We start from the raw sequence: 108617 nt of genomic DNA on the forward strand, positions 1-108617 counted from the left end.
TCCGGAACGGTGCGATGACGTCGAAGCCGACCTCGCCGCCGCGCCAGCGGCCCCGCAGCAGCACCTGCTCGTCGAGCAGGTACTCGCCCTCGAGCACGACGGGCGTCCACTGCTTCGCGGGGTCGAAGGTCGCGGGGTCGGGCATGACCTCAGCGATCGCGGCCGGCGAGCGGTCGTAGTTCGACTCGAGCCGCTCGATCGCGGCGAGCGCCTCCTCCCGGCGGTTCCACTGCCAGACGCCGAACAGGCAGCACGCGATCGCGAAGATCGTCGCCAGCGCGACGTAGCCGAGCCAGCGCGGCTGGCGGAGGAGGGTGAGCATCAGGCGACTCGCTCCACCGTCTCGCCGAAGGCGGTCTCGACCACGGGGAAGCCGCGCGAGCGCAGCCACGCGGCGAGGCTCTCGCGGTGCTCGGGGCAAGCCGCCCACGTCTTCACGCGATCGGCGTCGTGGATGCGCGGGTTGCGCCAGTGCAGCGCGTGCGCGGCCGCTGCCGAGCACCCGGCCGACGAGCACACCGCCGACGGGCTCGGCGCGCCGGCGCCGCCGTCGAGCATGCCGAGCAGGCTCATCGAGCCGTTCCAGGTCCGTCGCGCTCGGTGGACGCGGTGCCGTCGAGCGGGTCGGGCGTGGCGCTGCCCCGCCACACGCGGTCGTCATCGGCGTCGCCGCTCGCGGCCGACGCACCGGCGGGCAGCGCGTTGGGTGCCTCGCGCACCTCGACGGGCGCGTGCGTCGAGACGTTCGCGACCACGACCGCGAAGTAGGGGATGAGCACGGCGACGAGGGCGGGCGCGAGCTTCCACCAGCCCGGCACGACGAAGAAGATGCCGAGGCAGCCGACGCGCACCAGCATCATGTACAGGTACATGCGGAAGCGCCTCTCACGATCCTCGTCTGGGGAGATCGGGAGGTCGGTGATCGACGCGGACCGTGCTCGCATGGCCTCACCACTCTACGCGCGCGCCCTTTGCGCCAGCCCTGTCTTTCGGGCCCGCCCCGCCTCCTCGGATCGCCCGGTCTTCTAGGCTGGCTCGCATGACCCCTCGCACCGTGCTCGTCACCGGCGGCAACCGCGGCATCGGCCGCGCGATCGCCCAGTCCTTCCTCGACGCCGGTCACCGCGTCGCGATCACCTCGCGCGACGGCTCGGGCCCCGAGGGCGCGCTCGCGGTCGCGGCGGACGTGACGGATGCGGCCTCGATCGACGCAGCCTTCACGCGCATCGAGCAGGAGCTCGGCCCGGTCGAGGTCGTCGTCGCGAACGCGGGCATCACGCGCGACACGCTGCTCATGCGCATGAGCGAGGAGGACTTCGCGGCGGTCGTCGACACGAACCTCGGCGGCGCGTTCCGCGTCGCGCAGCGCGCCTCGAAGGGCATGCTGCGCGCCAAGTGGGGCCGCGTCATCCTCATCTCGAGCGTCGTCGGCCTCTACGGCGGGCCCGGTCAGGTCAACTACGCCGCCTCGAAGGCGGGCCTGGTCGGCATCGCCCGCTCGATCACGCGCGAGCTCGGCGCCCGCGGCATCACGGCGAACGTCGTGGCGCCCGGCTTCATCGCGACCGACATGACGGCGGAGCTCGACGAGAAGACGCAGGCCGAGTACAAGGCGGCGATCCCCGCGGCGCGCTACGGCAGCGCCGAGGAGGTCGCCGGGGTCGTGCGCTGGCTCGCGGGCGACGAGGCCGCCTACATCTCCGGTGCCGTCATCCCCGTCGATGGCGGCCTCGGCATGGGCCACTAGCCGACGTCCGGCAGCCGCGGCGCTCAGGCGTGGCGCTGGTAGACGCCCGTGCGCAGCTCGGCGATCCAGTGCTCGAGGAACGGGATGCCGGCGGCGCGCGCGACGGCGATCTCGGCCTCGACGTCGTAGGGCACGCGCTCGAACTGCACCGAGAGAGCGCCGGCGTCGCCCGCCTCGAGCAGCGCGTACGCCGCGGTCGGGTCGCCGTCGAGCTCGTTGCCGGCGCTGCCGACGTTCAGCAGCCACCGGCCGCGGCGGATGTCGAGCCACTGGTCGTGCAGGTCGCCGTACGCGACGACGTCCGCGCGCGGCACGGCACCCGTCGCATCCGTCGCCTCGAACATGGCGTCGTACGTCGCGTCGTCGGCGTCCGAGCGCACGCGGTGGTGGACGGAGTCGGCGGATGCGTGGAAGAGGCGCACGAGGCGGGAGCCCAGCAGCGCGTCGTGATGGAACGGCAGCGCGGCGAGCCACGGGAGGGCGTCGGCGCCGAGCTCGTCGCGGTACCACGCGGGCGCCGTCCACGGCGAGCGCTCCGGGGTCGCGACCGCCTCGTCCCAGTTGCCGCGCACGACGACATCGCAGGCCTCGCGCGCGAGCTCGACGACCGCCCGGCCCCGCGGCCCCTTGCCGACGAGGTCGCCGCCGCACCACACCGCATCCGCCCCGCGCCGCCGCGCGTCGGCGAGCACGGCCTCGAACGCCGTCAGGTTGCCATGCATGTCGGAGACGATCGCGACGCGCTCGGCGGGAGGGGCCACGGGCGCCTCAGCCCGGCAGGATCGGGATGAGCTCGCGGAAGTCGGGCACGTCGACGACGTTGGTCGCGACCTCGCGCACGAGCGGCTTCGCGCAGAAGGCGACAGAGATGCCGGCCGATTCCATCATGAGCACGTCGTTCGCGCCGTCGCCGACCGCCATGACGCGCTCTCGCGGCACGCCGAGGTTCAGCCGCAGCGACTCGAGCGTGTCGCGCTTGGCCGCGCCGTCGATGACGGGACCGATCGAGCGGCCGGTGAGCCGCCCATCCGCGACCTCGAGCCGGTTCGCGCGCGCGTGGTCGATGCCGAGCTCGGCCGCGAGCGGGTCGAGCACCTCGTGGAAGCCGCCCGAGACGGCCGCGATCCGGCCGCCGCGCGCGTGCACCTCGGCGATGAGCTCGGGCACGCCGTCGGTGACCGTCACCTGCTCTCGAGCCTCGTCGAGCACCGAGACGGGCAGCCCCTCGAGCATGCGCAGGCGCTCGGCGAGCGAGGCGGCGAAGTCGAGCTCGCCCCGCATGGCGCGCTCGGTGACCGCCGCGACGTGCCGCTCGGCGTCGGGACCGACGGCGCGCGCGAGCAGCTCGATGACCTCGTCGCGGATGAGGGTCGAGTCGACGTCGGTGACGACGAGGAGCGAAGCCCCCGTCACAGGATCGTCGAGCCCTTCGGCACCGTGACGATGCCGGAGGCGGAGATCGAGAAGCCGCGCGCGCGATCCGCGTCGTGGTCGACGCCGATCTGCACGCCCGGGCCGATCTCGACCGCCTTGTCGATGATCGCGCGGCGCACGACGGCGCCCGCGCCGACGTGCACCTGGTCGAAGAGGATCGCGTCCGAGACCGTCGCTCCCGCGTCGATGGTGCACCACGGCGAGACGACGCTGCGCACGATGCTCGCACCCTGGACGACGGAGCCCGCGCCCACGATCGCCTCGTTGACGTCGGCCGCGCGACCCCACGCATCCCTCGTGAACTTCGCGGGCGGCGCGTTGACGGTCTGGGTGTAGATCGGCCACTCGCGGTTGTAGAGGTTGAAGATCGGCAGCGCCGAGATGAGGTCCATGTGCGCGTCGAAGAACGACTCGATCGTGCCGACGTCGCGCCAGTAGTACTTGTCGCGCTCGGTCGCGCCGGGCACGGTGTTGTTCTTGAGGTCGTACATCGCGGCCTCGCCGCGCTCGACGAACCACGGGATGATGTCGCCGCCCATGTCGTGGTTCGAGTCCTCGAGCCGGTTGTCGGCGATCACGGCCTCGACGAGCGCGTCGGCGTCGAAGACGTAGTTGCCCATCGAGGCGAGCACCTCGCCGGGCGCGACGGCGAAGGCGGATGCGTCGGCGGGCTTCTCGTGGAAGGCGCGGATGTAGCCGGGCTTCTCGTCGTCCTCCTCGATGACGCCGAACTGGCTCGCGAGCTCGAGCGGCTGACGGATGCCGGCGACCGTCGCGCGCGCCCCCGAGGCGATGTGCGCGTCGATCATGTCGCGGAAGTCCATGCGGTAGACGTGGTCGGCGCCCACGACGACGACGATGTCGGGCTTCTCGTCGGCGATGAGGTTGAGCGACTGGAAGATCGCATCGGCGCTGCCAGCGAACCAGTGCTTGCCCGTGCGCTGCTGGGCCGGCACCGACGTGACGTAGGAGTTGAGCATCGACGACATGCGCCAGACCTGCGAGATGTGGCGGTCGAGCGAGTGCGACTTGTACTGCGTCAGCACGACGATCTGCCGCAGGCTCGAGTTGATGAGGTTCGAGATCGCGAAGTCGATGAGGCGATAGGCGCCGCCGAACGGCACCGCCGGCTTCGCCCGATCGGCGGTGAGGGGCATGAGTCGCTTGCCCTCGCCGCCTGCGAGCACGATCCCGAAGACCTTCTTGTCCATGCGCTCACCCTACGGTTCTTGTCTGCACGCTGACCAGGAGCCGGATGATCGTCGAGAGCCGCTGGCGTACTGTGAGGGCATGCGCGTCGACCTGCTCACGAAGGAGTATCCGCCGGAGATCTACGGGGGAGCGGGGGTGCACGTCACCGAGCTCGTGAAGGCGCTCCGCGAGTCGATCGACGTGCGGGTGCGGTGCTTCGGCGCCCCGCGCGACGAGGAGGGCGTGACCGCCTACGACGTGCCCGCCGAGCTCGCCGACGCGAACGGCGCGCTGCAGACGCTCGCGGTCGACCTGCAGATCGCCGACGCGGTCGCCGACGCCGATCTCGTGCACTCGCACACCTGGTACGCGAACGAGGCGGGCCGGCTCGCCCAGGAGCTGCACGGCATCCCGCACATCGTCACCGCGCACTCGCTCGAGCCGCTGCGCCCGTGGAAGGCCGAGCAGCTCGGCGGCGGCTACCGCATCTCGAGCGACATCGAGCGGCGCGCCTACGAGGCGGCCGACCGCGTGATCGCCGTGTCCGACGGGATGCGCGCCGACATCCTGCGCTCGTACCCATCGCTCGACCCCGAGCGCGTCGTGACCATCCACAACGGCATCGACCTCGAGGCGTGGGCGCCGCTGCCGGACGCGGACCGCGCGCGCGAGCTCGGCATGGACCCCGATCGGCCGGCCGTCGTCTTCGTCGGCCGCATCACCCGGCAGAAGGGCCTGCCGCACCTGCTGCGCGCGGCCCGGGAGCTCCCGGAGGACGTGCAGCTCGTGCTCGTCGCGGGCGCTCCCGACACCCCGGAGATCCTCGCCGAGGTCAAGGGCCTCGTCGACGAGCTGCGCTCTGCGCGCGGCGGCGTCGTCTGGATCGACGACGTGCTGCCGCGCGACGACGTGCGCGTGCTGCTGAGCCACGCGACGGCGTTCGTCTGCCCGAGCGTCTACGAGCCGCTCGGCATCGTCAACCTCGAGGCGATGGCGTGCGGCGCGCCCGTCGTCGGGAGCGCGACCGGCGGCATCCCCGAGGTCATCGTCGACGGCGAGACGGGCTTCCTCGTGCCGATCGACCAGGTGCAGGACGGCACCGGCACGCCCACCGACCCCGATCGCTTCGTCGCCGACCTCGCCGACGCGCTCACCCGCATCGTCGCCGACCCCGAGTCGGCCAAGCGGATGGGCGAGGCGGGCCGTGCGCGCGCCGCCGAGCACTTCGACTGGCACCGCATCGCGGCAGCGACGCGCGAGGTCTACGAGCGCGTCATCGCCGAGCGCGCCGGTCGATAGGCTCGAAGCCATGGCGAACGTGCTCGAGCTCCGCGATGTCTCCTTCGTCCGGAACGGCAACCGGATCCTCGACCGCATCTCCTGGAGCGTCGACGAGGCCGACCGCTGGGTCATCCTCGGCCCGAACGGCGCCGGCAAGTCGACGATCCTGCAGCTGGCCGCCGCCGCGACGCACCCCACCGCCGGCGAGGTGCACGTGCTCGGCGAGCGCATCGGCAAGGTCGACGTCTTCGAGCTCCGCACCCGCATCGGCCTCGCCGCGACGGGCCTCGCGCGCCGCATCCCCGCCGCCGAGCGCGTCGGCGACGTCGTGCTCACCGCCGCCTATGCCGTGACCGGCCGGTGGCGCGAGCAGTACGAGTCGCTCGACCTCGAGCGCGCCGCCGAGGTCATGGACGCGTGGGATCTCGGCCCCCTCGCCACCCGCCCGTTCGGCACGCTCTCCGACGGGGAGCGCAAGCGCGTGCAGATCGCCCGCGCCGTCATGACCGACCCTGAGCTCATGCTGCTCGACGAGCCGGCCGGCAGCCTCGACCTCGGCGCGCGCGAGTCGCTGCTCGCGTCGCTCGAGGAGTACGCGTCGAGCCCGCTCGCGCCGGCGATCGTCATGGTGACGCACCACGTGGAGGAGATCCCGCCGGGCTTCACGCACGCGATGCTGCTGCGCGAGGGCGGCATCGTCGCGGCGGGACCGCTCGACGACGTGCTGACGGATGCGCGCCTCACCGAGACCTTCGGGATCCCGCTCGCGGTCGCGCACGAGGGCGGCCGCTGGTCGGCGCGGGCGAAGCGCTGACCCGCCCGGCAGCCGTTCCCACCTGATACACTCGTCTGTCGGCCCGCACGCCGACCGAAGACTTCCGCGCCCGAGCGACCAAGGAAACCCATGAAGACCGAGATCCACCCCGACTACCGCCCGATCGTGTTCCGCGACCTCGCCTCGGGCGAGACGTTCCTCACGCGCTCGACGATCACGAGCGACAAGACGATCGAGCTCGACGGCGAGACCTACCCCGTCATCGACGTCGAGATCTCGTCGGCCTCGCACCCGTTCTACACGGGCAAGCAGCGCATCATGGACTCGGCCGGCCGCGTCGAGAAGTTCAAGAACCGCTACAAGGGCTTCGGCGGCTGATCGCAGCAGCACGCACAGAGGGCGACGGGCTTCGGCTCGTCGCCCTCTGTCGTGTCGCCGCAGCCTGCACCGCTCCGTGCTCGTCAGAGCGCAACGACGTCGGCTCAGGCGCAGACATCACGTCATCAGAGCCCGACCTTGTCCTCGTCGCAACGACCTCCATGACCACCTTCGCCCGATCGGCATGAGCTCGGCATCCGGAGGGGCGCCTTCGTGCAGGAGTTCTCCGGCGGATGCCGGTAGCCCGAGTATGCCGATCAGTCGGTGCGGGAGGGCCTCAGACCAGGGCTCCCTCGCGAGAGCACGAAGCGCCGCGGCGTCCTCCTGGCTCCTGCCCAGCTCCGCGAGCACACGGTCGATCGTGGCGTCGCTCGAGCCATGCAGACCATGCCAGGAGCGAGGTTCGGCACGCAGCGCGGCCAGCTCGGGGCCAAAGAGCGTGGGATCGCCGAACGGGATGACATGCAACCAGTGGAGATCGAGATCGGCGATCACGGAGCGCCAGCGGTGCTTCCCACCCTCGTGATAGCCGCTCGGCGTGAAGACTTCCAGAATCGACCCATGCGCGTGAGCGGTGACGGCGACGACGGGTCGCACGTACGGCGCCCAGTTCCAAGCCGCTGGATCGTCAGTGAGCAAGACGCTCCGGCCTTCGAGCACGACGTGCGTCGCGGCGCTCGGCACGATGGCGTGGATGGGATCGGTGGGTAGCCACCGATCGACGCCCAGTGCGTTCAGCGTCGTGGGGAGCACGTAGATCGCCGTCGTCAGGGGTGGGGGCGTCCTGACGCGGTCCCTGGCGGCGGCGACGGAGCCACTGTCCGGGGCTCCGGCGAACCGACCCCACTGCACCTCGGCACCGGTTCGCTCTGCGACCGACGCTGCGAGCTCCGGGACGGCGGCGCCGGAACCGATCGCGCGCCCGTTCAACGTGGCGATGACGACCTCGACACCGGTGATCGGCGCCCAGGACGCCAACCCGGTCGTGCCGAGCTGCGCGAAGAGCTCCGCGGCCAGGTCAGGGGTGATCGGGGACCGGTCCCAGCCCTCGTCGATCCGGAACCACTCGACCGCACTCGCTGCAGACGTCACGAGCTGGACGCTAGCAGCCGGTACCGCGCCGATGAGCGATCAGCATCCTCGCGGCTCCGTGCCAGCAGCGTGGCTGTCAGGCGCGCAGCGGCCAGCCTCGGCCCGCGCTGAACGTGGGGTCGCTGCGGCGCTTGAACTCCTCGAAGCCCGCCGCCTGCTCGTCGGCCCACCGCTCGGTGAGCTCGTGGAGCGAGATCGGGTCGATGCGCAGCTCGGGGTAGCGGGCGGTCATCACCTGCGCGAGCCGGCCCGCGGCGATCGCGTCGGCGCTCGCGTCGTGCGCATCGACGAGCTCGATGCCGTACACCTCCGCCGCGACCGAGAGCGTGCGCTTGCCGCGGCGGTAGCGGTCGACCTGCCGGTCGATGACCATCGGGTCGATGACCGGGCGGGCGTCGAGCGGCTCGATGCCGTAGCGGCGGCACTCGGCGGCGAGGAGCGAGAAGTCGTAGGCGGCGTTGAACGCGCACACCGCGAGCCCCGCGGCGAAGTGGCGCGCGAGCTCCTCGCGGATCTCCTGCACCGCGACCGGTGCCTGCGCGCCCTCGGCGCGCGCCCGCTCGGTCGTGACGCCGTGCACGGCGGTCGACGCGGCCGGGATCTCGACGCCCGGGTCGACGATCCAGTAGCGACCCTCGATGACGGCGCCGCTCGCGTCGAGCACGCCGACGAACGCGGTGACGATGCGCGACTGCGCGGGGTCGATGCCCGTCGTCTCGAGGTCGAAGACGGCGAGCCGGTCGATCCAGCGATCGGGCGCCTCGGGACTCACCTCGAGGATCGGCCGTCGCAGCTGCACGCTCGTCTCCGTCATGCGCCCACGGTAGCCCGCACCTCCCACACCCGCGGGTAGGCTCGACCGGTGCCAGTGGAAAGCGGATCGCGCCCGTCGCCCTACCGAGCGCTGCTCGACGCACTGCCGCAGCGCGAGCGCGTCGTCGACGTCGACGGCACGGCTACGGCGGTGTTCGATTACGGCGACCCGGATGCGACGCCGATCGTCTTCGTGCACGGCTTCCGCGGCGACCACCACGGGCTCGAGCCGATCGCTGCGCACCTGCCCAGCATGCGGGTCATCGCCCCCGACCTCCCCGGCTTCGGCGACTCCGACGCCCTGCCCACCGCATCCATCGACGCCTACGCCGCGTGGCTGCGCGCGCTCGTCGCGAGCGAGGCTCCCGGCGCCGCCGTGCTCGGCCACTCGTTCGGCTCGATCGTCGTCGCGCACGCCGCCGCGAGCGGCCTCGACGCGAGCCGCATCGTGCTCGTCAACCCCATCGCGACGCCCGCGCTCTCGGGCCCCAACCGGCTCGGCTCGGCGCTCGCGCTCGGCTACTACCGCGCCGCCGCGGCCCTGCCCGAGCGCGCGGGCCTCGCGCTGCTCGGCGCGCCGCCCATCGTGCGCGGCATGAGCGCGTTCATGGCGAAGACGCGCGACCGGGACCTGCGCGCCTGGATCCACGGCCAGCACGACGCCTACTTCTCGAGCTACGCCTCGCGCCAGTCGGTGCTCGAGGCCTTCGACGCATCCATCCGCCACACGGTCGGCGAGGTCGCGGCCCGCATCCCGCAGCCCGTGCAGCTCATCGCCGCCGACCGCGACGACATCACGCCGCTGCGCGAGCAGCACCGGCTGCGCGCGCGCTTCCCCGACGCGCGCCTCGCGGTGCTCCGCGGCACCGGCCACCTCGTGCACTACGAGCAGCCGCGCGAGGCCGCCGCGATCATCCGGCGCTTCCTCGCCGAGGGCACCGCGCGCTGATGCGCGTCCTGTTCGACTGCCGCTACGTGCGCCTCGAGCGGCACGACGGCATCTCGCGCTTCTCGGCCGAGCTCGTCGCCGAGCTCGCACGCGACCACGACGTGACGATGCTCGTGAGCGACGAGCGGCAGCTCGCGATGCTGCCGCGCCTCCCGCACGTGCTCGGCCCCTCGCCCACCGGCCCGCTCGAGCCGCTCACGTCGTGGCGACTGCGCCGCGTGCGCGCCGACGTCGCGTTCTCGCCCATGCAGACGATCGGCTCGATCGGTCGCGCGTGGCCGCTCGTGACGACCGTGCACGACCTCATCTACTACCGCCACCCGAAGCCGCCGCCGAGCTTCCCGGCGCCCGTGCGCCTGCTGTGGCGGCTCTACCACCGCTCGTTCGCGCCGCAGCGGATGCTGCTGAACGCCGTCGACGGCGTCGCGACCGTCTCGGAGACGACCCGCGGGCTCATCGAGCGGCACCGGCTCACGCGCCGCCCGGTGGCGGTGGTGCCGAACGCGTTCGCGCCGCTCGGGGAGCCCGTCGCGCACGCGGCGCCGCCCACGCGGCGGCTCGTCTACATGGGCTCCTTCATGCCCTACAAGGACGTCGAGACGCTCGTCGCCGCCGCCCGCCTGCTGCCCGAGCACGAGCTGCACCTGTGCAGCCGCGTCGACCCCGCGACGCGCGAGCGGCTCACGCGGCTCGCGGCAGGCGCATCCGTCGTCTTCCACGACGGCCTCTCGGACGCCGAGTACGCCGAGCTGCTGCGCAGCGCGACGGCGCTCGTGCACGCGTCGCGCGACGAGGGCTTCGGCATCCCGCTGCTCGAGGCGATGAGCCTCGGCGTGCCCGCGGTCGTCGCCGACACGGCGATCTTCCGCGAGGTCGGCGGCGACGCGGCGCGCTACTTCCCGGTGGGAGACGCGGATGCGCTCGCGCGCGCCGTGCGCGCCCTCGAGGGGGAGTGGGCGGCCGTCTCGCGCGCCTCCCGCGAGCAGGCCGCCCGCTTCAGCTGGCGCGCCTCGGCCGAGCGGCTCGGCGCCTTCCTCGCGGAGGTCGCCGCCGCGTCGCCGCGCAAGGGCTCGCGCTGACGCGGGCCGCCGCCGCGCTGCTCAGGCCGGGGCGTCGAGCGCGTCGGCGATCGCGGCGAGCGACTCGCTCGTGCCGCCCTCGACGCGCGCCGCCGCAGGGCCGTCCCACTTCGTCGGCCCGCGGTTGACGATCACGATCGGCACGTCCTCGCGCCGCGCGACCTCGAGCAGTCGCGTGCCCGAGTTCACGACGAGCGACGAGCCGGCGACGAGCACGACCTCGCCCGCCGCGACGATGTCGCGCGCCGACGCGAACACGTCGACGGGCACGAGCTCGCCGAAGAACACGACGTCGGGCTTCAGGATGCCGCCGCACACGGGGCACGCGGGCACCTCGAAGCGCTGCGAGGCGTCGATCTCGACGTCGCCGTCGGGCTGCAGCCGCACCTGCTCCGGCATGCGGATCCAGGGGTTCAGCCGCTCGATCTCGTCGGCGATGCGGTGCCGGTCGAACGTCGTGCCGCAATCGAGGCACGTGACGGTGTGCAGCTGCCCGTGGACGTGCGTGACGTTCGTCGAGCCCGCCCGCTCGTGCAGGTCGTCGACGTTCTGCGTCGCGATGCCGGTCGTGAGCCCCGCGCGCTCGAGCCGCGCGAGCGCGCGGTGGCCCTCGTTCGGCTGCACCGAGGCGAAGCGCTGCCAGCCGAGGTGGCTGCCGGCCCAGTAGCGGCGTCGCGCGTCGACGCTCGCGAGGAAGGTCTCGAACAGCATGGGGTTGCGCGGCGGCGCGCCCTCGCCCCGGTAGTCGGGGATGCCCGAGTCGGTCGAGATGCCTGCACCCGTCACGACCGCGATGCGGCGTCCGCGCAGCAGGTCGATGGCTGTGTCGAGCACGGTCAAACCCTAGCCCCGGTATCCTCGAGCCCGGCGGGGGGAGGCTGGGAGCGCATGCAGATCGTGACGATCGACTCGCTCGCCGACCCTCGGCTCGAGGACTTCGTCGGTCTCACCGACGTCGCGCTGCGCCGTCGCACCGAGCCCGAGCGCGGCCTCTACATCGCCGAGTCGCAGACGGTGCTCGAGCGCGCGCTCCGCGCGGGCCACGAGCCGCGCTCGGTGCTCGTCGCGCCGCGCTGGCTGCCCGACGTCGAGCGGCTCGTCGGCGGCCTCGACGTGCCGGTCTTCGTCGGCGACGAGGGCGTGCTCGAGCAGATCACGGGCTTCCACCTCCACCGCGGGGCGCTCGCCTCGATGCACCGACCGGTGCTCCCGGATGCGTCGGCGCTGCTCGAGCGCGCTCGTCGCGTCGTCGTGCTCGACGGACTCGTCGACCACACGAACGTCGGCGCCGCCTTCCGCTCGGTCGCGGGCATCGGCGGCGACGCCGTGCTCGTCACGTCGACGTGCGCCGACCCGCTCTACCGGCGGAGCGTGCGCGTCTCGATGGGCACCGTGCTGCAGGTGCCGTGGACGCGCATCGACTCGCTCGAGGCGGCCATCCCCGTCTTCCACGGCGCGGGCTTCGAGGTCGTCGCCATGGCGCTGCGCGACGACGCCGTCGACCTCGACGAGTACGCGGCGGCGCCCGCGGACCGCGTCGCCCTCGTGTTCGGCTCGGAGGGACCGGGCCTGACGGCGCGCGCGATCGCCGCCGCCGACCGGGTCGTGCGCATCCCCATGCACCACGGCGTCGACTCGCTCAACGTCGCCGCGTCGGCCGCTGTCGCGATGTGGGCGCTGCGGTGAGCTCGCGCGCTCCCGCGACGGCCAGGCGCACGCATCCGCTCGTCGTGCTGCTGCGATCGCTCCTCGTCATCGCGCTCGTCGCTGCCGTCGCGCTCGCTGCCGCCGTGCTCGTGGCGCCGGCCCCGGCGATCGCGGGCGAGCCCGTGGAGGCCCCTGCCGCCGAGCTGCCCGCCGCGCAGGTCGAGTGGCCGGAGTCGGCGCGCGCCGCCGGCTACGGCGTCGTGGGCATCGACGGCGGCGCCGACGTCTGGCAGGCGTGGGGGAGCGAGGAGGCGCACCCGATGGCGAGCGTCGCGAAGCTCGTCACGGTGCTCATCGTGCTCGACGCGCACCCCATCGAGGGCGACTCGCGCGGCGCGCTCATCACGCTCGATCGCGACGACGTCGACGCGCAGGCGAGGGCGGTGCGCGAGAACGCGCCCATCGCGCCCGTCTTCGACGGCATGCAGGTCACGCAGCGCGACCTCATCGAGTGGTCGCTCGTCGACTCGGCCGGCAACGCCATCTGGTCGCTCGCGAGCTGGGCGTTCGGCGGCATGGACGGCTTCGCCGCTGCCGCCGCGGCGTGGACCGACCGGCACGGGCTCGACGACACGGTGCTCGCCGATCCGGCCGGGCTCGACGCCCGCTCCGTCTCGAGCGCGAGCGACCTCACGCGCATGGCGCTCATGGCCGTCGGCGACCCCGTCGTGCTCTCCACCATCCAGCTCGAGTCGGTGCGCATCCCCGGCATCGGCGTCGCCCCGAACACCAACCGCATCCTCGGCGAGCACGACATCGACGGCGGCAAGACCGGCACGCTCAAGGTGTGGGGGAGGAACCTCTTCGTCACGGCCATCCGGGAGGTCGACGGCGAGGCGCGCCGCGTCGTCGGGATCGTCATGGGCACGATCGCCGCCGACGAGACCGACGCGGCGATGATCGCGCTGCTCGAGAGCGTCTGGCCGAACTTCGCCTCCCGCACGATCGTCGAGGCCGGCACCGTCGTCGCCGAGTACCGGGCGCCCTGGGGAGCGACGACCCGGGCGGTCGCGACCGGCCCGCTCGACGCGCACGTCTTCGCCGACGACGCCCCGGACTGGAGCGCGACCGTGGAGCCGATCGAGCCGGGCGCTGTGCCGCAGGCGGTCGGCGAGGTGTCGCTCGAGCGCGGGGACGAAGCGGTGCCCGTGCGCACCGCGAGCCTGCTGACGCCCCCGGATGCGTGGTGGCGCCTCACGAACGCCCCGCTCGTGCTCGGCTGGTACTTCGACTAGTCGCGAGCGCTCTCGTCGCCGCGAGGGGGCAGCACCGGCTCCGCGGTCGGGCGCTTGGGCGAGATGGTGTCGCCCGAGGACTGGCCGCGCAGCCGCCGCAGCACCCACGGCGCGAGGTGCTCGCGCGCCCACTGCAGGTCGTCGCGCCGCATGCGCTGCCACGTGCGCACGGGCAGCGGCTCGGGTGCCATGGGCTCGAGCGCGTGCTGCACGCCGAGCGCGTCGAGCACGATGATCGCGATGGCGTGGTGGCCGAGGGCCGAGAAGTGCAGCCGGTCGGCGGCCCACATCTGCGGCTGCTGCAGCTGCCTCGCCGACCACATGTCGGCGATCGCCGCGCCGTGCTTCGCCGCGACGCCGTGCAGGTTGGCGTTGTAGATGCCGACCTTCCCCCGGATCGCGCGCAGCACCGGCGTCATCGCGATGTCGGGACCGTTGAAGAGCACGACTTCGGCGCCCGTCGCGCGGAGCCGGCCGACGACCTCGTCGAGCCTCGCGGCGAGCGCGTCGGGGTCGCCGCCGGGCCGGATGAGGTCGTTGCCGCCCGCCGAGATCGTCACGAGGTCGGGCTGCAGCGCGATCGCCGGCTCGAGCTGCTCGTCGACGATCTGCTGCAGCAGCCGGCCCCGGATCGCGAGGTTCGCGTACTCGAAGTCGGGCCGCGAGCGCGCGAGCTCCTCCGCGACCCGGTCGGCCCACCCGCGCACGCCGTTCGGCAGGTTCGGCTCCTCGTCGCCCACTCCTTCGGTGAAGCTGTCGCCGAGCGCGACGTAGCGGGTGAACGGGTGCTCGAGGCCTGGGTGCTGCATGCCTCCATCCTGCCGTGCGTTCCGCCGTCGTCGATCGAGCGGTGTCTCCCAGCCGTGTCGCCGGTGCGTGGGACGATGGATGCGTGAGCAAGCAGGATGGGTCGAACCGGCTCGTCTCGGGCCCCGACGTCGACGACTCGACCGCGACGATCCTGCACGTCGACCTCGACGCGTTCTTCGCCTCGGCGTCGCTGCTCGCGAGGCCCGACCTCGTCGGGCTCCCGGTCGTGATCGGCCACGACTCGACGCGCTCGGTCGTCACCGCCGCGACCTACGAGGCCCGCAAGTACGGCGTGCACTCCGCGATGCCGATGGGGCGGGCGCTGCGGCTGTGCCCGAACGCGATCGTGCTCGAGCCCGACTTCCACCTCTACTCGCGCCTCTCGAAGCACGTGATGGGCATCCTCGACGACGTCTCGCCCGACGTCGAGCGGCTCGGCATCGACGAGGCCTTCGTCGGCATCGCGGGCTTGCGTCGCCTCTCCGGCGGCGCGAACCGCATCGGACCGGGGCTCCGGCAGCGCATCCGGGCCGAGACGGGTCTCGTCGCCTCCGTCGGCGCGGCGAGCACGAAGCACGTCGCGAAGCTCGCCTCCGGTCGTGCGAAGCCCGACGGGCTGCTCGTCGTGCCCGACGAGCGCGTGCTCGACTTCCTCCACCCGCAGCCCGCGAGCGCCATCTGGGGCGTGGGGCCGAAGCAGCAGGAGCGCCTCGCGCGCTACGGGCTCCACACCGTCGGCGACGTCGCCCGCACGTCCCTCGAGCGGCTCGAGGCGTGGTTCGGCGAAGCGACCGGCCGCCACCTGCACGAGCTCTCGTGGGGGCGGGATCCGCGCGAGGTGCGCGAGCGAGGTCACGAGAAGACCTTCGGCCACAACCACACGTTCTCGCACGACGTCGTCGATCGCACGGAGCTCCAGGGCGAGATCCTGCGGCTCGCGACGGGCGTCGGTCGGCGCCTCCGCGACGCGGGCGTGCAGGCGCGCACCGTGACGCTCACCGTGCGGTTCCACGACTTCCGCACCATCACGCGCTCGCGCACGCTGCCGGAGGCGACCGACGTCACGCGCGTGCTCGTCGAGACGGCGTGGTCGCTCCTCGACGCGCTCGGCGAGCTCCCGCCCGTGCGGCTCCTCGGCGTGCGAGCGAGCTCGGTGCAGGACGCCGCCGATCACGGGCTGCTGTGGGACGACACCGAGACCTGGGGGAGCGCGGAACGGGCGATGGACGCCGTGCACGACCGCTTCGGCGCCGCGGCGGTCGCGCCGGCGAGCATGCTGCGGCGCGAGCGGAAGCGCGACGACACGGGCCCCTCCGGCGGTGACTGAGCCGGGTCAGCCCCGCCCGAGCCAGCGCTCGAGCGGGATCGAGCCGCGGTGGTTCGGCGTCAGCACCCACACGACCGCGTAGAGGCCCCAGCCGATGACCGGCAGCGCGAACAGCAGCAGCGTGACGAGGCGCACGATCCACACGTTGACGTGCGTCTTCGCGGCGATGCCGCCGCAGATGCCGGCGAGGATCCGCTGCGGGCCGCGGCGGAAGCCGGCCCGGCGGATGGAGTCGAAGATGGAGGCCATGGCCTCACGCTAGCCGCGCCGGCTGGACGGCGGGAGGGGGACTGCACCCAGGGAACGGGAAGAGGCCCGGAGCGAATCGCTCCGGGCCTCTCTCGTGCGCGAGGGGGGACTTGAACCCCCACGCCCTAATACGGGCACTAGCACCTCAAGCTAGCGCGTCTGCCAATTCCGCCACCCGCGCAGAGTGTCGGTTTCCTTTGCAGGACCGAGAAATGACTCTAGCACGCTCCGAGACCCTCGCTCGACCACCGGGCGGCCGAGCCCGGCTCGCACGGCTTCGCATCCGCAGGCGGCTAGCCTTGAGCAGTGACCGATGGCCTCTCCCGCACCGTGCAGCTCGCCCGAGACCTCATCCGCATCGACACGCAGAACTGGGGCGGCGGTCGGTCCTCCGGTGAAGCGGATGCCGCGGCCTACGTGAGCGCGGTACTCGCGTCGATGGGCGTCGAGAGCGAGACCTTCGAGTCGGCGCCGGGCCGCGCGAGCGTCGTCGCGCGCATCGACGGCGAGGACCCGAGCCTCCCGCGGCTCGTCGTGCACGGCCACCTCGACGTCGTGCCCGCGGACGCGAGCGAGTGGAGCGTCGACCCCTTCGCCGGCGAGATCCGCGACGGCTTGCTGTGGGGCCGCGGCGCCGTCGACATGAAGCAGATGGACGCCATGATCCTCGCCGCGCTCGAGCGCATCCTCGCGAGCGGCGGGCGCCCGCGGCGCGGCCTGGTCGTCGCCTTCTTCGCCGACGAGGAGGCGGGCGGCGCCTACGGCGCCCAGTGGCTCGTGCGCAACCACCCGGAGCTCTTCGAGGGCGCGACGGAGGCGATCAGCGAGGTCGGCGGCTACTCGATCGAGGTCGGCGGCCGCCGCGCCTACCTCCTGCAGACGGGCGAGAAGGCGCTGCAGTGGATCCTGCTGCGCGCTCGCGGCACCGCCGCGCACGGCTCGCAGCACATGCGCGACAACGCGGTGACGAAGCTCGCCGCCGCGGTCGCCGCGGTCGGCGCGCACGAGTTCCCCGTCGAGCTCACCGCCACGACGCGCGAGCTCATCGCGCGCATCGCGGCGCTCCTCGGCGTGGACGACGACGATCCCGACGCGGTCGCCGAGCGCACCGGCACGGTCTCGCGCTTCCTGCGCTCGAGCCTCCGCCACACGGCGAACCCGACGATGCTCGAGGCCGGCTACAAGCACAACGTCATCCCCTCGGTCGCTGAGGCGCGCATCGACGTGCGCCCGCTGCCGGGCCGCGAGCGGGAGGCGATCGACGCCATCCGCGCGCTCGTGGGCGAGGACATCGAGCTCGAGCTCGTGCACGGCGACATCGGCATCGAGCATCCCTTCGGCGGCGGGCTCGTCGACGCGATGGCCGCCTCGCTCGGCCGCTTCGACCCCGAGGCGCCGGTGCTGCCGTACATGCTCTCGGGCGGCACCGACAACAAGTCGCTCGCCGAGCTCGGCATCGCCGGCTACGGCTTCGCGCCGCTGCGGCTCACGCCCGATCTCGACTTCGCCGCGATGTTCCACGGCGTCGACGAGCGGGTGCCGCTCGACGCCCTCGACTTCGGCACCGACGTGCTCGAAGACCTGCTGCTGACGTACTGACATCCCGCCTACCGACCAGGGGACCATGGACTGGCTGATCGCGATCGTGCTCGGGGCGCTGCAGGGCGCCACCGAGTTCCTGCCCATCTCGTCGAGCGCCCACTTGCGCATCGCGGGCGAGCTGCTGCCCGGCGCGGAGGATCCCGGCGCGACGTTCACCGCGATCACGCAGATCGGCACCGAGCTCGCGGTCGTCATCTTCTTCTGGCGCGACATCTCCCGCATCATCGCGAAGTGGTTCGGCTCCTTCCGCGGCACAGTCGCGAAGGACGACCCCGACGTCAAGATGGGCTGGCTCGTCATCATCGGCACGGTGCCGATCGTCATCGCGGGCGTGCTCTTCCAGGACCTCATCCGCGACCAGCTGCGCAGCCTCTGGATCACCGCGACCGTGCTCATCGTGTTCGGCGTCATCCTCGGCCTCGCCGACATGCTGGGCAAGCGCGTCAAGACGCTCGAGACGACGACCTACCGCGACGGCCTGCTCATCGGCGTCGCGCAGGTGCTCGCGCTCATCCCGGGCGTCTCGCGCTCGGGGGCGACGGTCACGATGGGCCGCGCGCTCGGCTACGAGCGTCCCGCCGCGGCGAAGTACGCGTTCTTCCTCGCGGTGCCGGCCGTCTTCGGCTCGGGCTTCTACGAGGCCTACCAGGCCTTCACCGAGCCGTCGTCGATCGGCCTCGGCTGGGGCCCGACGATCCTCGCGACCGCCGTCGCCTTCGTCGTCGGTCTCGCCGTCATCCGCTGGCTCATGGCGTGGATCTCGCGCCGCAGCTTCGCGCCGTTCGTGATCTACCGCATCGCCCTCGGCGGCGTGCTGCTCGTCGCCCTCTCGGCCGGCTGGATCGAGGCCCTCTGATGCGCTCCTGGCAGCGTCCCGCGGTGCCCTCGCTCGTCGAGCTCGGCCACGGCCCGGGGGAGCGCCCGAGCGTGCACGACGTCCGCCGCGACGGCCGGGCGCTCGTGCCCGCCGCGGCCGAGGGCGACCGGCCCACCGCATCCATGTACACGTGCGGCATCACGCCCTACGACGCGACGCACCTCGGGCACGCCTTCACGTACCTCGCCTTCGACACCCTCACGCGCGTGTGGCTCGACGCCGGGATCGAGGTGCGCACGGCGATGAACTCGACCGACGTCGACGACCCGCTGCTCGAGCGCGCGGCGCGCGACGGGGTCGACTGGCGCGAGCTGGCCGAGGCGCAGCAGCAGCTCTTCCGCGAGGACATGGCGGCGCTGCGCGTGCTGCCGCCCGACTCGTGGGTCGCCGTCACCGAGCGCATCGACCCGATCGCCGAGGCGGTGCAGCGGATGCTCGACACCGGCGACGCCTACACGCTCCCGGCCGATGGCGTCCCGGGCGTCGACGTGCTGTTCGACTCGAGCCGCTCGCGGCAGTTCCCCATGGGCGCGGGCAGCCGCACCGACGAGGCCGAGATGCTCGAGCTCACGCGCGAGTTCGGCGGCGACCCCGACCGGCCGGGCAAGCGCTCGCCGCTCGACCCGCTGCTGTGGCGCGCCGAGCGACCGGGGGAGCCCGCGTGGGACTCGCCGCTCGGCCGCGGCAGGCCCGGCTGGCACGTCGAGTGCACCGTCATCGCGATGGCAGAGCTCGGCGCGCCCTTCACGGTCGCGGCGGGCGGCCGCGACCTGCGCTTCCCGCACCAGGAGATGCAGGGCCACCACGCGCTCGCGCTCGGCGCCGACCTGTTCAGCGAGGTGCGCCTGGGCGCGGGCCTCGTCGCGTTCGAGGGCGAGAAGATGTCGAAGTCGCGGGGCAACCTCGTGCTCGTGTCGCGGCTGCGCGAGCAGGGCGCGCGGCCCGCCGCGATCCGGCTCGCGCTGCTCGACCACCACTGGCGCGCCGACTGGGAGTGGATGCCTGGCGAGCTCGAGGCCGCGGAGGCCCGGCTCGACCGGTGGCTCGAGTGGGCGGCGACGCCCGCCGACGACCCCTCGCGCGACGACAGCGTCGTGCCGTGGCTGCGCGTGACGCTGCAGGACGACCTCAACACGCCCGCGGCGCTGCAGGCGGTCGACGCCTTCGCGCTGCGCGCGCCCGCCGACGACGGCAGCCTCGCCGCGATCGACGCGCTGCTCGGGATCGACCTCCGCTCGGTCGAGCGGCGCTAGGCGTCAGACCGGCGGCGCGTCGTCCGGCCGGTCGCCGTCGCCCTGCGGGTCGGGCCGCGGTCGGCGGTTCTCGTCGCGCAGGAAGCGCTCGAACTCGTGCGCGATCGCCTCACCGGAGGCCTCGGGGCTCTCGACCGCGTCGCGCTGCTCCTCGAGCTTGCCGATGTAGGCGCGCATGTCGTCGTCGCGCTCGGTGATCTCGTCGATGCCGCGCTCCCACTCGCCCGACTGCTCGATGAGGTCGCCGAGCGGGATCGTGACGTCGATCATCTCCGAGAGCCGGTCGAGCAGCGCGATGACCGCCTTGGGCGCCGGTGCGTTGTGCACGTAGTGGGGCACGGATGCCCAGAGCGAGGCGGTCTGGATGCCGGCGTCCTGCGCGGCGAGGGAGAGCACCGTCATGATGCCCGTCGGCCCTTCGTACTCGCTCTGCAGCACGCCGAGGCGCGCTTGGAGCTCGCGGCTGTCGCTCGATACGGAGGTCGCGATCGGACGCGTGTGCGGCACGTCGGCGAGCATCGCGCCGACGAAGACGATCGCCTCGACCTCGCAGCCGCGGGCGATCTCGAGGAACTCCGCCGCGTAGGCGGCCCAGTTGCGGCTCGGCTCGGCGCCGACGAGCGCGAACACCTCGCCCTCGTTGCCGCTCGAGACGTCGAGGCCGGCGTCGGCGGCGAGCGCCTTCCGCGCCGAGGGCCGCGTCGGCGCGTAGGCGACGCTCGAGGGCCACTGCAGCGCGCGCGTGCCGTCGTCGAGCGTGCGCACGACCGGTCGGTGCATCGCGAAGTCGACGTACTCGTCGGGCTCGATCTCGTCGAAGGCCTCGAGCTCGCACGCCTCGACGAGCCGCCGCACCGCGGTGCTCGCCGCATCGCCTGCGTCGGTCCAGCCCTCGAAGGCGACGACCATGATGCGTCCCTCGATGGGTCCTCGTGCCACGCGCGGCACCTCCTCACGTCGGACGCCCACTCTATGCCGCCCGGCTAGGCTGGCGCGGTGACCCCACCCCCCTCGCGACCGATCGGTGCTGTGCTGTTCGACCTCGACGGGACCCTCGTCGACACCGAGCCCGCGTGGATGGCGGCCGAGTCGAGGCTCGCCCAGGAGCACGGCGTCGAGTGGACGGCCGCCGACGCGGAGGCGCTCGTCGGCTCCGACCTCTGGGACGGGGCTCGCTACTTCATCGAGCGCGGCGTGCCGATGGGGGAGCAGGAGATCGTCGACCGGCTCGTGGGCGAGGTGCTCGCGTGGATGGACGACGTCCTGCCCGCCCGACCGGGTGCCCTCGAGCTGCTGGGCGCGCTCCGCGACGAGCAGGTGCCCGTCGCGCTCGTGACGATGTCGACGCGCTCGATCGTCGACCGCGTCGAGGCGGCGTTCGCGCGCTCGCTCGGCGGCCCGCCGTTCGACGCCACCGTCGCGGGCGACGAGTGCGAGCGCGGCAAGCCCGACCCCGAGCCCTACCGCCTCGGGCTCGAGCTGCTCGGCGTCGCCGCCGAGGACGCCGTCGCGATCGAGGACTCGCGCACCGGCGCGGCGAGCGCCCTCGCTGCCGGTCTCGTCACGATCGGCGTGCCGCACGCGGTCGACCTGCACGGCGTGCCCGGGCTCGTGCACTGGCCCTCGCTCGCCGGGCGCACGCCCGCCGACCTCGCCGCCGCGATCGCCGAGGCCCGCGCGTGATGGGCAGGACCGGCCCCTTCCAGTGGGGCGACGTCGTGCAGCTGACCGGCCCGAAGCAGCGCCTCAACACGATCGTGCTCACCGAGGGCAAGCAGTTCCACACGCAGCACGGCGCGCTCGCGCACGAGTCCTTCATCGGGCTCGACGACGGCTCGCTCGTGCACGTCGGTGAGGCGCCGTACCTCGCGATCCGCCCCCTCCTGCACGACTACGTCATGTCGATGCCCCGCGGCGCCGCGATCATCTACCCGAAGGATGCGGCCCACATCCTCGGCTTCGCCGACATCCACCCCGACCTCACGGTCGTGGAGGCGGGCGTCGGCTCCGGCGCGCTCTCGCTCTGGCTGCTGCGCGCCCTCCACGGCACCGGCAGGCTCGTCTCGTTCGAGCGGCGCGAGGAGTTCCGCGAGGTCGCCGAGGCGAACGTCGCCGGCTTCTTCGGCGAGCGACCCGCGAACTGGGAGACGGTGCTCGGCGACCTCGCCGAGGAGCTGCCCGAGCACGTCGGCGACGGCGAGGCCGACCGCGTGCTGCTCGACATGCTCGCGCCGTGGGAGTGCGTCGACGCGACCGCTCGCGCCCTCCGCCCCGGCGGCCTCGTGCTCGCCTACGTCGCGACCGTGACGCAGCTCTCGCGCACCGTCGAGGCGATCCGTGCCGACGGCCGCTTCACGGCACCCGTCTCTTCCGAGACGCTCGTGCGCGGCTGGCACGTCGAGGGCCTCGCCGTGCGGCCCGACCACCGCATGGTCGCGCACACCGGCTTCCTGATGACGGCACGACGCGTCGCGGACGGCGTCGAGCTGCCCTCGTTCCGCCGCCGGGCTGCGAAGGCCGACTTCGCCGAGGCCGACATCGAGGCGTGGACGCCGGGCGCGCTCGGCGACCGCACGCCGAGCGACAAGCGGATGCGCCGCGCGGTCCGCGACGCGAAGCGCCAGGCCGAGGCGATCCTCGGCGACGGCGAGGCGGGGTCGGACGCCGCCCCGCCGCTAGACTGACGCCGATTCACAAACCTCGAAAGGCTTCGCCGTGCGCACTCGCCCCCTCTCGATCGCCGCGCTGCTCGTGGCAGCTGCCGGCCTCACCGCGTGCCAGGCGCCCGCCGGCGGCCTCGACGGCTGCGAGCCGCTGCTGCAGCCGGGCGCCGCGACCGGCGAGGTCTCGGTCGACACGTCGGGCGAGGCCCCGGAGGCGAGCTTCCAGGTGCCGCTCGTGACCGACGGCAACCAGGCGCAAGTACTCGGCGGCGAGGGCGAGCGCGCGGCCGACGGCGACACGGTCGACACGAACTACGTCGTGTACTCGGGCAAGACGGGCGAGCTCATCTCGAGCTCCTACGCCGCCGGCGCAGCCGGCGGGGCAGCCAACCCCCTGCGCGTGAGCGTCGGCGGCGAGTCGGTGCTCGCGCAGGCCGTCGACTGCGCCGCCCCGGGCGGTCACGTCGTGCTCACGACCACGATCGCCGAGCTCTTCGGCCCGGGCGCCGCGTCGGAGTCGATGGACATCGCGCCGGCCGACACCGCTGTCGTCGTGCTCGGCGTGAGCGACGTGCGGCCCGGCCGCGCCGAGGGCAACCCGCGCCCGGGCCAGCAGGGCATGCCCGCGATCGCGCTCGCGCCCAACGGCCAGCCGGGCGTCACCTTCCCCGGCTCGCCCGCACCGGCCGAGCTCACCGTCATGCAGAGCATCGAGGGCACCGGCCCCGAGGTCGCCGAGGGCGACACCGTGCTGCTGCACTACACGGGCATCATCTGGGAGACCGAGGAGGTCTTCGACTCGTCGTGGGAGAAGGGCACCCCCACCGAGATGACGATCTCCGACGCGAACCTCATCCCGGGCTTCGTCGACGCGGTCGTCGGTCAGCCGGTCGGCAGCCAGGTCGTCGTCTCGATCCCGCAGGAGCTCGGCTACGACGACCCGGCCACGCGGCCCGCGTCGATCGGCGAGGGCGAGCACCTGCTGTTCGTCATCGACATCCTCGACCGGGTCGACCCCGCCGAGTGAGGCTCGCGCGCTGATGGCGAGGATCGAGGCTGAGGAGCGGCAGTTCTCCCTGCTGCTCGCGCTCGTCGACGCGCGCGCCGGCTTCACGAAGCACGAGCTCTTCGAGCGCGTCGCCGGCTACCAGGGCCAGGCGCCCGGCGACGCGCTCGAGCGCATGTTCGAGCGCGACAAGGACGCGCTGCGCGAGCACGGCATCGTCATCGACGTGGTGCAGCCCCCGGGCGACGACAGCAACCAGCAGGCGCGCTACCGTGTGCTCGACGGCGTGCTCGGCGACCCCGCCGAGCTGCAGTTCGACGCCGACGAGCGCGAGCTGCTCGACCTCGCGCTGCGCGTGTGGCACGAGGGCGGGCTCACCGATGAGGCCCAGCGCGCGGCCCTCAAGCTGCGCGCCGATCCGGAGTTCCGGGGCGGGCTGCCGCTCGAGCGCACGCCCGGCCGCACCGAGGAGCCGGCGGTCGCCGAGCTGCTGCTGCCACGGCAGCGCCCGCGCGAGCGCGCGTTCCAGGCGCTCAAGCGCGCCGCCGACCGCGGCCGCGAGGTCGTCTTCGACTACCTCAAGCCCGGCGAGCGCGCGCCGCGCACGCGCACGGTGCAGCCGTGGGCGACCGTGCTGTTCCGCGGGCGCTGGATGCTCGTGGGCTTCGACCTCGGCGCCGAGGACTCGCGCACGTTCCTCATGCAGCGCATCGTGTCGCCCGTGAAGGACCGCGCTGCGCGCACGCCGTTCGAGGTGCCGGCGGATGCCGCGAGCGGAGCGCTCGCGAAGCTCGAGGAGATCTGGGCGGGCGCGTCGGTCGGCGTGCTCGCCGTGCCGGGCAGCGACGCCGACATCCGGCTCCGCCACCGGCGGGGCACGGTCGAGGAGGACGGGCTGCTCGTCGTGCACCACGCCGATCGGCACCTGCTCGCCGACGAGCTCGCGGCGTTCGGCGCCGACGTGCAGGTCGTCTGGCCCGAGGAGCAGCGCGCGCTCGTGCGGGCGCGGCTCGAGCGCGTGCGGGACGCGCACGCCGACCCGGGGGAGGACGCATGAGCGCGTCGCGCGTGGAGCGGGGGATCGGGCTGCTGCTCTCCCTCATCCAGTACGTCACCGCATCCGGCTCGGTCACCGTCGCCGAGGCGGCTGCGCACTTCGGCGTCGACGAGGAGCGAATCCGGGAGGCCGTGCGGCGCGTGTTCATGTCGGGCGTGCCTGACGGCGCGGGCGACTTCATCCGCTTCGACATCGACTTCGACGCCTTCGAGCAGCAGGACGTCATCTCGGTGACGATGCGGCCAGCCTTCGAGGACGAGACCGTGCGCCTCTCGCCCCGCGAGGCGAGCGCGCTCATCGCTGGGCTCTCACTCGTCGCCGGCTACACCGACGCGGCTCCCGAGCGCGTCGAGGCGCTGCAGGCGAAGCTGCGCGGTGCCGCCTCTCGCGGGGCCGACACCGTCGCCGTCGACCGCCTCGAGGTGCCGCGCGCCGCGCAGCTCGTGCGCGACGCCATCCGCGCGCGCACCGTGCTCTCGATCGACTACCGCAAGCCCGGCGAGGGCTCGCAGCAGCGCCGCGTCGCCCCCACGCGCCTCGAGCTGCGCGAGGGCCAGGTGTTCGTGCGCGGGTTCGACCTCGACCGCCAGGACGCGCGCACCTTCCGGCTCGACCGCGTCGAGTCGATCGAGGGCACCGAGCTGCCGTGGCCCGAGTCGATGCCCGCGCTCGAGCGCCCCGTCTCGGGCACGGCCCAGATCGTCGCGACGCGCGCGGCCGCGGCGCTGCTCGCCGACTACGCCACGAGCGAGCCCGTCTCGGTCGACGGCGACCGCGTACGGCTCGACATCGAGCTGTGGAGCGAGGCGAGCGTGCTGAGCGCGGTCGCGGCGTGCGGCGGCGACGCCGAGATCGTCGCGCCCGCGAGCCTGCGGCGGTCGATGCAGCGATTCGCTGCGGCAGCCCTGGGGGACGGGTCGGCGGCGGACCGGTAGGATAGAGGAGTCGGACGAGCGCGGAGGACGATCATGCCCGGTTTCTTCAACAATGCGGCATCGCATTGGTGGATCATCCTCATCATCGTCGTGCTCATCTTCGGCGCCTCGAAGCTCCCGGCGCTCGCGCGCAGCCTCGGCCAGTCGGTCAACATCCTGAAGAAGGAGGTCAAGGGCGACGGCACCGACGCACCCGCGTCCTCCGAAACCGACGACCAGGCCTCCAGCTCCGACCGGAAGTAGCGCATGGCCCGCAAGGGGCGCCAGTCGAACCCGGAGGCCACCATGCGCCTGGCCGGGCACCTGCGCGAGTTCAAGCGGCGCTTCCTCATCTCCGGCGTCGCCTTCGTCGTCGCCGCGATCGGCGGCTTCTTCCTCGCCGCGCCGCTCCTGCAGCTGCTGAGCGCGCCCCTCGACGACTTGCAGGCAGCCGGCCTGCCGGTCGAGCTCAACGTGACGAACATCACCCAGGCGCTCGACGTGCAGATGCGGATCGCGTTCTTCCTCGGCCTCATCCTCTCGAGCCCGATCTGGATCTGGCAGCTGCTCGCCTTCGTCGTCCCGGCGCTGCGCGGCATCGAGCGGCGCTACGTGCTCGGCTTCATCGCCGCGGCGGTGCCGCTCTTCATCGGCGGCTGCGCGACCGGCTGGTTCGTGCTGCCGCGCATCATCCGCCTCTTCGTCGGCTTCACGCCCGACGGCTTCACCGCGTTCCTCGGCGCATCCGACTACTGGGACTTCTCGCTCAAGCTCGTCTTCGCCGTCGGGGTCTCGTACGTGCTGCCGGTCATCGTCGTCTTCCTCAACCTCGCGGGCGTGCTGAGCGGCGCGGCGATCATCAAGGGCTGGCGCTGGGCCGTGCTCGCCGCGACCCTCTTCGGCGCCTTCGTCACCCCCGCCGGAGAGGTGCTCAGCATGTTCATCATCGCCGTGCCGATGGTCGTGCTGTACTTCGCCGCCGCGGGCATCGCGCTCCTCGTCGACCGCCGGCGAGCGAAGCGCGAGTCCGCGCTCGCGGCGACCGGGGCGAGCGGAGCAGCCGCGTGAGCGCCGCGACCGAGGCGTTCGCGCGCGCGATGCCGTTCGGGCTCGACCCGTTCCAGCGCGAGGCGTGCGAGGCGATCGAAGCCGGCTCGAGCGTGCTCGTCGCCGCCCCGACCGGCGCGGGCAAGACCGTCGTCGCCGAGTTCGCCATCCGCATCACGATGGAGGCGCCCACGGGCCGCGTCTTCTACACGACGCCGATGAAGGCGCTGTCGAACCAGAAGCACCGCGAGCTCACCGAGGTCTACGGGCACGCATCCGTCGGTCTCCTCACCGGCGACACGTCGATCAACGGCGACGCCCGCATCGTCGTCATGACGACCGAGGTGCTGCGCAACATGCTCTACGAGGGCCGGAACCTCTCGGAGCTCGAGTACGTCGTGATGGATGAGGTGCACTACCTCGCGGACCGGTTCCGCGGGCCCGTGTGGGAAGAGGTCATCATCCACCTGCCGCGGCACGTGCGGCTCGTCTCGCTCTCGGCGACGGTCTCGAACGCCGAGGAGTTCGGCGCGTGGCTCGACGCCGTGCGGGGCGACACGCGCGTGATCGTGAGCGAGCACCGACCCGTGCCGCTCGACGCGCACGTGCACATCCGCGGCCGCCTCGTCGACCTCTTCGACTCGAAGGCGGGCGAGGAGACGCACCGGCCCGGCCGCGAGCTCGTCGAGCTCGCGCGCGGCACCGACCTCGCCGACTCCGCCGCGCACGGGCACCGGGATCGTGGCGGCCACAACCGCTACCGCTCGCGCCGCCCGCCGAAGGGCGGCCAGCGGCCACCGCGGGGCGGCGGCTTCCCCGCGCGCGTCGACCGGGTCGCGCTCATCGCGATGCTCGACGACCGCGAGATGCTGCCGGCGATCGACTTCATCTTCTCGAGGGCCGGCTGCGACGCGGCGGTGCAGCAGGTCGTCTCCGGCGGCGTGCGGCTCACGACGCCGGAGGACCGCGCCGAGATCCGCGCGATCGTCGACGAGCGCACCCGCTTGCTCGACGACGCCGACCTCGCGGTGCTCGGCTACTGGGACTGGCTCGACGGGCTCGAGCGCGGCGTCGCGGCGCACCACGCCGGCCTGCTGCCGGTCTTCAAGGAGGTCGTGGAAGAGCTCTTCCGCGCGCGCTTGCTCAAGGTCGTCTTCGCGACCGAGACGCTCGCGCTCGGCATCAACATGCCCGCGCGCACCGTCGTGCTCGAGCAGCTCGAGAAGTTCAACGGCGAGGCGCGCGTGCGCATCACGCCGGGGGAGTACACGCAGCTCACCGGCCGCGCCGGCCGCCGCGGCATCGACACCGAGGGCCACGCGGTCGTCATCTGGAACGGCAAGCTGCAGCCGGTCGAGGTCGCCTCGCTCGCCTCCCGCCGCACCTACCCGCTGCACTCGAGCTTCCGGCCGACCTACAACATGGCCGTCAACCTCGTCGACCGGCTCGGCGTCGCCGGCACGCGCGAGGTGCTCGAGACCTCGTTCGCGCAGTTCCAGGCGGATCGCTCGGTCGTGCAGCTCGCGCGCCGGGTCGTCGACCAGCGCGCGAGCCTCGCGGGCTACGAGGAGTCGATGCGGTGCCACCTCGGCGACTTCTCGGAGTACGCGGCGCTGCGGCGCGAGGTGAGCGACCTCGAGCGCGACGCCGCGCGCGCCGGGTTGAGCCACGGCGAGCACGAGCGGCTGCAGCGGCAGCTGCAGGGCGTGCGGCGGCGCTTGCGCGCGCACCCGTGCCACGCGTGCCCCGAGCGCGAGCAGCACGCGCGCTGGGGCGAGCGCTACTGGCGGCTGCGCCGCGACATCGAGAAGGCCGAGCGGCAGATCGATCGCCGCACCGGCCAGATCGCGCAGGCCTTCGATCGCATCACCGAGATCCTCCGCGAGCTCGGCTACATCGAGCACACCGACGACGGCGAGCGCGTCACGCAAGCCGGCGAGGTGCTGCGCCGCATCTACGGGGAGCGCGACCTGCTGACGGCGGAGAGCCTGCGTCGCGGGCTGTGGTCGCAGCTCGACGCGCCGGCGCTCGCGGCGATGGCGAGCGCGCTCGTCTTCGAGGGCCGCCGCGACGAGGGCATGCTGCCCGAGCGGATGCTGCCGAAGGGCCCGTTCGTCGAGGCGCTCGACGCGACGCAGCGGCTCTGGGCGCAGCTCGACGACCTCGAGCAGTCGCACCGGCTGCCCGGTTCGGACCCGCTGCAGACGGGCCTGACGCTCGCGATGCACCGCTGGGCGCGCGGCTACCCGCTCGAGGGCGTGCTGCGCGACACCGAGCTCGCCGCGGGCGACTTCGTGCGCTGGACGAAGCAGACGATCGACGTGCTCGAGCAGCTCGCGCACGTCGCGCCGAAGCGCTTGCGCCGCACGGCCGACGAGGCGGTCGAGCGGATCCGCCGCGGTGTCGTCGAGGCGTCGGGGTCGGCGCTGTGACCGCGACGAGGGCGGCGACCGCGGCCGCGCGCCGCTCACGCTCGCGCGCTCCGCTCCCGCTCGCCTACGCGTGGGCGGCCGCGATCGGAGCCGGCGCGATCATGCCCTTCGCCTTCCAGCCGTTCGGCTGGTGGCCGCTCGTCGTGCCGGCCGTCGGCCTCGCGATCGTCGCCCTGCGCGGTCGGTCGCTCGGCGCCGCCTTCGGTCTCGGCTTCACGACCGGCGCGATCTTCTTCCTGCTCCACATCCAGTGGATCACCGTCTATCTGGGCCTCGTGCCGCTCGTGGCGCTCACGGCGTGGATGGCGGCGTGGTGGGGGCTCGGCGGCATCGCGCTCGCGCTCGCGTGGCGATGGGGCGAGCCGCGCATGCAGGGGCCGCTCGGCGCGTTCGCCGCCATGCCGCTGGTGCTCGGCGCCGTCTGGACGGCGCGCGAGTCGCTCTCGTCGAGCGTGCCGTGGGGCGGCTTCGCCTGGGGCAGGCTCGCGCACTCGCAGGCCGCGAGCCCGCTCGCCGACACGACGAGCTGGGTGGGCTTCTCAGGCCTCACGTTCCTCATCGCCGCGGCGTCGGCGCTGCTCGTGCAGCTCGTGCTGCACCACCGCACGATCCTCCGCCGACGGCTCACGATCGCCGCCGCCGCGCTCATCCTGCTCGTCGCGATCCCGGGCTTCCCCGTCGAGGCGACCGGGAGCATCCGCGTCGGTGCCGTGCAGGGCGACAGCGAGGCGGGGCTGCTCGCCCCGCGCGTGCCCGGTCAGATCCTCGAGCAGCACCTCGACGCGACGCGCGGGCTCGAGGGCGAGCAGCTCGACCTGCTCGTCTGGCCCGAGAACGCCGCAGAGTGGTACGCCGATGAGACGCCCGCGACCATGGCGGCCCTCGACCGCGTGACCGAGCGCTTCGACGCGCCGCTCGTGACCGGCACGATCACGCGCGACGGCGACGACACCTACAACGCGCTCATCCAGGTCGAGCCCGGTCGGGGCGCGGTCGCCGAGTACCGCAAGCGCCACCCCGTGCCCTTCGCGGAGTACCTGCCGGCGCGGGGATTCTTCGAGCCCATCCTCGAGGCGCTCGGCTTCCTGCAGTACATCCCGCGCGACTACTCGATCGACCCGTCGAGCCCGAACGCCTTCGACGTCGCGGGCACGACCGCGGGCCTCGCGATCTGCTTCGACATCATCGACGACCACCTCGCGCGCGAGATGGTGCTCGAGCACGGTGCAGAGATCATCCTCGCGCCGACGAACAACGCCGACTTCGGCGAGGGCTCGGCCGAGAACGTGCAGCAGCTCGCGATCGCGCAGCTGCGCGCGGTCGAGGCGGGTCGCGCGCTCGTCAACATCTCGACGGTGGGCACGAGCGCGATGATCGGCCCCGACGGCGCCGAGATCGACCGGCTGCGGCAGTACGAGCCCGGCACGATGCTCGAGGAGCTGCCGCTGTCGACGACCGTCACCCCGGGCATCCGTCTGGGAGCATGGATCGACCTCGCGCTCATCATCGGCGCCGGGCTCGCGCTCGTGGGCCTCGGGGTCGCGAACCGGACAGCAGCGAGGAGGCCGCATGCCTGACGTCATGATCGTCGTGCCGACCTACAACGAGATCGACGGCCTCGAGCGCACCGTCGGCCGCTTGCGGCAATCGGTGCCGCACGCCGAGCTCGTCATCGTCGACGACGGCAGCCCCGACGGCACCGGCGAGCTCGCCGACAGCCTCTCGAAGCGCGACGCCGGCACGATGGTCGTGCACCGCACCGAGCGCGGCTACCGCTCCGCGGTGATCGAGGGGATGCGCTTCGCGATGTCGCGCGGAGCCACGCGAGTCGTCATCACCGACGCCGACGGCTCCTACGACGCCGACGACCTGCCCGCGCTCCTCGGGGTGTCGGCCGATGGGGTCGACCTCGTGATCGGCTCCCGGTTCGTCGAGGGCAGCGACGTGCGCAACATGGGGATGCGCCGCCGGCTCGCCGCGCGCATCGGCAACGTCTACGCGCGCAGCATGCTGCAGACCGGCGTGCAGGACCTCACGAGCTCGCTGCGCGTGTACCGCACCCGGATCCTCGAGAAGATCGACCTCGACGCGATCCAGGTCGACGCCTACGCGTTCCAGGTCGCGATGGCGGTGCGCGTCGCGCAAGCGGGGGGCACGATCGCCGAGGTGCCGATCCACTTCATCGAGCGCGCGACCGGCAGCTCGAAGATGCGGCTCGGCGACGAGCTCGGCACCGTCGGCGCGGTCACGAAGTGGTCGCTCTCGGGCGTCCGGGCGCTGCCGAAGCCGCCGCGCTGACGCCCGAGCGCCCGATCAGCGGGGGAGGAGCGGCAGCGCGAGGTCGCAGCGGTCGGTGACGATGCCGTCGACGCCGAGCTCGAGCAGCTCCCGCATCTCGGCCTCGTCGTTGATCGTCCACACGTGCACCTCGACGCCCGCGGCCTGGAAGGCGCGCACGCTGCGCGCGGTGACGATCTCGACGCCGCGATGCCGCCGCGGCACCTGCAGGGCGACGACGGGGGCGAGGATCCGGCGCAGCCGCCCCGCGAGCCCGAGCCGCTGCGCGACGATCGCCTTCGCGACCATCGACTGCGCCGCGCTCGTCGCGACGCCCGGCACGAGCTCCGCCGCCTGGCGGCGCCGGCGCTCCGAGAACGAGGTGAGCAGCACGCGGTCGGTCGCCTTGGCCTCGACGACCGCGCGCACCGCGGGGACGACCGACGCATCCGTCTTCAAGTCGATGTTCCAGCGCGCATCCGGCAGCGCGAGCAGGGCCTCGCGCAGCCCCGGCACGTGCTCGCCCTGGCCGAGGTCGATGCGCTGCAGGTCCCGGAACAGCGTCTGCTCGATCTCGACGTCGCGCCCGGCGACGCGGTCGAGCGAGGGGTCGTGCGCGATCACGGCGACGCCGTCGGCCGTCGCATGCACATCCGTCTCGAGGAACCGCGCCCCCGCGTCGACCGCGGCGATGAACGCCGACATCGTGTTCTCGGGCGCCTCGAGCGCGAGGCCGCGGTGCGCGAGCACGCGCGGCGGTCGCGGGTCGAGGTAGCCGCTCACGGGTGTCGGCGCGTCACGCCTGCGGTGCCCTGCCGTCGTTCGCGTCGTCGACGCCGCTCTGGGCACCGGGCTCCGCATCCGGCACCTCGTTGGCCGCCTGGCGGGCGGCCTCGACCGCCTCGCTGTAGTCGGTGCTCGGCGTCTCGTCGGCGAGCGACGTCGACGAGGAGACGGTGTCGGTCGAGCCGGCGCCCTGCGGGTCGATGCCGCTCGCCTGCAGCGTCTCGGCGATCGAGGGGACCTCGACGTCGCTCACGGAGTCGGCCTGGAAGGTCTCGTCGAGGATCGACGGCTCGGCGGTCTCGCCGTCGTGCTTCGACGGGCCCTTCTGGAACGGCACCTGCGCGCGCCCCTCGAAGAATCCGCGCCCGACGCCCTGCAGCGCATCCGTCAGCTCCGACGGGATGATCCAGAGCTTGTTCGCGTCGCCCTCGGCGAGCTTCGGGAGCGTCTGGAGGTACTGGTAGGCGAGCAGCTTGTCGTCGGCGTCGCCCTCGTGGATGGCGGCGAAGACGCGCTCGATCGCCTCGGACTCACCCTTCGCGAGCAGCACCTGTGCCTCGGCGTCACCCTTGGCGCGCAGCACCTGGGCCTTCGCCTGGCCCTCGGCGCGCAGGATCTCGGACTGGCGGAGGCCCTCGGCCTCGAGGATCTGCGACTGCTTCGAGCCCTCGGCGGTGAGGATCGCGGCGCGGCGGTCGCGCTCGGCGCGCATCTGCTTCTCCATCGAGTCCTGGATCGAGTGGGGCGGGTCGATCGCCTTGAGCTCGACGCGGCCGACGCGCAGGCCCCACTTGCCGGTCGCCTGGTCGAGCACGTTGCGCAGCTGGCCGTTGATCGTGTCGCGGCTCGTGAGCGCCTCCTCGAGGTTCATGCCGCCGACGACGTTGCGGAGCGTCGTGGTCGTGAGCTGCTCGACCGCCGAGAGGTAATCGGCGATCTCGTAGGTCGCGGCGCGCGCGTCGGTCACCTGGAAGTAGACGACGGTGTCGATCGAGACGACCAGGTTGTCCTCGGTGATCACGGGCTGCGGCGGGAAGGAGCGGACCTGCTCGCGCATGTCGACCGAGTACGACACCCGGTCGATGAACGGCACGAGGAAGTTGAGGCCCGGCTGCAGCACGCGGTGGAAGCGGCCGAGCCGCTCGACCACGCCCGTGAAGCCCTGCTTGATGATGCGGATCGACCGGAAGAGCGTGACGAGCACGAACAGGACGATGAGCGCGACGAGCACGAGCAGGAAGGCGTTGAGGATGAATCCACCGTCGATCGGCATGGGGGCTCCTTGGTTGTCGGGCGGTTATCGCTGGGCGGGGACGATGATGGCGGTCGCCCCCTCGATGGCGGTGACGACGATGCGCTCGCCGACGTCGGGATCCCGCGGCTGCACCGCGGGGGAGAGGCGCGCGGTCCACACGTCGCCGTTCGAGAGCGTGACCTCGCCGGCGCCGCGCACGAACGTGCGCGTGACCTCGCCGGCCATGCCCAGGAGGGCGTCGACGCCCTGCAGGTTGAGCTCGCCCGACTCGTGCAGGCGCTGCAGCAGCTTGGGCCGCACGAGCAGCAGCAGCAGCAGCGCCGCGGCGGCGGCGATGAGCACCTGCGCCCAGACGGGCAGCCCGGTGATGCTCGAGACGAGGCCCCCGATCGAGGCCATGCCGATCATGAGGAACGTGAACTCGAGCGTGACCATCTCGATGATGAAGCAGATGAGCGCGACGACGAGCCACACGATCCACGCGTACTGGGCAAGGTCCACGCGCCCAGCATATTGAGCGGGCGCTGGAACCGCTCGAGGCGCGCACGAGCGGAACGGAGCGCCCAGTAGTGTCGACTCGAACGAAGGAGATCCCTGTGCCGAATGCCGACGCGACGAATCCCGATCCCGCCGGAGAGGAGACCGCGCCGCTCGCGCCGGGCTCGCTCACCGGCCGCACGGCCCTCGTCACCGGATCGAGCCGCGGCATCGGCGCCTCGACCGTCCAGCTGCTCGCCGCCGCGGGTGCCGACGTCGTCGTGAACTACCGCGCGAAGGCGCCGCGCGCCGAGAAGGTCGCCGCCGCAGCCGAGGCGCACGGCGTCCAGGCGCTCGTCGTGCAGGCAGACCTCACCGACCCCGAGGGCGTCGCATCGATGTTCGAGGCCGCGCGCGAGCGCTTCGGGGGCCTCGACATCCTCGTCATGAACGCATCCGGGGGCATGGAGAGCGGCATGGGCGAGGACTACGCCATGCGGCTCAACCGCGACGCGCAGGTCGGCCTGCTCGAGGCGGCGCTCCCGGTGCTGCGCGACGGGGCCCGAGTGGTGTTCGTCACGAGCCACCAGGCGCACTTCATCCGCACGACCCCGACGATGCCCGAGTACGAGCCCGTCGCCCGCTCGAAGCGAGCGGGGGAGGACGCGCTGCGCGAGCGGATCCCGTCGCTCGCCGAGCGCGGCATCGAGCTCGTCGTCGTCTCGGGCGACATGATCGAGGGCACGATCACCGCGACGCTCCTCGAGCGCGCGAACCCCGGCGCGATCGCGAGCCGGCGCGAGGAGGCCGGTCGCCTCTACGACGTCGACGAGTTCGCGCGGGAGGTCGCGCTCGCCGCGGTCGAGCCCGTGCCCGCCGACAGCACGAGGCTCGTCGGCGACGTCTCCGGCTTCGGCGACGCCGAGGGGGTGCGGGGCTGATGCGCGCCGAGGACATCGAGCACCTCGTCTCGCTCTCGCGCCCGGCGGTGCACCCGAGCGGCGAGTGGGCGATCGTCGCCGCGAGCCGGCCGAGCGTGCGCGCGAACCGCAACGTCGGGCAGCTCTGGCGCGTCTCGCTCGCCGACGGCGCGCGGCGCCGACTCACGGTCGGCGTCGCCGACCGCGAGCCGCAGCTGACGCCGGACGGCGCGACCGTGCTCTTCCTCCGCGATGACGCCAAGGACAAGCCGCAGGTCTGGGCGATGCGCGCGGACGGCGGCGAGCCCGTGCAGGCGACCGCGCAGCCGGGCGGCGTGCGCGAGTTCGCGGTCTCGCCGGACGGCGGCCGCATCGCCTTCACCGCGACGGTCGTCGAGCCCGGCCGCTATGGGAGCGTCGAGGGACTCGGCGCAGCGCAGGAGTCGCCGCGCCTCATCACGCGCAACCGCAACCTCGCGAACGGCGTCGGGAGCCTCGTCGGCCGCCGCTCGCACGTCTTCGTCGCCGCGCTGCCCGACCTCGATGGCGAGCCGCGCTACGACCGGGCCCCGCACCCGCACGACACGGCCGAGACGCACGACGACGTCCCGTTCGCGCCCGACGCGACCCAGCTGAGCCACGGCGACTTCGACCACTCGGCGCCGGTGTTCTCCGTCGACGGCGAGCGCGTGCTGTGCGTGACCACGCGGCACGACTCGCGCGACGACGACCTCGTGAACGCCATCGTGGAGTTCGACGCCGCGACCGCGCACGGCGAGCCCCACACGATCCTCTCCTCGCGCGCCGGGCTCTCGGTCGGCGAGGTGCGCCCGACGCCCGACGGCGGCTTCGTGCTGCTCGCGCAGCACATGGGCGAGAGCGGTCGCGACTTCGTCGCCCGCAGCACGCAGCTGTTCGTGCTCGAGCACCCGGGCGCGCACCCCGAGGAGGTGACCGACGGCGAGTCGGTCGACCTCGGCGAGCAGGGCAGCCACGCGACGGTCGTCCACGACGGCGTCCTCGTGCAGGAGCGCACGCGCGGCCGCAACCGGCTCGTGCACGTCACGGGCGGCGGCTCGCGCGAGCTCATCGGCGGCGACCTCGAGGTCGTCGGCCACGGCGTCGGCGACGGCGTCACCGTCGCGACCGTCGTGACGCCGACGTCGGCCGGCGAGGTCGCCGTGCTCGACGAGCACGGCGTGCGCGTCATCACCGACTTCGGCGCGCGGCTCGCCGAGGCGGGCGTCGTGCTGCCGACCGAGCACGACATCACCGGCCGCGACGGCCGCCCGGTGCACGGCTGGGTCTGGGTGCCGGAGGGCGAGGGACCGCATCCCGTGCTCCTCAACATCCACGGCGGGCCCTTCGCGCAGTACGGCGTCGGCGTCTTCGACGAGGCGCAGGTCGCGGTCGCCGCGGGCTACGCCGTCGTGCAGTGCAACCCGCGCGGCTCGGCCGGCTACGGCCGCGAGCACGGCGTCGCGATCAAGCAGGCGATGGGCACCGTCGACCTGACCGACGTGCTCGACTTCCTCGACGGCGCGCTCGACGCGCACCCCGAGCTCGACCGCGAGCGCCTCGGCATCATGGGCGGCTCGTACGGCGGCTACCTCACGGCGTGGACGATCGCGCACGACCACCGCTTCGCGGCGGCGATCGTCGAGCGGGGCTTCCTCGACCCCGAGTCGTTCATGGGCACGAGCGACATCGGCTGGTTCTTCGGCGGCGAGTACACCGGCACCGATCCGGATGCGATGCGTGCGCAGAGCCCGATGGCGCGCGTCGGCGACGTGCGCACCCCGACGCTCGTGGTCCACTCCGAGCAGGACTGGCGCTGCCCGCCCGAGCAGGCGCAGCGGTACTGGGCCGCGCTCAAGCGGCAGGGCGTCGAGACGGCGCTGCTGCTCTTCCCGGGCGAGAACCACGAGCTCACCCGCTCGGGCCAGCCGCGCCACCGCATCGAGCGCTTCGAGCACGTGCTGCGCTGGTGGGGCAAGCACCTGCCCACGGCCGAGAACCACGGCGGCTGACGTGATCGGCGACAGCCCGCTCGTGCAGGTGGCGCAGCGCGCCGTCGACCTCGAGCGGGCTGCCGCGTTCTACGCCGACCTGCTCGGCGTGCCCGTCGCGGCGACCTTCGAGCCGCCAGGCCTCGCGTTCCTCGTGCTCGGCGACTCGCGGCTGCTGCTCGAGCGCGGTGCGCCCTCGGCGCTGCTCTACTTCGCCGTCGACGACCTCGACGAGCGGGTGGAGCGCCTCCGCGCATCCGGGGTCGGCATCGTGAGCGAGCCGCACACGATCTTCGAGCACGACGACGACGCCCTCGGGCCGGCCGGCACGGTCGAGCGGATGGCGTTCGTGCTCGACAGCGAGGGCAACACGGTCGCGCTCGTCGAGCACGGCGCGGGCTGAGCGCTCAGATGGTCAGCGCTCAGGTCATCGGCGCGCCGTCGGCGGCGACGGCGAGCAGCACCCGGTCGCGCGAGGGCGCGTCGAGCAGCCCGAGGTCGTGCGCCATGCGCGCGGCCTCGTCGTAGCCGCGGAAGAAGCGGATCCCGGCGGCCTCGAGCTCGGCGCGCGCCTCGCCCTCGACCGGCACGACCTCGTGGATGAGCACCGCGACCCCGTGCACCCCGCCGAGCCGCAGCATCTCGGCCCCCACCTGCGGATCGGCCTGGCCGCTGTCGCCGATGAACATGAAGCGGCACTCGGGGAAGAGCGCGCGCTCGCGCACGAAGTTCTGCAGCTTGCGGGCCTGGATCGACTGCTTCGTGAACAGGTTGAGGAACGAGCCGCCGAGCACGGTGTGCGGCGGGAGGCCGAGGCCAGAGAGCCCGTTCCGCGTGTACTGCTCGATGAGCCCGCGGGGGCCCTCCGGTCGAGCCGTGACGAACGTGAGATCGCCCGGCCGCGAGGGCTGCGAGGCGTGGCCCTCGTCGAGCTCGATGAGCAGCTCGACGACGCCGGGGTAGACCGAGCCGCGCGGGAAGCGGGTCTCGTGCAGCATCGCGCGCACCGTGTCGTCGATGTCGCACAGGATGCGCAGGTCGGGCACGGGCGAGTCGGCGGCCTCGGCCGCGATGTGCGCGAGCACCGCCTCGCGATCGGCGGGCGTGAGCCGCTCGAAGACGACGTGCTCGAGGTCGTGCCGGTCGCCCGTCGAGTTGAGCAGGTACTTCATGTCCCGGAACGGCCCGCCCGTGAGCGAGAGGAGGCACGAGCGGATGCCGTGGGAGATGACCGCGCTCGGCGCGAGCTCGCGCAGCGCGTGCACGACCCGCGCGCGCATCTTCGGGCTCAGCTCGGTCACGCGCTCGACGCACAGGAGCTCGACGAGCTGCCGGCGCTCGGCGCGGCGGAACAGGCCGGTGATGCGGTTGCCGGCGATCGCCGCGACGGTGCGCTCGAGGTCGATCTGGGCGAGCATGGGCTCGAGCCGTCCTGCGGGAGCGCTGCGGAGCCGAGCGAGAGCCTGGTCGGGAGTCACGCCCTCGATCCTGGCATCCGCACGCTGAGCGCGGCGCGGTCGATGCGCGCGTCGAGCCGATCGACGGGCTTCGCCGCGTCGCCGTCGATCTGCACCGGCAGCGGAGCGTCGACCGCACCGAGCGTCACGCGCTCGACGGTGCGGTGGCGCAGCACGCCCTCGGCGCGCGCGATGCCGGCGCCGGCGGCCGCGATGCGCCCCCAGTGCGCGAGATGGCGAGGGCTCACGGTCGCGACGTGGAGCGAGCCGTCGTCGAGCCGCGTGCCCGGCAGCACCGAGAGGCCGGCGGGGATGCGCGCCGCGTTGTGCACGAGCACGCTCCACGCGCGCGTCGACTCGATCGCGCCGCCGTCGAAGCGCCCGCGCACGGCGAAGCTCGGGCGGCCGAGCCTGCCGAGGCCGGCCGCGATGTAGGAGGCCCAGCCGAGCCGCCGCTTCGCGAGCAGCGATGCCGCCTCGACGGCGAGCGCGTCGTGACCGACGCCGACGACGACGAGGAACGGCCGCTCCTCCTCGCGCACGCCGGACCGGCTCAGCACCACGCGACCGAGGTCGACGTCCGACGCCGCGCCTGAGACGGCCGCTCGCGCCGCGGCCGCGACGTCGCGCAGCGGCAGGTCGAGGTTCCGGGCGAAGAGGTTGGCGGTGCCGGCGGGCACGATGCCGAGCGGCACGCCCGTGCGGGCGAGCACGGCCGCGACCTCGCGAACGGTCCCGTCCCCGCCGACCGCGACCACCGCATCCGCCCCCGCCCGCAGCGCCTCGAGCGTCTGCGGGCCGCCGGGCGCGTCCTGCTCGGTCGGCAGCACTCGCGCATCGGCGCCCGAGCGTGCCGCTTCGCGCAGCACCGCGTCGACGCCGCGCGCGAAGCCGCGGGCGGTCGGGTTGCCGATCACGGCGATGGCGGGCACGGCGTCAGGCTAGCGAGGCTCGGCTGCGCCGTCGGCGAGCGCGAGCCGGCCGCCGAGCCACGCGGCGAAGCGCTCGAGCTCGTCGAGCACGGCGGAGCGCAGCCGGGCGTCGGGTTCGACGTCCCAGTGGATGCGCGCGACGCGCAGCACGCCCGCGTCCCGGTCGGTGCGCGCATCGACCTTGCCGACGAGCGCGTCGCCGTCGAGGATCGGCAGCGCGTGCACGCCCCAGCGGCGCTTCGCGGCCGGCGTGTACTGCTCGAGCGCATACTCGAAGCCCCACAGGTCGCGCATGCGGCGGCGGTCGGCGATGAGCCGGTCGAGCGGCGAGAGCAGCGCGAGACGGCCGGTGAAGCCGGCGGCGCTCGCGCCGTCGTCGAGCCGCCACTCGCCGCGGACGCCATCGATGCGCACGGGCTCGCCGGCGTCGCCGATGTGGGTCGGCCGCGCGATGCCGAGCGAGCGGAGCCAGCGGCGCTGCCACGTCTCGAGCGCCGCGGCGGGATCGGGCGTCTGGACGGGCGGGAGCACGCGCTCGGCGAGGTCCCAGACGCGCAGCTGCCCGAGCCGCTCAACCACGACGACCTCGCCGCGCACCTGCAGCAGCTCGAGCATCATCGCGACGTCGCGGCCGGTGTTCCACCCGCTCGAGCGGTAGGGCACATCGGCGGTGTCGGCGATCTCGCCCTGCGGGAGCGGACCGTCGACGCGGAGCTGCTCGAGCACGCGCTCGCGGAAGCCCCCGTTCGCCTCGAGCCACGCGCGGCTCGACTCGCCGATCGCCTCGGGCGCGCGACCGAGCGCGAGCAGCCACGGCAGGTCGCGCATCGCGCGCAACCCGATCGCCCACGCCTCCATCGGATGCCGGCGCGGGCCGAGGTGCTCGAAGAGCGACTGCTCGACCTCGACGGCGCGCCGCACGTCGCTCGGGTCGAGTGCCGGCACGCGCGAGAAGGCGATGTGCTCGGCCGACGGGCAGACGATGTCAGTCGGGCCCAGCGGCAGCAGCGTCAGCTGCGCGACGATGTCGGCGAGGTGGTCGGAGCCGTCGACGGGCGCGCGGTCGGCGTCGAGCAGCTGCGCCCGCACGGCGATGCGGCGCGCTTCCTCGCGCGAGACGGTGCGGATGGTCGCCACGCGACGACGGTAGCCGAGGGCGCCGACACGGTCGCGCCGCGCGGTCGAGCGCGCCGCCGGTGGCAGGATGGCGTGATGCGAGAGCAGCGCCTGCGCCCCGAGACCGTCGTCGTGAGCGCGGGCCGCCCGCCCCACGTGCCGGCCGCCCCGTTCAACGAGCCCGTCACCTTCGCGAGCGCCTTCGTCGCCGGCGGCGACCTCGAGTACGCCCGGTACGGCAACCCGACCTGGACGGCGTTCGAGGATGCGCTCGGCGCGCTCGAGGGCGGCGAGTGCGTCTCGTTCGCGAGCGGCATGGCCGCGGTGAGCGCGGTCGCGGCGCTCGTGCCCCACGGCGGCGCGGTCGTCGTGCCGCGCCACGCCTACCAGCACACGCTCGCGCTGCTCGACGTTGGCGCCGCGGACGGGCGCTTCGAGGTGCGCCGCGTCGACATCGCCGACGCCGACGCGGTCGAGGCGGCGATGCCGGGCGCGGCGATGGTGTGGCTCGAGTCGCCGACGAACCCGGCGCTCGAGGTCGCCGACGTCGAGCGGCTCGCCGCGTCCGCGCGCGCCGCGGGTGCGCTGAGCGTCGTCGACAGCACCTTCGCGACCCCACTCCTGCAGCGCCCGCTCGGCCAAGGCGCCGACGTCGTCGTGCACTCCGTCACGAAGCTCATCGCGGGGCACAGCGACATCGTGCTCGGCGCGGTCGTCGCCGACGATCCCGACCTCGCCGCGCGCATCCGCCACCACCGCGGGCTGCACGGCGCCATCCCCGGCCCGATGGAGTCGTTCCTCGCGCTCCGGGGGCTGCGCACGCTCTCGGTGCGACTCGAGCGGGCGGCGTCGAACGCGCGCGAGCTCGCCGCGCGGCTCGAGGGTGTGCCCGGCGTCGTGGAGGTGCGCGACCCGGGTTTCGGCACCGTGCTCGCGGTCGTGCTGCGCGACGCCGCGACCGCCGATCGCGCGGTCGATCGCGTGCGGCTCTGGATCCCCGCGACGAGCCTCGGCGGCGTCGAGTCGACGCTCGAGCGGCGGCGCCGCTGGGCGACGGAGGCGCCGACCATCCCCGCGGGCCTCATCCGCCTCTCGGTCGGCATCGAGCACATCGACGACCTCGCCGACGACCTGCTCGGCGCGCTCGCGGGCGACGACGTCGACTAGCCTCGGAGCATGAGCCGCACCGCATGGGCCGTCATCTGCGCCATCCTCGCCGTCATCATCGCGTGGATCGTGGTCGACGTCGTCTTCAGCCTCCTGTGGTTCATCGGCAAGCTCGCGATCGTCGCCGTCGTCGCGGTCGTCGTCTTCTTCGCGCTGCGCTCGCTCATCGGGCGCCGCGCGGAGCGCTGACCGCAGCCCTCGTCAGCGGCTCGGCCTGCTGGCCGGAGGTCACTCCGCCATGCGCTCGCCGGCGGGGGAGAGCACCCACCACACGTCGTTGACGCCCTGGCCCGCGACGTCGCCCGCCGCGGAGTCGCCCGCGAAGTCGTAGAGCGGCCAGCCGTTCAGCGTCACCTGGGTCGCGCCGTCGACGCCGACGATGGTGCCGAGCTCGCCCGTGGCGTCGTGCTCGTGCCGATCGCGGTCGCCGCCGGCGAAGCGCTCGCGGCCGTCGATCGTGCTCGCCGTGCTCGCGGTCGTGGCCGCGGCGGGCTCGACCGCCATGGTCGTCCTCATCGGCGACTCGGGCGCGCGCGCCGTCTGGGGCGGGATCCTCGTCTGAGGTGCCTCAGCCGAAGCGGAGGCTCGAGCGGGCCACGACGCGAGCGCCCGCGTCGATCCACGGGATCGGCCCCGTGGTGAGAGCAGGGGAGGGGCTGCCCGCCGCGAACGCGGCCTGCGCCGCCCGCAGCTCCCCGAAGCGACCGAGCGAGCGACCTGCGCCGTCGACGGCGACGTACTCCTCGAGCGTCTCCTCGACGAAGCCGAGGAAGGTCGTGCCCTCGACGCCGCCGCGGCTCGCGACCCACAGGCCGTCGCCCGGCGACGCCCACGTGATGCGGCCGGATGCGTCGTCACGACCACCGCCACGGCGCTCGTCGAGCGCGTGGAGACCGGGAGCAGAGACCTCGGGCCGAGTCAGCGTGTCGGTCATGTCATGCTCCTTCTTGCGGATCGTTAGTTCGATGATCGAAATGTATCACGTTCGAACGGTAGGGTGTGCGCAGGACGGACAGACCCGATGGAGGAGCGGCATGACCCAGATCGACGCGCGCGGCACGGCGAGCTCGGGCTACTGGTACCCGGGGCACGGTCGGCCGACGAGCGTCGACGTGCTCAACCTGCTGCGGCGCTACCGTGCCGCGGAGGCGCAGATGCGGGCACGCACCCGTGCGTCGATGGGCATGGGCGAGACCGATCTGCTCGCGCTGCGACTGCTGCTGCAGGCGGAGCGGCGCGGCGAGGTGCTGCGGCAGCGCGATCTCGCGTCGGCGCTCGGGCTCGCATCGCCCTCGGTGACCGCGCTCGTCGACCGGCTCGTCGAGAGCGGCCACGTGCGCCGCGAGCCGCACCCGGACGACCGGCGGGCGACGATCGTCGTGCCGACGAAGGACACCGATGACGAGGTCCGCGCGACGCTCGGCGCCATGCATCGGCGGATGATCGACGTGATCGACGCGATGGACGACGAGCAGACCGAGGCGGTGGCCGGCTTCCTCGATCGCATGGTCACCGCGGTCGAGCACGTCGACGAGCACGACGAGGCTTCTGGCGCGTAGCATCCGGGGCGCGCGGGGAGTGCCAGCGGCCAGGGCCGCGTAGGCTCGACGAGTGAAGACCAGCAGCCTCTCCGGCGGCGCGCAGCTGCGCCGCGCCCAGCCCGGCGACGAGCCGGGCATCCTCGCGATGATCCACGCGCTCGCGGTCTACGAGCGAGAGCCGGATGCGGTGGAGAACACCGAGGGGATGCTGACGGCGACGCTCTTCGGCGACGAGCCGCGAGCCTTCGCGCACGTCGTCGAGCGCGACGGCGCGATCGTCGGCATCGCGATCTGGTTCCTGACGTACTCGACATGGACGGGCACGCACGGCATCTGGCTCGAGGACCTCTACGTCGACGAGGCGCAGCGCGGCCGCGGATACGGTCGAGCGCTCATGGCGGCGCTCGCCGCGGAGTGCGTCGAGCGCGGCTACCGGCGCTTCGAGTGGACGGTGCTCGACTGGAACGAGCCGTCGATCGGGTTCTACCGCTCGATCGGCGCCGAGCCGCTGGACGAGTGGACGACGCAGCGCCTCACCGGCGAGCGGCTCGAGGCGCTCGCGCAGCGCTGACGCGGTGACTCGCTCCTCTCGGCGACTCCCGTGAAGCGCCGATAATGCGCATTATGTCCGATCGGTGAGATGCCGTATCGCTGCCGTCTCCCCTCAGCGGCCACCTCGCTCGCCGCCTCGACTCACTCGCCTGCGCAGGGATCGAGCGTCGCGAGGCCCATCTGTGAAGCGACCTCGAGCATGCGGGCGTCATGCGAGACGATCACGAGGTCTTCGATGCCGGATCGCAGAGCGGTGCCGAGGTGGATCGCGTCGAGGGCGCGCACGTGCGGCACGATCGCCTCGGCCTCGATCAGCACGGCGTGATCGATCGGGATCACGCCGACGAAGTCGAGCACCTCGTCGCGCTCGGCGAACGGGATGCCTTCGCGTCGCGCGAGGCGCGTGAGCTCCGTCTTGAGCAACCGGGACGAGACGAGCTCGTCCGACTCGGCCGCGTCTACGAACCACGCGACCGCCGTCGGCGAGTGCCGCAGCATCGCACGGCCGGCGACGGATGTGTCGAGGTAGAACGTCGTCATCACTCCCCCCGCAGGTCGTCCAGCAGCTCGTCGATCGATGCGGCCGTCCGCAGCTCATGCCGAGGGAGCGACGCGAGGTTCGGTCGGCCCGTGCGCTTCGGCGGGATGATCTGGGTCGACGCCGCAACCGGCTCGACGCGGGCGATCGGCCGGTTGTACGACGTGATCGTGTAGCTCTCCCCCGACTCCACGTCCCGCAGCATCTGCGCGGGATTCTGGCGGAGCGCGCGGACGGACACGTTCTTCATGCCCTGATTGTAGGTCATTGATCTACAATCCGCGATGGCGCGGTGACGCGTCCACACGGGCCGCTGCGGTCCACGTCGGCACCCGCTCGCCGAAGAGCAGCATCAGGCTCGGCACCATCGCGTGGCCGCGATCGATCCCTGCGGCCCTCACGAGATGCGCCATGGCGTCCGCTCGCTTGCCGAGCGCCCAGAGCAACCAAGCGACGGCGCAGAGCAGCGCCGGCTGCATCTCCTCGGGGGCGTGCGCCGCAGACCACCGAAGGAGAGCGATGCCTCGGATGGTGCGGTCGCGATCGGGCACCCTCTGCGTCTCACCGCGCAAGCACCGCCCGACATGCACGTCCGGAAGCGCCCCCTTGGCGACGAGCTGCCGGACGTGATCGTCGACGGCGATGCCGAGCTCGACGGCGTGGTCGACGATCCGCGTCACGTGTCGGAGGTGCTCCGTCGCCAGCCCGCGACCGAAGGCGACCTGCAGCGCGAGCTGCTCGGGCACGCTCGGCCACTGCGCGAGAGCGACCAGCATCGCGATCTGCGGCAAGCGTGCACTGCGCTCGTCCCTGAGCGAGTCCTCGAGGATCCCGATCGACATCGCCAGCGCGACGCCATGCGGCGTGACCTGGAACCACGGGCGCTGGTCCTCGTCGTCTTCGACATCCGTCTCCACGGGCTCTACGAGCGCACGGACGACCGCCGACGCCCTGATGCTCACCTCTTCCGCCACCCGCGGATCCGCTTGCGGCAGTGCCGCCCCGAGCGTCTGACGATCGTGCTGCAGCATGCCGGTCACTGTGGCCGAGTCCTGCCGATGCGCGCGGCAGCGAGCGGTCGTCCTGTGGAGGGACGTTGACTGCGCTCCTTCCGGCAAGCGCTCGCGCGCCGGCGCTACGATGGCGCCATGCAGCTCCTCGTCGCCGCCTCCGCCGCCGCCCACGACGCGGGCATCCCGCTCGACGACCCGATGAACCTCTTCATCATCGCCTCGAGCCTCGTGACGGCGCTCGCGTTCGTCGGCATCGCCGGCGCGTTCGTCATGACGGCGCTCGGCCGCGCCGACTGACCCCAGAACGCGCGGCTCGCACAGCGTCGGCTGGCATGCTGACGGCATGGCGATGAGGCTGCGCGCGCGACTGCTCGAGGCGCTCGCCGGCGACCCCGAGGGCTCCCCAGCGTGGATCCGCGAGCTCGCCGAGGGCGACGACGCGGGCCACTTCGCCGAGGACGGCGCCGCCTGGACGGTGCACGGCAGCATGGCGACGCTCGTCGCCGGCATCCGCGCCCTGCTGCTGCAGGCGCTCCACCCCGGCGCGATGGCCGGCGTGCACGACCACTCGACCTACCGGCAGGATCCGCTCGGCCGCCTCTCCGGCACCGTCCGCTGGGTCGTGTGCCTCACCTACGGCTCCACCGCGCAGGCGGAGCGCGAGACGGCGCGCGTCGGCCGCTTTCACAGGCGCGTGCAGGGCGCCTACGTCGACGGCCGCGGCGCCGAGCGCGCCTACAGCGCCGCCGACCCGGGCCTGGCCGACTGGGTGCACCTCGCCTTCGCCGACGCGTTCCTCACGTGCCAGGAGACCTGGGGCGAGCGGATGCCCGGCGGCGGCCGGATCCCGGGCGGCTCCGACGCGTACGTGGCCGAGTGGGCGACCGCAGGTCGGCTCATGCACGTCGACGACCCGCCGACGACCGCGGTCGAGCTGCGGAGCCGCATCGACGGCTACCTCGAGCGCGGCGAGCTGCGCAGCGACGAGCGCGTGCGCGAGGTCGTCTCGTTCCTGCGCCGCCCGCCCGTCGGCGGCGTCGCGGGCATCGGCTACCGGCTGCTGTTCGCCGGTGCCGTCGCGACGCTCCCCCGCCGCTACCGGCAGCTGCTCGGCGTGCGCCGCTCCCCCTTGCCCGTCGTCACGCTCACGCGCGTCGTGCTCGCGATCGCGGGTCGCGCGCTCGCGAGCGGCGAGGGCAGGCGCGCGCAGGACTGGGCGCGCCTGCGCCTCCGCCGGCTCGAGCGGGAGCGCGCCGCGTGAGCACCGCCCGCTCGCTCGCGACCGCCGCGGGCGCCGTCTACGGCTCGACCGCGATGCTCGGCGTCGGCCTCGCGACCGGCCTGTGGCGCAACGAGCAGAACCGCTGGGTCCACCACGTCGGCTACGTCGCCGCGGTCGCGCTCACGTCGGCGACCGTCGCGGTGAGCGCCCTGCGCGAGCGCGACGGCACGCGCGCCACGCTCGCGGCCGCGGCGCTCGTGCCGCTCACGGCGCTCCCCCGCGTCTCGACGCGCTCGCGCAGGCATCCGCTCGTCGCTCTCACCGCCGCCCCGTGGCTCATCGCCGCCATCGCCCGCCGACCCCGATAGGAGCATCGTGGAGCTCATCGACGCCATCCGCCGCCGCCGCACGACGAACGGCGCGTTCCTGCCCGACCCGGTGAAGGAGGAGCACCAGCGCCTGCTGATCGAGATGGCCGGCCGCGCGCCCTCGCAGCTCAACAGCCAGCCGTGGCGGTTCGTCATCACCGAGGATCGCAGCACGATCGAGCGCGTGGCCGCGATCAGCGGCGAGAGCATGACCGAGGCGATGTCGAACGGCACGTTCTTCGAGCGCTACAAGCGCTACTTCCGCTTCTCGCAGCGCGAGATGGACGAGCGCCGCGACGGCATGCTCTTCGACAAGCTGCCAGCGCCGCTGCGCCCCTTCACGAGCCAGGTGTTCACCTCCGGCGGCCAGCGGCTCATGAACGCGATGCGCGTGCCGCACACGCTCGGCGAGGAGAACCGCAAGCTCGTCGCCGGCTCCCCGCTCATGCTCGCCGTCATGCTCGACCGCGCCGAGCACCGCCCGGGCGAGCTCTCCTCCTTCTACTCGCTCTTCAGCATGGGCGCGGCGATGGAGAACCTCTGGCTCACGACGGTCGAGCTCGGCATGGGCATCCAGTTCGTCTCCTTCCCGATGGAGGTGCCCGGGCAGTGGGAGCGGCTCGTCGAGCTCTTCCGCGTGCCCGACCACCTCGAGCTCATGGCCGTCTACCGCCTCGGCTACGTGCCCGAGGAGCGCCGCCGCCCCCGCATCGACTGGACGAGCTCCGAGCGCCGGCTGCCCTCGCAGATCGTCTTCCGCGACACGTGCGACACCCCCCAGCTCGGCTGGGACGATGCGCAGGTCACCCCGCGCCACGACGACTGATCGGCCACTTGCCGCCGAGCCCAGGCAGTGCCAGGCTCCTCGCGAGAGAGCGTGCTCGAGGACGGAGATCGGATGCGTCATCCCCGCGGCGTCGTGATCGCACTCGCGAGCGCGGTCGCGCTCGCCCTCGCCGGCTGCGCGAGCGGCACGACCGAGCCGGCCGCCGAGACCCCGAGCTCGGAAGCCTCCTCCGGGTCGTCGCCGGCGCCCAGCCCAGAGCCCTCCCCTGCCGAGCCCTCGAGCGAGGCGCCCGAGGAGGCGACGCCGCTCACGGGCGTCGTCGCCACCGACGACGATCCCGAGGCCTCCGTGGTCGCGCTGCTCGACGCATCCGGCGCCGCGGTCGAGTCGCTCCCGGCCGGCACCTACGCGCTCACGTTCGCCGACCGCTCGCGCATGCACAGCTTCCGGCTGCGCGGCCCGGGCGGCATCGACGTCGCGACCGACGTCGCCGGCTCCGACGAGTCGACGGTCGAGATCACGCTCGAGCCCGGCACCTACGAGATCGTCTGCGATCCGCACTCGGGCACGATGCGCGCCGAGATCGACGTGACCTGAGCGGTGCGCTCGGCGCCGTGCGCGAGACTGGCGCGGTGACGACGCGCCTGCTGCTGCTGAGCGACACGCACCTGCCGAAGCGCGCGAAGGCGCTGCAGGAGCAGGTGTGGCGGCTCGTCGACGAGGCGGATGCCGTCATCCACGCGGGCGATTGGGTCTCGGAGGCCTTCCTCGACGAACTGGAGGCGCGCGCCCGGCGGCTCATCGGCGTCGCGGGCAACAACGACGGGCCGGCGCTGTGGGAGCGCCTCGGTGGCGAGGCGCGCGCGGAGCTCGACGGCGTCCGGATCGCGCTCGTGCACGAGACCGGCGCCACCGCCGGGCGTGAGCGCCGCTGCGACGAGCGCTTCGGACCGGCCTCACTCGATCCGTGCGACGTGCTCGTCTTCGGCCACTCGCACATCCCGTGGGACTCGGTGACGCCCGGCGGCGTGCGGCTGCTGAACCCCGGCTCCCCCACCGATCGTCGGCGCCAGCCGGTCGGCACGGTCATGACCGCGATCGCCGACGACGGGCAGCTGCGCGACGTGCGGCTCGTCGAGACGCCGCGCTGACGTGGAGGGGATGCTCGGATTGCGCGCGTAGCCTCGCCGACGGACAGGGGGACGCGATGATCGCGACAGGAGCCGATCCGCTCGCGCCGGGGCGGCTGCTCGCCGAGCGCTACCGCATCGGGCCGCTGCTCGGTTCCGGCGGCACCGCGGCGGTGCACCGCGCGACGGACGAGCTGCTCGGGCGGACGGTCGCCGTGAAGGCGCTCGTGCGCCCCGTCGGCGACGATGCGGCGGAGCGGCGGGAGCGCGCCGAGATCGAGCTGCTCGCCTCCGTGCACCACCGCTCGCTCGTGACGCTCTTCGACGCCGGCAAGACGCACGTCGACGGCCTGCCGGTCTCGTTCCTCGTCATGGAGCTCGTCGAGGGGCCGAGCCTCGCGCAGCGGCTCGACGAGGGACCGCTGCCGCTGGCCGAGGTCGAGCGGCTCGCGCACGACCTGGCGGAGGCGCTCGCGGTCGTCCACGCGCACGGCATCGTGCACCGCGACGTGAAGCCGGCCAACGTGCTCCTGTCCCCCGCACCGCTGCACCGCGGTGCGTTCGACGCGAAGCTCGCCGACTTCGGCATCGCCGCGCTCGTCGGCGGCGAGCGGCTCACCGCCACGGGCACGGTGCTCGGCACCGCGGCGTACTTGAGCCCCGAGCAGGCCACCGGCGCGCGCGTCGACGCGTCCTCCGACATCTACTCGCTCGGCCTCGTGCTGCTCGAGGCCCTCACGGGCCGACGCGAGTACCCGGGCTCGCTCGTCGAGTCGTTGAGCGCCCGCCTCGCCCGCGACCCGGAGATCCCCGGCGAGCTCGGGTATCGCTGGAAGTCGCTGCTGACCGCGATGACGACGCGCGACCCGGCGGAGCGGCCGACCGCGAGAGCCGTGCTCGAGCGCCTCTCGCGGTCGGCGGGCGGCGCCGACGCGACGGCGGCGACGCCGGCTGCGGCTGCTGCTGCCGCAGCGACGAGCGTCGGCGCGACCGCGGAGCTCGCGACCGAGCGTGCTCCGATCGCCGCGCCGCTCGACGCGACGCGGCCGCTGGCCGTGGACGACTCGGCGACGACGGCGCGAGCGGCGGCGAGCCGACCGCAGCGGTCGAAGCGCACTCGCGGGCTGGCGCTCGCTCTGGGCCTCGCCGCCGCGGGGGCGCTCGTCGCGATCCCGGTGCTCTCGCAGCAGCCGACCCCGAGCGAGAAGGCGCCGGTCGAGATCGAGCTCGCCGACCTCCCTGGGCTCGTGCCCGACCAGGGCGTCGCCGAGCCTCCGGTCACCGAGCCCGAGCAGGTCGCCGTGCCGGAGCCGGCACCGGCGCCGGTCGCGGAGCCCGAGCCGGCGGTCGTGGTGACGCCGGCGGACGGGAACAACGGGAACAACGGCGACGGCAACGGCAACGGCAATGCCGGCAATGGCAACGGCAACGCTGGCAATGGCAACGCTGGCGACGGCGGCAACGGGAACCGCGGCAACAACGGCAACAACGGCAACGGCAACGGCAACGGCAACGGCAACGGCAACGGCAACCGCCCCTAGCGCCGCCGATCGCTGCCGCGTCCGGCTTGCCGCGAAGCGCGGTGATCCGGGCCGTTGCGGCGCGGATCGACCGCTGCTCGCGGCAGATCGCGAATCCGACCGCTGCTCGCCACGCGGCGTCGCGAGCGGCGGTTCGCGCGTCAGCCGGTGTGCGCGAGGATCGCCGAGGCGACCGCTCGCGGCGCCGTGTGCTGCACGGCGTGCGGGTGGCCGGGCACGTGCACGAGCCGCGCGCGCGGCGCGCGGTCGCGCAGCTCGCGGCTCCAGCGCAGCCCCGCGATCGGGTCGCGCTCGCCGCGCAGCACGAGCAGCGGCATCTCGAGCCGCTCGACCGCGCGCTCGAGCGAATACGCGATCATGTGGCGCAGCTGCACGAGGTACCACGCGGGGCCGGCGCGGAGGTAGTCGCTCAGGATGACGACGTTGCCGCTCGGCGGCTCGCGCAGCGAGTCGACGAGCAGCGCCCTCGCCTGCGCGGTCGGCGAGCGGTGCTGATGGTCGGCCACGGGGCCGATCGCGACGACGAGCGAGACGAGCTCTGGCCGCTGCAGCGCGAGCTCGACGACCCACTGCGAGCCCATCGAGTGCCCGACGAGCACGACCGGCCCGGTGCCGAGCGAGTCGAGCGCCTCACCGAGCGCTCCCGCCATCGTCTCGATGTCGAGGTCACGCTGTGGCTTCGGCAGCCCGCCGAAGCCCGGCAGGTCGACCGAGATCACTCGCGCCCGCGTGGCGAGCACGCCGTGCAGGCGCGCGAAGTAGCGACGCGAGACGCCGATGCCGTGCACGAGCACGACCGTCGGATGCGTCGGGTCGGGTGCCGACGCATCCGCCGTCAGCCTGAAGGCGAGGTCGCCGATGTCGACGCGGTGCGCGTGGCGGCGCCTCACGCTCCGGCCGGCAGGTCGAGCGTCATGCCGAGCGGGTCGCTCGTCGCGGCCACGAAGCCGAGGTCCTGGTAGACCGAGACGGCTTCGGGGCTCGAGAAGAGGCCAACGACCGCCTCGGCGGGTGCCTCGGCGCGCACGTGCGCGAGCAGCCGCTCGACGATCCGCGTGCCGATGCCCTGCTCCGACGCATCCGGGTCGACCATGACGTCCTGCACGTACCAATAGCGCACGCCGTCGCCGACGAGCCTGCCCACGCCGACGGTGCGGCCGCCGTCGCGCACCACGACGCCGTGGAGCGAGCGCTCGAGCGAGCGGTCGATCGAGGCCCAGTCGAAGTGGTCGAGCCAGCCGACAGCCTCGGCGACCGCGCGCTGCTCGGCGGCGGTCGGGATGCGGTCCTCGAGCGTAATCATCCCGCGACCATAGCCACCCAGCCTGGATCCAGGCCGCGCTCAGGCCCCGATGCGAGCGTGGAGCCATGACCGAACGCAGCGAAGAGCTCCAGATCATCACCGGCATCATGCGCTCGACGAAGGTCGCGTCGCTCACGTACGTCTCACAGCAGGGCGACCTCGTCTCCGTGCCGATGGGCACCCAGGACTTCGAGCACCCGCACACCGTGTGGTTCCTCACCCAGCGCTCGACCGAGAAGGTCGCCGCGATCTCGGCCGACCCGCGCGTGAACGTGCACTACGCGGGCAAGGGCGGCTGGGTGTCGCTCGCCGGTACCGCTCGCTTCGTCGACGACCGCGAGAAGCTGCGGCAGCTGTGGGATGCGTCGGCGGATGCGTTCATGACGGGCGAGCCGGAGGACCCGGAGAACGGCCTGCTCGAGATCACCGCATCGAGCGCCGAGTACTGGGACTCCCCCGGCGCGGTCGCGGTGGCGGTGCAACTCGTCAAGGGCATCGTGAGCGACGCGCAGCCCGACATGGGCGACTCGGGCGTCGTGCGCCTCTGAGCCCCTCGGGGTTCTGCTCCGCACGCCACTCGACCCGTTGTCGCCGATCCGACCTGCTGCAGCGGGTCGAGTCGGCAGGAGCAGGTCCGCTCGGCGGCTCGGCGCGCGAGAGCGGGTCTGCTCGGCGGGAAGCGGTCCACTCGCCGGGCGAGGCTCAGCGAGCGTCGGCGTGCTCCGGCGGCCACACGACCGCGAACCGCTCGAAGACGATCTCGTCGTCCTCCGACCACGTCGCGCCCCGCGCGGCCGCGGTGCGCGTCCAGTAGCGACGGTGCTCGCGCCGCCACGACTCGAGCGAGCGGTCGTCCTCGCCCTCGGCGGCCGCGAAGGCGGCATCCGCGCTGCCGAACGGCCCGATGCGCAGCTCGACGCTCCGCAGGATCGCGCGCGGGCGGCCCGCACCGTCGCACGCGATCCAGTGCGAGCCGACCCGGGGCAGCTGCTCCCCCGCCGCGACGAACTCGGCGACGAGCTCTGAGGTCGCGCGCTTGCCGCCCTCGAGCACGAGGGCGAGCAGTGCGTCGGCGAGCTCCGCCGAGTCGCCGAACCCCTCGACCGTGTGCTCGGGCGTGCCGGCGACCGCTTCGGGGTGCGCGTGCGCGTAGGCCGCCCACATCTCGGCCGCGGCCTCGCGATCGGGGGCAGCTGCGGGCACGCGGGCGCTGTCGATGCTCATGCCCTCCATCGTGCCAGCCGCGACCGCGTACGATGCCCGCGTGCCGACCGACGCCGACCTCGCCGCCGTGGAGCGCGCTCGCGCGCTCCTGCAGGCGATGGCCGACCGGCTCGGCGAGGCGGGCGCTCGCGACGAGGCGCTCGCCGAGCACGTCGTGCCGAAGCCCTTCCTCGGCATCCCGCGGCGGCCGACCATGCGCTCGCTCGGCCGCGCGTGGCGGCTCGGCGCGCTGCTCCTCGCGCGCGACGGCTCGGTGTGGCAGACGGGCATCTCGACGCGCGTGACCGAGCCCGGCCGCCCCCAGTTCCACTCCGCATCCGTCGAGCAGCGCCGCGCCTACCGCGCGGCCGCGCTCCAGGGCCGCTTCCCGCTGGGCGAGACGGTCAACCACGGCGTCCGGCCCATCGCACTCGACGAGTCGCTCGTCGGCGGCCCCGGCCCGCTCGTCGTCGAGGGCGGGGCGGCGCTCGTGCGCTGGGGCACCGACGCGCCCGTGCCGCTCGAGCGCTACCTCGACGACCTCGCCGACCTGCTGCTGCACCCGCCCCAGGGCGCGTAGCGGCTAGCGTCGGAGGCATGCAGCCCACCGATGCCTACTTCGTCGCGCTCGGCGACGGCCGCTACCGACCCACCGAGCACGCTGTCGGCGCATGGCAGGACGGCGAGATCCACTTCGCGCCGCTCGCTGGCATCCTGACGCACGCGATCGAGCGCCACCGCGCCGAGACCGGCGCCGCGCCGCTGCGACTCGGTCGCATCGCCTTCGACATCCTCGGCTTCCTCGCGCTCGACGACGTCGCGCTGCGGGTCGAGACCCGCCGCCCGGGCCGCACGATCGAGCTCACCGAGGCCACCGCATCCATCGCCGGTCGCGACGTCGCGATCGCGCGCGCGTGGCACAGCGTCGAGGTCGACACGAGCGCCGTCGCGGGCGGCGCGGCCGAGCCGCTCCCGGCGCCCGACGCGATGCGCGAGTCGGCGTTCGCGGCCGAGTGGGGCGGCGGCTACGTGCGGTCGGTCGAGCTGCGCGTCGCGGGCGACGGCACGCCCGGCCGGAACCGCGCGTGGAAGCGCACCGCGCATCCGCTCATCGAGGGCGAGCAGGCGAGCGCCCTCGCCCGCTGGATCGGCCTCGTCGACGGCGCGAACGGCATCGCGGTGCGCGCGCGGCCCGACACGTGGATGTTCCCGAACCTCGACCTGACGATCCACCTCCATCGCGAGCCCGAGGGCGCGTGGGTCGGCTTCGACACGCGCGTCGCCTTCGGCCCCACCGGCCAGGGCGAGACGCACACCGCCCTGCACGACGAGCGCGGCCACGTCGGCCACGCCTCGCAGACGCTCACGGTGCGTCCGATCCCCGCTCGCTGACGCACTCCGGCGGATGCGCGAGGCCGGGCCCGCGAGCCGGTAGGTTTGCACCCGACGCACGACCGCGACGCCGACCGCGAGGAGACCCACGCCGATGGACCTGACGCCGCTGCAAGCCGTGCTCGACAGCCTGAGCGGCATCATCTGGGGGCCCTTCCTCCTCATCCCGCTCCTCGTCGGCACCGGCCTCTACCTCACGATCCGGCTCGGCGGCCTGCAGTTCCTGAAGCTCGGCGCAGGCCTGCGCCTCGGGCTGGTGCGGCGCAAGGACGACGGCGCCGAGGGCGACATCTCGCAGTTCCAGGCGCTCACGACCGCGCTCGCCGCGACCGTCGGCACGGGCAACATCGTCGGCGTCGCGACGGCGATCGGCATCGGCGGCCCCGGCGCCCTCTTCTGGATGTGGGTCACGGGCCTCGTCGGCATGGCGTCGAAGTACACCGAGTCGTACCTCGCCGTGCGCTTCCGCACGACCGACGAGGCGGGCGAGAAGTCGGGCGGCCCGCAGCACTACTTGCGGCGCGGCATCCCCGGACCGCTCGGCCGCGTGCTCGCCGTCTCGTTCGCGATCTTCACCGTCATCGCGTGCTTCGGCATCGGCAACATGACGCAGGGCAACTCGATCGCCTCGAACGTCGAGTTCAGCTGGGGCGTGCCGACCTGGATGACGGGCATCGTGCTCGCCGCGCTCACGCTCGTCGTGCTCGTCGGCGGCATCAAGTCGATCGGGCGCGTCACGGCCGGCTTCGTGCCCGTCATGATCGTCTTCTACGTGCTCGGCGGCCTCTGGATCCTCGGCGCGAACGTCACGGCGCTGCCCGCGGCGCTCGCGCAGGTGTTCACGGATGCGTTCACCGGCACGGCCGCGATCGGCGGCTTCGCGGGTTCCGCCCTCATCATCGCGGTGCAGATGGGCGTCGCCCGCGGCCTCTTCTCGAACGAGTCGGGCCTCGGCTCGGCCGCGATCGCCGCAGCCGCCGCGCGCACGACGCACCCGGTGCGGCAGGGCCTCGTCTCGATGACGCGGACCTTCATCGACACCCTCATCGTGGTCAGCATCACGGGCCTCACGATCGTCGTGACGGGCGTGTGGGACGACGTCGACGAGGCGGGCGAGCAGATCAGCGCCGCGCTCATGACCGGCGAGGCGTTCTCGACCGGCCTGCCGGGCGACTGGGGTCACTGGGTCGTGACGATCGGGCTCGTGATGTTCGCCTACTCGACGATCCTCGGCTGGTCGTACTGCTCATCCTCTCGGGACTCGTCGCCCGCGAGACGCGCCACTACCTGCGGCACGACCCGCGGCTCGAGGCATCGAAGGACGAGATCGAGGCGTTCATGGCCGACCAGCCCGGCTGGGCCGACTGGAAGGCCGGCGACGAGATCGGCACCTCGCGCATCGACCTGCGCCGAGCGCGACGCTGACGCGCGGACGCCTCACGGCAGCGCGGCGCAGCGCGCGACGACCCACGCGAGCAGCGCGTCGCGCTGCGCGTCGGGGCTCGGCAGCACGAGCTCGGCCGGCTCGCCCGCGCTCGTGACCCGGATGCGGAACAGCGTGCCCTGCTTGTCCTCCGCGATCGCGTGCGCGTCGCACCGCCCCGGCGTGAGCGGCACCTCGACGACCGCGGGCTCGCCGCCCGGCTCGATCGCGAGGCCGACCGGCAGCGACTCGATGCGGTTCCCGGATGCGTCGACGGGCGCGAGCAGGACCGTCGCGCCGACCTCGTCGACGCTCCCGCCCGCGGCGCCCTCCCCCGCCTCGGGCACGACCTCGAGCCGCACGATCGCCGCACCCGACCCATCCGCCGGGATCGCCGGGTCGAGCCACCGCACGGCCGCGACGTCGTGCTCGAAGGACCGCAGCGCGCACGCCGCGTCGTCGATCGCCTCGAGCTGCCCGAGCGGGTCGCCGGGGACGCCCGCGACGACCCGCCCGTCGGCGAGCTCGAGCACGGCGCGGTGCTCGAGCGGTCCCTCGTCGCACGTCGGGGGCGGCAGCTGCAGCCGCAGGTTGCGCGAGGCTCCCGCGGGGACGGCGTCGCCCTCCGCGCGCTCCATCGGCGCGCTCCAGCGGGTCGACTCGTAGGCGGCGCGCGCGACCTCGAGCGCGGCATCGCCCTCGTTCGTCACGCGCAGCTCGATGTGGCCGCTCGCGACGTCGCCGCGCAGCTGCAGGATCTCGAGCACCGCATCCGCATCGCTCGCGGGCATCGTGCTCGGCGTGGCCGGCGACGCGGTGCAGCCCGCGCTCGCGAGCAGCACGACGAGTCCTACGGCCGTCGCCCCGCTTCGCCGCTGCAGCATGGCGCTCATCCTGCCACTGGGCCAGGATGGCGGCATGAGCGCGCCGCGGGACCCGGAGGAGCTCGCCGTCATCGGCTTGACCGAGGAGCTGCACCTCTCCTCCCGCCGCCCCGACGGCAGCCTGAGCCCCGCGATCACGATCTGGGCGGTCGCGGTGGGCGACGAGGTCGTCGTGCGCTCCGCCTACGGCGAGCGGAACGGCTGGTACCGCCGGGCGCTCGAGCGCGGCGCGGGCCGCATCCGCTGCGGCGACGTCGAGCAGGACGTCGAGATCGTCGACGGCTCGGGCCTCGACCAGCGCGCGATCGACGACGAGTACCGGCGGAGGTACGCGCGGTTCGAGCCGCCGATCGTCGCGACGGCCGTCGGGCACGCGCATACGCTGCGGCTGCGGCCCGCCTGACGCGGCGACCGCGGACTCCGAGGCTCGCTACTCGGCCAGCGCCGCCTCGATCGCGGCCTCGAGGTCGCCGAAGTCGCGCAGCTGCAGCTGCTCGCCGTCGACGTAGAACATCGGGGTCGAGGGGACGCCGAGCGCGATGCCGGCGTTCGCGTCGAGCGCGACGCGATCGAGGGTCGCGTCGGCCGCGACCGCCTCGTCGAACGCCGCGAGGTCGAGCCCGAGCTCCTCGGCGTAGCCGCGGAAGGTCTCCTCCGCGCCGTCGGCGCCCGCCCAGTCCGACTGCCGCTCGAGCAGCAGCGCGTGCATCTCGGCGAACGCGCCCTGCTGCGCGGCGGCCTCGGCAGCGACGGCCGCGGGGATCGCGTTCTCGTGGCTCGGGAGCGGGAAGTAGCGCACCGCGAACGTCACCTCGTCGCCGTGCCGCTCGACGAGGTCGTCGACGATGGGCGCGAACTGCCCGCACGCGGGGCACTCGTAGTCGAAGAACTCGACGACGACCGGCGCCCCCGCGCCGGCATCCGAGAGCAGGTGCGTCGACTCGTCGACGAGCTCGGCGGATGCGGTGCTCGCGCCCGGCGCGGGCGCGGGCGTGGCGGTCGGCGCCTCCCACGGCCGCACGACGAGCAGGGCGACCGCGACGATGAGCACGAGGGCGCCGACGACGGCAGCGACGGAGACGGCGGCGCTTCTGGGCATGGCAACCAGGCTAGCGGCGGGCTCGGCTCCCCTCGTCGGCCGCCGGCGCTAGCGTGCCCCCATGGAGCTCGAGTTCTCGGCGACCACGATCGAGTGGCGCGGCCCCGCGCCCTTCCTCTTCGCTCCCCTCCCGCCCGACGAGTCGGAGCTCATCCAGCAGAGCGCGCGCGAGCTCACCTACGGCTGGGGCGCCATCCCGGTCGAGGCGACGATCGGCGCGACGTCCTTCACGACCTCGCTCTTCCCGCGCGATGGCCGCTACCTGCTGCCGCTCAAGGTCGCCGTGCAGCGGGCCGAGGGCGTCGGGCTCGGCGACGAGGTGGCGGTGCGGATGCGCTTGGGCCGCTAGGCGGGCGCGAAGCGGTCGGCGGGCCGGCGGTCAGCGGCCCGGAGTAGCATCGCCGCGATCGAGGGGGCGCCATGGGAATCGACGGACGGGGCTTCGCGGAGCGGGTCGGCGCGCTCGGCGTCACGACGGTCCGCCGCGCCGAGCGCGGCATCCACCGGCTCGCGCGGCCGGCGACCTTCGCGCTCGCGCCGCTGCTGCTGCGGCAGGCCAAGCAGCTGCAGTCGGCGCTCGTGTGGCTGCCGGAGCCGCAGGGCCGGCGCTGGGGCACGGTCGGCGAGGCGCGCGGCGGCGAGCCGCTGCGGCTGCTGCTCGTCGGCGACTCGACCGCGACCGGCGTCGGCGCCGACCGGCTCGAGGACGCGCTCGCCGTGCGGCTCGCCGAGCAGCTCGCGGCACTCGCCGACCGCAGCGTCGAGTGGCGCATCGAGGGGCAGGAGGGCTCGACCTCCGCCGCGGTGCTCGAGCGGCACCTCGCCGTGCTCGACCGGCAGGCGCACGAGCCGTGGGACGTCATCCTCGTGCTCGTCGGCGCGAACGACGCGCTCCAGCTCGTGAGCCGTCGCGCCTTCATCGCCACCGTGCGCACGCTCCTCGAGGGGCTCCGCCGCCACCTCCGGCCCGGCGGGCTCATCGGCGTCGCCGGCGCTCCGCAGATCGACACCTTCGCGTGGCTCCCGCAGCCGATCCGCTCGCTGCTCGGCGGGCACGCGCGCAGCCTCGACGACGCGCTGCAGCGCCTCGCCGCCGCGGCGCCCGACGTCGTGCACCTCCCCACGCCCGCGATCCTCGAGCCGCAGTGGCACGCATCCGACGGCTTCCATCCCTCCGGGGCGGGCTACGCGCTGTGGGCGGGCCTCATCGCGCCGGGGCTCCACGAGGCGCTCGGGGCGCGCTCGCCGTCGCCGCTCGCGGGCCGCCGCGGCATCGTGCCGCCCTACCTACTCGAGCGCCTCGCGGCGGCCGACCTCCCCGCGGCGCGCGTCGCCGCGCAGACGCTCGGCGTCGACCGCGAGGTGCGCGTCGAGCGCGCCGTCGGTCCCCGGCGGCGGGGGCTCGGCGCTCCCGCACCGGCGCGCGTCCCGGGCGAGCCCTCCCCCGACCGCATCATCAGCGACGCGCGCGGCACGACGACGCTGCCGGGCGACGAGGTGCGCACGGAGGGCGCGCCGCCGACGGGCGACGCGGCCGCCGACGAAGCCTACGACGGCCTCGGGGCGTCGTGGCGCTTGCTGCTCGAGGCCTTCGGCCGCGACTCGCTCGACGGGCGCGGCATGCCGCTGCGCGCGACCGTGCACTACGGCGAGCGCTACGACAACGCGTTCTGGGACGGCGAGCGCATGGTCTTCGGCGACGGCGACGGCGAGGTGTTCGCGGGCTTCACCGGCGCGATCGACGTCATCGGGCACGAGCTCGGGCACGGCGTCATCGCGGCGACCGCCGACCTCGTCTACCGCGACCAGCCGGGGGCGCTCAACGAGTCGATCGCCGACGTGCTCGGCTCGCTCGTCAAGCAGCACTCGCTCGGCCAGGACGCCGACGAGGCCGATTGGCTCATCGGCGCGGGCGTCTTCACCGACCGCGTGCAGGGCGTCGCGCTGCGCTCGATGGCGGCGCCCGGCACGGCCTTCGACGACCCCGTGCTCGGCGAGGACCCGCAGCCGGGCCACATGCGCGACTTCGTCGTCACGCGCGACGACCTCGGCGGGGTGCACATCAACTCCGGCATCCCCAACCGCGCCTTCCACCTCGTCGCGACGACGATCGGCGGACCGGCGTGGGAGGCGCCGGGGCAGATCTGGTTCGACGCCCTCACCGGCGGCCTCGACCGCGAGGCCGACTTCGCCGCCTTCGCGCGCGCGACGGAAGCGGCCGCCGAGGCGAGGTTCGGTGCGGATGCGCGCGAGACCGAGGCGGTGCGCTCGGCGTGGCGCGCGGTCGGCGTGACGGGCGACGCGGAGCCGGACGCCCCCGCCGAGGACGCCGTGCGCGTCGCCCGCACGGGCGGCATGCTCGGCCGCACGCGCGCGGCGACGCTCGAGTTCGAGATCATCCCGGGCGACGACCGCGAGCGGCTCGACACGCTCGTCGCCTCGGGCGTGCTCGCCGAGCTCGACGGGCGAGTGCTGCCCGACGCGCCGCTGTGGCGCGTGACGATCGAGACGCGCTGCGACGTCACCGTCGCCGAGCCACTGCTGCCCGACGAGGTGCTCGCGCTCTTCCGCCGGCTGCTCGAGCTCGACGAGCGCTGACGTCAGCCGCGCGACGCGCGCTTCGCGGCCTCGACGACCTCGAGCATGTAGGGCGCGACGACCTCCCGGCTCACGCGGCAGTCGGCGAGGAAGACGCCGTCGGCACCGCTCGCGAGCCACGCCTCGAGGTGGCGGAGGTCGTCGAGCGACTCGATGACCGCGCCCTCGGCGCCGAAGCCGCGCGCGACCGCGGCGAAGTCGACCTGCTCGATGAGCATGGGCTGCTCGGCGACGCCGCGCACCGCGTACTGGTGGATCTCGGCGCCGTAGGCGGCGTCGTTCACCAGCACGATCACGCCGTGGCGCACCGAGCGCACGACCGAGTCGAGGTCGGCGATGCCCATGAGCGCGCCGCCGTCGCCCGAGACGAGCACGATCGTCGACTCGGGTCGCGCGACGCCCGCGCCGACCGCGCTCGGGAAGCCGAGCCCGATCGTCTGGAACGCGGTGCCGACGAGCAGCAGCCGCTCCGGGTCGGCGACCGAGAGGTGCGTGGGCGCCCAGCCGATGAAGTGGCCGCCGTCCGAGACGATCACGCGGTCCTCCGGCAGGATGCGCTCGAGCGCGTGGAAGAGGCTGCGGGGGTCGAGCCGGCCGTCGGGCGCGAGCTCGTCGCCCGGCTCGCGGTCCCGCTGCGCACCCGTGACGTCGCCGAAGCCGGCCTCCGCCCACCCGGCGTCGCCCGGCGCAACCGTCGCCTCGGTGCCGACGAGCGCGACGAGCGCGTCGGCGACGACCCGCGCGTCGCCGCGCACGTGCTCGTCGACGCGCGGGTTGGTCGCCGCCTCGAGCACGTCGACCTGCACGATGCGCGCGTCGGGCGCGAACGCGTCGCCGAAGCGGGTCTGGAACTGGTTGAGGCCGGCGCCAACGACGAGCACGACGTCGGCGCGCTCGATCGCGGCCGCCGCGCGCTCCGAGGCGAAGCCGCCGGAGATGCCGAGGTGCCGGTGGTCGTCCGCGAAGATGCCGCTGCCGAGCACGCTCGAGGCGGTGCGGGCGCCGAGCGCCGCGGCGAGGGCGCGCAGCGGCTCGGCGGCGCCGGCGAGGTGCGCGCCGCGGCCCGCGAGCACGAGCGGCCGCCGCGCCTCGAGGAGCTGCTCCGCCACGCCCGCGAGCTGCTCGGCGTCGATCGAGAGGAACGGCTCGGCTGGCGCGGCGATGTCGGGCTCGCTCGCGCCCTCCTCGACCTCGAGGTGCGCGATGTCGTACGGGATGGCGAGCACGACCGGCCGCCGCTCGACGAGGGCGGTCTCGACCGCGCGGCGGGCGGCCGCGGCGGCGCCGGCGCGCGTCGCGACGATCGTGGGCGCCCCGACGGCGGTCGCGACCGCCTGCTGGTCGATGTCCCACGGCCGCGGGCCGGCCGTCGGCTGGTCGCCGACGACGAGCACGAGCGGCACGCGCGCGATCGCGGCCTCGGCGAGCGGCGTGATGGCGTTCGTGTAGCCGGGGCCGTAGGTCGTCGTGGCGATGGCGAGCGCGCCGCTCGCCCGGTGGTGCGCGTCGGCGGCGGCGACGGTCGCCGCCTCGTGGCGCACGGCCGTCACGGCCATGGCCCCGCGGCGCACGACGGCGTCGAGGAACCACGCGTTGCCGTTGCCCATGAGCGCGAACACGACGGTCGCGTGGCGCTCGAGCTCGGCGGCGATCGCGGCGGAGACGGTGGTCGCCGTCGCGGCGTCGAGGTCGGCGGTCGAGGTGGCGGTGTCTGACACGGTGTGCTCCAGGAAGTCCGGAGGCTCGCGCGGCACGCACGGAGCCTCGAGTGAAGGATCCATGTGTGTCGCGCGCGGAGCGCGTGGTCGCCTTTGTCGTGACCGGCGCCGTGGGCGCCTGACACGCACGATGCTAGCCGAGCGCCGCCCCGCCGCGGAACGCCTCTCGAGCGGCGATCGGCGGCCCGAGCCGCGCGTCGTCGAGGGGGTGCGCCGAGCCATTCGCTCTCGGCGCCGACACGCGCCCGCCGCCGCGCCCGAGCGCCGGGTGCGTGGTTGCATGGCTGGCATGCCCCCGCTGCCCCGAGCCCTCCGCGTGGGGTTCGCGGTCTCGGGCACGGCGCTCGCGATCAACCTCGTCGCGGCGGTGCTGCTCGACCTCGAGCTCGGCGATCCGGCGCTCCTGACGCTCGCTCGCGACGTGACGATGTGGCTGCTCGCGCTGCCGATCGCGATCGCGCTCCTCGTCATGGGCGCGTGGCGGCACGCGGCGGGCATCTGCCACGTCGCGGCGGTGCTGCTGTGCTGGCTCGGCGACGGGCTCGGCTCGCTCACGGGCGAGACGATCGTGCTGCTCGGGCTGTTCCTGCTCGCGGCCGTCGCGTTCCTCGCCGCACTGTGGCCGTCGCGGCGCCGCTCGCTCGCGTGGGGGTGGGCCGCGATCGGCTACGGCATCGTCGGCGCCATCTCGGGCGGCGTCATCGCGATCGGCGCCGGCCCGCTCGCGGTGCCGGTGCTGCTCTACGCGCTGCTCATCGCCGCCGTCGCGGCGTTCGCGGCGATCGACACGGCTGGCCTGCTCGGCGGGCTGCTCCTGCTCGCGGGCGTGCTCGTGCTCGGCATCGGCCTGTTCCTGGTCGAGATCCCGGATGCGCTGCGCGCGTTCGCGGTGCTCGTCCTGTACGTCCTCGGTCAATCGCTGCTCGCGGTGAGCCTCCAGCAGCGGCTCGGCCTCGCTCGCGCGCTCCCCGCGCGCGCCTGACGTCAGCGGCCCTCGGCCCAGAGCCGCTGCATCGCCTCGAGCACGGTGAGCACCGCCGGCACCCGCTCGGCGCCGTGCCGGTGCCGGAGCGAGACGGTGCGCCCCGAGCCGTCGGCGAGCGGCGCCACGACGACGTCGTCGCGCGTGAGCACCCGCAGCGCCATGTCGGGCAGCAGGGTGACCGATCCGGTCGCGGCGACGAACGACTGCGCGGCGACGAAGTCGTCGGTCTCGAAGTGGATGCGCGGGGCGAAGCCCGCGTCGGTCGCGAGCGCCTCGAGGTGGGAGCGGCACCGCTCGCAGCCGCCGACCCACTCGGCGCCGGCGAGCGCCGCGAGGTCGACCGGCGCGCCGCTCGCGAGCTCGTGCGACGCGGGCAGCACGATGCGCGAGGGGTCTGGGCCGAGCTCGATGCGCGCGAGCTGCACGTCGTCGTGCAGCTCGTCGTACTCGAAGGCGACCGCGACATCGGCGTCGCCCGCGAGCACGGCATCGATCGCCTCGGGCGGCTCGAGCTCGATGACGCGCGCGGTGAGCCCCGGCACGGCGAGTCGCGCCGCCGCGATCGAGCGCGGCACGAAGTCGGCGAGCGCCGAGGGGAACGCGGCGATCGTGACGCTCCCTGCGCCCTCGGCGAGCGACGCGAGCTCGGCCTCCGCCGAGCCGAGCAGCCCGGCGATGCCGTCGGCGTGGCGCAACAGCCGCTCCCCCGCCTCGGTGAGCGTGACGCCGGTCGACGAGCGCAGCAGCAGCGCCTGGCCCACCTCCTCCTCGAGCAGGCGGATGTGCTGGCTCACGGCCGGCTGCGTCCACCCGAGCACCCGCGCCCCGCCCGAGACGGAGCCCTCGCGCGCGACGGTGCGGAAGATCAGGATGCGTCGCGGATCCAGCTGCATGGCTCCAGCATGCCGCACCGCACCGTCCATGGCGCACCCAGGCTCGCGGGCTACGCTCGCGGCCATGAGCGAGCAGATCGAGATCGTCGACAACCCGGCTTCGCAGCGCTTCGAGGCGCGCGTCGACGGCGCCCTCGCCGGCTTCGCCGACTACCGCGACGCCGACGACGTGCGCGCCTTCCCCCACACGGAGGTCGACCCGTCCTTCGGCGGGCGCGGCATCGGCTCGCGGCTCGTCGACGAGGCGCTTCGCGCGACGATCGCCGACGGCAAGCGCATCCGGCCGCAGTGCTCGTTCGTCGTCGCGCGCGCGGCGCTCGACGAGTTCGCCTCGCACCGCGCGTAGGCGCTAGCCCTCCCCGAAGCCGCCGTCCGCGAGCTCGCGGATCGCCGCGATCGCCTCGTTCGCCTGCGGCCCGGTCGCCTCGAACCGCGCGATCGCGCCGCGATCGAGACCGAGCGCCAGCACGCGCAGCAGGCTCGAGGCGTCCACGCCGTTCACGGTCACCTCGGCATCGAAGCCGCTCGCCGTGCGCACGAGCAGCGATGCCGGCCGCGCGTGCAGCCCGTGCTCGTTCGCGAGCTCGAGCTCGAGCACCGCGGCGCCGTCCTCCGGCGCGACGACCGCTCCGCCTCCGGCGGCCTGCGCACCGGTCGGCTCCGATCTCGCTCCCGATTGCGGCCCCGACTCGGCAGCGGTCACGACCTGGTCGAGGCCCGCGCCGCCCTCGGCTGCGACCGCCGCGGCGACCGCGCCCTCGACGAGCGGCGCGTCGGCGATGCGGATGCGCTCGGGCGCGTCTGCGAAGTCGAGCGCGGTCTGGGCGGTCAGCACCGCTGAGCCCAGGTCGCACAGCACGACGACCCCGTCGCCCGAATCGGCCTCGCCGATCGCGGCCTGCACGCGGTCGAAGCTCGTGCCGAGCGCGCCGTCGTCGGTGCCGCCGGCCGCGGCGAGCACGACGCTCGGCGCCATCTGCGCGGCGAGCTCGACGACCCCCTCGGCGATGCGCGCCGAGTGCGAGACGATCACGAGCCCGACGGTCACGCCGTCTCCGCGGCCGCGGCGAGGATGAGCGAGGTCGACTCGGCGCCGGGATCCCGGTGTCCGATGGCACGCTCGCCGAGGTACGAGGCTCGCCCCTTGTGCGCGACGAGCGGCTCGGTCGCGAGCGCTCCCTCGGCGGCCGCGGCGGCGGCCGCCGAGAGCGTCGCGCGCACGTCGTCGCCGGCCGCCGAGGCCGCCTCGACGGCCGGCGTCCACGCATCCACCATCGTCTTGTCGCCCGACTCGGCCTTGCCGCGCGCGACGATGCCGTCGCGCGCCGCCGAGAGCACCTCGACGAGCGCAGCGGCGTCGAGCTCGTCGCGGTCGCCCGCCGCCATCGCCGCCTTGAGGAACGCGGTGCCGTAGAGCGGGCCCGCGGCACCGCCGACGGTCGAGATGAGCGTCGTCGCGACGAGCTTGAGCACCGCGCCGGGCGTCGCGCCGTCGTCGAGCGCGTCGAACCTGCCGAGCACCGCCTGGAACCCGCGGTCGAGGTTCTCGCCGTGGTCGGCGTCGCCGATCGCGCGGTCGAGCGCCGTCAGCTCGGCCTTGCGGCGCGAGACCTCGGCGGCGACCGCCTCGATCCAGCGACGCGTCCAGGCGCCGTCGAGCGTCACCGGCCCGTCGCCGCTCAACGGCCCCACCGCAGCGCCGCCGTCTGCACCGGGGCGTCGTAGAGCTCGAGCAGGTCGTCGTCGACCTGCAGGAGGGTGATCGACACGCCCTGCATCTCGAGGCTCGTCACGTAGGAGCCGACGAGCGAGCGCGCGAGCACGATGCCGCGCTCGGCGAGCACCTCCGCCGCGCGACGGAAGACGATGTAGAGCTCCGACTGCGGTGTGCCGCCCATGCCGTTGACGAGCAGCACGACGCGATCGCCCTGCTGGAAGGGCAGGTCCTCGAGGATCGGCTCCATCAGGCGGTCGACGATGCGGTCGGCGGGCTCGAGCGAGATGCGCTCCCTGCCGGGCTCGCCGTGGATGCCGATGCCGATCTCGACCTCGTCCTCGGCGAGCTCGAAGCTCGGCTCGCCCGCGTGCGGCACCGTGCACGGGGCGAGCGCCATGCCCATCGAGCGCGTCCTGCTGTTGACGGTCCGAGCGATCTCGGCCACCTGGTCGAGGCTGTCGCCGCGCTCGGCGGCCGCGCCCGCGAGCTTCTCGACGAGCATCGTGCCGGCGACGCCGCGGCGCCCCGCGGTGTAGAGCGAGTCCTTGACCGCGACGTCGTCGTCGACGATGACCGACTGCACCTCGATGCCCTCCGCGAGCGCGAGCTCGGCCGCGGTCTCGAAGTTCAGCACGTCGCCCGTGTAGTTCTTGACGATGTGCAGCACGCCGGCGCCCCCGCTCACCTGCCGGGTCGCCTCGAGGATCGGGTCGGGCGTCGGGGAGGTGAACATCGCCCCGGGCACGGCAGCGTCGAGCATGCCGAAGCCGACGAAGCCGGCGTGGAGCGGCTCGTGGCCCGAGCCGCCGCCCGAGACGAGGCCGACCTTCCCGTTGAGCGGCGCATCGGCGCGCACGACCGCGAACGGCGGGTCGACGACGACGCGCACGAGGTCGGGGTGCGCCGCGGCGAATCCCGCGAGCCCCTCGTCGACCGTCTTGCCTGGATCGTTGATGAGCTTCTTCACTTGGGCCTCTCCTTCGAAGTCTGCGGCGCTCCTCACGCTACGCCGGGAGCATCCGCGAGTCGAGCAGGAATCACAACCGTTTCCGGTCGACGATCCTCACGGTTACAGTGTGGCTACCGCTCGAGCGAGCGGTACGAGCGATGACGCTCGTAGAAGAGAAAGCAGGGACCTGTGGATCTGAACCCCGGTCTGGTATTCCTCTCCGAGCTCGTGGGCACCGCGATGCTCGTGCTGCTCGGTTGCGGCGTCGTCGCGAACGTCGTGCTGAAGGGCACGAAGGGCTTCGGCGGCGGCTTCCTGATGATCAACTTCGGCTGGGGCTTGGCGGTCTTCGCGGGCGTCATCGTGTCGGCCTACTCGGGCGCACACATCAATCCGGCCGTCACCCTCGGACTGCTCGCGCAGGACCTCGCGAAGGGCACGGAGTACAACTGGGCGCTGCTGCCGATCTACCTCGGCGCGCAGTTCCTCGGCGCGTTCCTCGGCGCGGTGCTGTGCTGGCTCGCCTACAAGCAGCACTTCGACGTCGAGGAGGACCCGGGCGCCAAGCTCGGCACCTTCTCGACCGGTCCGGCGATGCGCTCGACCGGCTGGAACCTCGTCACCGAGATCATCGGCACGTTCGTGCTCGTCTTCGTCGTGATCGCCTTCGGTGCGCAGAACGGCGACGCGGATGCGTCGGTGCCGGCCGGCCTCGCCTCGCTCGGCGCGCTCCCCGTCGCGCTCCTCGTCGTGGGCATCGGCGCCTCGCTCGGTGGCCCGACCGGCTACGCCATCAACCCCGCGCGCGACCTCGGCCCGCGCATCGCCCACGCGGTGCTGCCGATCCGCGGCAAGGGCTCGAGCGACTGGGGCTACGCGTGGATCCCGGTCGTCGGCCCCGTCGTCGGCGGCGTGCTCGCAGGCCTGCTCGCACCCACGATGATCGCCGGCGTCGCCGGCTTCACAGCCTGAGGGCACGAGGAGGGGGCCCGCCGGGCTCCCTCCTCCTCGACCACCGCAACCGCCACCGAACCAAGGAGCACTGATGACCGACTACGTCATCGCGATCGACCAGGGCACGACCTCGACCCGCGCGATCCTCTTCGACCACGCCGGGAGCATCGTCTCGACCGGCCAGCTCGAGCACGAGCAGATCTTCCCGCACGCCGGCTGGGTCGAGCACGACCCGAAGGAGATCTGGAACAACACCCGCGAGGTGATCGGCCAGGCGCTCTCGAAGGCCAACGTCACGCGCCACAACGTCAAGGCCATCGGCATCACCAACCAGCGCGAGACCGCGGTGGTGTGGAACAGGACGACGGGCGAGCCCGTCTACAACGCGATCGTGTGGCAGGACACGCGCACGCAGAAGATCGTCGATCGCCTCGCCGACGGCGACACCGACCGCTACAAGCAGAAGGTCGGCCTGCCGCTCGCGACCTACTTCTCGGGCACGAAGATCGTCTGGATCCTCGAGAACGTCGAGGGCGCGCGCGAGGCCGCCGAGGCGGGCGAGCTGCTCTTCGGCACGACCGACTCGTGGGTGCTGTGGAACCTCACGGGCGGCGTGAACGGCGGCGTGCACGCGACCGACGTCACGAACGCGTCCCGCACGCTCTTCATGGACCTCGAGACCCTCGAGTGGGACGACGCGATCCTCGCCGACTTCGGGGTGCCGCGCTCGATGCTGCCCGAGATCAAGCCGTCCTCGGGCGAGTTCGGCGTCGCGGCGTCGGAGTCGCTGCTGCGCGAGACGCCGATCACGGGCATCCTCGGCGACCAGCAGGCCGCGACGTTCGGCCAGGCCGCGTTCGACAAGGGCGAGGCCAAGAACACGTACGGCACCGGCAACTTCCTCATCTTCAACACCGGCGAGGAGATCGTCCACTCGAAGAACGGGCTGCTGACGACGGTCGGCTACAAGATCGGCGACGAGCCGACCCACTACGCGCTCGAGGGCTCGATCGCGGTGACGGGCTCGCTCATCCAGTGGCTGCGCGACAACCTGGGCCTCATCCCCGACGCACCGGCGGTCGAGCAGCTCGCGAAGACCGTCGACGACAACGGCGGCGCGTACTTCGTGCCGGCGTTCTCGGGCCTCTTCGCGCCCCACTGGCGACCGGATGCGCGCGGTGCGCTCGTGGGTCTCACCCGGTACGTCAACAAGGGCCACATCGCGCGCGCGGCCCTCGAGGCGACCGCGTTCCAGACCGCCGAGGTCGTCGACGCGGTGAACGCTGACTCGGGCGTCGACCTCACCGAGCTCAAGGTCGACGGCGGGATGATCGCGAACGACACCCTCATGCAGTTCCAGGCCGACATCCTCCGGGTGCCGGTCGTCCGGCCGGTCGTCGCGGAGACGACGGCGCTCGGCGCCGCGTACGCCGCCGGGCTCGCGGTCGGGTTCTGGGGCTCGCTCGACGAGCTGCGCGAGCAGTGGCAGGAGGACCGCCGCTGGGAGCCGCAGATGGACCAGGAGGCGCGCGACCGCACCTACCGCAATTGGAAGAAGGCGGTGCAGAAGACGCTCGACTGGGTCGACGAGGACGTCGACTGAGCGCGCTGGAGCCGAGAGCGCCGAAGGGGGCCGCTGCGCAGCGGCCCCCTTCGGCGTCTGCTCAGACCGGGCGCTGCACCGGGTCGCCGAGCCAGATGACCGCAGCGGCGATCGCCATGATGACGAGCGACGCGCGCGCGGTGGAGACGGCGATGACGACCGAGCACCACCAGTCGTCGGCCTCCGAGAGCCTGCCGCGCGAGGTCGGCTGCTTCGCGGAGATCGCGACGGCGAGGGCGAGCAGATCGAGGCAGCACAGCATCGAGACGACGGCGACGCGTACGCGCGGGCCCTCGCCGGTGCGGTGCGCGCGGCCCGAGCCGTGCGGCTCGGCGACGTTCGCGACCGGCAGCAGCGCGCGCATCCAGCCGTCGAGCCACCACGCGAGCAGCACGAGGCTCAGCACGAGCAGCACCGCGCCGATGCGCCCCACCGCCTCGTCGATCGAGCTCCCCGCCTCCTGCCACGGGTGCTCGAAGAGCCGCTCGCGGATCGCGGGCAGCGCGCGTGCGGAGAAGGCGGCGCCGGCCATCGCGAAGCCCGTCACGACGACGAGGATCGTGACCGGGTGCCGCATGCGCACGAGCATCCACGCGACGACGAGCGTGCCGAAGGCGGCGAAGTGGATCGCGTCGAGGGCGCCGTAGGTCGAAGCGCCGATGAGCGACGTCGACTGCAGCAGCAGCACGGCCGCTTGCGTGCACGCGAAGAGCACGACGCAGTAGAGCGCACCGAGCCGGTAGCTGCGCGAGGCCGGCGCGACGAGCGTCGCGAGCACGAGCAGCAGCACGCCGATGCCGCGCAGCGTGAGCGACGGGGCGAGCTCCGGCGGATGATGCAGCAGCAGCGTGAGCCCGTAGCACGACAGCAGCCCGGCGACGGCGAGCGCGACGAGCAGCAGCGAGCGCGACGTGCGGTCGGCCCACGCGAGCGGCCACGCGTGCCACACCTCGGCGCTCGACCACGTCGTCTGACGCTCGGCGCGCTCGATGACCCGGCTGCTCACCTCGGCATCATGCCGCAGCCGCGGCGCGCCACGCCTCGAGCGTGCGCGTCGCGGCCCCGGAGTCGATCGCGCCGGCGGCGACGTCGAGCTCCTCGCGCAAGCGCTCCACGAGCGGGCGGTCCTTCTGTCGCGGGTCGCCGTCGAGCCGCCAGGCCACGAGCGCGGCGGCGGCGTTGAGCAGCACGACGTCGCGCACGGGCCCCTGCTCGCCCGCGATCGTGCGGCGCAGCACGTCGGCGTTGTGCTCGGCCGAGCCGCCGCGCAGGTCGTCGAGGCTCGCCCGGCGGATGCCGAGCTCGCGCGGGTCGATGTCGTGCTCCACGACGTCGCCGCGAGCGACCTCCCAGAGCTCGGAGTGGCCGGTCGTCGTGAGCTCGTCGAGCCCGTCCTCGCCGCGCACGACGAGCGCGGTCGCGCCCCGGGTCGCGAAGACGCCGACGAACTGCTCGATGATGTGCTTGTCGGCGACGCCGACGAGCGACACCTCGGGGCGCGCGGGGTTGACGAGCGGGCCGAGGTAGTTGAAGACCGTCGGCACCCCGAGCGCGGCGCGCACCGGTCCCGCGTGCCGGAACCCGGGGTGGAAGCGCGTCGCCCACGCGAACGAGATCCCGGCGCGCTCGAGGATGCGCCGCACTGCCGCCGGGTCGTCATCGGACGGCACGAGCCCGAGCGCCTCGAGCACGTCGGACGCGCCCGACGAGGAGGAGACGGCGCGGTTGCCGTGCTTGAGCACCGGCACGCCCGAGGCGGCGACGACGATGCTCGCGGTCGTGGAGATGTTGACGGTGTGCTGGCGGTCGCCGCCCGTGCCGACGATGTCGACGACGCGCGTGTCGCCCGGGAGCGGCACGGCCGCCTCGAGGATGGCGTCGCGGAAGCCGACGAGCTCCTCGGCGACGACGCCCTTCGCCCGCAGGGCGATGAGGAAGCCCGCGATCTGCGCCTCCGAGGCGCGCCCGGCGACCACCTCGGCCATCGCCCACTCGGCCTGCCGGATCGCCAGGTCGTCGCCTTCGAGCAGGGTCTCGAGCACGCACGGCCAGGTCAAGAGGCGATCCATGGCTCGAGCCTATCTTTTTGCGCTCGACTGGCTCGTCGGGTCACTACGGCGCGTAGAACTGTCACTAGGATGGACATCGTGTCCACTACTGCGCTCTCCTCGTCGCCCTCAGCGCCGATGATCCGCCGGCCGAACACCGTGGCGGTCGGCACCATCGTCTGGCTCGGCAGCGAAGTCATGTTCTTCGCCGGCCTCTTCGCGATCTACTTCACGCTCCGATCGATGTCGGGCGACCTGTTCGCGACCGAGGCCGAGAAGCTCAACGTGCTCTTCGCCACGATCAACACGACGATCCTGCTGCTGTCGAGCTTCACGTGCCAGGCGGGCGCGAACGCCGCCGAGCACCACCAGGTGTTCCGCACCGGTCGAGCGCTGCAGTTCTCCAAGTGGGGCATGGTCGAGTGGTTCTACCTGACCTACGCGATGGGCGCGATCTTCATCATGCTGCAGGTCTTCGAGTACGTGGAGCTCGTGCACCACGGGGTCGCGATCCAGTCGAACTCCTACGCGTCGGCGTTCTACCTCACGACGGGCTTCCACGGCCTGCACGTCACCGGCGGGCTCTTCGCCTTCCTCTTCGTGATCGGCCGCGCCTACGCGGTCAAGCGCTTCGGACACAAGGAGGCGACGAGCGCGCACGTCATCTCCTACTACTGGCACTTCGTCGACGTGGTCTGGATCGGCCTGTACCTCGTCATCTACTGGCTCAAGTAACGGTTGGGTGAGGATCTTGACAGCACGCAAGAAGACCGGACGCAGGCACCCGCTCGCCAGCGCCGCCCTGCTCATGATCGGCCTCGTCGTCGCCGGCGGCGCGTCGGTCGCGGTGAGCAGCGTCGCGAACGCTGAGCCCGCCGTCGCCCCGCACGCGCAGCAGCTGACCGCCGAGGACGGCGAGCTGCTCTTCCGCGCCAACTGCGCCTCGTGCCACGGCCTCGAGGCCGAGGGCACGGAGGCCGGGCCGAGCCTGATCGGCGTGGGCGCCGCATCCGTCGACTTCCAGGTCATGACCGGCCGCATGCCGATGGCCTTCCAGGGCCCGCAGGCCGAGCAGCGCGACCCGCAGTTCACGCAGGAGCAGTCCGACGCGATGGGCGAGTACATCGCCGCGCTCGCGCCCGGTCCCGACGTGCCCGACGAGCAGTGGCTCGACATCAGCCAGGTCGACGACGAGGGCATCGCCCGCGGTGGCGAGCTCTTCCGCATCAACTGCGCGATGTGCCACAACGTCGCGGGCGCCGGCGGCGCGCTGACCGAGGGCAAGTGGGCCCCGCACCTGCGCGACATCGACCCCGTGCACGTCTACGAGGCGATGCTCACCGGCCCGCAGAACATGCCGGTCTTCAACGACGCGAACATCAGCCCGGAGCAGAAGCGCGAGATCATCGCGTACCTGAACTACCTCGACGAGAACCCGTCGGTCGGCGGCTTCGACCTCGGCAGCCTCGGCCCGGTGTCGGAGGGCCTGTTCATCTGGATCTTCGGCCTCGGCGGCCTCGTGGCCGTCTCCGTGTGGCTCACCTCGAGGCCGAACTGATCCATGGCGAACGACAACGAGAGGAACAGCATGTCGGCTGAAGACCAGTCGGCTCCTAGCGAGCAGAGCGTCGTCGCCTACGACCGTGGCGCAGCGATCGAGCAGTCGGACGGCTTCACGAACCCGGGCCTGCCGCCGCACCGGCCGCGCCAGACCGACCTCCACCCCGAGAAGGAGCGCCGCGCGGAGCGGCAGGTCGTCGCCTGGTTCCTGATCTCGATGCTCGGCTCGGTGCTCGCGATCGTCGCGTACATCGCGCTGCCGATCGAGCCGGGCAACATGGCGAGCGTCCGGGCGAACAACCTCTTCCTCGGCCTCGCGATCGCGCTCGCGCTGCTCGCCGTCGGCATCGGCGGCATGCACTGGGCGCGCCAGCTCATGAGCAGCCACGAGGTCGTCGAGGAGCGGCACCTGTCGCGCGGCTCCGAGAAGAGCCGCGCCCGCGCCGTCGAGATCTTCCAGCTGGGCGACCAGGAGTCGGGCTTCTCGCGCCGCACGCTCATCCGCAACACGCTCATCGGCGCCGTCGCCCTCATGCCGCTGCCCGCCATCGTGCTCTTCCGCGACCTCGCGCCCGCCGAGGACGCCGTCGAGGCGATCGCGCACACGATGTGGACCTCGGGCGAGCGCCTCGCCCTCGACCCGACCGGCACGCCCATCCGCGCGGACGACGTCACGATCGGCTCGGCGTTCCACGTGATCCCCGAGTCGCTCAAGGACATCGGCCACAACGAGGGCTACCTCGACAAGAAGGCGCTCGCCGCCGTGCTGCTCGTCCGGCTCCCCGTCGACCGCCTCAAGGAGGCCCCCGGCCGCGAGGGCTGGTCGTACGACGGCATCGTCGCCTACTCCAAGATCTGCACGCACGTCGGCTGCCCCGTGGCGCTGTACGAGCAGCAGACGCACCACCTCCTCTGCCCGTGCCACCAGTCGACGTTCGACGTCACCGAGCACGCGAAGGTCGTCTTCGGCCCCGCGAAGCGGCCGCTCCCGCAGCTGCCGATCACCGTGGACGACGAGGGCTACCTCATCGCCCAGCGCGACTTCACCGAGCCCATCGGCCCGTCGTTCTGGGAGCGCCTGAACCACATCGACCCGGACCACGTGCCGGTGTCGGCCGCTGAGACGGAGACCCGCGCATGACCGCGACCGCCACGCGCCCCAGCCTCACCGCGAAGGCGTCGAACTACCTCGACGAGCGCACCAGCATCTCGACCCTCGTGGCGACCCTGGGCCGGAAGGTCTTCCCGGACCACTGGTCGTTCATGCTCGGCGAGATCATCCTGTACTCGTTCGTCGCGATCCTGCTCTCGGGCACGTTCCTGACGTTCTTCTTCGAGCCGTCGATGACCGAGGTGCACTACAACGGCTCCTACGTCCCGCTCAAGGGCGTCGCGATGTCGGCGGCATACGCCTCGGCCCTCGACCTGTCGTTCGACGTGCGCGGCGGCCTGCTCATGCGCCAGCTGCACCACTGGGCGGCGCTGCTGTTCATCGCCGCGATCGGCCTGCACATGCTGCGCGTGTTCTTCACGGGCGCGTTCCGCAAGCCGCGCGAGATCAACTGGGTCGTCGGCTTCATCCTGTTCATCCTCGCGCTCGCCGAGGGCTTCACCGGCTACTCGCTCCCCGACGACCTGCTCTCGGGCAACGGCCTCGCGATCATCAACGGCATGGTCAAGGGCATCCCGATCGTCGGCACCTGGATCTCGTACCTGCTCTTCGGCGGCGTGTTCCCGGGCGACGACATCGTGCCGCGGCTCTTCGTGCTGCACATCATGCTGCTGCCGGCGCTCGTGATCGCGTTCATCGGCATCCACATGGTGCTGCTCGTGGTCAACAAGCACACGCAGTTCGCGGGCCCCGGCAAGACCAACGACAACGTCGTGGGCGCGCCGATCATGCCGCTGTTCGCCGCGAAGGCCGGCTCGTTCTTCTTCATCGTGTTCGGCGTGCTCGTCGCGATCGCCTCGACCTTCACGATCCTCCCGCTGTGGGAGTACGGGCCCTACGACCCATCGCCCGTCTCGGCCGGCACGCAGCCCGACTGGTACATCGGCTTCGCCGACGGCGCCCTGCGCCTCATGCCGGGCTGGGAGACCGAGATCTTCAACTGGACGATCTCGTGGAACATCCTCGTGCCCATCGCGGTGCTCGGGCTGTTCATCGTGATCGTGATGATCTACCCGTTCATCGAGCAGTGGATCACGGGCGACGAGCGCGAGCACCACATCGCCGAGCGCCCCCGCAACAACCCGACGCGCACGGCCATCGGCGCCGCCGGCGTCTGGTTCTACGCGATCATGTGGGCGGCTGCCTCGTCCGACCTCATCGCGACGCACTTCCGCCTCAACGTGTTCCACGTCACCTACGCCCTCCAGGCGATGCTCATCGTCGGCACGGTCGTCGTGTACTGGCTCACGAAGCGCATCGCGCTCGGCCTGCAGAAGAAGGATCGCGAGATCCTGCTGCACGGCTACGAGAGCGGCCGCATCGTGCGCCGCCCCGGCGGCGAGTACATCGAGGTGCACCAGCCCCTCGACGAGTACGAGGCGTGGAAGCTCAAGGCCTACGAGTCGTACGCGCCGGTCATGGTGCGCCCGAACGCGAAGGGCAGGATCACGCCGGCGACGCACCTGCGGGCAGCGCTCACCCGCTGGTTCTTCGAGGACCGCGTGAGCCCCGTGACGCCGCGCGAGCTCGAGATCGCCAAGCGGCACGACGACCACTAGGTCGGCGACCGAGACGGAGGGCCCGGGATGATTCCCGGGCCCTCCGTCGTTGTCCCCGGCATGCCCCTCGACTTCGGAGTCCACACGTTCGCCGCCGTCCCCGAGCAGGACGGCGCGCCGATCCCCCACTCGCGCGTGCTCCGCGATGTCGTGGCCGAGGGCATCGCCGCCGATCGCGCCGGGCTGTCGTTCTTCGGCGTCGGCGAGCACCACCGCGCCGACTTCGCGGCGAGCGCGCCCGAGATCGTCCTCGGCGCCCTCGCGAGCGTGACCGAGCGCATCCGCCTCGGTACGGCCGTCACGGTGCTGTCGTCGAACGACCCCGTGCGCGTGTTCGAGCAGTTCTCAACCCTCGACGGCATCTCGAGCGGCCGGGCCGAGATGATCGTCGGCCGCGGCTCGTTCGTCGAGTCGTTCCCGCTGTTCGGCTACCGGCTCGAGGACTACGAGGCGCTCTTCGACGAGCGGCTCGAGCTGCTCGCCGAGCTCGTGAAGGAGGAGCCCGTCACGTGGTCGGGCCGGCTGCGCTCGTCGCTCACCGAGCAGCGCGTGCACCCGCGCTCCCACGCGGCCGAGCACGGCGGTCGCATCCCCGTGTGGGTCGGCGTCGGCGGCACGCCCGACTCCGTCATCCGCACCGCTCGCCACGGCTTCGACATGATGCTCGCGATCATCGGCGGCAGCCCCGCGCAGTTCGCGCCCTTCTCGGGGCTCTACCGGCGCGCGATGGAGCAGTTCGGGCACTCGGGCGGTCGCGTCGGGATGCACTCCCCCGGGCTCATCGCCGAGACGGACGAGGAGGCGAAGCGCATCCTCATGCCGCAGTGGATGGTCTACCGCAACCGCATCGGGCGCGAGCGCGGCTGGGGCGACGCGACCGAGCGCGAGTTCGACGCGAGCGCTGCCGAGCACGGCGCCATCTTCGTCGGGAGTCCCGAGACCGTCGCGCAGAAGATCGTCTGGGCGGTCGAGACGCTCGGCGTCGAGCGATTCGACCTCAAGTACGACTCGGGCACATCGCACGAGGACAACCTGCGCTCGATCGAGCTGCTCGGCACCGAGGTCGTGCCGCGCGTGCGCGCCATGCTCGACCGCTAGGCGGGCGGCGCGCCGAGCACGGAGGCGGCGCGCTCGAGCAGCCGCTGCGCCGCAGCCGCCCCGCGGTCGTCGCCGCGGCCGGCGTTCGCGAGCGCATGGCCCAGCAGGTGCGTCGCTGCGATCGCGGTCACGCGCTCGTCGCCGCGCCAGCCCGACTGCAGCTCGTCGGCGAAGGCCGCGAGGGCCGCGACCCCCGGCGAGCCGGTCTCCCGCTCGACCGACGACACGACGACGTGCCCGAAGAGCGCCCCGCGATCGTCGGCGGGGTCGCCGAGCCCCGCGGTGTCGATGTCGAGGATGCCCGTGATGCGCGACGGGTCGTCCTCGGCGACGAAGATCTGGCCCAGGTGGAGGTCGCCGTGGATCGTGACGGGCCGGGGCACGCTCGTCGCGGCGTAGCGCTCCGCGATCATCGCGGCGAGCCGCGAGGTCTGGCGCGCGAACACCGGCGCCGTCTCCTCCATCCGCTCGGCGTACCAGTCGACCCGCCGAGCGAGCGACTCGCGCGCGCCGACCGTCACCGGCACCTGGGCGATGTGCTGGGTGAGCTCGTCGAGTCCGCGCGCGAACCGGGCGCGGTCGATGCGCTCGAACACGTCGATCGCCGGCACCCCGGGGAGCTCCCCGAGCAGCACGAGGCCGGCGTCGGAGAAGCCGATCGACCGCGGCACGGGCACGCCTGCGGCGCGGAAGCGCTCGTGCAGGTCGTGGATGGTCGCGGCGAGCGACGGCTGCACGACCTTGGCGAACCAGCGCTCGGTCGCGGTCGCGACCTGCAGCACCGCCCGCTTGCCGGGGCGGTAGGCCTCCATCCGCAGCTTCGCGCCCTCGGCGGCGATGCCGAACTTCGCGAGCACGACGCCCGCGGCCTCCGGGTACGAGACGGCCGGCAGGGACGGCAGCGACGGATCCTGCGGGTACACCCACGCGGTGAGCCGGCGGCCCGCCGCATCGAGGAGCTCGACGGTGTGCTCGTCGACGGGCGCGCTCGGCGAGGTGTTGACGTAGATCGTCAGTCGCTCGATCGCGTCCTCGCGCGTGCGGACGCCGCACGCGTAGCCGACCACGAAGCCCTCGCTGACCGGCTCGACATCCTTCTGCTGGAAGTCGACGAGCTCCCTGCCGCTCTCGGCGACGAGCCTCGAGAGCACTCCGGCGGGATTGTCGAGCATGGGCCCCATCCAACACCCCGGCAGCCGGGCGTGCGCCGAGAGATGCGTATCGTGGATCCATGCGGTGGCTCGAGCGGTTCACGACCGGCGAGCAGGAATCGTGGCTGCAGGTGCTCAAGGTCGCCGTCGCGATCGTCATCGCCTGGGCGGCGAGTCGGCTGCTGCTCGGCATGGAGCTGCCGATCTTCGCGGCGATCGCCGCGCTGCTCGTCGTCGCGCCGAGCGTCAACCAGTCGCTCGGCAAGGGCATCGGGCGCTCGGTCGGGGTCATCGGCGGTGTGCTGCTCGCGTGGCTCGCCACGCTCGTCCTGCCCACGACGGGGCTCGTCGTGCTCTCGGTGTCGCTCCTGGGCGTCGTGCTCGCGCGACTCCTGCGGCTCGCGCCGATGGCCGCGAACCAGCTGCCGATCAGCGCGATGGTGCTGCTCGCGCTCGGCGCGGGCACCGGGCCGCTGTTCGGCTTCGAGCGCGTCGTCGAGACGATCATCGGCGCGGTCGTGGCGCTCGTCATCAACCTCGTCGTCGTGGCGCCCGTGCACCACGAACCGGCCGAGCGCTCGATGCGCGAGCTCGCCCACGCGGTCGCCGACGCCTTCGAGCGCATCGCCCACGCCCTCACCGTCGCCGACGCGGAGCGCGGCGAGGCGATGCTCGCCGAGGCGCGCGAGCTGCGGGCCGGCATCAAGCGCACGCGCGCTGCCATGGACGCGCTCGAGGAGTCGACGCGCCTGAACCCCAGGGCGCGGCGGCTCAGCGACCGCATCGAGCGCGACGAGCGGCTGCTGCTCACGCTCACGGTGCTCGTGAACCGCGCGATCGGGATGACGCGCACGATCGTCGACCGCTTCGACGCATCCCTCGTCGACGACGCGAGCGTGCGCCGCATCGCGGGCGAGTCGCGCCGCATCGCCCGCGAGGTGCGCGTGCTCGTCGACCGGCAGGCGCTCGAGGACGGGCGCACGACGACCCTGCCCGCGATCGAGGGGCCGGGCTTCACCGCACCCATCGCCGTGCCCCGGCCGCACCCGCAGCACTGGGTGCTCATCGGCGCGCTGCTCGAGGACGTGCGTCAGGCGCGGGAGTCGCTCGAGGCGGGCGCCGAGGGCGCGTAGGGCGTCAGCCACTGGAGGCGCCAGAACTCCTCGGCGGTCAGCTCGAACGAGTGGGTGTCGATCGCGACCGCTCGCCGCACCGCGTCGGGGTCGATGTGGGCGCGCGCGAGGATCGAGACTGCGCTCTGCCCGAGCAGCGACGACCTGCCGTAGTGGATCGCGACGATGTCGGGCGTCGCGGGCGTGTCGGAGACGACGTACGCGCTCGAGAGCAGCCGCGAGCGGCCGAGCATGCGCCACGAGAAGTGGCGGCCGGCCCAGAGCGCCTCGGCGATCACCTCGCGGTCGCCCTTGTCGGGCCGGTGGTACTCGTAGACCTCGCGCAGCTGCAGCGGCGAGCTCTGCACGAGCTCGAAGGTCACTCGCGGGTTCTTGCGCTCCGTGTGCGTCCAGTACGGGAAGGTCGTCGCCCGGATCGCCCACGTGCCGCGCAGCAGGCGAGCGAGCTCTGCGGGGTCGGCGACGCGTGACATGCGATCAGGATAGCCGCCGGATACCCTCGAGAGCATGGTGGACGGTGACCTGCTGCACGCGATCTCGGTGGCCGCGCGCGCCTACGAGGGCCGCACCGACCGGCAGGGCGAGCCATACGTCGCCCACGCCATGCGCGTGATGCTCGACGTCGAGGGCGACGAGGCGCGCACGGTCGCGATCCTCCACGACGTGCTCGAGTGGGGCTCGATCACCGCGCAGCAGCTCGTCGGCGAGGGGTTCCCGCCGCGCGTCATGCGCGCGATCGATGCGATGACGCGCCGCGACGAGGAGCCGCTCAAGACCTGGATGGCACGCATCCGGGGCGAGGAGCTCGCGCTCGAGGTCAAGCGCGCCGACCTCCGCGACAACGCGCAGCAGTGGCGCCTCGACTCGATGCCTGACGCGGCGACGCGCGAGAGGATGCTGCGGAAGTACCGGCGCTCGGCCGAGCTGCTCGGCACGACGCTCGACGAGATCTGCGGTCGCGAGGTCAGCTGAGCTCGCGGGTTCCGGCTACCAGATGCCCCACGGGCGGCGCCGCACCCGGCGCTCGATCGGCAGCAGCAGGCGCAGGAAGAGCCGGTAGCGGCGCGTGTCGAGCACGAGGTCGTGCGTCGGCAGGTGGTCGACGATCGGCCCGAAGACGCGCTTGAAGACCCCCGGCCCGTGCAACCGGTGCGACGTGTCGTCCGCTTGCCACGAGGGCGGCGTCGCGTAGGCGTCGTAGACCTCCGCGCCCTGCGCCTTGAACCACTGCATCGCCGTCCAGCGGATGAGGTGCGCGCCGCCGCGGATCGCGCGGTCGGGCACCGAACCGCCGTCCTTCGCGAGGGCGAAGCGCCCGAAGCGGATCATGAAGGCGGATGCCTGGGGCCCGTCGTGCGCGCCGTCGTACCCGAACCAGAAGTGGCCGCTCCCTTGCGCGACGGCAGCGCTCCACATGGTGCGGTAGTACTCGAAGGGCTTCATGCCCTCGACGCCCTTGCCGCCCGAGACGGTCTGCATGAGCGCGTACATCGTGCGGTACGTCTCCTCGCCGGGCTCGACCTTCTCGACGCGGTAGCCGTTGCGCTCGGCGTAGCGGATGTGGTTGCGCAGGCTCTTCTTGAAGCCGGCGAAGATCTCGTCGACCGGGCGGGTGAGGTCGACGAGCACCGTGTAGGTGTTCTGCTGCACGGGGTTCGCCGCGCGATAGCCGCTCGCGGCGAGCGCCTGTCGGCGCTCGGGGGTGTCGACCTCGAACGGCTCGACCTTGACGGCGTAGACGCCCTTCGCCGCGCCGTCCTTCGCCGCGCGGATCGACTGGGCGATCGCGCCGAAGTGCTCGAACGACGCACCGGGCCCGGTCGCGAAGTACCAGAATCGGCCCGCGAGCGAGCGGTGCTCGAGCGCGAGCGCGAAGACGGTCTCGGGGCCCTCGAGCACGAGGTGCCGCGGGTGGAGGCGCTCGGTGCGCTTGACGATCGCGTAGGCGCTCGACTGCGTCCACTGGCCGCCGTCCGGGTTCGTCAGCACGAGTGCGTCCCAGTCGGCGATCTCCGCCGCGGTCGCGTCGCGGAGCGCGAAGCCCGACCCCTGCATCATTCCTCCATCACCAGCTGGACCATCACCAGACACCCGTGTACCGCTTCTTCACTCGCCACTCGACGGGCCGCACGTACTTCTGCCACACCCGCTGCGCACCGGGCCGCAGCACGAGGTCGTGGCTCGGCGCGAAGTCGACCACCTCGCCGAACTGCTGCTTGAAGCGGCTGAGCCCCGCCATCCAGTGGTCCGGGTCGTCCTTCGCCCACGTCGGCGGTGCGCCCATCATGTCGAGGCCCGCGAAGCCCCGGTCGCGGTAGTGCTTGACGCGCGTCCAGCGGCCGAGATGCGCGCCGCCCTCGATGAGGCGGTCGGGCCGCGAGCCCTCGTCCTTGTCGATCGCGATGCGGCCGAACGGGATCGTGAAGGTCACCGTCTGGGGCCCGGCGCCGCCGTCGCGGCCGAGCCACCAGTCCGCTTGCCCGCGCTTCGTGAAGGCGCGCCAGATCGTCTTGTAGTAGTCCTCGCCGCGCATGCCGGCGAGGCCCTGCCCGCCGCGGATCGTCTGCATCCGCTGCCACGCGAGGTCGAAGAGCGCCTCGTCGCCCTCGACGCGCTCGACCGTGAAGCCGTCGCGCTCCGCGCGGCGGATGAGCTTCCGCGCCGTCTTCGAGAACGACGCGAGGATCTCCTCCTCGGTGCGCTCGAGGTCGATGATCACCGTGTGCGTGTGGAGCTGCACGTCCTCCGCTTGCGCGAGCCCGGCATCCGCGAGCATCGAGAGCGACGCCGCGTCGCGCGGGAGCCTCGGCTCGAGCTTGACCGAGATGAGCCGTGGGTGCTCGCGCTCGACGAACTCGCGCGTCGCGCGCACGACCGCGGCCATGTCGGGGTGGAAGGGCGCGCACGGGAAGTACCAGAAGCGGCCGATCCAGGCGTTCCGCTCTAGCGCGAGCGCGTAGACGGGCTGCTCCGCGTCGAAGACGAGGTGGTGGGTCTCGAAGCCGTCCCAGCGCTTGAGCTCGGCGAACGCGAGCGTCTGGGTGAACTGGCCGCCGTCGGGGTTCGAGAGCACGAGCTCGTCCCAGTCGCGCAGCTCCGCCTCGGTCGCCCGTCGCAGTCGCATGTCGGTCATCGCAGCGTGTCCGGGCCCTTCTTGATGCGCCACTCGACGCGCCGCACGACGCTCTCCCACACGCGGTGGCGCACGGGGTGCAGCACGAGGTCGAACGACGGCAGGAAGCTCGAGATCGGCCCGAAGCGCAGCTTGAACTGCGCGAGGCCGTGGAACGGATGCGTCGGGTCGTCGGCGCGCTCGGGCGGCGGCGTGCCGGCGAGGTCGAAGGCGAGCTTGCCGTCCGCGATCGCGTCCTGCATCGCCGTCCACAGCAGCAGCGCCGAGCCGCCGTTGATCTTCCGGTCGGGGCGCGAGCCGCCGTCCTTGTAGACGGCCGTGCGGCCGGCGGTCGTGACGAAGATGCCGGCCTGGGGGTCGTCGGAGTCGTCGTCGTAGCCGAAGTAGAAGCGGCCGGTGCTGGCCTTGGCGAACTCGCTCCAGAAGCGGTCGTAGTAGGCGCGCTCGCGCATGCCCGCCATGCCCTTGCCGCCCGCGACCGTGAGCATCATCGCGTGCATGCGGTCGAAGGTCTCGGGGCTCGGCTCGGGCCGCTCGACGCGGTAGCCCTTCTTGATCGCGCCGCGCACCTGCCGGCGGATCATCTGCGAGAACGACGCGAAGAGCGCCTCCTCCCCCTGCGCGAGGTCGAGCACGACGGTGTGGGTCATGACCTGCATGTCGCGGCTCTGCTCGAGGCCGAGCGCGACGAGCTCGTTGATGCGCTCGGCGCTCCGCTCGAGGTGCGGCTCGATCTTCACGACGAGCAGGCCCGGCTCGGCCTTCGCGAACTCGCGGAGCGCCTCGACGACTGGTGCCATGTCGGTCGCCGTCGGCCCCATCGGCAGGTACCAGTAGCGGCCGAGCGACACCTTCCCCTCGAGCGCGAGGGCGTGGATGCGCTCGGTCGGCTCCCCGGTCGGCGTGCTGGCGGGCAGCGGGGCATCGATGACGAGGTGCACGGGCTCGAGCCCGTCGAAGCGCTTGGTCGCCGCGAACGCGCTCGACTGCACCATGTGCCCGCCGTCGGGGTTCGCCTCGATGAGCGCATCCCACTCGACGATCTCGCCGGGGGTCGCGCGACGGACGGCAGCTGCAGCGGGCATGGAACCTCTCGGTCGGGGGATCCCCCAGCCTACGACGAGGGCAAGGGGGCGGTCGTCGGCTCGCCGCGCAGGTCGCGCACGAGCAGGGTCGCGCCGACGACCGCGACGGGGGTCGCGACGACCGCGACGCCCGGCACGAGCAGCAGCAGGTACGCGACCATGCCGAAGCCCGTCGAGCGCCAGCGGTGCGCGGCGAGCAGCGCGCGGCGCTCGTCGAGGCTCAGCCCGCGGGCGTCGCCCGCGTAGCCCGTGAGCTCGCGCGCGAGCGCCCGGCCGCCGAGCACCGCACCCACGACGAGGCCGAGCACCGTGCCGACGAGCGGGATGAGCCCGACGAGGAAGACCACGAGCGCCGTGCCGATCGCCATGCCGATGAGCACGACCGCGTCGCGCAGCCCCTTCGCCGCCGATCGCCAGAAGCCGAGGTCGGTCGCCTCGCCCGCGCGGCCGAGCCGCTCGTCGATCTCGCGCGAGATGCGCTCGTAGAAGGGGTCGCCGACGGCGAGCGTGATGGCGGCGAAGGTCAGCACGCACAGCACGATGACGCCGACCGTGAGCCCGAGTGCGAGGGCGACGCGGAGCGCGCCCGCCCAGCCCGGATCCCAGCCGTCGGCGAAGGGGGTGAGCCACGTCGCCCAACCGCCCACCTGGAAGCTCACGACGATCACGACGGCGAGCATGAGCGCGCCGACGATGAGCGCCGGCACGGCGCCGAGCAGCATGAGCCGCGGGTCGCGCGCCCAGGTGCCGAAGCCGCGCAGCAGCAGGCCGGCGCCGGCGAGCAGCTCGGAGATGCGATTGCCCATGCCGCCATGCTCGCACGCGGCTGCCCTGCTCCTGCTTAGGATCGAGGGTGCCCGAGCCCGCCGCCCCGCCCCGCGCGATCGGCGTGCCGGGCGCATCCCACGCGATCGCCGTGCTGCTCGCCGCGGTGCTGTGGGGCACGACCGGTACCGTCGCGCACTTCACGCCCGCCGGCTCGTCGCCGCTCGCGATCGGCCTCGCGACCTTCGGCATCGGCGGCGTGGTGCTCGCGCTCGTCTCGGCGCGCCGCGTGCTCGGCGTGCTCCGGCAGCGCGCGCACCTCGGCTGGGTGCTCGCGGGCGCGGCGGGCGTCGTGCTCTACCCGACCGCGTACTACCCGTCGATGGCGCTCGCGGGCGTCGCGGTCGGCAACGTCGTCGCGCTCGGCTCCGGCCCGATCTTCGCGGCGCTGCTCGAGTGGGCGGTCGATCGCCGTCGACCCGATCGCCGCTGGAGCCTCGCGACCGCGCTCGCGCTCGTCGGCATCGTGCTGCTCACGGTCGGCGGGCACGGCGGAGCCGCCGCGGCCGACGCGTCGGCGGCGCTCGCCGGGGTCGGCCTCGCGCTCGCCGCCGGCTCCGGCTACGCGCTGTACGCGTTCGCGGGCGCCCGCATCATCGGTCGCGGCGAGCCCGCGTCGGGGGTGATGGGCGCACTCTTCCTCGTCGGCGGTGCCGTGTGCCTCGGCTGGCTCGCGATCGTCGGGCTCGGCCCACTCGTCGCGCCCGCGGGCATCCTCACCGTCGCGTACCTCGCGCTCGTGCCGATGGCGCTCGCCTACCTGCTGTTCGGCTACGCCCTGCGGGCGCTCACGTCCTCGAGCGCGACGACGCTCGCGCTCGCCGAGCCGGTCGTGGCGACGGTGCTCGCGGTGCTCGTCGTCGGCGAGCGGCCGAGCGCGGTCGGATGGCTGGGGCTCGCGGTCGTCGCGGCGGGCATCGCGCTGCTCGCGCTCCCCTCCCCGCGCTCGTCCAGCCGACCGGCGTAGCATCGCCGCCCACCGGCGCCCGAATCGGTCGGGCACGCAGCGCGAGGAGGATCGGATGCCGAACCCGAGCATCAAGGACGAGGAGCTGTACCGGAAGCTCAAGGACGAGGGGAACTCGTCCGAGAAGGCTGCCAGGATCGCGAACGCTGCAGCGCGCGACGGGCGCGAGCAGCTCGGCCAGCGCGGCGGCGACGCGGAGCGCTACGAGGACCGCACGGTCGACGAGCTGCGCGACCGCGCGAAGGAGCTCGGCATCGAGGGCACCTCGAAGCTCAAGAAGGCCGAGCTCATCGACCGGCTCCGGAACCACTGACGCCGAGCCGGAGGCAGGATGCCGACCATGGACGGCGGCGCGGGAGCACCGGCCAGGGACGGGCGGCGCGGGCGCGATGAGACGCGCGAGGAGCGCGCCGATCGGAACTTCGCCGACATCCTCCAGGAGCTCCGCGTCGTCATGACGGGCACGCAGCTCATCTCCGGCTTCCTGCTCGCGGTCGCCTTCCAGTCGGGCTTCCGCGACCTCGACGCCGACGAGGTGCAGCACTACCTCGTGCTCGTCGCCCTCGCGGGGCTCGCGACGCTGCTCGGCCTCACGCCCGTGCTCGTGCACCGCCTGCACTTCCGGCAGCGCATGAAGGAGCAGATCGTCCGCTTCGGCAACGTGCTGCTCATCATCACGCTCGTCGTCGTGTCGCTGCTCGTCGTGGCGGTGACGAGCTTCATCTTCGAGGTGGTCGTCTCGCCGACGGCCGGGCTGTGGGCGTCGATGCTCAGCGGCGTCGTCGTCGTGGCGCTCTGGATCCTCGCGTGGGCGGTGCGGCGCGAGTCGGCGCGCAGCGGCGCCGACGGATCAGCGGCCGGCGGGTGATCGGGCCCGCCGCGGGTGGCGTACCGTGGGAGGTCGAGCGACGACCCTGCACGGCGAAGAGGAGCCCGCGGGTCGCGAGCACCGGGGCACGCAGAGCGCGCCCATCGCGGGGCCGGATCGCAGCGATCCGCCGCACGCCAGTCGACCGCCGAGCGGGACTGGGCAGCGCCGAGCGCCCCGTGCGTGAGTGAGAGGGTTTCGAGCAGTGGGAGCAGGCAGCAGGGACGGCCGGGGCATGGACGACGGCCGAGGCATGGATCACGGCCGAGGCACGGATCCCGGCACAGGCGTGCACGATGCCGCGGGGGCCGACGCGCGTCGCGCGACGCCGCATCCGCCCATCGAGCGGAGTCGCTTCGGCGGCACCGAGCGGCCGCTGCACGCGGCCGACTTCGCTCCCCCGACGTCGCGCAGCGATCTCAGCAAGGGGCCGTCCGAGCTGATCAGCGAGCCGCGCCCGAAGGTGCACTGGCCGGTGCTCATCGTCTCGTCGGCGATCATCCTGGCCTTCTCCGCCTGGGCGATGCTGACGCCTGAGACGGCGAAGGACACGATGCTCTCGGTCGTCACGTGGATCGCCACGAACCTCGGCTGGTACTACGTGCTGACCGTCACGCTCGTCATCGGCTTCGTGCTGTGGGTCGCGCTCGGCAAGGAGGGCAGCGTCCGGCTCGGGCCGGATCACTCGCGGCCCCAGTACAACCTCTTCACGTGGGTGTCGATGCTCTTCGCCGCCGGCGTCGGCATCGACATGCTCTTCTACTCCGTCACCGGTCCCGTCGCGCAGTACCTCGACCCGCCGTCGGGCGAGGGCATGACGACGGCGGCCGCGGGCGAGTCGGTCGTGTGGACGATGTTCCACTACGGGATCGCCGGCTGGTCGATGTACGCGCTGCTCGGCATGGCGATGGGCTACTTCGCCTACCGCTGGGGCATGCCGCTCTCGATCCGCGCGGCGCTCTACCCGCTGCTCGGCAAGCGCGTGCGCGGGCCGCTCGGCGACGGCATCTCGGCGATCGCCCTCATCGGCACGGTCTTCGGCGTCGCGACCTCGATGGGCATCGGCGTCGTGCTGCTCGGCGTCGGCTTCTCGACGCTCTTCGGCTTCCCCGAGGGGCTCGCGCTGCAGATCGCGCTCGTGCTCGTCGCGGTCGTGCTCACGATCGGCGCGACGACCTCGGGCGTCGACAAGGGCATCCGCTGGGTCTCGGAGCTCAACCTCTGGAGCGCAGCGGCGATGATGCTCTACATCCTCGTCACCGGGCAGACCGCCTTCCTGCTCAACGCGCTCGTCGAGAACATCGGCCGCTTCCTCGTCACGCTCCCCGAGCGCACGCTGCAGACCTTCGCGTACGAGCCCGACGGCGCCGAGTGGATGGGCGGCTGGACGCTCTTCTTCTGGGCGTTCTGGCTCGCGTGGGGCCCGTTCGTCGGCGTCTTCCTCGCCCGCATCTCGCGCGGCCGCACGCTCCGCGAGTTCGTCATCGCGGCGATCACCGCGCCGGTGCTGTGCGACTTCATCATCGTGTCGCTCTTCGGCAACTCGGCGATGTGGGAGGTGCTGCAGGGCAACACCGCGTTCGCAGAGCTCGCGGTCGCGAGCCCGGAGGAGGGCTGGTACGCGCTGCTCGGCATGTTCCCCGGCGCGCTGTTCCTCATCGGCCTCGCGACGCTCTCGGGCCTGCTGTTCTACCTGACGAGCGCCAACTCGGGCGCGATGGTGATGTCGAACTTCTCCTCGTCGATCCCCGACCCGTCGCAGGACGGCCCGAAGTGGCTGCGCATCTTCTGGGCGTTGCTCACCGCGCTGCTGACGATCGCGATGCTCGTCGCGGGCGGCGTGACGACGATGGAGTACGCGACGCTCATCTTCGCCCTGCCGGTGACGATCATCGCCTACCTCGTGATGCTCTCGTTCTCGAAGGTGCTGCGCATGGAGCGCGCCGAGCGGGAGGGGCGGGTGCTGCGCAGCCGCGCCATGGCCGCGACCGGCGGCCGCATGCCGGAGCGCTCGTGGCGTCAGCGGCTCGAGCGCATGCGCGCGTTCCCCTCGGAGCGGCAGGTCGAGCAGTTCCTCGACCGCTCCGTGCGGCCGGCGCTCGACGATGTCGCCGCCGAGTTCGTGCGGCAGGGCTACGAGGTCGACCAGCACACCGTGGCGGGCGAGGCGGGCGTCGAGGAGCCGGTGCTGGTCGTGCGCATGGAGGCGGAGCAGCGCGACTTCCAGTACCAGGTCGCGATGGTCGAGGCGCCCGTGCCGATGGTCACGGGCCGCATGTCGCGCGAGACCGACGTCTACTACCGGCTCGAGGTCTTCACCCAGACCGGGTCCGGCGGCTACGACCTCGTGGGCCTCACGAAGCAGCAGATCATCGACGACGTGCTCGACCGCTACGAGGCGCACCTCGGCTTCCTCGCCTACTCGGCAGAGACCGACGCGGCCTCGGTGCTCACGCCGCGCATCCCGCCCGCGACGGTCGCGCCGCCCGAGCTGCCCCCGGCATCCTCCGACGACGCGGAGGACGACGGCGACACGCGCGTGTGACGGCGCCGGGCGCTGCCGCCCTCCCTCCTCGGGGTGCTGCCGTCCGGGATCGAGCGTGCGATCGACGAGTGCGTTTCGCCGTGTTACTCCGCGGAGTGGCCGGCGCGGCTCGGCCACTGCGAGGGTGGCGTCCATCGGCACGGAGGAGGCGGCGATGGGCGCGCAGGCATGGGACGGGATCAGCAGGGCGGCGCTCGAGCGGCCCTCGAGCCGCAAGTGGAGCCTGCACCCGGGCACGATCGGCGCGTGGGTGGCGGAGATGGACTTCGGCACGGCACCGCCCGTGCGCGCGGCGCTCGAGCGAGCGGTGCGCGACGACGTGCTCGGCTACCTCGCGCCGGCGACGGCAGCGGAGCTCGGCGAGGCGACGGCGGCGTTCCAGGCGCGCGAGCACGGTTGGAGGGTCGACCCCGAGCGCGTGCACGCGGTCTCCGACGTCATGGCGGCGCTCGGCGTCGCCGTGACCGAGTACTCCGCGGAGGGTTCCGCCGTCATCGTGCCGACGCCCTCGTACATGCCGTTCCACACCTACCTCGCGACGCTCGGCCGCGAGGTGCTCCAGGTTCCCGGCGTCGTCGATCGCGGCCGCTGGCGCCATGACCTCGAGGGGATCGATCGCGCGTTCGCCGCCGGTGCCGGGACGCTCGTGCTCTGCAATCCGCACAACCCGACCGGCACCGTCGTCCCGCGCGACGAGCTCGAGGCGATCGCGCGCATCGTCGAGCGGCACGGCGGGCGCGTGTTCGCCGACGAGATCCACGCGCCCATCCGCTTCGACGGGCGCGCGCACGTGCCCTACGCATCCGTCAGCGCCGCGGCCGCGGCGCACACGATCACGGGCACGAGCGCGTCGAAGGCGTGGAACATCGCCGGGCTCAAGGCGGCGCAGCTCATCACCTCGAACGACGCCGACGAGGAGCGCTACCGCCGCTTCGGGTTCGCCGTCGCGCACGGCGCGTCGACGCTCGGCGTCATCGCCTCGACGGCCGCCTACCGCGACGGCTCGGCGTGGCTCGCGGAGACGAACGCCTACCTGCAGCGCAATCGCGACGTCCTCGCGCGGCTGCTCGCCGAGCGGTTGCCCGAGGTGCGCTGGAGCCCTCCGGAGGCGACATATCTCGCGTGGCTCGACGTCGGCGCGCTCGGCCTGCCGGGCTCGCCGGCAGCGGCGCTCCGCGAGCGCGCGAGCGTGACCCTCACCGACGGCGCGCTGTGCGGCTCGGGCTTCGACGACCACGTGCGGCTCGTCTTCGCGACCCCCGCGCCGGTGCTCGAGGAGGCCGTCGACCGCATCGCGGCAGCGGTGCGGCCGCTCGCCGCGGTGCGCTCACGATGAGCGCGGGCTGGGGCTTCGAGACCAGGCAGGTGCACGCCGGCGCGGTGATCGACAGCGAGGCCGGCGCGCGGGTCACGCCGATCTACCAGAGCGCGGGCTACGTGTTCGAGAGCTTCGACGAGGGCGCCCTCCGCTTCGCCGGGCAGAGCGCGCAGCGCGCGTACTCGCGCAACGACAACCCCACGAACGTCGTCGCGGCTCGACGCATCGCCGACCTCGAGGGCGGCGTCGACGGCGTGCTCGTCGCGAGCGGCCAAGCAGCGATCGCCGCGGCGCTGCAGGCGCTCGCCCGCGCGGGTGACCACGTGCTGACGACCGATCGGCTCTACGAGGGGACGCGCGAGATGGTGCGCGGCTCGCTCGCTCGCGCGGGGCTCGAGTTCGAGGCGCTGCCGATCGACGCCGATGAGGAGCGCTGGGTCGCAGCCGTGCGGCCGACCACCCGCGCCATCTACGCCGAGTCGATCGCGAACCCGCTCGGCGAAGTGGCCGACCTCGCGCTCCTCGGTCGCGTCGCCGCGCGCACCGGGGTGCCGCTCGTCGTCGACAACACCGTCGCGACCCCCTACTTGTGCCGCCCCCTCGAGCATGGCGCGGCCGTGGTCATCCACTCGACCTCGAAGTGGCTCGGCGGCCACGGCTCCGTCATCGGCGGCGCGATCGTCTGGGGCGACGGCTTCGGCTGGTCGCCCGAGCGCTTCCCGCACCTGCACGAGCCGCGACCGCACGGCGCGCCCTCCTTCGCGGCGCGATTCGGCGGCTCCGCCTATGGCGCTCACCTGCGGGCGGTGACGGTGCTCGAGCACGGGCCGACGTTCCCGCCCACGAGCGCGTTCCTGCTGCTCCACGGCATCGAGACGCTGTCGCTGCGCATGGAGCGGCACGTCGCGAACGCGCACGCGGTGCTCGCCGCGCTCGAGCCGCATCCCGCCGTCGCGCGCGTGCACTACCCGGGCGCGGCGGGCGATGCGCGCGCCGACGTCGCGGAGCGGATGCTCCCCCGCGGGGCCGGCTCGATCGTCTCGATCGAGCTCCACGGCGGGCGCGACGCCGCGCGCGCGTTCCTCGACCGGCTCCGCCTCGTGAGCCAGATGACGCACATCGGCGACGTGCGCTCGCTCGCGATCCACACGGGCAGCACCATCCACGGGAAGCTCGAGGAGCACGAGCGGCTCGCGCTCGGCATCACCCCGGGGCTCGTGCGGATCTCGGTGGGCATCGAGCGCGCGGAGGACATCGTGGCGGATCTGCAGCAGGCGCTCGGCGGCCTCGAGCCCTGAATGTGACGGCGTGTGTCGTTGCACCGTGCGCCGGGAGCGGCGATCGGTTCTACTTTGATCAAACCCAAGCACGGCTTATGGAGGTAATCCGTGATCCGCACCCGCTCCCGCACCGGCGCCGTCATCGCCGTCACCACCGCATCCGCCATCGCGCTCAGCGCGTGCTCCTCGAGCGCCGCCTCGCCCGACGCGTCCGACGGCGGTGCCGCGGCGGGCGGCACGCTGACCTACCTCGAGCACCAGGCGTACACCTCGCTCTACCCGCCGGCGGCCGGCTTCTACCCGAACGGCGCGCTCGTCAACAACGTGACCGCTCGCCTGCTGCACCAGGACCCCGCGACGCTCGAGCTCGAGCCCTGGGTCGCCGCTGCGCTGCCCGAGGTGAACGAGGACGCGACCGAGTACACCTTCGACCTGCGCACCGACGTCACCTACTCCGACGGCACCCCCGTCACGGCCGAGAACGTGGTCGCCAACTTCGACCTGTTCGGCCTCGGCGACCCCTCGCGGGCGCTCATCGTCTCGGAGGCGATCAACAACTACGAGCGCGGCGAGGTCGTCGACGACGACACCGTGCGCTTCCACTTCAGCGCCCCCGCCCCCGGGTTCGCGCAAGCGGTGTCGACGATCAACTCCGGGCTGCTGGCGGATGCGACGCTCGAGCGGGACTCGGAGGGCTTCGGCCCGGGGAACGCGGCCGAGATCATCGGCGCGGGCCCGTTCGTGGTCGAGTCCGAGCAGGTGGGCACCTCGATCCGCCTCGCCGCGCGCGAGGACTACGCGTGGGCGCCGCCGTCGGCGGCCGTGCAGGGGCGCCCGCAGCTCGACGCCGTCGACATCGTGATCGCCCCCGAGGACAGCGTGCGCATCGGCTCGCTCGTCGCCGGCCAGGCCGACATCGCGCGGCAGGTCGAGCCGCAGCACGAGGCGCAGGTCGCCGCCGCGGGTCTCGAGATCGTCGCTGCGCAGACGAACGGCGTGAACAACGGCTTGAGCTTCCGCTTCGGCCACCCGCTGCTCGCCGACATCGCGGTGCGGCGGGCGCTCATCGCCGGCATCGATCGCGAGGAGCTCGTCTCGTCGATCTTCTCCGAGGGCTACCCGCTCGCGACCTCGTCGCTCAGCCGCACGGCGCTCGGGTACGCCGAGCAGGCCGACGCGTATGCGCACGACCCGGCGCTCGCCAACCGCCTGCTCGACGAGGCCGGGTGGCAGGTCGGCGCCGACGGCATCCGCTCGCGGGATGGGGAGCGGCTGCGCCTGGTCGTGAACGAGGCGCTCCCCCAGCCGCGCTCTCGCGACGTCATCACCCTCATCGCGCAGCAGCTGCGCGAGATCGGCGTCGAGCTCGAGCTCTTCCAGGGCGACCAGGCGGCGCAGACCGCGGCGTCCGCCGACATCGACCAGATCCAGATCTACCACTCGATGGTCGGGCGAGCCGACTTCGACGTCATCAAGAGCCAGTTCTCGATCGCCAACCGCAACACCCTGCAGAACGACGACGAGAGCGGCGCGCCGATCGACGCAGAGCTCGAGTCGCTGCTGCAGCGCGTCGCATCGGAGCCGACGACCGAGGGGCGCGCCGCGGCATCCGCAGCCGTGCAGGCGCGCCTGACGGAGCACGCGTACGTGCTGCCGTTCTTCGAGGAGCCGCAGGTCTACGGCGTGCGGCCGGGCGTCGACGGCTTCGCGACCGAGTCGGTCGGGCGCCCCGACTTCTCGGGCGTCTCGCTCGAGGGCTGAGCCGATGCCGTACGCCCTCCGACGCACCGCACAGGCCGGGCTCGTGGTGATCGCGACGTTCGTCGTCGCGTTCCTCCTCCTGCAGGCGCTGCCGGGCGACGCGATCGTCGCCCGGTACGCGAGCCCCGAGCTCGGCCTCACCGACGCGCAGCTCGACGAGCTCCGCACGGTCTACGGCACCGACCGGCCGGTGTGGGAGCAGCTGTGGGCCTCCGCCACCGGCTTCCTCACCGGCGACCTCGGCACGTCGCTGCAGAGCGGCGCGGCGGTCGAGACGCTGCTCGCGACCGCGCTGCCGTCGACGCTCACGCTCGCCGCGCTCGGCTTCCTCGCCGCGGTCGCGCTCGCGGTCGCGATCGCCGCGGTCGCGACCTTCGGCCGAGCCGAGTGGCTGCGCCGCGCGTTCCGCTCGCTGCCGCCCCTGTTCGTCTCGATCCCGGTCTTCTGGCTCGGCATCGTGCTGCTGCAGGTGCTCTCCTTCCGGCTCGGGCTCATCCCCGTCATCAATGCGAGCCCCGCCCAGGCGCTCGTGCTGCCGGTGCTCACGATCGCGGTGCCCATCGCCGCGCCGCTCGCGCAAGTGCTCATCCGCGCGATCGACGACACGGTCGCCGAACCGTTCATCGCCGTCGCGCGCGCACGCGGAGCCGGCACGCGATGGCTGCTCGGGCGCGAGGTCGCCCGCAACGCGGCGCTGCCGACGCTCACGATCGCCGGCGTCCTGTTCGGCGAGCTCGTCGCCGGGGCGGTCGTCACCGAGACGGTCTTCGCGCGCACCGGCGTCGGCCGACTCACCCAGGAGGCGGTCGCGAACCGCGACATCCCCGTGCTGCAGGCGGTCGTCGTCATCTCGGCGATCGGCTTCGTCCTCATCAACCTCGCCGTCGACCTCGCCGCCCCGGCGATCGACCCGCGGCTGCGCCGAGCGGTGCACGCATGAGCGCCGTGATCGGCGCGCTCCCGAGCCCGCGCGTGGGCAGGGCCCGTCCGCGCCCCCGCGCGACGCTCGTGCTCGCGATCGGCGTCCTCGCGATCGCGCTCGCGTGGGCCTTCGTGCCAGGGCTCTTCACCGCTCACGACCCGCTCGCGGGCGTCGCGGCCGAGGCGCTGCAGCCGCCGAGCCCCGCGCATCCGTTCGGCACCGACGCGACCGGCCGCGACCTGCTCGCGCGCGTCGTCTTCGGGGCCGGCAACTCCCTCGCCGGTGCGGCGCTCGCGGTGCTCGTGGGGCTCGTCGCCGGCACCGCGATCGGCGTGCTCGCCGGCTCGAGCGGCGGCTTCGTCGAGGAGGCGCTCATGCGCGTCGTCGACGTGCTGCTCGCGATCCCCGGACTCCTGCTCGCGCTCAGCGTCATCGTGCTGCTCGGCTTCGGCGTCACGAACGCCGCGATCGCCGTCGGCATCACGTCGATCGCGGTGTTCGCGCGACTCGCCCGCTCGCAAGTCGTGCGGGTGCGCCGCACCGACTACGTCGAGGCGGCGTTCGGCTCGGGCGGCACGTTCCTCGCGGTGCTGCGGCGGCACGTGCTGCCCAACTCGCTCGGCGCCGTCGTCGCCCTCGCCGCGCTGCAGTTCGGCAGCGCCATCCTGCAGATCTCGACCCTCGGGTTCCTCGGCTACGGGGCTCCGCCGCCCACCCCGGAGTGGGGCCTGCTCATCGCCGAGAGCCGCGACTACGTCGCGACCGCCTGGTGGCTCACCACGCTGCCCGGGCTCGTCGTCGCCGCCGTCGTGCTCGCCGCCAACCGCATCGCCGCAGCCATCAGGGAGGGTTCCGCATGACCGAGCCGCTGCTCACCATCGATGACCTCGCCGTCTCGTATCGCGCCCGCCGGGAGCGCCGCACCGCTCTCGAAGGGCTCAGCCTCGAGCTCGGCCGAGGAGAGGTGCTCGCGCTCGTCGGCGAATCCGGCTCGGGCAAGAGCACGACCGCGCAATCGATCATCGGCCTGCTGCCCGAGGGCGGCCGCATCGATCGCGGCTCGATCGCCCTGCGCCTCGCGGGCGGCCCGATCGACCTCGCTCGCCTCGAGGGACGCGCGCTCGAGGACATCCGCGGCCGCCGCGTCGCGCTCGTCCCGCAGGACCCGGGCACCTCCCTCAACCCCGTGCAGACCATCGGCGCCTCGGTCGCCGCGCCCTTGCGGATCCACCGCTGGGGCAGGCCCGAGGCGATCCGCAGGCGCGTCGTCGAGCTGCTCGACCGCGTCGGCCTCGACGATCCCGAGCGTCGGGCCCGGCAGCACCCGCACGAGCTCTCGGGCGGCATGCGCCAGCGCGCGCTCATCGCCGCGGCGATCGCGCTCGAGCCCGAGCTCATCATCGCCGACGAGCCGACGAGCGCGCTCGACGTGACCGTGCAGCGGCGCATCCTCGATCTGCTCGACGACCTGCGCGGCGAGCTCGGCTCGAGCGTGCTGCTCATCACGCACGACCTCGCGGTCGCCGCCGAGCGTGCCGACGCGATCGCGGTGCTGCGCGGCGGGCGGCTCGAGGAGGCCGGACCGACGCGCGCGGTGCTCGAGCAGCCCGCGAGCCGCTACACCGCGACGCTGCTCGCCGACGCGCCCGCGCTCGCCGACGAGTCGCCGCGGGTGCCCCGCCCACCCGCAGCGCCCTTCGTCGTCGTCGAGCGGCTCGTGCACGAGTACGGGCGAGGGGCGGATGCGCACCGCGCCGTCGACGACGTCGGCTTCGGCATCGAGCGCGGCACGACCCATGCGCTCGTCGGCGAGTCGGGCTCGGGCAAGACGACGATCGGGCGCGCGGTCGCGGGCTTCCACGCGCCGAGTGCCGGAGGCATCCGCATCGGGCACCGCGACGTGGTCGCCGCGCGTCGGGACCGGTCCTTGCGCCGCGTGGTGCAGCTCGTCTCGCAGAACCCGTTCGCCTCGCTCGACCCGCGCCGCACCGTCGCGCAGTCCATCGGCGAACCGCTGCAGAACCTCGGCGCGCCCGATGGCCGCCGCCTCGACCGCCGGGAGCTCGCGAGCCGCGTGTCGGCGGCGATCGCGCACGTGGCGCTGCCGCCCGACGCCGGCGACCGGCTCCCGCGAGAGCTGTCGGGCGGTCAGCGGCAGCGCGTCGCGATCGCGCGCGCGCTCATCATCGAGCCCGCGGTCGTCGTGCTCGACGAGGCGGTGTCGGCGCTCGACGTCACCGTGCAGGCGCAGATCCTGGCGCTGCTCGAGCGGCTGCAGGGCGAGCTCGGCCTCACCTACCTCTTCATCACCCACGATCTCGCGGTCGTGCGCCGCATCGCCGACACCGTCACGGTGCTGCGCCAGGGGCGGGTGGTCGAGACCGGCACCGCCGAGCAGGTGCTCCTGCGGCCCCGACACGACTACACCCGGGCGCTGCTCGACGCCGTGCCCTCCCCCGACTGGCTGCGGACCCCGAGCGCGGCCGGCATCGACCCGACACCCCTGGAGGTGGCCTGATGGCTCCCACGATCGGCTTCTTCACCCGCGTCCTCGACGACGCCGACACGCCCGCGCGGTACGCGATCGCGCTCGAGCACATCGCGCTCGCGGAGCGGCTCGGCTTCGCGAGCGCGTGGGTGGCGCAGCACCACTTCGACCGCGCCGAGGGCGGCCTGCCGTCGCCGCTCGTGCTGCTCGCCGCAGCTGCGGCGCGCACGAGCAGCATCCGGCTCGGCACCGCCATCCTGACGCTCGCCCACGAGCAGCCGACGCGCGCCGCGGAGGACGCGGCCGTGCTCGACGCGCTCTCGGGCGGACGGCTCGAGCTCGGCCTCGGCACCGGCGGCAGCCCCGCGACGCTCAGCGCGTTCGGCGAGGACCCCGCCCACCGGCGGGCGATCTACGACGCGAAGCTCGTGCGCGTGCGCTCCCTGCTCGACGGCACCGCCGACGTCGCCCTGCAGCCGAGCGCGGAGACCCTCGCCGGCCGGCTGTGGCAAGCGACGTTCTCGGCAGAGGGCGCGAGCCTCATCGGTGCCCACGGCGACGGCCTCATGCTCTCCCGCGTCCAGCCCCCGCCAGCCGGGCTCGCCGGCGCCGAGCTCCCGCCGCGCGTCTGGGACGTGCAGCGCCCCGTCGTCGACGCCTACCTCGACGCGCTGCCTGAGGGAGCCGCCCCACGCATCCTCGCCTCTCGCTCGGTCGTCGTGGTCGACGCCGCGGAGCGCGCCGCGGCGCGCGCGCACGCAGAGGCCGGCCTCACCCGCCAGCTGCAGCAGCTGCACGGCGTCACGCCCGGCTCGCTGAGCCTCGACGAGCTGCTCGTACGCACCGAGACCCACCTCGGCACGCCCGACGAGGTCGCCGAATCGCTCTCGGCCGACACCGCCGCCGCGGGCGCGACGGCGGTGTCGATCCAGGTGCACTCCGTCGACCCCCGCTCCGAGCTCACCGCCCGCTCGCTCGAGCTGTTCGCGACCGAGGTCGCGCCGGCGCTCGGCTGGCGGGTCGGTCGCGCGGACCGCGCCGACCTCGACCGCTCCACCCTCACCCACGACGACCCCCAGGAGGATCGCCATGTCGCATGACGACGTCATCGACCACCTCGCCGGGATCCGGCCAGGATCACCGCTCGCCCGCATCCGTCTCCAGCGGCCCGACGCGCGCGAGCACGCGCAGCGCAGCTTCCTCGCGCTGCTCGAACCCGACGAGCCGGGCCAGCTGCGGCTCGTCGACCGCTATGCCGTGGCCGGGTTCGTGGCGCTGCTCCACGACGCGTCGACCGAGCGATCCCGTGCCTCGGCGTTCTACCTCGAGCTGCTGGCCGACGAGGCCTAGCCCGCCCTCGTCGACGCCGTGGCCCGCGCGGCCGACTCCGCCCGCGCAACCGGCCCCTACGGCCGCTACCGCGAACCCGCGCTGCACGGGGAGAGCGTCGCGGGCCCGCTGGCCGCGCTCGACCGAGCCGCGCTCGGCGCTCCGCTCGCCGCGGCGCTCGAGCACGCGCACCTGCTGACGCTGCACCCCCGCGAGGCGCGGCCCGAGGCGCTGCGGGCGCTCGAGGCAGCCGGCTGGAGCGCCGACGCAGTGGTCTCGCTCAGCCAGCTGGTCGCGTTCCTCGCGTTCCAGCTGCGGCTCGTGCACGGCCTCCGGGTGCTCGCCGCCCACGGGGCTGCAGCGCCTGCCCCCGACGCCCCGACCCCGCCTCGACCACCCTCCAGGAGACCCGCGCATGACCGAGATCATCGACTACCCGACGCTGCGGCGTCCCGACCGCTTCACGCAGGGCCCGCTCGGCTGGGTGCCGTGGGCGCCGCCGGTGCCCGAGGACGAGCTGACCGCCGTGCAGCGCGAGGCGCTCATCGAGGCGTCGCGCTCGTCGAGCCCCTACTTCCGACTGCTCGCGCGCGACCCCGCGGCGCTCCGCGCGCGCACGCTCACCGACCTCGACATCTTCGGCAACGAGCAGGGCGGGCTGCCCCGCTGGGAGCGCGAGCTCGCGGCCGCCGCCGTGTCGCGCGTCAACGGCTGCGTCTTCTGCGCGTCGGTGCACGCGCGCGCCGCATCGCGGCTCTCGGGCCGCGAGAGCGACGTGCAGCGGCTGCTCGACGAGGGCATCGGCGCGCGGGTGGACGACCGCTGGGATGCGATCGCGGATGCGTCGGCGGCGCTCACGGCGACGCCGACGGCCTTCGACGGCGGGCACGTCGAGCGCCTCCGCTCGGCCGGCATCGACGACGCGGGCATCGTCCACCAGCTCAGCGGTGCGGCGTTCTTCAACTGGGCGAACCGCCTCATGCTCTCGCTCGGCGAGCCCGAGGTCGTCGGTGCGCCCGCGACCTCGGAGGGACCGACCGCAGCATCGTCGGCAGCGGGCACGGGGGCGCGCTGATGGGCGTGCCAGCGCTGCTCGATCACGTCGTGCTCGCCGGTCCCGACCTCGCCGCGGCGATCGCCGCGGTCGAGCGGGCCACGGGCGTGCGCGCCTCGCCGGGGGGCGCGCACCCGACCGGCACGGCCAACGCGCTCATCGCCTTCACCCGCCGCGGCGAGCGCGTGCGGCAGTACCTCGAGGTGATCGGCCCGGATGCCGCGGCGGGCCGCTCGGCATCGGAGATCTCGACGTTCGGCCTCGACCGGTTGAGCGCACCCGCCGTGGCGAACTGGGCCATCCGCCCCGACGACCTCGACACGACCGTCGCGCGAGCGCGCACCGCCGGCGTCGGACTCCGGGGCATCGAGCCGCTCTCGCGGCGCACGCCCGACGGCGGCGAGCTCGCGTGGCGGCTCGCTCGCCCCGAGGACGAGCGCCGACCGCCGTTCCTCATCGACTGGGGCGCGACCGCGCACCCGGGCCTCGCCGACCTGCCGCTGCTCGAGCTCGTCGCGCTGCGGCGGCGCACGACCGAGGTCGAGTCCGAGGGGCGCCGCCTGCGAGCCCTGGGCGTCGCGGTCGGCTCCGGCGACGACGAGCTCGAGCTCGTGCCCGCCGCGACCGACGGCCTCGAGGTCGAGATCGCGCTCGACGGGCGCTCCGTCGTGCTGCGCTGACGCCGACCGCACGACTCACCAGGGGGATCGATCGCACGCGCGGGAGCGCACGATGGGGCGGCGACCGCTACGGCCGCCGCCCCCGCGCGATCCCTCAGACGATCGTGACGGCTGCCTCGAGCCGCTGCTCCGCGAGACGCGCGCCCTGCCCGAGCGACTCGAGCTTCGCCGCCGCGATCGACGGGTGGATGCGACCCCCGAGACCGCAGTCGGTCGACGCGATGACCCGCTCGGGCCCGACGATGCGAGCGAATCGCTCGATGCGGTCGGCGACGAGCTCGGGGTGCTCGACGACGTTGGTCGCGTGACCGACGACGCCGGGCGCGATGCGCTTGTGCGCCGGCAGCTCGACGTGCTCCCACACGCGCCACTCGTGCTCGTGGCGGGCGTTGGCGGCCTCGAAGGAATAGCTGCCGGCGTTCACCTCGAGCACGAGCTCGGCGATGTCGGCGAACGGGATGTCGGTCGTGTGCGGGCCGTGCCACGAGCCCCAGCACAAGTGCAGGCGCACGAGCTCCTCTGGCAGGCCGCGGATGGCGTGGTTGAGCGCCTCGACGCGGATGCGCGTGAAGGCGAGGTAGTCCTCGAGCGACGGCTCGGGGCTGATCTGGTCCCAGTTCTCGGCGAGCGACGGGTCGTCGATCTGCACGATGAAGCCGGCTTGGGTGATGGCGGTGTACTCCTCGCGCAGCACTTCGGCCCAGGCCCAGATGTGCTCCTCCTCGCTCGCGTAGTGGCGGTTCGCGATGCGCGCCGCCGAGCCGGGCGAGAGCGCCGTCAGGAACCCCTGCTCGGCCCCGGTCGACGCGATGCCGCGACGGAGGTTCGCGATGTCGGTCGCGAGCGCCTCCTGGCCCGTGTACCGGAGAGGGCCGGTCGTGGCGGGGAACGCCGTCGCCGGGCTCTGCTCGAGCACCGGGTGCTCGGGGTCGAGGTAGGCATCGGCGAAGCGCACCCAGTCGCGCCGGTCGGGGAACGATGTGAGGCGCACGTCACCGGGCGCCGAGCGCTGCGGCGGCTCGGTGAAGATGTCCTCGCCCGTGATCTCGAGCCCCTCGACGCGCTGGAACACGTACGTCCACCAAGCGGCGTAGTCGAGCGAGCTCGACATCGCCTTGCCGTACTCGCCGTCGCCGACGATCGTGATGCCGAGGTCGCGCTGGCGGCGGACGAGGTCGGCGACGGCGTCGGCGAGCAGCGTCTCGAACTCGGGGGTGCGCTGGAGCGTCAGGCCGTCGTCGGCGAACGTCCGTGCGGCGTTCGCGGCGATGAGCTCGGGCGTGCGCGGCAGGCTGCCGGCGTGGGTGATGTCGATGCGAGTCATGGCGGTTCTCCTCCGGGTCGGGTGCTCGGCACGCTATCGGCGCGGCCGAGCGGCCCGGTAGCCGTGCCGGTCACGCTTCGTCACAGTCGACGACGGACGAGGTTCGACACGACGACGTGCGCGAGCGGCAGCGCCGAGAGCAGCATGAGCGCCGTGCCGAGCACGCCGTCCTGCGGCAGCAGCACCGCGCCGGCCACGAGCAGGCCCGCGAAGAGGATCGCCGAGACGAGCCGCCGGAGCATTCGCTCGACACGCGCGATCCGCCGCTCGAGCGCGGGAGCGGTGACGGCGAGCCGCCCCTCCTCGAGCCGCGTGACCACGCGGTCGATGCGGCCGGGCAGCCGCGCCGCGACCGCGGCCGCGTCGAGCCCCTCCTGCGCGATCGAGCGCACGAGCCCGCCCCGCTCCTCGCGCAGCAGCCGCGCGGCGTAGGGCTCCACCGCATCCCACAGGTTGAAGCCCGGGTCGAGCGACGAGCACATGCCCGAGGTGAGCGACATCGCGCGCACGATGAGCAGGAAGTCCTCGGGCAGCTGGAACGGCATCGTGCGCAGCACGTCGCCGAACTCGATCGCGAAGTCGCGGAACTCCCGCGGGTCGACCTCGCGCAGCTCGGCGAAGCCCATGCCCCCGAAGCGCGCGAACGCGTGCGACATCGCGCGCTCGAGCTCGTCGGCGTCGGCAGTCGGCAGCAGCGCGCCGAGGTCCTGCATCGCGGCGACGAGCCCCCGGCCGTCGCGGCCGGCGGCCGCGATGAGCATGCGCCGCAGCCCCGCGCGCGTGCCGGGCGGCACCTCCCCCATCATCCCGAAGTCGACGAAGGTGATGCGCCATGCCCGGTTCGACGCAACCGGTCCCGACGCATCCGGGCCCGACGCAACCGGGCCAGACGCATCCGGCCCCGTCGGGGTCACGAAGAGGTTGCCGGGGTGCGGGTCGGCGTGGAAGAAGCCGTGCGAGAAGAGCTGGTCGAACATGACCGCGGCGAAGGTCGCGGCGACCTCGGCGGGATCGATGCCCGCGGCGAGGAGCGCCTCGCGGTCGTTGATCTTGATCGCCGCGACATCGCGGAGCACGAGCACGCGGCGGCTCGAGCGCTCCCACACGACGTCGGGCACACCGACGCGCGCGTCGCCCGCGAACGACTCGGCGAAGCGCTCGGCGCTCGCGGCCTCGTGCAGGTAGTCGATCTCCTCGAGGCTCGTGACCGCGAACTCCTCGATGAGCGCGGGCACGTCGACGCGGGTCGCGACGACGCGCACGCGGCTGAGCCACCGCGCGATGCGGCGCAGCGCCGCGAGATCGACGTCGACGATCGCGTCGATGCCGGGCCGCTGCACCTTGACGATCGCGGCGTCGATGCCGGTGGCGGATGCGTCGGCCGCGGTCAGGCGCGCGCGGTGCGCCTGGCCGAGCGAGGCTGCCGCGAGCGGCTCGCGCTCGACCCACGCGAGCGCGCGCTCGAGCGGCATCCCGAGCTCCACCTCGGCGAGCGCCCGGATCGCCTGGAACGGCACGGCGGGCGCCTCGTCCTGCAGACCCTCGAGCTCGCGCGTGATCTCCGGCGGGAGCACGTCGAGGCGCGATGACATGAACTGGCCCACCTTGATCATGAGCCCGCCGAGGTCGACGGCCAGCACGTGGAAGCGGCGGGCGAGCCGCCGCAGCCGCGCGCTGCGCCCGCGGGCTGCGAGCGCACCGAGGCCGAGGCGCGGGAGCAGCAGCTCGAACCACCACATGACCGCGAGGTGCCGGGCGGCGAAGCGCAGGATGCGCCGGTAGCGCGCTCGCGTGCTGCCGGCGTCGGGCATGGCCACTCCTTGCGCCCGCCGCGGCGGGATCCGGGTCAGTCCTGGGCGAGGATGGCGTAGAGCCTACGCCGTGCCTCGTCGAGCACCTCCACCGCTCGCTGCACCTGCTCGGGGCTGCCGGAGCGATGCACCTGGGCGGCCGCTTGCGCGAGATCCATGCCCGCGCGCGGGAGCGCGCCGTGACCGCCGGGCCCGCGCTCGGTCGCGAGCCACGGGGCCGGCCGGTCGGCGGCCTCGTCGGCCTCCGCGCGCCCCGCCTCGGTGAGCGAGTAGGTCTTCCGCCCGTTCGCCTCCTCGGCCGCGATGAGGCCCTCGTCGGCGAGCAGCTGCAGCGTCGGGTAGACGGAGCCGGCGCTCGGGCGCCACGCGCCGCCGCTGCGCTCCTCGATCTCGCGGATGATCTGGTAGCCGTGCATCGGCCGCTCAACGAGCAGCGCGATGACCGCTGCCCGCACGTCGCCGCGCCCCATGCGCGTCGGTCCCCCGCGCTTCTCGAAGGCCGAGCGCAGCTGCTCCATCGCCTCCCACATCCCCGCCCCGGGCGGGCCGAACCCGAATCCCCGCGGCCCGTAGCCGCCCCTTGCACCGTGCACGATGACCTCCTCGTCGTCGCGTGAGCGATAGCCGACGATATATCGCCGAGGCGCCGAGCGGAAGAGGGTGGACTCCGTGGGAACGGTGTCCGGATAGGCTGATCACCGCACCGACAGAGGGAGACGACGATGTCTGACGTGACCTTCCAGCTGCTCGCCATCGGGCTCTACTTCGCCGCGATGATCGCCATCGGCGTCTACGCCGCGCGGAAGACGAAGAGCCACGAGGACTACATGCTCGCGGGGCGCGAGCTCAACCCCGTCACCGCGGCGCTCTCCGCTGGCGCTTCCGACATGTCGGGCTGGCTGCTCATGGGCCTCCCCGGCGCGATCTTCGCCGCAGGGCTCATCGAGGCGTGGATCGCGATCGGCCTGACGATCGGCGCGTACCTCAACTGGAAGTTCGTCGCGCCGCGCCTGCGCGCGTACACCGAGGTGGCGAGGAACTCGATCACGATCCCGAGCTTCTTCGAGAACCGGCTCCGCGACCGCTCGCGGCTGCTGCGCATCGTCTCGGGCCTCATCATCCTCGTCTTCTTCACCTTCTACGTCTCCTCCGGCATGGTCGCCGGCGGCGTCTTCTTCGAGTCGTCGTTCGGCGCCGACTACGTGTGGGGCATGCTGCTCGTGAGCGGCGTGACGCTCCTCTACACGCTCTTCGGCGGCTTCCTCGGAGCATCGCTCACCGACGTCGTGCAGGGCATGATGATGCTGCTCGCGCTCATCATCATCCCCGTGATCGCGTTCTTCACGGTCGGCGGCCTCGCCGGCGTGCAGGAGGGCATCGCCGACTCCGGCGCCGAGCTGCAGGGCCTCATCCCCGCCGACCTCAACGGCCTCGCGGTGCTCGGCATCATCTCGTCGCTCGCGTGGGGCCTCGGCTACGTCGGCCAGCCGCACATCATCGTGCGCTTCATGGCTCTCAAGTCGGTGCCGGCGGCACGGCCCGCCCGCCGCATCGGCATCTCGTGGATGATCATCTCCCTCGTCGGCGCCGTCGTCTCCGGCTTCATCGGCATCGCCTACGTGCAGCAGTCGGGGCTCGCGCTCGACAACCCCGAGACGATCGTGCTCGCCATGTCGCAGGCACTGCTGCACCCGTTCGTCGCGGGTCTCGTGCTCGCGGCGGTGCTCGCGGCGATCATGTCGACGCTCTCGAGCCAGCTCATCGTGTGCTCGTCGGCGCTCGTCGAGGACCTGTTCCAGGTCTTCGTCAAGCGTCAGCCCTCGCAGCGCACGCTCGTGCTGCTCGGCCGCGCGTGCGTGCTCGCGGTCGCGGCGATCGCCGCGGTGCTCGCGATCAGCCCGTCCGACACGATCCTCGGCCTCGTCGGCTTCGCATGGGCCGGCTTCGGTGCCGCGTTCGGCCCGATCGTGCTGCTGAGCCTCTTCTGGCGCCGCCTGACGAGCTGGGGCGCGCTCGCCGGCATGATCGTCGGCGCCGCGACCGTGTTCATCTGGGATGCGATCGAGCAGGCGACCGACATCGCCTTCTTCACGCTCTACGAGATCGTGCCGGGCTTCGCGCTCAACCTGCTGGTCGCGATGCTCGTGAGCCTCGCGACGCAGCGCCACGACGACGACGTGCAGGAGGAGTTCACCCGCACGGGTCGCATCGTCGCGATCAAGCGCGACCAGCCGGTCGACGTGAGCCCGTCGGCCGCGGCCGATCGCAACGTCCTCCCCTGACGCCACCGCGACCCGACCGGTCCCCTTCGGACGGCGCCTGCGCGCGGCATGCGTCCAGTCGACCCCTTCCCGCTCACCCGACCCGATGCATCCGGTGTCATCTCGCAGGACATCGGTGACAGTTCTGTGTCAGGACATCGGTGACTGTTCGGGTGGTCTTGGTGGTGACTCTTCTTCGGGTCGAATCGGCGTGTGAAGCGTGTTGAGCCAGTTGATCCTCGTGTCCGTCTCGCGATCGTCCGGTGGCCGGATGATGCTCCGCGCGGGGCGGTGACGACGTTCTGCGCGGAGCATGGGATCACGCCGAAGACGTTCCACGCGATCCGGAAGCGGGTGCGGGAGGAAGGACCGGCGGCGGCGCTTGAGCCGCGCTCGCGGCGCCCTCGGTCGAGCCCGACCAAGATCGGCGACGACGTGAAGCAGCAGGCGCTGGACGTGCGTGCCGCGCTGGAGCGCTCCGGCCTGGATCACGGGCCGATCAGCGTGCACGACAAGATGCTGGCGCTGGGTCTTGCGGCCCCGTCGGAGTCGTCGCTGGCGCGCATCTTCCGGGCCGCGGGCGTGGCCCGGCGGGAGCCGAAGAAGAAGCCGCGCGCCGCGTACCGCCGCTTCGTCTATCCGGCCCCGAACGCATGCTGGCAGCTGGATGCGACCGAATACGTCCTCACCGGCGGGCGGCGCTGCGTCATCTTCCAACTCGAGGACGATCACTCTCGAGTCGAGGTCGCCTCGCATGTCGCGGCCGGCGAGACGGCCGAGGCGGCGCTGACGGTAATGAAGAAGGGCATCGCGGCGCGCGGCGTCCCGCAGCGGCTGCTGACCGACAACGGATCGGCGCTGAACCCGACCCGGCGTGGCTGGCAAGGGCCGCTGGTGACGTACGTCACCTCGCTCGGCGTCGAGGCGATCACCGGCCGCCCCTACCGGCCGACCACCCAGGGCAAGAACGAGCGCCTCCACCAGACGCTGTTCCTCTGGCTCAACAAGCAGCCGCTGGCCGAGAGCCTCGCCGAGCTCCAGGCGCAGGTCGACGCGTTCGATGCGATCTACAACCACGAGCGCGGCCACCAGGCGCTCCCCGGCCGGATGACGCCGCAACGGGCGTGGGACGCGACACCGGTCGCCGAGCCGCCACGACCCGATCCCGACCGGCCAGCGCCGACCCCCCCGGCGCCGCCGGTCCCGACGGCGTGGATCCGGCACGGCGCGCACGGCGACCAGCAGCGCACCGTCCACGCGAGCGGCTACGTGAAGCTGCACGGCGTCCGTTTCCAGCTCGGCGCTATCCATGCCGGCAACCTCGTCCAGGTCGTCTGGGACCCGGAGAACGTGCTCTTCTTCGACGGCGACGGCACGCTCCTGATCGCGCACCACTGGCCCAAACCCGGCGTCACCTACGTCGGCAACCGCCCCCGCGCCCAACCTGACCTGTCACCGATGTCCTGACACATCAAACGTCACCGATGTCCTGACCCAGAACTGTCACCGATGTCCTGAGACATCACACCCGATGCATCCGGTCGGATGGGCGCGAAGGGGTCGACTCGCGCTGCCGGCCGCGCGCGAACGGGTCCGGTCGGCGAAGGCGGGTCGAGTCGCAGAGGGCATCCGCTCGCGAACACGGAAGCGGGCCTCCCGACCGGGAGGCCCGCTTCCGTGGGATGCGTCAGGCGCTGACGAGCGCGCCCTCGCGCACCGACTCCATCGCCTTCGTCCAGACGATCAGCTGGTCGAGCATCGGCGGCACCGACTCGGCCTGCAGCTCGGTCGGCTTGAAGGTGGAGAAGTTCTCGAAGTCGGTGAAGAGCGAGAACATGCCCGTCTTCTGCACGTGCGCGACCTGGAGCTCGGAGAGGATGCCGCGCAGGTGCTCGATGGCGCGGACGCCCATCGCCGAGCCGTAGCCGACGATGCCGGCGGCCTTGTTGTTCCACTCGGCGTTGAGGAAGGAGATCGCGTTCGCGAGCGCCGGGGTCACCGAGTGGTTGTACTCGCCCGTGACGAAGACGTAGCCGTCGAACTCGGCGATCTTCGCCGACCACGCCTTCGTGTGGTCCTTCGTGTACTGCTGGTAGCCGGCCGGCAGCGGCTCGTCGTAGAGCGGCAGGTCGTAGTCGGCGATGTCGACCAGCTCGTACTCCGCGTCACCGCGCTGCTGCGCGAGCTCGAGGACCCAGTCCGCGACACCGCGGTTGATGCGGCCGGGGCGGGTGCTGCCGGTGATGATGGCGATCTTCGACATGAATCGTCTCCTTGGATGGTGATCGGCGTCGCGTGGTGCGACGCTTCGAGCTGCTGTCGCGCGGGATCCGAACCCGCACAGTCGATCCAACCACTTCAAATCAGAACTATTCCCGTCCGGCCGGCGCCCTAGGATCGCGGCATGGCGACGGAGCCCGTACGGCGCTCGGTCGACGTGCTCGTCTACGGCGGCACCGCGGCCGGAGTGTGCGCGGCCGTGGCCGCGGCCACGCACGGCGCCGCGGTGCTGCTCGTCGAGCCGGGCGGCCACCTCGGCGGCATGACGAGCGGGGGCCTCGGCTACACCGACATCGGCGACCTCCGCGCGATCGCGGGCGCCGCGCAGCGCTTCCGCACCGCCGTCGCCGAGCACTACGGCGTCGCCCCCGGCCGCTTCGCGGGGCCCGAGCCGCACGTCGCCGAGGCCATCCTCGTGCGCTGGCTCGAGGAGGCGGGCGTCGAGGTGCAGCTCCACGCGCGGGTCGTCGCCGCCGACCTCGCGCTCGGCCGCATCCGCGCGGCGTCGTTCGGGCCGGGCGCAGCCCCGTCCGTGCCGTCGCTCGAGGCGCAGGCGGCGGTCTTCATCGACGCGAGCTACGAGGGCGACCTGCTGGCAGCGGCCGGCGTGCCCGCCGCGGTCGGGCGCGAGGACCGAGCCCTGCACGGCGAGCGCTTCGCCGGCCGGCAGGAGCTCGTGCCAGGCCGGCACGTCATGCCCCCGTGGATCTCGCCCTTCGCCGACGATCCCGATGGCTTCGTCGAGGGCCCGCTCCTGCCGCAGATCCGCCCGCAGCCGCTCGCGCCTGTCGGCGCCGGCGACGGCGGCGTCATGTCGTACGGCTACAGGGTGTGCCTCACGACGGCAACCGACCGCATCCCACTCTCCCGTCCGGACGACTACGACGAGGCCCACTGGGAGCTCGGGCGCCGCCTCTTCGCCCGCTGGCGGCGCGATCGCGTCGACGTGACCGCCGAGCGCCTGCTCGGGCTCGAGCCCAACCTGCCGGGCGGCAAGTGCGACGCGAACTCCCTCGGTCCCTTCTCGCTCAGCGTGCTCGACGGCTCGGCGTGGGAGTACCCGCTCGCGAGCCCTGAGCGCCGTGAGTAGCTGCGGCTCCACCACGAGCGGCACGCCCGCGGCTTCCTGCACTTCCTCTCGAGCGATCCAGCCGTGCCGCGCCACGTGCGCGACGAGCTCACGCGGTGGGGGCTGCCGGCGGACGAGTTCGCCGACACGGGACACTTCCCCCACCAGCTCTACGTGCGCGAGGCCCGCAGGATGATCGGCGCGCACGTGCTCACCGAGCACGACGTGCTGGATGCGCGGCCGCACGACGACGCCGTGGCCCTCGGCTCGTACCACCTCGACATCCGCGAGGTGCAGCGCGGCTGGCGCTGGGTCTACGAGCATCCGCGGCCGGTCGCGATGGTCGTCACGGAGGGCTACCTCTCGGTGCCGGCACCGCGCTACCCGATCCCCTACCGGAGCCTCACGCCGCGGCGCGAGGACTGCGAGAACCTGCTCGTGCCCGTGTGCCTCTCGGCGTCGCACGTCGCGTTCTCGTCGGTGCGGATGGAGCCGCAGTACCAGATGCTCGGCGAGGCAGCCGGCATCGCGGCCGCGGCGGCTGCGCGAGCCGGGCTCGCCGTGCAGGACGTCGACGTCCGCGGCCTCGAGGGCCTGCCGCTGCCGTCTTGACGAGCGCGGCGCGAGCGACGAGCATCGCCGACGAGGAGGAGCGCGGATGGCGAGCCGTGAGGACGCGACGGCGCGGCAGCGCCGGCTGTGGGACGAGGCCGCGCCCCGCTACGACCGCGGCATGCGGCCGCTCGAGCGGCTCTGGTTCGCGGGCGGCCACGAGTGGCTCGGCGCGAGGGCGCGCGGCCGCGTGCTCGACGTCGCCGTCGGCACCGGGGCGAACCTCCCGCACTACCCGCCCGACGCATCCGTCACCGGCCTCGACCTGAGCCCGCGCATGCTTGCCGAGGCGCGGCGGCGCGCGGCGGAGCTCGGCCGCGACGTCGAGCTCGTCGAGGGCGACGCCGAGCGGCTGCCGTACGCCGACGCGTCGTTCGACACCGTCGTGTGCGCCCTCGGCCTCTGCAGCATCCCGCGCCCCGCGGCCGCGATCGCCGAGATGCGCCGCGTGCTCGTGCCCGGCGGCACGCTGCTGCTGCTCGACCACGTGGCGAGCACCGCCTGGCCGCTGCGGGCGGCGCAGCGGCTCGTCGAGCAGCTGACGATCCGCGTCGCGGG

113 protein-coding genes, 1 tRNA gene and 5 pseudogenes (2 of these 119 only partly in view) are annotated in these 108617 nt (G+C 73.2%); 73 read left to right on the forward strand and 46 right to left on the reverse strand.

What is annotated here, in order from left to right; translation table 11 throughout:
- The 3 genes in view from JSQ78_RS02585 to JSQ78_RS02595 are tightly spaced (each overlapping or abutting the next) and all read right to left on the reverse strand, a layout consistent with a single transcriptional unit that may run on beyond the window.
- Window positions 1-322, reverse strand: partial view of an SURF1 family cytochrome oxidase biogenesis protein gene (locus JSQ78_RS02585; protein WP_211449177.1) — the beginning only. Its footprint begins 476 nt before the window's first position; only the first 322 of its 798 coding nucleotides appear in the window; the start codon lies at window positions 320-322; its stop codon lies beyond the left edge, outside the window.
- Window positions 322-573: a hypothetical protein gene (locus tag JSQ78_RS02590; protein WP_249295831.1), complete on the reverse strand. Its 252-nt coding sequence runs from the start codon at window positions 571-573 to the stop codon at window positions 322-324. The genes JSQ78_RS02585 and JSQ78_RS02590 overlap by 1 nt, the downstream gene beginning before the upstream one ends.
- Complete coding sequence (locus JSQ78_RS02595; RefSeq protein WP_211449178.1) at window positions 570-944, reverse strand: DUF3099 domain-containing protein; 375 nt, start codon at window positions 942-944, stop codon at window positions 570-572. The genes JSQ78_RS02590 and JSQ78_RS02595 overlap by 4 nt, the downstream gene beginning before the upstream one ends.
- A gap of 95 nt (window positions 945-1039) precedes the next feature.
- Between JSQ78_RS02595 and fabG the strand changes: the two genes are divergently transcribed.
- Window positions 1040-1747, forward strand: a complete 708-nt coding sequence (gene fabG, locus JSQ78_RS02600) for a 3-oxoacyl-ACP reductase FabG (RefSeq protein ID WP_211449180.1) — start codon at window positions 1040-1042, stop codon at window positions 1745-1747.
- A gap of 23 nt (window positions 1748-1770) precedes the next feature.
- Here fabG and JSQ78_RS02605 read toward each other — a convergent pair whose 3' ends face one another.
- The 3 genes from JSQ78_RS02605 to glgC are packed head-to-tail and all read right to left on the reverse strand — an operon-like array spanning window position 1771 to window position 4392.
- Entirely contained in the window at window positions 1771-2508 is a 738-nt protein-coding gene (locus JSQ78_RS02605) for a metallophosphoesterase family protein (protein ID WP_249295832.1), read from the reverse strand.
- A gap of 7 nt (window positions 2509-2515) precedes the next feature.
- A complete protein-coding gene (gene serB / locus JSQ78_RS02610; protein WP_211449182.1) occupies window positions 2516-3160 on the reverse strand; it encodes a phosphoserine phosphatase SerB in 645 nt (214 codons plus the stop codon).
- Window positions 3157-4392, reverse strand: a complete 1236-nt coding sequence (gene glgC / locus JSQ78_RS02615; protein WP_211449184.1) for a glucose-1-phosphate adenylyltransferase — start codon at window positions 4390-4392, stop codon at window positions 3157-3159. Before glgC ends, serB begins: the two co-directional genes overlap by 4 nt.
- 79 nt (window positions 4393-4471) lie before the next feature.
- On the opposite strand from glgC, the gene glgA reads away from it, so the two are divergent.
- The 3 genes from glgA to JSQ78_RS02630 all read left to right on the forward strand — a co-directional run bounded on the left by glgA (window position 4472) and on the right by JSQ78_RS02630 (window position 6806).
- On the forward strand, window positions 4472-5671 hold the full coding sequence (gene glgA / locus JSQ78_RS02620) for a glycogen synthase (protein ID WP_211449185.1): 1200 nt from the start codon (window positions 4472-4474) through the stop codon (window positions 5669-5671).
- Window positions 5672-5681: 10 nt separating this feature from the next.
- Entirely contained in the window at window positions 5682-6467 is a 786-nt protein-coding gene (locus JSQ78_RS02625) for an ABC transporter ATP-binding protein (protein WP_211449186.1), read from the forward strand.
- Between the two features lie 90 nt (window positions 6468-6557).
- Window positions 6558-6806: a type B 50S ribosomal protein L31 gene (locus JSQ78_RS02630; RefSeq protein WP_021009443.1), complete on the forward strand. Its 249-nt coding sequence runs from the start codon at window positions 6558-6560 to the stop codon at window positions 6804-6806.
- Between the two features lie 117 nt (window positions 6807-6923).
- Here the strand turns inward: JSQ78_RS02630 and JSQ78_RS02635 are convergent, their stop codons facing one another.
- Window positions 6924-7898, reverse strand: a complete 975-nt coding sequence (locus JSQ78_RS02635; protein WP_211449187.1) for a hypothetical protein — start codon at window positions 7896-7898, stop codon at window positions 6924-6926.
- Between the two features lie 76 nt (window positions 7899-7974).
- Entirely contained in the window at window positions 7975-8712 is a 738-nt protein-coding gene (locus JSQ78_RS02640) for an exonuclease domain-containing protein (protein ID WP_211449188.1), read from the reverse strand.
- Window positions 8713-8760: 48 nt separating this feature from the next.
- On the opposite strand from JSQ78_RS02640, the gene JSQ78_RS02645 reads away from it, so the two are divergent.
- Complete coding sequence (locus JSQ78_RS02645) at window positions 8761-9660, forward strand: alpha/beta fold hydrolase (RefSeq protein WP_249295834.1); 900 nt, start codon at window positions 8761-8763, stop codon at window positions 9658-9660.
- Entirely contained in the window at window positions 9660-10739 is a 1080-nt protein-coding gene (locus JSQ78_RS02650) for a glycosyltransferase family 4 protein (RefSeq protein ID WP_211449189.1), read from the forward strand. Before JSQ78_RS02645 ends, JSQ78_RS02650 begins: the two co-directional genes overlap by 1 nt.
- A gap of 21 nt (window positions 10740-10760) precedes the next feature.
- On the opposite strand, the gene JSQ78_RS02655 is transcribed toward JSQ78_RS02650, so the two are convergent.
- On the reverse strand, window positions 10761-11573 hold the full coding sequence (locus JSQ78_RS02655) for a Sir2 family NAD-dependent protein deacetylase (protein ID WP_249295836.1): 813 nt from the start codon (window positions 11571-11573) through the stop codon (window positions 10761-10763).
- A gap of 54 nt (window positions 11574-11627) precedes the next feature.
- Between JSQ78_RS02655 and JSQ78_RS02660 the strand changes: the two genes are divergently transcribed.
- Both JSQ78_RS02660 and JSQ78_RS02665 read left to right on the forward strand, forming a co-directional pair.
- Window positions 11628-12425, forward strand: coding sequence for a TrmH family RNA methyltransferase (locus JSQ78_RS02660; RefSeq protein WP_211449193.1), 798 nt, complete (start codon window positions 11628-11630; stop codon window positions 12423-12425).
- Window positions 12422-13681, forward strand: coding sequence for a D-alanyl-D-alanine carboxypeptidase family protein (locus JSQ78_RS02665; RefSeq protein WP_211449195.1), 1260 nt, complete (start codon window positions 12422-12424; stop codon window positions 13679-13681). The genes JSQ78_RS02660 and JSQ78_RS02665 overlap by 4 nt, the downstream gene beginning before the upstream one ends.
- On the opposite strand, the gene JSQ78_RS02670 is transcribed toward JSQ78_RS02665, so the two are convergent.
- Window positions 13678-14490, reverse strand: a complete 813-nt coding sequence (locus JSQ78_RS02670) for an SGNH/GDSL hydrolase family protein (protein WP_211449197.1) — start codon at window positions 14488-14490, stop codon at window positions 13678-13680. The genes JSQ78_RS02665 and JSQ78_RS02670 overlap by 4 nt on opposite strands.
- A gap of 83 nt (window positions 14491-14573) precedes the next feature.
- On the opposite strand from JSQ78_RS02670, the gene dinB reads away from it, so the two are divergent.
- Window positions 14574-15818, forward strand: a complete 1245-nt coding sequence (dinB, locus tag JSQ78_RS02675; RefSeq protein ID WP_211449199.1) for a DNA polymerase IV — start codon at window positions 14574-14576, stop codon at window positions 15816-15818.
- A gap of 6 nt (window positions 15819-15824) precedes the next feature.
- Here the strand turns inward: dinB and JSQ78_RS02680 are convergent, their stop codons facing one another.
- Complete coding sequence (locus JSQ78_RS02680; protein ID WP_211449201.1) at window positions 15825-16067, reverse strand: PspC domain-containing protein; 243 nt, start codon at window positions 16065-16067, stop codon at window positions 15825-15827.
- A 95-nt stretch (window positions 16068-16162) separates the two neighbouring features.
- Window positions 16163-16248, reverse strand: a tRNA-Leu gene (locus tag JSQ78_RS02685).
- A 125-nt stretch (window positions 16249-16373) separates the two neighbouring features.
- On the opposite strand from JSQ78_RS02685, the gene JSQ78_RS02690 reads away from it, so the two are divergent.
- The 3 genes from JSQ78_RS02690 to JSQ78_RS02700 are packed head-to-tail and all read left to right on the forward strand — an operon-like array spanning window position 16374 to window position 19799.
- Window positions 16374-17666 carry a M20/M25/M40 family metallo-hydrolase gene (locus tag JSQ78_RS02690; RefSeq protein WP_211449203.1) on the forward strand — a complete coding sequence of 431 codons (1293 nt, stop codon included), beginning with the start codon at window positions 16374-16376 and terminating at the stop codon, window positions 17664-17666.
- A 25-nt stretch (window positions 17667-17691) separates the two neighbouring features.
- On the forward strand, window positions 17692-18525 hold the full coding sequence (locus JSQ78_RS02695; protein WP_208063100.1) for an undecaprenyl-diphosphate phosphatase: 834 nt from the start codon (window positions 17692-17694) through the stop codon (window positions 18523-18525).
- Window positions 18525-19799, forward strand: a complete 1275-nt coding sequence (locus tag JSQ78_RS02700) for a cysteine--1-D-myo-inosityl 2-amino-2-deoxy-alpha-D-glucopyranoside ligase (RefSeq protein WP_211449205.1) — start codon at window positions 18525-18527, stop codon at window positions 19797-19799. The genes JSQ78_RS02695 and JSQ78_RS02700 overlap by 1 nt, the downstream gene beginning before the upstream one ends.
- Before the next feature lie 3 nt (window positions 19800-19802).
- Here JSQ78_RS02700 and JSQ78_RS02705 read toward each other — a convergent pair whose 3' ends face one another.
- Window positions 19803-20738 (reverse strand): PAC2 family protein, encoded by a 936-nt coding sequence (locus JSQ78_RS02705; RefSeq protein ID WP_249295838.1) that lies wholly within the window; start codon window positions 20736-20738, stop codon window positions 19803-19805.
- A gap of 57 nt (window positions 20739-20795) precedes the next feature.
- On the opposite strand from JSQ78_RS02705, the gene JSQ78_RS02710 reads away from it, so the two are divergent.
- From JSQ78_RS02710 to JSQ78_RS02755, 10 genes are read left to right on the forward strand one after another with little or no spacing between them, the layout of a single operon-like run.
- A complete protein-coding gene (locus tag JSQ78_RS02710; protein WP_211449207.1) occupies window positions 20796-21482 on the forward strand; it encodes an HAD family hydrolase in 687 nt (228 codons plus the stop codon).
- Window positions 21482-22483, forward strand: a complete 1002-nt coding sequence (locus tag JSQ78_RS02715) for a tRNA (adenine-N1)-methyltransferase (protein ID WP_211450470.1) — start codon at window positions 21482-21484, stop codon at window positions 22481-22483. Before JSQ78_RS02710 ends, JSQ78_RS02715 begins: the two co-directional genes overlap by 1 nt.
- 31 nt (window positions 22484-22514) lie before the next feature.
- The gene (locus JSQ78_RS02720; protein WP_211449208.1) at window positions 22515-23489 is read left to right on the forward strand and encodes an FKBP-type peptidyl-prolyl cis-trans isomerase; all 975 of its coding nucleotides are present in this window, start codon (window positions 22515-22517) and stop codon (window positions 23487-23489) included.
- 13 nt (window positions 23490-23502) lie between these two features.
- Entirely contained in the window at window positions 23503-24525 is a 1023-nt protein-coding gene (locus JSQ78_RS02725) for a helix-turn-helix transcriptional regulator (protein WP_211449210.1), read from the forward strand.
- Entirely contained in the window at window positions 24522-25460 is a 939-nt protein-coding gene (locus JSQ78_RS02730) for a helix-turn-helix transcriptional regulator (RefSeq protein ID WP_211449212.1), read from the forward strand. Before JSQ78_RS02725 ends, JSQ78_RS02730 begins: the two co-directional genes overlap by 4 nt.
- A gap of 33 nt (window positions 25461-25493) precedes the next feature.
- Window positions 25494-25703, forward strand: coding sequence for a twin-arginine translocase TatA/TatE family subunit (gene tatA, locus JSQ78_RS02735; RefSeq protein WP_021064842.1), 210 nt, complete (start codon window positions 25494-25496; stop codon window positions 25701-25703).
- A 3-nt stretch (window positions 25704-25706) separates the two neighbouring features.
- On the forward strand, window positions 25707-26507 hold the full coding sequence (tatC, locus tag JSQ78_RS02740) for a twin-arginine translocase subunit TatC (RefSeq protein WP_249295840.1): 801 nt from the start codon (window positions 25707-25709) through the stop codon (window positions 26505-26507).
- A 29-nt stretch (window positions 26508-26536) separates the two neighbouring features.
- Window positions 26537-28918, forward strand: a complete 2382-nt coding sequence (locus JSQ78_RS02745) for a DEAD/DEAH box helicase (RefSeq protein ID WP_211450472.1) — start codon at window positions 26537-26539, stop codon at window positions 28916-28918.
- Window positions 28915-30495 carry an apolipoprotein N-acyltransferase gene (lnt, locus tag JSQ78_RS02750; protein WP_211449213.1) on the forward strand — a complete coding sequence of 527 codons (1581 nt, stop codon included), beginning with the start codon at window positions 28915-28917 and terminating at the stop codon, window positions 30493-30495. The genes JSQ78_RS02745 and lnt overlap by 4 nt, the downstream gene beginning before the upstream one ends.
- Window positions 30488-31216: a glycosyltransferase gene (locus JSQ78_RS02755; RefSeq protein ID WP_211449216.1), complete on the forward strand. Its 729-nt coding sequence runs from the start codon at window positions 30488-30490 to the stop codon at window positions 31214-31216. Before lnt ends, JSQ78_RS02755 begins: the two co-directional genes overlap by 8 nt.
- 15 nt (window positions 31217-31231) lie before the next feature.
- On the opposite strand, the gene JSQ78_RS02760 is transcribed toward JSQ78_RS02755, so the two are convergent.
- From JSQ78_RS02760 to JSQ78_RS02770, 3 genes and pseudogenes are all read right to left on the reverse strand, one after another.
- On the reverse strand, window positions 31232-31978 hold the full coding sequence (locus tag JSQ78_RS02760; RefSeq protein WP_249295842.1) for a glycerophosphodiester phosphodiesterase family protein: 747 nt from the start codon (window positions 31976-31978) through the stop codon (window positions 31232-31234).
- Between the two features lie 358 nt (window positions 31979-32336).
- Window positions 32337-33254 (reverse strand): annotated as a pseudogene (locus JSQ78_RS02765) (SPFH domain-containing protein); the annotation flags it as partial.
- A 24-nt stretch (window positions 33255-33278) separates the two neighbouring features.
- Window positions 33279-33737, reverse strand: a complete 459-nt coding sequence (locus JSQ78_RS02770) for an NfeD family protein (protein WP_021064840.1) — start codon at window positions 33735-33737, stop codon at window positions 33279-33281.
- A 95-nt stretch (window positions 33738-33832) separates the two neighbouring features.
- Here JSQ78_RS02770 and JSQ78_RS02775 point away from each other — a divergent pair, with 95 nt between their 5' ends.
- The 3 genes from JSQ78_RS02775 to JSQ78_RS02785 are packed head-to-tail and all read left to right on the forward strand — an operon-like array spanning window position 33833 to window position 37045.
- Window positions 33833-34654, forward strand: a complete 822-nt coding sequence (locus tag JSQ78_RS02775) for an SDR family oxidoreductase (RefSeq protein WP_211449220.1) — start codon at window positions 33833-33835, stop codon at window positions 34652-34654.
- Complete coding sequence (locus tag JSQ78_RS02780) at window positions 34654-36663, forward strand: S9 family peptidase (RefSeq protein WP_211449222.1); 2010 nt, start codon at window positions 34654-34656, stop codon at window positions 36661-36663. Before JSQ78_RS02775 ends, JSQ78_RS02780 begins: the two co-directional genes overlap by 1 nt.
- A 1-nt stretch (window position 36664) precedes the next feature.
- Entirely contained in the window at window positions 36665-37045 is a 381-nt protein-coding gene (locus JSQ78_RS02785) for a VOC family protein (RefSeq protein ID WP_249295846.1), read from the forward strand.
- A gap of 19 nt (window positions 37046-37064) precedes the next feature.
- Here the strand turns inward: JSQ78_RS02785 and JSQ78_RS02790 are convergent, their stop codons facing one another.
- The 3 genes from JSQ78_RS02790 to JSQ78_RS02800 are packed head-to-tail and all read right to left on the reverse strand — an operon-like array spanning window position 37065 to window position 40168.
- A complete protein-coding gene (locus JSQ78_RS02790) occupies window positions 37065-38120 on the reverse strand; it encodes a hypothetical protein (protein ID WP_211449224.1) in 1056 nt (351 codons plus the stop codon).
- Window positions 38117-39031 (reverse strand): diacylglycerol/lipid kinase family protein, encoded by a 915-nt coding sequence (locus tag JSQ78_RS02795; RefSeq protein WP_211449225.1) that lies wholly within the window; start codon window positions 39029-39031, stop codon window positions 38117-38119. Before JSQ78_RS02795 ends, JSQ78_RS02790 begins: the two co-directional genes overlap by 4 nt.
- A 9-nt stretch (window positions 39032-39040) precedes the next feature.
- Window positions 39041-40168, reverse strand: a complete 1128-nt coding sequence (locus JSQ78_RS02800) for a DNA glycosylase AlkZ-like family protein (RefSeq protein WP_211449227.1) — start codon at window positions 40166-40168, stop codon at window positions 39041-39043.
- Window positions 40169-40243: 75 nt separating this feature from the next.
- Here JSQ78_RS02800 and JSQ78_RS02805 point away from each other — a divergent pair, with 75 nt between their 5' ends.
- Both JSQ78_RS02805 and JSQ78_RS02810 read left to right on the forward strand, forming a co-directional pair.
- Window positions 40244-41314 carry a trans-sulfuration enzyme family protein gene (locus JSQ78_RS02805; RefSeq protein WP_211449229.1) on the forward strand — a complete coding sequence of 357 codons (1071 nt, stop codon included), beginning with the start codon at window positions 40244-40246 and terminating at the stop codon, window positions 41312-41314.
- Window positions 41315-41323: 9 nt separating this feature from the next.
- Window positions 41324-41503 carry a hypothetical protein gene (locus tag JSQ78_RS02810; RefSeq protein ID WP_021009412.1) on the forward strand — a complete coding sequence of 60 codons (180 nt, stop codon included), beginning with the start codon at window positions 41324-41326 and terminating at the stop codon, window positions 41501-41503.
- 39 nt (window positions 41504-41542) lie between these two features.
- Here JSQ78_RS02810 and JSQ78_RS02815 read toward each other — a convergent pair whose 3' ends face one another.
- Both JSQ78_RS02815 and JSQ78_RS02820 read right to left on the reverse strand, forming a co-directional pair.
- Entirely contained in the window at window positions 41543-41818 is a 276-nt protein-coding gene (locus JSQ78_RS02815) for a COG4315 family predicted lipoprotein (RefSeq protein ID WP_249295848.1), read from the reverse strand.
- 64 nt (window positions 41819-41882) lie between these two features.
- A complete protein-coding gene (locus JSQ78_RS02820; protein ID WP_211449233.1) occupies window positions 41883-42248 on the reverse strand; it encodes a hypothetical protein in 366 nt (121 codons plus the stop codon).
- Window positions 42249-42348: 100 nt separating this feature from the next.
- On the opposite strand from JSQ78_RS02820, the gene JSQ78_RS02825 reads away from it, so the two are divergent.
- Together JSQ78_RS02825 and JSQ78_RS02830 are read left to right on the forward strand one after the other, a co-directional pair.
- A complete protein-coding gene (locus JSQ78_RS02825) occupies window positions 42349-42873 on the forward strand; it encodes a MarR family winged helix-turn-helix transcriptional regulator (protein WP_211449235.1) in 525 nt (174 codons plus the stop codon).
- Window positions 42874-43000: 127 nt separating this feature from the next.
- The gene (locus JSQ78_RS02830; protein WP_211450474.1) at window positions 43001-43426 is read left to right on the forward strand and encodes a GNAT family N-acetyltransferase; all 426 of its coding nucleotides are present in this window, start codon (window positions 43001-43003) and stop codon (window positions 43424-43426) included.
- Between the two features lie 122 nt (window positions 43427-43548).
- Here the strand turns inward: JSQ78_RS02830 and JSQ78_RS02835 are convergent, their stop codons facing one another.
- The 3 genes from JSQ78_RS02835 to JSQ78_RS02845 are packed head-to-tail and all read right to left on the reverse strand — an operon-like array spanning window position 43549 to window position 44976.
- The gene (locus JSQ78_RS02835; RefSeq protein WP_249295849.1) at window positions 43549-43947 is read right to left on the reverse strand and encodes a type II toxin-antitoxin system VapC family toxin; all 399 of its coding nucleotides are present in this window, start codon (window positions 43945-43947) and stop codon (window positions 43549-43551) included.
- Window positions 43947-44195 carry a type II toxin-antitoxin system Phd/YefM family antitoxin gene (locus tag JSQ78_RS02840; protein ID WP_211449239.1) on the reverse strand — a complete coding sequence of 83 codons (249 nt, stop codon included), beginning with the start codon at window positions 44193-44195 and terminating at the stop codon, window positions 43947-43949. Before JSQ78_RS02840 ends, JSQ78_RS02835 begins: the two co-directional genes overlap by 1 nt.
- A gap of 22 nt (window positions 44196-44217) precedes the next feature.
- Window positions 44218-44976, reverse strand: coding sequence for a hypothetical protein (locus tag JSQ78_RS02845; RefSeq protein ID WP_211449241.1), 759 nt, complete (start codon window positions 44974-44976; stop codon window positions 44218-44220).
- Between the two features lie 117 nt (window positions 44977-45093).
- Here JSQ78_RS02845 and JSQ78_RS02850 point away from each other — a divergent pair, with 117 nt between their 5' ends.
- The 7 genes from JSQ78_RS02850 to JSQ78_RS02880 all read left to right on the forward strand — a co-directional run bounded on the left by JSQ78_RS02850 (window position 45094) and on the right by JSQ78_RS02880 (window position 50006).
- Window positions 45094-45255 carry a hypothetical protein gene (locus JSQ78_RS02850; RefSeq protein ID WP_021009399.1) on the forward strand — a complete coding sequence of 54 codons (162 nt, stop codon included), beginning with the start codon at window positions 45094-45096 and terminating at the stop codon, window positions 45253-45255.
- Window positions 45256-45301: 46 nt separating this feature from the next.
- Window positions 45302-46219 carry an oxygenase MpaB family protein gene (locus tag JSQ78_RS02855; RefSeq protein WP_211449243.1) on the forward strand — a complete coding sequence of 306 codons (918 nt, stop codon included), beginning with the start codon at window positions 45302-45304 and terminating at the stop codon, window positions 46217-46219.
- Window positions 46216-46548: a hypothetical protein gene (locus JSQ78_RS02860; protein WP_211449245.1), complete on the forward strand. Its 333-nt coding sequence runs from the start codon at window positions 46216-46218 to the stop codon at window positions 46546-46548. The genes JSQ78_RS02855 and JSQ78_RS02860 overlap by 4 nt, the downstream gene beginning before the upstream one ends.
- A gap of 7 nt (window positions 46549-46555) precedes the next feature.
- Complete coding sequence (locus JSQ78_RS02865) at window positions 46556-47374, forward strand: nitroreductase family protein (RefSeq protein ID WP_211449247.1); 819 nt, start codon at window positions 46556-46558, stop codon at window positions 47372-47374.
- A gap of 72 nt (window positions 47375-47446) precedes the next feature.
- Window positions 47447-47932, forward strand: a complete 486-nt coding sequence (locus JSQ78_RS02870) for a hypothetical protein (protein WP_211449249.1) — start codon at window positions 47447-47449, stop codon at window positions 47930-47932.
- Between the two features lie 35 nt (window positions 47933-47967).
- A complete protein-coding gene (locus JSQ78_RS02875; protein WP_211449250.1) occupies window positions 47968-48486 on the forward strand; it encodes a metallophosphoesterase family protein in 519 nt (172 codons plus the stop codon).
- Between the two features lie 56 nt (window positions 48487-48542).
- Window positions 48543-50006, forward strand: coding sequence for a serine/threonine-protein kinase (locus tag JSQ78_RS02880; protein ID WP_211449252.1), 1464 nt, complete (start codon window positions 48543-48545; stop codon window positions 50004-50006).
- A 140-nt stretch (window positions 50007-50146) separates the two neighbouring features.
- Here JSQ78_RS02880 and JSQ78_RS02885 read toward each other — a convergent pair whose 3' ends face one another.
- Entirely contained in the window at window positions 50147-50896 is a 750-nt protein-coding gene (locus JSQ78_RS02885) for an alpha/beta fold hydrolase (protein ID WP_249295850.1), read from the reverse strand.
- Entirely contained in the window at window positions 50893-51309 is a 417-nt protein-coding gene (locus JSQ78_RS02890) for a GNAT family N-acetyltransferase (RefSeq protein WP_211449254.1), read from the reverse strand. The genes JSQ78_RS02885 and JSQ78_RS02890 overlap by 4 nt, the downstream gene beginning before the upstream one ends.
- 65 nt (window positions 51310-51374) lie before the next feature.
- Here JSQ78_RS02890 and JSQ78_RS02895 point away from each other — a divergent pair, with 65 nt between their 5' ends.
- Window positions 51375-51857 (forward strand): pyridoxamine 5'-phosphate oxidase family protein, encoded by a 483-nt coding sequence (locus JSQ78_RS02895; protein ID WP_211449256.1) that lies wholly within the window; start codon window positions 51375-51377, stop codon window positions 51855-51857.
- Between the two features lie 154 nt (window positions 51858-52011).
- Here JSQ78_RS02895 and JSQ78_RS02900 read toward each other — a convergent pair whose 3' ends face one another.
- Window positions 52012-52533: an ASCH domain-containing protein gene (locus JSQ78_RS02900; protein ID WP_249295851.1), complete on the reverse strand. Its 522-nt coding sequence runs from the start codon at window positions 52531-52533 to the stop codon at window positions 52012-52014.
- Window positions 52534-52573: 40 nt separating this feature from the next.
- On the opposite strand from JSQ78_RS02900, the gene JSQ78_RS02905 reads away from it, so the two are divergent.
- The 3 genes and pseudogenes from JSQ78_RS02905 (at window position 52574) to JSQ78_RS02915 (ending at window position 55329) form a co-directional block, all read left to right on the forward strand.
- On the forward strand, window positions 52574-53092 hold the full coding sequence (locus tag JSQ78_RS02905) for a hypothetical protein (protein ID WP_211449258.1): 519 nt from the start codon (window positions 52574-52576) through the stop codon (window positions 53090-53092).
- 17 nt (window positions 53093-53109) lie between these two features.
- Window positions 53110-53904, forward strand: a complete 795-nt coding sequence (locus tag JSQ78_RS02910; protein WP_211449260.1) for a thioesterase family protein — start codon at window positions 53110-53112, stop codon at window positions 53902-53904.
- A 94-nt stretch (window positions 53905-53998) separates the two neighbouring features.
- A pseudogene (locus JSQ78_RS02915) lies at window positions 53999-55329 on the forward strand (alanine/glycine:cation symporter family protein).
- Between the two features lie 12 nt (window positions 55330-55341).
- Here the strand turns inward: JSQ78_RS02915 and JSQ78_RS02920 are convergent.
- Window positions 55342-56211 (reverse strand): hypothetical protein, encoded by an 870-nt coding sequence (locus JSQ78_RS02920; RefSeq protein ID WP_211449262.1) that lies wholly within the window; start codon window positions 56209-56211, stop codon window positions 55342-55344.
- 34 nt (window positions 56212-56245) lie between these two features.
- Between JSQ78_RS02920 and JSQ78_RS02925 the strand changes: the two genes are divergently transcribed.
- Complete coding sequence (locus JSQ78_RS02925) at window positions 56246-56614, forward strand: DUF2255 family protein (RefSeq protein WP_211449264.1); 369 nt, start codon at window positions 56246-56248, stop codon at window positions 56612-56614.
- A 27-nt stretch (window positions 56615-56641) separates the two neighbouring features.
- On the opposite strand, the gene JSQ78_RS02930 is transcribed toward JSQ78_RS02925, so the two are convergent.
- Complete coding sequence (locus JSQ78_RS02930; protein WP_211449266.1) at window positions 56642-57310, reverse strand: DsbA family protein; 669 nt, start codon at window positions 57308-57310, stop codon at window positions 56642-56644.
- Between the two features lie 61 nt (window positions 57311-57371).
- On the opposite strand from JSQ78_RS02930, the gene JSQ78_RS02935 reads away from it, so the two are divergent.
- Entirely contained in the window at window positions 57372-57659 is a 288-nt protein-coding gene (locus JSQ78_RS02935) for a DUF1905 domain-containing protein (protein WP_211449268.1), read from the forward strand.
- 71 nt (window positions 57660-57730) lie between these two features.
- Window positions 57731-59908, forward strand: a complete 2178-nt coding sequence (locus JSQ78_RS02940) for a protealysin inhibitor emfourin (protein WP_211449270.1) — start codon at window positions 57731-57733, stop codon at window positions 59906-59908.
- A 2-nt stretch (window positions 59909-59910) separates the two neighbouring features.
- Here JSQ78_RS02940 and JSQ78_RS02945 read toward each other — a convergent pair whose 3' ends face one another.
- Window positions 59911-61626 carry a thiamine pyrophosphate-binding protein gene (locus JSQ78_RS02945; RefSeq protein ID WP_349305130.1) on the reverse strand — a complete coding sequence of 572 codons (1716 nt, stop codon included), beginning with the start codon at window positions 61624-61626 and terminating at the stop codon, window positions 59911-59913.
- Window positions 61627-61915: 289 nt separating this feature from the next.
- On the opposite strand from JSQ78_RS02945, the gene JSQ78_RS02950 reads away from it, so the two are divergent.
- Window positions 61916-62608: a lysoplasmalogenase family protein gene (locus JSQ78_RS02950; RefSeq protein ID WP_211449274.1), complete on the forward strand. Its 693-nt coding sequence runs from the start codon at window positions 61916-61918 to the stop codon at window positions 62606-62608.
- Window positions 62609-62610: 2 nt separating this feature from the next.
- Here JSQ78_RS02950 and JSQ78_RS02955 read toward each other — a convergent pair whose 3' ends face one another.
- Complete coding sequence (locus tag JSQ78_RS02955; RefSeq protein ID WP_211449276.1) at window positions 62611-63504, reverse strand: LysR family transcriptional regulator; 894 nt, start codon at window positions 63502-63504, stop codon at window positions 62611-62613.
- Between the two features lie 64 nt (window positions 63505-63568).
- Here JSQ78_RS02955 and JSQ78_RS02960 point away from each other — a divergent pair, with 64 nt between their 5' ends.
- Window positions 63569-63850, forward strand: a complete 282-nt coding sequence (locus tag JSQ78_RS02960; RefSeq protein WP_211449278.1) for a GNAT family N-acetyltransferase — start codon at window positions 63569-63571, stop codon at window positions 63848-63850.
- 3 nt (window positions 63851-63853) lie between these two features.
- On the opposite strand, the gene dhaM is transcribed toward JSQ78_RS02960, so the two are convergent.
- The 3 genes from dhaM to dhaK are packed head-to-tail and all read right to left on the reverse strand — an operon-like array spanning window position 63854 to window position 66188.
- A complete protein-coding gene (dhaM, locus tag JSQ78_RS02965; RefSeq protein WP_211449280.1) occupies window positions 63854-64552 on the reverse strand; it encodes a dihydroxyacetone kinase phosphoryl donor subunit DhaM in 699 nt (232 codons plus the stop codon).
- A complete protein-coding gene (dhaL, locus tag JSQ78_RS02970; RefSeq protein ID WP_211450477.1) occupies window positions 64549-65169 on the reverse strand; it encodes a dihydroxyacetone kinase subunit DhaL in 621 nt (206 codons plus the stop codon). The genes dhaM and dhaL overlap by 4 nt, the downstream gene beginning before the upstream one ends.
- A gap of 14 nt (window positions 65170-65183) precedes the next feature.
- Window positions 65184-66188 carry a dihydroxyacetone kinase subunit DhaK gene (gene dhaK / locus JSQ78_RS02975; RefSeq protein WP_211449282.1) on the reverse strand — a complete coding sequence of 335 codons (1005 nt, stop codon included), beginning with the start codon at window positions 66186-66188 and terminating at the stop codon, window positions 65184-65186.
- 222 nt (window positions 66189-66410) lie between these two features.
- On the opposite strand from dhaK, the gene JSQ78_RS02980 reads away from it, so the two are divergent.
- Both JSQ78_RS02980 and glpK read left to right on the forward strand, forming a co-directional pair.
- On the forward strand, window positions 66411-67142 hold the full coding sequence (locus JSQ78_RS02980; protein ID WP_502756136.1) for an MIP/aquaporin family protein: 732 nt from the start codon (window positions 66411-66413) through the stop codon (window positions 67140-67142).
- 73 nt (window positions 67143-67215) lie between these two features.
- Complete coding sequence (gene glpK, locus JSQ78_RS02985; protein ID WP_211449283.1) at window positions 67216-68727, forward strand: glycerol kinase GlpK; 1512 nt, start codon at window positions 67216-67218, stop codon at window positions 68725-68727.
- A 61-nt stretch (window positions 68728-68788) separates the two neighbouring features.
- On the opposite strand, the gene JSQ78_RS02990 is transcribed toward glpK, so the two are convergent.
- A complete protein-coding gene (locus JSQ78_RS02990) occupies window positions 68789-69733 on the reverse strand; it encodes a hypothetical protein (protein ID WP_211449285.1) in 945 nt (314 codons plus the stop codon).
- Between the two features lie 7 nt (window positions 69734-69740).
- Window positions 69741-70796, reverse strand: coding sequence for an anthranilate phosphoribosyltransferase (gene trpD / locus JSQ78_RS02995; RefSeq protein WP_211449287.1), 1056 nt, complete (start codon window positions 70794-70796; stop codon window positions 69741-69743).
- A gap of 69 nt (window positions 70797-70865) precedes the next feature.
- Between trpD and ctaE the strand changes: the two genes are divergently transcribed.
- The 5 genes from ctaE to JSQ78_RS03020 are packed head-to-tail and all read left to right on the forward strand — an operon-like array spanning window position 70866 to window position 76163.
- Window positions 70866-71510 carry an aa3-type cytochrome oxidase subunit III gene (gene ctaE, locus JSQ78_RS03000; protein ID WP_026373695.1) on the forward strand — a complete coding sequence of 215 codons (645 nt, stop codon included), beginning with the start codon at window positions 70866-70868 and terminating at the stop codon, window positions 71508-71510.
- Window positions 71511-71517: 7 nt separating this feature from the next.
- Window positions 71518-72333 carry a cytochrome bc1 complex diheme cytochrome c subunit gene (qcrC, locus tag JSQ78_RS03005; RefSeq protein WP_026373694.1) on the forward strand — a complete coding sequence of 272 codons (816 nt, stop codon included), beginning with the start codon at window positions 71518-71520 and terminating at the stop codon, window positions 72331-72333.
- A gap of 30 nt (window positions 72334-72363) precedes the next feature.
- Window positions 72364-73476, forward strand: coding sequence for a cytochrome bc1 complex Rieske iron-sulfur subunit (gene qcrA, locus JSQ78_RS03010; RefSeq protein ID WP_245569483.1), 1113 nt, complete (start codon window positions 72364-72366; stop codon window positions 73474-73476).
- Entirely contained in the window at window positions 73473-75065 is a 1593-nt protein-coding gene (qcrB, locus tag JSQ78_RS03015) for a cytochrome bc1 complex cytochrome b subunit (RefSeq protein ID WP_211449289.1), read from the forward strand. Before qcrA ends, qcrB begins: the two co-directional genes overlap by 4 nt.
- Window positions 75066-75125: 60 nt before the next feature.
- A complete protein-coding gene (locus JSQ78_RS03020) occupies window positions 75126-76163 on the forward strand; it encodes an LLM class flavin-dependent oxidoreductase (RefSeq protein ID WP_211449290.1) in 1038 nt (345 codons plus the stop codon).
- Here the strand turns inward: JSQ78_RS03020 and JSQ78_RS03025 are convergent.
- Window positions 76160-77335 carry a phosphotransferase family protein gene (locus JSQ78_RS03025; RefSeq protein ID WP_211449292.1) on the reverse strand — a complete coding sequence of 392 codons (1176 nt, stop codon included), beginning with the start codon at window positions 77333-77335 and terminating at the stop codon, window positions 76160-76162. The two genes, JSQ78_RS03020 and JSQ78_RS03025, sit on opposite strands and share 4 nt — an antisense overlap.
- Window positions 77336-77394: 59 nt before the next feature.
- Here JSQ78_RS03025 and JSQ78_RS03030 point away from each other — a divergent pair, with 59 nt between their 5' ends.
- Complete coding sequence (locus JSQ78_RS03030; RefSeq protein WP_211449294.1) at window positions 77395-78447, forward strand: FUSC family protein; 1053 nt, start codon at window positions 77395-77397, stop codon at window positions 78445-78447.
- Here JSQ78_RS03030 and JSQ78_RS03035 read toward each other — a convergent pair.
- On the reverse strand, window positions 78405-78920 hold the full coding sequence (locus JSQ78_RS03035; protein WP_211449295.1) for a hypothetical protein: 516 nt from the start codon (window positions 78918-78920) through the stop codon (window positions 78405-78407). The genes JSQ78_RS03030 and JSQ78_RS03035 overlap by 43 nt on opposite strands.
- Before the next feature lie 34 nt (window positions 78921-78954).
- On the opposite strand from JSQ78_RS03035, the gene JSQ78_RS03040 reads away from it, so the two are divergent.
- Window positions 78955-79419, forward strand: a complete 465-nt coding sequence (locus JSQ78_RS03040) for an HD domain-containing protein (RefSeq protein WP_211449296.1) — start codon at window positions 78955-78957, stop codon at window positions 79417-79419.
- 15 nt (window positions 79420-79434) lie between these two features.
- On the opposite strand, the gene JSQ78_RS03045 is transcribed toward JSQ78_RS03040, so the two are convergent.
- The 4 genes from JSQ78_RS03045 to JSQ78_RS03060 are packed head-to-tail and all read right to left on the reverse strand — an operon-like array spanning window position 79435 to window position 83471.
- Complete coding sequence (locus JSQ78_RS03045) at window positions 79435-80502, reverse strand: lipid II:glycine glycyltransferase FemX (protein WP_211449297.1); 1068 nt, start codon at window positions 80500-80502, stop codon at window positions 79435-79437.
- A 25-nt stretch (window positions 80503-80527) separates the two neighbouring features.
- Window positions 80528-81580: a lipid II:glycine glycyltransferase FemX gene (locus JSQ78_RS03050; protein ID WP_211449298.1), complete on the reverse strand. Its 1053-nt coding sequence runs from the start codon at window positions 81578-81580 to the stop codon at window positions 80528-80530.
- Window positions 81577-82665: a lipid II:glycine glycyltransferase FemX gene (locus tag JSQ78_RS03055; RefSeq protein ID WP_211449299.1), complete on the reverse strand. Its 1089-nt coding sequence runs from the start codon at window positions 82663-82665 to the stop codon at window positions 81577-81579. The genes JSQ78_RS03050 and JSQ78_RS03055 overlap by 4 nt, the downstream gene beginning before the upstream one ends.
- A gap of 29 nt (window positions 82666-82694) precedes the next feature.
- A complete protein-coding gene (locus tag JSQ78_RS03060; RefSeq protein WP_211449301.1) occupies window positions 82695-83471 on the reverse strand; it encodes an EI24 domain-containing protein in 777 nt (258 codons plus the stop codon).
- A gap of 47 nt (window positions 83472-83518) precedes the next feature.
- On the opposite strand from JSQ78_RS03060, the gene JSQ78_RS03065 reads away from it, so the two are divergent.
- The 15 genes and pseudogenes from JSQ78_RS03065 to JSQ78_RS03130 all read left to right on the forward strand — a co-directional run.
- Window positions 83519-84457 carry a DMT family transporter gene (locus tag JSQ78_RS03065; protein WP_249295852.1) on the forward strand — a complete coding sequence of 313 codons (939 nt, stop codon included), beginning with the start codon at window positions 83519-83521 and terminating at the stop codon, window positions 84455-84457.
- Window positions 84458-84512: 55 nt separating this feature from the next.
- Entirely contained in the window at window positions 84513-84770 is a 258-nt protein-coding gene (locus JSQ78_RS03070; RefSeq protein WP_211449303.1) for a DUF7218 family protein, read from the forward strand.
- Window positions 84771-84797: 27 nt separating this feature from the next.
- Window positions 84798-85325: a DUF6328 family protein gene (locus JSQ78_RS03075; RefSeq protein ID WP_211449305.1), complete on the forward strand. Its 528-nt coding sequence runs from the start codon at window positions 84798-84800 to the stop codon at window positions 85323-85325.
- 235 nt (window positions 85326-85560) lie between these two features.
- Window positions 85561-87870 (forward strand): choline BCCT transporter BetT, encoded by a 2310-nt coding sequence (gene betT / locus JSQ78_RS03080; protein ID WP_249295853.1) that lies wholly within the window; start codon window positions 85561-85563, stop codon window positions 87868-87870.
- 154 nt (window positions 87871-88024) lie between these two features.
- Window positions 88025-89206, forward strand: a complete 1182-nt coding sequence (locus JSQ78_RS03085; RefSeq protein WP_211449307.1) for a MalY/PatB family protein — start codon at window positions 88025-88027, stop codon at window positions 89204-89206.
- Entirely contained in the window at window positions 89203-90486 is a 1284-nt protein-coding gene (locus JSQ78_RS03090) for an O-acetylhomoserine aminocarboxypropyltransferase/cysteine synthase family protein (protein ID WP_211449309.1), read from the forward strand. Before JSQ78_RS03085 ends, JSQ78_RS03090 begins: the two co-directional genes overlap by 4 nt.
- Before the next feature lie 93 nt (window positions 90487-90579).
- Window positions 90580-92229, forward strand: coding sequence for a TIGR04028 family ABC transporter substrate-binding protein (locus JSQ78_RS03095; RefSeq protein WP_211450481.1), 1650 nt, complete (start codon window positions 90580-90582; stop codon window positions 92227-92229).
- A gap of 4 nt (window positions 92230-92233) precedes the next feature.
- On the forward strand, window positions 92234-93169 hold the full coding sequence (locus JSQ78_RS03100) for an ABC transporter permease (RefSeq protein ID WP_211449311.1): 936 nt from the start codon (window positions 92234-92236) through the stop codon (window positions 93167-93169).
- Window positions 93166-94011 (forward strand): ABC transporter permease, encoded by an 846-nt coding sequence (locus tag JSQ78_RS03105; RefSeq protein WP_211449313.1) that lies wholly within the window; start codon window positions 93166-93168, stop codon window positions 94009-94011. Before JSQ78_RS03100 ends, JSQ78_RS03105 begins: the two co-directional genes overlap by 4 nt.
- Window positions 94008-95669 carry a dipeptide ABC transporter ATP-binding protein gene (locus JSQ78_RS03110; RefSeq protein WP_211449315.1) on the forward strand — a complete coding sequence of 554 codons (1662 nt, stop codon included), beginning with the start codon at window positions 94008-94010 and terminating at the stop codon, window positions 95667-95669. Before JSQ78_RS03105 ends, JSQ78_RS03110 begins: the two co-directional genes overlap by 4 nt.
- The gene (locus JSQ78_RS03115) at window positions 95669-96739 is read left to right on the forward strand and encodes an LLM class flavin-dependent oxidoreductase (RefSeq protein ID WP_211449317.1); all 1071 of its coding nucleotides are present in this window, start codon (window positions 95669-95671) and stop codon (window positions 96737-96739) included. Before JSQ78_RS03110 ends, JSQ78_RS03115 begins: the two co-directional genes overlap by 1 nt.
- Window positions 96729-96989, forward strand: a complete 261-nt coding sequence (locus JSQ78_RS13795) for a carboxymuconolactone decarboxylase family protein (RefSeq protein ID WP_249295854.1) — start codon at window positions 96729-96731, stop codon at window positions 96987-96989. The genes JSQ78_RS03115 and JSQ78_RS13795 overlap by 11 nt, the downstream gene beginning before the upstream one ends.
- 18 nt (window positions 96990-97007) lie before the next feature.
- Window positions 97008-97250 (forward strand): annotated as a pseudogene (locus JSQ78_RS13800) (hypothetical protein); the annotation flags it as partial.
- Window positions 97251-97383: 133 nt separating this feature from the next.
- Complete coding sequence (locus JSQ78_RS03125) at window positions 97384-98043, forward strand: alkylhydroperoxidase domain protein (RefSeq protein WP_211449319.1); 660 nt, start codon at window positions 97384-97386, stop codon at window positions 98041-98043.
- 77 nt (window positions 98044-98120) lie between these two features.
- Window positions 98121-98702, forward strand: a pseudogene (locus tag JSQ78_RS03130) (VOC family protein); the annotation flags it as partial.
- 94 nt (window positions 98703-98796) lie between these two features.
- Here JSQ78_RS03130 and JSQ78_RS03135 read toward each other — a convergent pair.
- The 3 genes from JSQ78_RS03135 to JSQ78_RS03145 all read right to left on the reverse strand — a co-directional run bounded on the left by JSQ78_RS03135 (window position 98797) and on the right by JSQ78_RS03145 (window position 102367).
- Window positions 98797-100026 carry a cobalamin-independent methionine synthase II family protein gene (locus tag JSQ78_RS03135; protein ID WP_211449321.1) on the reverse strand — a complete coding sequence of 410 codons (1230 nt, stop codon included), beginning with the start codon at window positions 100024-100026 and terminating at the stop codon, window positions 98797-98799.
- Window positions 100027-100106: 80 nt separating this feature from the next.
- On the reverse strand, window positions 100107-101837 hold the full coding sequence (locus JSQ78_RS03140; protein WP_211449322.1) for an ABC1 kinase family protein: 1731 nt from the start codon (window positions 101835-101837) through the stop codon (window positions 100107-100109).
- A gap of 35 nt (window positions 101838-101872) precedes the next feature.
- Window positions 101873-102367: a PadR family transcriptional regulator gene (locus JSQ78_RS03145; RefSeq protein WP_211450483.1), complete on the reverse strand. Its 495-nt coding sequence runs from the start codon at window positions 102365-102367 to the stop codon at window positions 101873-101875.
- Between the two features lie 192 nt (window positions 102368-102559).
- On the opposite strand from JSQ78_RS03145, the gene putP reads away from it, so the two are divergent.
- Window positions 102560-104119, forward strand: a complete 1560-nt coding sequence (gene putP / locus JSQ78_RS03150; RefSeq protein ID WP_211449324.1) for a sodium/proline symporter PutP — start codon at window positions 102560-102562, stop codon at window positions 104117-104119.
- Window positions 104120-104311: 192 nt separating this feature from the next.
- Window positions 104312-105565 (forward strand): integrase core domain-containing protein, encoded by a 1254-nt coding sequence (locus JSQ78_RS03155; protein ID WP_211447505.1) that lies wholly within the window; start codon window positions 104312-104314, stop codon window positions 105563-105565.
- A gap of 220 nt (window positions 105566-105785) precedes the next feature.
- Here the strand turns inward: JSQ78_RS03155 and JSQ78_RS03160 are convergent, their stop codons facing one another.
- Complete coding sequence (locus JSQ78_RS03160) at window positions 105786-106361, reverse strand: NADPH-dependent FMN reductase (protein WP_211449326.1); 576 nt, start codon at window positions 106359-106361, stop codon at window positions 105786-105788.
- A 141-nt stretch (window positions 106362-106502) separates the two neighbouring features.
- Here JSQ78_RS03160 and JSQ78_RS03165 point away from each other — a divergent pair.
- Window positions 106503-108059: pseudogene (locus JSQ78_RS03165) on the forward strand (FAD-dependent oxidoreductase).
- A gap of 46 nt (window positions 108060-108105) precedes the next feature.
- On the forward strand, window positions 108106-108617 hold the 5' portion of the coding sequence (locus JSQ78_RS03170; RefSeq protein WP_211449328.1) for a class I SAM-dependent methyltransferase. 115 nt of this gene lie beyond the right edge of the window; 512 of the gene's 627 nt are visible here — the first part of the coding sequence; the start codon lies at window positions 108106-108108; its stop codon lies off the right edge, out of view.

It is taken from the genome of Agrococcus sp. Marseille-Q4369 (assembly GCF_018308945.1).
GTDB lineage: Bacteria > Actinomycetota > Actinomycetes > Actinomycetales > Microbacteriaceae > Agrococcus.

Excerpts from the sequence above, each read along its gene's own strand:
- JSQ78_RS02820 (WP_211449233.1), bottom strand. The coding sequence starts at position 42,248 with ATGACCGACACGCTGACTCGGCCCGAGGTCTCTGCTCCCGGTCTCCAC.
- JSQ78_RS02960 (WP_211449278.1), top strand. The coding sequence starts at position 63,569 with ATGAGCGAGCAGATCGAGATCGTCGACAACCCGGCTTCGCAGCGCTTC.
- JSQ78_RS02855 (WP_211449243.1), top strand. The coding sequence starts at position 45,302 with ATGGCGATGAGGCTGCGCGCGCGACTGCTCGAGGCGCTCGCCGGCGAC.
- JSQ78_RS02630 (WP_021009443.1), top strand. The coding sequence starts at position 6,558 with ATGAAGACCGAGATCCACCCCGACTACCGCCCGATCGTGTTCCGCGAC.
- JSQ78_RS02725 (WP_211449210.1), top strand. The coding sequence starts at position 23,503 with ATGGCGAGGATCGAGGCTGAGGAGCGGCAGTTCTCCCTGCTGCTCGCG.
- JSQ78_RS02950 (WP_211449274.1), top strand. The coding sequence starts at position 61,916 with ATGCCCCCGCTGCCCCGAGCCCTCCGCGTGGGGTTCGCGGTCTCGGGC.
- JSQ78_RS03045 (WP_211449297.1), bottom strand. The coding sequence starts at position 80,502 with ATGCAGGGGTCGGGCTTCGCGCTCCGCGACGCGACCGCGGCGGAGATC.
- JSQ78_RS02730 (WP_211449212.1), top strand. The coding sequence starts at position 24,522 with ATGAGCGCGTCGCGCGTGGAGCGGGGGATCGGGCTGCTGCTCTCCCTC.
- JSQ78_RS03135 (WP_211449321.1), bottom strand. The coding sequence starts at position 100,026 with ATGACTCGCATCGACATCACCCACGCCGGCAGCCTGCCGCGCACGCCC.
- JSQ78_RS02850 (WP_021009399.1), top strand. The coding sequence starts at position 45,094 with ATGCAGCTCCTCGTCGCCGCCTCCGCCGCCGCCCACGACGCGGGCATC.
- JSQ78_RS02745 (WP_211450472.1), top strand. The coding sequence starts at position 26,537 with ATGCCGTTCGGGCTCGACCCGTTCCAGCGCGAGGCGTGCGAGGCGATC.
- JSQ78_RS03085 (WP_211449307.1), top strand. The coding sequence starts at position 88,025 with ATGGGCGCGCAGGCATGGGACGGGATCAGCAGGGCGGCGCTCGAGCGG.
- JSQ78_RS02890 (WP_211449254.1), bottom strand. The coding sequence starts at position 51,309 with ATGATTACGCTCGAGGACCGCATCCCGACCGCCGCCGAGCAGCGCGCG.
- JSQ78_RS02900 (WP_249295851.1), bottom strand. The coding sequence starts at position 52,533 with ATGAGCATCGACAGCGCCCGCGTGCCCGCAGCTGCCCCCGATCGCGAG.
- ctaE (WP_026373695.1), top strand. The coding sequence starts at position 70,866 with ATGGACATCGTGTCCACTACTGCGCTCTCCTCGTCGCCCTCAGCGCCG.
- JSQ78_RS03030 (WP_211449294.1), top strand. The coding sequence starts at position 77,395 with ATGCGGTGGCTCGAGCGGTTCACGACCGGCGAGCAGGAATCGTGGCTG.
- JSQ78_RS03105 (WP_211449313.1), top strand. The coding sequence starts at position 93,166 with ATGAGCGCCGTGATCGGCGCGCTCCCGAGCCCGCGCGTGGGCAGGGCC.
- glgC (WP_211449184.1), bottom strand. The coding sequence starts at position 4,392 with ATGGACAAGAAGGTCTTCGGGATCGTGCTCGCAGGCGGCGAGGGCAAG.
- JSQ78_RS02640 (WP_211449188.1), bottom strand. The coding sequence starts at position 8,712 with ATGACGGAGACGAGCGTGCAGCTGCGACGGCCGATCCTCGAGGTGAGT.
- JSQ78_RS03055 (WP_211449299.1), bottom strand. The coding sequence starts at position 82,665 with ATGCCCGCTGCAGCTGCCGTCCGTCGCGCGACCCCCGGCGAGATCGTC.
- trpD (WP_211449287.1), bottom strand. The coding sequence starts at position 70,796 with ATGGATCGCCTCTTGACCTGGCCGTGCGTGCTCGAGACCCTGCTCGAA.
- JSQ78_RS02870 (WP_211449249.1), top strand. The coding sequence starts at position 47,447 with ATGCGTCATCCCCGCGGCGTCGTGATCGCACTCGCGAGCGCGGTCGCG.
- JSQ78_RS13795 (WP_249295854.1), top strand. The coding sequence starts at position 96,729 with ATGTCGCATGACGACGTCATCGACCACCTCGCCGGGATCCGGCCAGGA.
- JSQ78_RS03020 (WP_211449290.1), top strand. The coding sequence starts at position 75,126 with ATGCCCCTCGACTTCGGAGTCCACACGTTCGCCGCCGTCCCCGAGCAG.
- glpK (WP_211449283.1), top strand. The coding sequence starts at position 67,216 with ATGACCGACTACGTCATCGCGATCGACCAGGGCACGACCTCGACCCGC.
- JSQ78_RS02590 (WP_249295831.1), bottom strand. The coding sequence starts at position 573 with ATGAGCCTGCTCGGCATGCTCGACGGCGGCGCCGGCGCGCCGAGCCCG.
- JSQ78_RS02825 (WP_211449235.1), top strand. The coding sequence starts at position 42,349 with ATGACCCAGATCGACGCGCGCGGCACGGCGAGCTCGGGCTACTGGTAC.
- JSQ78_RS02840 (WP_211449239.1), bottom strand. The coding sequence starts at position 44,195 with ATGAAGAACGTGTCCGTCCGCGCGCTCCGCCAGAATCCCGCGCAGATG.
- JSQ78_RS02650 (WP_211449189.1), top strand. The coding sequence starts at position 9,660 with ATGCGCGTCCTGTTCGACTGCCGCTACGTGCGCCTCGAGCGGCACGAC.
- tatC (WP_249295840.1), top strand. The coding sequence starts at position 25,707 with ATGGCCCGCAAGGGGCGCCAGTCGAACCCGGAGGCCACCATGCGCCTG.
- glgA (WP_211449185.1), top strand. The coding sequence starts at position 4,472 with ATGCGCGTCGACCTGCTCACGAAGGAGTATCCGCCGGAGATCTACGGG.
- JSQ78_RS02595 (WP_211449178.1), bottom strand. The coding sequence starts at position 944 with ATGCGAGCACGGTCCGCGTCGATCACCGACCTCCCGATCTCCCCAGAC.
- JSQ78_RS02920 (WP_211449262.1), bottom strand. The coding sequence starts at position 56,211 with ATGCTGCAGCGGCGAAGCGGGGCGACGGCCGTAGGACTCGTCGTGCTG.
- JSQ78_RS02780 (WP_211449222.1), top strand. The coding sequence starts at position 34,654 with ATGCGCGCCGAGGACATCGAGCACCTCGTCTCGCTCTCGCGCCCGGCG.
- JSQ78_RS02895 (WP_211449256.1), top strand. The coding sequence starts at position 51,375 with ATGACCGAACGCAGCGAAGAGCTCCAGATCATCACCGGCATCATGCGC.
- JSQ78_RS03050 (WP_211449298.1), bottom strand. The coding sequence starts at position 81,580 with ATGACCGACATGCGACTGCGACGGGCGACCGAGGCGGAGCTGCGCGAC.
- JSQ78_RS02755 (WP_211449216.1), top strand. The coding sequence starts at position 30,488 with ATGCCTGACGTCATGATCGTCGTGCCGACCTACAACGAGATCGACGGC.
- JSQ78_RS03035 (WP_211449295.1), bottom strand. The coding sequence starts at position 78,920 with ATGTCACGCGTCGCCGACCCCGCAGAGCTCGCTCGCCTGCTGCGCGGC.
- JSQ78_RS02695 (WP_208063100.1), top strand. The coding sequence starts at position 17,692 with ATGGACTGGCTGATCGCGATCGTGCTCGGGGCGCTGCAGGGCGCCACC.
- JSQ78_RS02935 (WP_211449268.1), top strand. The coding sequence starts at position 57,372 with ATGGAGCTCGAGTTCTCGGCGACCACGATCGAGTGGCGCGGCCCCGCG.
- JSQ78_RS02940 (WP_211449270.1), top strand. The coding sequence starts at position 57,731 with ATGGGAATCGACGGACGGGGCTTCGCGGAGCGGGTCGGCGCGCTCGGC.
- JSQ78_RS02925 (WP_211449264.1), top strand. The coding sequence starts at position 56,246 with ATGAGCGCGCCGCGGGACCCGGAGGAGCTCGCCGTCATCGGCTTGACC.
- JSQ78_RS02670 (WP_211449197.1), bottom strand. The coding sequence starts at position 14,490 with ATGCAGCACCCAGGCCTCGAGCACCCGTTCACCCGCTACGTCGCGCTC.
- JSQ78_RS03160 (WP_211449326.1), bottom strand. The coding sequence starts at position 106,361 with ATGTCGAAGATCGCCATCATCACCGGCAGCACCCGCCCCGGCCGCATC.
- JSQ78_RS02700 (WP_211449205.1), top strand. The coding sequence starts at position 18,525 with ATGCGCTCCTGGCAGCGTCCCGCGGTGCCCTCGCTCGTCGAGCTCGGC.
- JSQ78_RS02830 (WP_211450474.1), top strand. The coding sequence starts at position 43,001 with ATGATCCACGCGCTCGCGGTCTACGAGCGAGAGCCGGATGCGGTGGAG.
- JSQ78_RS03025 (WP_211449292.1), bottom strand. The coding sequence starts at position 77,335 with ATGCTCGACAATCCCGCCGGAGTGCTCTCGAGGCTCGTCGCCGAGAGC.
- JSQ78_RS02715 (WP_211450470.1), top strand. The coding sequence starts at position 21,482 with ATGGGCAGGACCGGCCCCTTCCAGTGGGGCGACGTCGTGCAGCTGACC.
- JSQ78_RS02625 (WP_211449186.1), top strand. The coding sequence starts at position 5,682 with ATGGCGAACGTGCTCGAGCTCCGCGATGTCTCCTTCGTCCGGAACGGC.
- JSQ78_RS02680 (WP_211449201.1), bottom strand. The coding sequence starts at position 16,067 with ATGGCCTCCATCTTCGACTCCATCCGCCGGGCCGGCTTCCGCCGCGGC.
- JSQ78_RS02660 (WP_211449193.1), top strand. The coding sequence starts at position 11,628 with ATGCAGATCGTGACGATCGACTCGCTCGCCGACCCTCGGCTCGAGGAC.
- JSQ78_RS03070 (WP_211449303.1), top strand. The coding sequence starts at position 84,513 with ATGCCGAACCCGAGCATCAAGGACGAGGAGCTGTACCGGAAGCTCAAG.
- JSQ78_RS03100 (WP_211449311.1), top strand. The coding sequence starts at position 92,234 with ATGCCGTACGCCCTCCGACGCACCGCACAGGCCGGGCTCGTGGTGATC.
- JSQ78_RS03110 (WP_211449315.1), top strand. The coding sequence starts at position 94,008 with ATGACCGAGCCGCTGCTCACCATCGATGACCTCGCCGTCTCGTATCGC.
- JSQ78_RS03040 (WP_211449296.1), top strand. The coding sequence starts at position 78,955 with ATGGTGGACGGTGACCTGCTGCACGCGATCTCGGTGGCCGCGCGCGCC.
- qcrB (WP_211449289.1), top strand. The coding sequence starts at position 73,473 with ATGACCGCGACCGCCACGCGCCCCAGCCTCACCGCGAAGGCGTCGAAC.
- JSQ78_RS03115 (WP_211449317.1), top strand. The coding sequence starts at position 95,669 with ATGGCTCCCACGATCGGCTTCTTCACCCGCGTCCTCGACGACGCCGAC.
- qcrA (WP_245569483.1), top strand. The coding sequence starts at position 72,364 with ATGTCGGCTGAAGACCAGTCGGCTCCTAGCGAGCAGAGCGTCGTCGCC.
- JSQ78_RS02805 (WP_211449229.1), top strand. The coding sequence starts at position 40,244 with ATGCGAGAGCAGCGCCTGCGCCCCGAGACCGTCGTCGTGAGCGCGGGC.
- JSQ78_RS03075 (WP_211449305.1), top strand. The coding sequence starts at position 84,798 with ATGGACGGCGGCGCGGGAGCACCGGCCAGGGACGGGCGGCGCGGGCGC.
- betT (WP_249295853.1), top strand. The coding sequence starts at position 85,561 with ATGGACGACGGCCGAGGCATGGATCACGGCCGAGGCACGGATCCCGGC.
- fabG (WP_211449180.1), top strand. The coding sequence starts at position 1,040 with ATGACCCCTCGCACCGTGCTCGTCACCGGCGGCAACCGCGGCATCGGC.
- JSQ78_RS02930 (WP_211449266.1), bottom strand. The coding sequence starts at position 57,310 with ATGCCCAGAAGCGCCGCCGTCTCCGTCGCTGCCGTCGTCGGCGCCCTC.
- JSQ78_RS02845 (WP_211449241.1), bottom strand. The coding sequence starts at position 44,976 with ATGCTGCAGCACGATCGTCAGACGCTCGGGGCGGCACTGCCGCAAGCG.
- JSQ78_RS02835 (WP_249295849.1), bottom strand. The coding sequence starts at position 43,947 with ATGACGACGTTCTACCTCGACACATCCGTCGCCGGCCGTGCGATGCTG.
- JSQ78_RS03090 (WP_211449309.1), top strand. The coding sequence starts at position 89,203 with ATGAGCGCGGGCTGGGGCTTCGAGACCAGGCAGGTGCACGCCGGCGCG.
- JSQ78_RS03125 (WP_211449319.1), top strand. The coding sequence starts at position 97,384 with ATGACCGAGATCATCGACTACCCGACGCTGCGGCGTCCCGACCGCTTC.
- JSQ78_RS03060 (WP_211449301.1), bottom strand. The coding sequence starts at position 83,471 with ATGGGCAATCGCATCTCCGAGCTGCTCGCCGGCGCCGGCCTGCTGCTG.
- JSQ78_RS02910 (WP_211449260.1), top strand. The coding sequence starts at position 53,110 with ATGCAGCCCACCGATGCCTACTTCGTCGCGCTCGGCGACGGCCGCTAC.
- tatA (WP_021064842.1), top strand. The coding sequence starts at position 25,494 with ATGCCCGGTTTCTTCAACAATGCGGCATCGCATTGGTGGATCATCCTC.
- JSQ78_RS02810 (WP_021009412.1), top strand. The coding sequence starts at position 41,324 with ATGAGCCGCACCGCATGGGCCGTCATCTGCGCCATCCTCGCCGTCATC.
- JSQ78_RS02980 (WP_502756136.1), top strand. The coding sequence starts at position 66,411 with ATGCTCGTGCTGCTCGGTTGCGGCGTCGTCGCGAACGTCGTGCTGAAG.
- JSQ78_RS02880 (WP_211449252.1), top strand. The coding sequence starts at position 48,543 with ATGATCGCGACAGGAGCCGATCCGCTCGCGCCGGGGCGGCTGCTCGCC.
- JSQ78_RS03145 (WP_211450483.1), bottom strand. The coding sequence starts at position 102,367 with ATGTGGGAGGCGATGGAGCAGCTGCGCTCGGCCTTCGAGAAGCGCGGG.
- JSQ78_RS03140 (WP_211449322.1), bottom strand. The coding sequence starts at position 101,837 with ATGCCCGACGCCGGCAGCACGCGAGCGCGCTACCGGCGCATCCTGCGC.
- JSQ78_RS02815 (WP_249295848.1), bottom strand. The coding sequence starts at position 41,818 with ATGGCGGTCGAGCCCGCCGCGGCCACGACCGCGAGCACGGCGAGCACG.
- putP (WP_211449324.1), top strand. The coding sequence starts at position 102,560 with ATGTCTGACGTGACCTTCCAGCTGCTCGCCATCGGGCTCTACTTCGCC.
- JSQ78_RS02955 (WP_211449276.1), bottom strand. The coding sequence starts at position 63,504 with ATGCAGCTGGATCCGCGACGCATCCTGATCTTCCGCACCGTCGCGCGC.